The organism is Geobacter psychrophilus, from assembly GCF_056821595.1.
On sequence record NZ_JBXDTU010000004.1, the window covers coordinates 2459560 to 2574902 of the forward strand.

Annotated in this window: 93 protein-coding genes, 1 tRNA gene and 1 riboswitch (2 of these 95 only partly in view); of the genes, 52 read left to right on the top strand and 42 right to left on the bottom strand. The window is 54.3% G+C overall.

Features of this window, described 5'->3' with window-relative positions:
• From cysC to ACOCF6_RS14075, 19 genes are all read left to right on the top strand, one after another.
• Positions 1-1606, top strand: the 3' portion of a protein-coding gene (cysC, locus tag ACOCF6_RS13985) for an adenylyl-sulfate kinase (RefSeq protein ID WP_482460946.1). 290 nt of this gene lie to the left of the window's left edge; the window shows 1606 of its 1896 coding nt (coding positions 291-1896); the start codon falls outside the window, past its left edge; the stop codon is at positions 1604-1606.
• Positions 1607-1685: 79 nt separating this feature from the next.
• Positions 1686-2750, top strand: a complete 1065-nt coding sequence (locus ACOCF6_RS13990) for a radical SAM protein (protein WP_482460947.1) — start codon at positions 1686-1688, stop codon at positions 2748-2750.
• Positions 2751-3210: 460 nt separating this feature from the next.
• Positions 3211-4116 (top strand): glycosyltransferase family 2 protein, encoded by a 906-nt coding sequence (locus tag ACOCF6_RS13995; protein ID WP_482460948.1) that lies wholly within the window; start codon positions 3211-3213, stop codon positions 4114-4116.
• 588 nt (positions 4117-4704) lie between these two features.
• Positions 4705-5991: an oligosaccharide flippase family protein gene (locus tag ACOCF6_RS14000; RefSeq protein ID WP_482460949.1), complete on the top strand. Its 1287-nt coding sequence runs from the start codon at positions 4705-4707 to the stop codon at positions 5989-5991.
• A gap of 95 nt (positions 5992-6086) precedes the next feature.
• On the top strand, positions 6087-6767 hold the full coding sequence (locus tag ACOCF6_RS14005; protein WP_482460950.1) for a class I SAM-dependent methyltransferase: 681 nt from the start codon (positions 6087-6089) through the stop codon (positions 6765-6767).
• Positions 6764-7828 carry a glycosyltransferase family protein gene (locus ACOCF6_RS14010; protein ID WP_482460951.1) on the top strand — a complete coding sequence of 355 codons (1065 nt, stop codon included), beginning with the start codon at positions 6764-6766 and terminating at the stop codon, positions 7826-7828. The genes ACOCF6_RS14005 and ACOCF6_RS14010 overlap by 4 nt, the downstream gene beginning before the upstream one ends.
• A 97-nt stretch (positions 7829-7925) precedes the next feature.
• On the top strand, positions 7926-9386 hold the full coding sequence (locus ACOCF6_RS14015) for a hypothetical protein (protein WP_482460952.1): 1461 nt from the start codon (positions 7926-7928) through the stop codon (positions 9384-9386).
• Between the two features lie 14 nt (positions 9387-9400).
• Entirely contained in the window at positions 9401-11287 is a 1887-nt protein-coding gene (asnB, locus tag ACOCF6_RS14020; protein WP_482460953.1) for an asparagine synthase (glutamine-hydrolyzing), read from the top strand.
• A 2-nt stretch (positions 11288-11289) separates the two neighbouring features.
• Positions 11290-12375, top strand: coding sequence for a glycosyltransferase (locus tag ACOCF6_RS14025; protein WP_482460954.1), 1086 nt, complete (start codon positions 11290-11292; stop codon positions 12373-12375).
• Positions 12372-13325: a methyltransferase domain-containing protein gene (locus ACOCF6_RS14030; RefSeq protein WP_482460955.1), complete on the top strand. Its 954-nt coding sequence runs from the start codon at positions 12372-12374 to the stop codon at positions 13323-13325. Before ACOCF6_RS14025 ends, ACOCF6_RS14030 begins: the two co-directional genes overlap by 4 nt.
• Positions 13326-13351: 26 nt before the next feature.
• Positions 13352-15229: an asparagine synthase (glutamine-hydrolyzing) gene (asnB, locus tag ACOCF6_RS14035; RefSeq protein ID WP_482460956.1), complete on the top strand. Its 1878-nt coding sequence runs from the start codon at positions 13352-13354 to the stop codon at positions 15227-15229.
• A gap of 65 nt (positions 15230-15294) precedes the next feature.
• A complete protein-coding gene (locus ACOCF6_RS14040) occupies positions 15295-16518 on the top strand; it encodes a glycosyltransferase (protein ID WP_482460957.1) in 1224 nt (407 codons plus the stop codon).
• Positions 16515-17582, top strand: a complete 1068-nt coding sequence (locus ACOCF6_RS14045; RefSeq protein ID WP_482460958.1) for an NAD-dependent epimerase/dehydratase family protein — start codon at positions 16515-16517, stop codon at positions 17580-17582. Before ACOCF6_RS14040 ends, ACOCF6_RS14045 begins: the two co-directional genes overlap by 4 nt.
• Complete coding sequence (locus ACOCF6_RS14050; protein WP_482460959.1) at positions 17579-18847, top strand: WcaI family glycosyltransferase; 1269 nt, start codon at positions 17579-17581, stop codon at positions 18845-18847. Before ACOCF6_RS14045 ends, ACOCF6_RS14050 begins: the two co-directional genes overlap by 4 nt.
• Positions 18840-20252 (top strand): sugar transferase, encoded by a 1413-nt coding sequence (locus ACOCF6_RS14055; RefSeq protein ID WP_482460960.1) that lies wholly within the window; start codon positions 18840-18842, stop codon positions 20250-20252. Before ACOCF6_RS14050 ends, ACOCF6_RS14055 begins: the two co-directional genes overlap by 8 nt.
• Before the next feature lie 36 nt (positions 20253-20288).
• Positions 20289-21977: a capsule assembly Wzi family protein gene (locus tag ACOCF6_RS14060; protein WP_482460961.1), complete on the top strand. Its 1689-nt coding sequence runs from the start codon at positions 20289-20291 to the stop codon at positions 21975-21977.
• A gap of 189 nt (positions 21978-22166) precedes the next feature.
• The gene (locus ACOCF6_RS14065) at positions 22167-25040 is read left to right on the top strand and encodes an SLBB domain-containing protein (protein WP_482460962.1); all 2874 of its coding nucleotides are present in this window, start codon (positions 22167-22169) and stop codon (positions 25038-25040) included.
• 9 nt (positions 25041-25049) lie between these two features.
• Positions 25050-26264 carry a GumC family protein gene (locus ACOCF6_RS14070; RefSeq protein ID WP_482460963.1) on the top strand — a complete coding sequence of 405 codons (1215 nt, stop codon included), beginning with the start codon at positions 25050-25052 and terminating at the stop codon, positions 26262-26264.
• Between the two features lie 148 nt (positions 26265-26412).
• Entirely contained in the window at positions 26413-27345 is a 933-nt protein-coding gene (locus tag ACOCF6_RS14075; RefSeq protein WP_482460964.1) for a cation diffusion facilitator family transporter, read from the top strand.
• Between the two features lie 234 nt (positions 27346-27579).
• Here ACOCF6_RS14075 and ACOCF6_RS14080 read toward each other — a convergent pair whose 3' ends face one another.
• Positions 27580-27966 (bottom strand): DUF6982 domain-containing protein, encoded by a 387-nt coding sequence (locus tag ACOCF6_RS14080; protein WP_482460965.1) that lies wholly within the window; start codon positions 27964-27966, stop codon positions 27580-27582.
• A gap of 373 nt (positions 27967-28339) precedes the next feature.
• On the opposite strand from ACOCF6_RS14080, the gene ACOCF6_RS14085 reads away from it, so the two are divergent.
• From ACOCF6_RS14085 to ACOCF6_RS14095, 3 genes are read left to right on the top strand one after another with little or no spacing between them, the layout of a single operon-like run.
• Entirely contained in the window at positions 28340-28516 is a 177-nt protein-coding gene (locus tag ACOCF6_RS14085; RefSeq protein ID WP_482460966.1) for a hypothetical protein, read from the top strand.
• The gene (locus tag ACOCF6_RS14090; RefSeq protein WP_482460967.1) at positions 28516-29334 is read left to right on the top strand and encodes a dolichyl-phosphate beta-glucosyltransferase; all 819 of its coding nucleotides are present in this window, start codon (positions 28516-28518) and stop codon (positions 29332-29334) included. Before ACOCF6_RS14085 ends, ACOCF6_RS14090 begins: the two co-directional genes overlap by 1 nt.
• Positions 29327-30073: a class I SAM-dependent methyltransferase gene (locus tag ACOCF6_RS14095; protein WP_482460968.1), complete on the top strand. Its 747-nt coding sequence runs from the start codon at positions 29327-29329 to the stop codon at positions 30071-30073. The genes ACOCF6_RS14090 and ACOCF6_RS14095 overlap by 8 nt, the downstream gene beginning before the upstream one ends.
• 148 nt (positions 30074-30221) lie before the next feature.
• On the opposite strand, the gene ACOCF6_RS14100 is transcribed toward ACOCF6_RS14095, so the two are convergent.
• Positions 30222-30308 (bottom strand) — tRNA-Leu (locus ACOCF6_RS14100).
• A gap of 131 nt (positions 30309-30439) precedes the next feature.
• Between ACOCF6_RS14100 and ACOCF6_RS14105 the strand changes: the two genes are divergently transcribed.
• Together ACOCF6_RS14105 and ACOCF6_RS14110 are read left to right on the top strand one after the other, a co-directional pair.
• Positions 30440-32923 (top strand): TIGR03960 family B12-binding radical SAM protein, encoded by a 2484-nt coding sequence (locus ACOCF6_RS14105; protein ID WP_482460969.1) that lies wholly within the window; start codon positions 30440-30442, stop codon positions 32921-32923.
• A gap of 37 nt (positions 32924-32960) precedes the next feature.
• Complete coding sequence (locus tag ACOCF6_RS14110; RefSeq protein WP_482460970.1) at positions 32961-34484, top strand: Rne/Rng family ribonuclease; 1524 nt, start codon at positions 32961-32963, stop codon at positions 34482-34484.
• A gap of 77 nt (positions 34485-34561) precedes the next feature.
• Here ACOCF6_RS14110 and ACOCF6_RS14115 read toward each other — a convergent pair whose 3' ends face one another.
• Both ACOCF6_RS14115 and ACOCF6_RS14120 read right to left on the bottom strand, forming a co-directional pair.
• Entirely contained in the window at positions 34562-34747 is a 186-nt protein-coding gene (locus tag ACOCF6_RS14115; RefSeq protein WP_482460971.1) for a ribbon-helix-helix domain-containing protein, read from the bottom strand.
• Positions 34748-34964: 217 nt separating this feature from the next.
• Positions 34965-37235, bottom strand: a complete 2271-nt coding sequence (locus ACOCF6_RS14120; protein WP_482460972.1) for a sigma 54-interacting transcriptional regulator — start codon at positions 37233-37235, stop codon at positions 34965-34967.
• 297 nt (positions 37236-37532) lie between these two features.
• On the opposite strand from ACOCF6_RS14120, the gene rplU reads away from it, so the two are divergent.
• The 4 genes from rplU to ACOCF6_RS14140 all read left to right on the top strand — a co-directional run bounded on the left by rplU (position 37533) and on the right by ACOCF6_RS14140 (position 41353).
• Positions 37533-37841, top strand: coding sequence for a 50S ribosomal protein L21 (gene rplU / locus ACOCF6_RS14125; protein WP_482460973.1), 309 nt, complete (start codon positions 37533-37535; stop codon positions 37839-37841).
• Between the two features lie 32 nt (positions 37842-37873).
• Positions 37874-38128, top strand: coding sequence for a 50S ribosomal protein L27 (rpmA, locus tag ACOCF6_RS14130; RefSeq protein WP_482460974.1), 255 nt, complete (start codon positions 37874-37876; stop codon positions 38126-38128).
• A 199-nt stretch (positions 38129-38327) separates the two neighbouring features.
• The gene (locus tag ACOCF6_RS14135; RefSeq protein WP_482460975.1) at positions 38328-40415 is read left to right on the top strand and encodes a methyl-accepting chemotaxis protein; all 2088 of its coding nucleotides are present in this window, start codon (positions 38328-38330) and stop codon (positions 40413-40415) included.
• Between the two features lie 110 nt (positions 40416-40525).
• Complete coding sequence (locus ACOCF6_RS14140; RefSeq protein WP_482460976.1) at positions 40526-41353, top strand: response regulator; 828 nt, start codon at positions 40526-40528, stop codon at positions 41351-41353.
• A gap of 89 nt (positions 41354-41442) precedes the next feature.
• Here ACOCF6_RS14140 and ACOCF6_RS14145 read toward each other — a convergent pair whose 3' ends face one another.
• The 5 genes from ACOCF6_RS14145 to dapF all read right to left on the bottom strand — a co-directional run bounded on the left by ACOCF6_RS14145 (position 41443) and on the right by dapF (position 46887).
• Positions 41443-42963 (bottom strand): hydrogenase large subunit, encoded by a 1521-nt coding sequence (locus ACOCF6_RS14145; RefSeq protein WP_482460977.1) that lies wholly within the window; start codon positions 42961-42963, stop codon positions 41443-41445.
• Positions 42960-44393 carry a proton-conducting transporter transmembrane domain-containing protein gene (locus tag ACOCF6_RS14150; RefSeq protein WP_482463362.1) on the bottom strand — a complete coding sequence of 478 codons (1434 nt, stop codon included), beginning with the start codon at positions 44391-44393 and terminating at the stop codon, positions 42960-42962. The genes ACOCF6_RS14145 and ACOCF6_RS14150 overlap by 4 nt, the downstream gene beginning before the upstream one ends.
• 4 nt (positions 44394-44397) lie before the next feature.
• Positions 44398-45042, bottom strand: coding sequence for a hydrogenase (locus ACOCF6_RS14155; RefSeq protein WP_482460978.1), 645 nt, complete (start codon positions 45040-45042; stop codon positions 44398-44400).
• A 2-nt stretch (positions 45043-45044) separates the two neighbouring features.
• On the bottom strand, positions 45045-45953 hold the full coding sequence (locus ACOCF6_RS14160; protein ID WP_482460979.1) for a respiratory chain complex I subunit 1 family protein: 909 nt from the start codon (positions 45951-45953) through the stop codon (positions 45045-45047).
• Positions 45954-46050: 97 nt separating this feature from the next.
• Positions 46051-46887 (bottom strand): diaminopimelate epimerase, encoded by an 837-nt coding sequence (gene dapF, locus ACOCF6_RS14165; protein WP_482460980.1) that lies wholly within the window; start codon positions 46885-46887, stop codon positions 46051-46053.
• Between the two features lie 186 nt (positions 46888-47073).
• Between dapF and ispF the strand changes: the two genes are divergently transcribed.
• Positions 47074-47547: a 2-C-methyl-D-erythritol 2,4-cyclodiphosphate synthase gene (gene ispF, locus ACOCF6_RS14170; protein ID WP_482460981.1), complete on the top strand. Its 474-nt coding sequence runs from the start codon at positions 47074-47076 to the stop codon at positions 47545-47547.
• A 69-nt stretch (positions 47548-47616) separates the two neighbouring features.
• Here the strand turns inward: ispF and ACOCF6_RS14175 are convergent, their stop codons facing one another.
• The gene (locus ACOCF6_RS14175) at positions 47617-48516 is read right to left on the bottom strand and encodes a DnaJ C-terminal domain-containing protein (RefSeq protein WP_482460982.1); all 900 of its coding nucleotides are present in this window, start codon (positions 48514-48516) and stop codon (positions 47617-47619) included.
• A gap of 170 nt (positions 48517-48686) precedes the next feature.
• Here ACOCF6_RS14175 and hemG point away from each other — a divergent pair, with 170 nt between their 5' ends.
• Both hemG and ACOCF6_RS14185 read left to right on the top strand, forming a co-directional pair.
• Entirely contained in the window at positions 48687-50102 is a 1416-nt protein-coding gene (hemG, locus tag ACOCF6_RS14180; RefSeq protein ID WP_482460983.1) for a protoporphyrinogen oxidase, read from the top strand.
• Between the two features lies 1 nt (position 50103).
• The gene (locus ACOCF6_RS14185; protein ID WP_482460984.1) at positions 50104-50289 is read left to right on the top strand and encodes a hypothetical protein; all 186 of its coding nucleotides are present in this window, start codon (positions 50104-50106) and stop codon (positions 50287-50289) included.
• Positions 50290-50302: 13 nt separating this feature from the next.
• On the opposite strand, the gene ACOCF6_RS14190 is transcribed toward ACOCF6_RS14185, so the two are convergent.
• Genes ACOCF6_RS14190 through uppP form a run of 3 tightly spaced genes read right to left on the bottom strand, consistent with a single transcriptional unit; the run spans position 50303 to position 52536 of the window.
• Positions 50303-50992 (bottom strand): PilZ domain-containing protein, encoded by a 690-nt coding sequence (locus ACOCF6_RS14190; protein ID WP_482460985.1) that lies wholly within the window; start codon positions 50990-50992, stop codon positions 50303-50305.
• A 27-nt stretch (positions 50993-51019) separates the two neighbouring features.
• Positions 51020-51709, bottom strand: a complete 690-nt coding sequence (gene radC, locus ACOCF6_RS14195; RefSeq protein ID WP_482460986.1) for a RadC family protein — start codon at positions 51707-51709, stop codon at positions 51020-51022.
• A 5-nt stretch (positions 51710-51714) separates the two neighbouring features.
• Positions 51715-52536 carry an undecaprenyl-diphosphatase UppP gene (gene uppP, locus ACOCF6_RS14200; protein ID WP_482460987.1) on the bottom strand — a complete coding sequence of 274 codons (822 nt, stop codon included), beginning with the start codon at positions 52534-52536 and terminating at the stop codon, positions 51715-51717.
• A 180-nt stretch (positions 52537-52716) separates the two neighbouring features.
• Between uppP and ACOCF6_RS14205 the strand changes: the two genes are divergently transcribed.
• Positions 52717-53337, top strand: coding sequence for a DUF47 domain-containing protein (locus ACOCF6_RS14205; protein ID WP_482460988.1), 621 nt, complete (start codon positions 52717-52719; stop codon positions 53335-53337).
• Complete coding sequence (locus ACOCF6_RS14210) at positions 53330-54331, top strand: inorganic phosphate transporter (protein ID WP_482460989.1); 1002 nt, start codon at positions 53330-53332, stop codon at positions 54329-54331. Before ACOCF6_RS14205 ends, ACOCF6_RS14210 begins: the two co-directional genes overlap by 8 nt.
• 53 nt (positions 54332-54384) lie before the next feature.
• Here the strand turns inward: ACOCF6_RS14210 and ACOCF6_RS14215 are convergent, their stop codons facing one another.
• Positions 54385-54885 carry a DUF2062 domain-containing protein gene (locus tag ACOCF6_RS14215; RefSeq protein ID WP_482460990.1) on the bottom strand — a complete coding sequence of 167 codons (501 nt, stop codon included), beginning with the start codon at positions 54883-54885 and terminating at the stop codon, positions 54385-54387.
• A 226-nt stretch (positions 54886-55111) separates the two neighbouring features.
• Between ACOCF6_RS14215 and ACOCF6_RS14220 the strand changes: the two genes are divergently transcribed.
• On the top strand, positions 55112-58120 hold the full coding sequence (locus ACOCF6_RS14220) for a PAS domain S-box protein (RefSeq protein ID WP_482460991.1): 3009 nt from the start codon (positions 55112-55114) through the stop codon (positions 58118-58120).
• A gap of 53 nt (positions 58121-58173) precedes the next feature.
• Here the strand turns inward: ACOCF6_RS14220 and dtd are convergent, their stop codons facing one another.
• On the bottom strand, positions 58174-58611 hold the full coding sequence (dtd, locus tag ACOCF6_RS14225; RefSeq protein WP_482460992.1) for a D-aminoacyl-tRNA deacylase: 438 nt from the start codon (positions 58609-58611) through the stop codon (positions 58174-58176).
• A gap of 1 nt (position 58612) precedes the next feature.
• A complete protein-coding gene (locus ACOCF6_RS14230) occupies positions 58613-59716 on the bottom strand; it encodes a DUF362 domain-containing protein (protein WP_482460993.1) in 1104 nt (367 codons plus the stop codon).
• A 129-nt stretch (positions 59717-59845) separates the two neighbouring features.
• Here ACOCF6_RS14230 and hcp point away from each other — a divergent pair, with 129 nt between their 5' ends.
• From hcp to ACOCF6_RS14255, 5 genes are all read left to right on the top strand, one after another.
• Entirely contained in the window at positions 59846-61441 is a 1596-nt protein-coding gene (gene hcp / locus ACOCF6_RS14235) for a hydroxylamine reductase (protein WP_482460994.1), read from the top strand.
• 157 nt (positions 61442-61598) lie between these two features.
• On the top strand, positions 61599-62060 hold the full coding sequence (locus ACOCF6_RS14240) for a cache domain-containing protein (protein ID WP_482460995.1): 462 nt from the start codon (positions 61599-61601) through the stop codon (positions 62058-62060).
• A 28-nt stretch (positions 62061-62088) separates the two neighbouring features.
• Positions 62089-63114, top strand: a complete 1026-nt coding sequence (locus ACOCF6_RS14245) for a GGDEF domain-containing protein (protein ID WP_482460996.1) — start codon at positions 62089-62091, stop codon at positions 63112-63114.
• A gap of 63 nt (positions 63115-63177) precedes the next feature.
• Entirely contained in the window at positions 63178-64257 is a 1080-nt protein-coding gene (mqnE, locus tag ACOCF6_RS14250) for an aminofutalosine synthase MqnE (protein ID WP_482460997.1), read from the top strand.
• Positions 64257-65408, top strand: a complete 1152-nt coding sequence (locus tag ACOCF6_RS14255) for a class I SAM-dependent methyltransferase (RefSeq protein ID WP_482460998.1) — start codon at positions 64257-64259, stop codon at positions 65406-65408. Before mqnE ends, ACOCF6_RS14255 begins: the two co-directional genes overlap by 1 nt.
• A gap of 11 nt (positions 65409-65419) precedes the next feature.
• Here the strand turns inward: ACOCF6_RS14255 and ACOCF6_RS14260 are convergent, their stop codons facing one another.
• The 5 genes from ACOCF6_RS14260 to ACOCF6_RS14280 all read right to left on the bottom strand — a co-directional run bounded on the left by ACOCF6_RS14260 (position 65420) and on the right by ACOCF6_RS14280 (position 68261).
• Entirely contained in the window at positions 65420-65806 is a 387-nt protein-coding gene (locus ACOCF6_RS14260) for a hypothetical protein (RefSeq protein WP_482460999.1), read from the bottom strand.
• 1 nt (position 65807) lies between these two features.
• Positions 65808-66113 carry a hypothetical protein gene (locus ACOCF6_RS14265; protein ID WP_482461000.1) on the bottom strand — a complete coding sequence of 102 codons (306 nt, stop codon included), beginning with the start codon at positions 66111-66113 and terminating at the stop codon, positions 65808-65810.
• A complete protein-coding gene (locus ACOCF6_RS14270) occupies positions 66103-66654 on the bottom strand; it encodes an RNA polymerase sigma factor (protein ID WP_482461001.1) in 552 nt (183 codons plus the stop codon). Before ACOCF6_RS14270 ends, ACOCF6_RS14265 begins: the two co-directional genes overlap by 11 nt.
• A 20-nt stretch (positions 66655-66674) precedes the next feature.
• A complete protein-coding gene (locus tag ACOCF6_RS14275; protein ID WP_482461002.1) occupies positions 66675-67154 on the bottom strand; it encodes a Spy/CpxP family protein refolding chaperone in 480 nt (159 codons plus the stop codon).
• 123 nt (positions 67155-67277) lie between these two features.
• Positions 67278-68261: a beta-ketoacyl-ACP synthase III gene (locus tag ACOCF6_RS14280; protein WP_482461003.1), complete on the bottom strand. Its 984-nt coding sequence runs from the start codon at positions 68259-68261 to the stop codon at positions 67278-67280.
• A gap of 274 nt (positions 68262-68535) precedes the next feature.
• On the opposite strand from ACOCF6_RS14280, the gene ACOCF6_RS14285 reads away from it, so the two are divergent.
• Positions 68536-69240, top strand: coding sequence for a cytidylate kinase-like family protein (locus ACOCF6_RS14285; protein ID WP_482461004.1), 705 nt, complete (start codon positions 68536-68538; stop codon positions 69238-69240).
• A 6-nt stretch (positions 69241-69246) separates the two neighbouring features.
• Here ACOCF6_RS14285 and ACOCF6_RS14290 read toward each other — a convergent pair whose 3' ends face one another.
• The 11 genes from ACOCF6_RS14290 to ACOCF6_RS14340 form a co-directional block, all read right to left on the bottom strand.
• Positions 69247-69966, bottom strand: a complete 720-nt coding sequence (locus tag ACOCF6_RS14290; protein WP_482461005.1) for a Smr/MutS family protein — start codon at positions 69964-69966, stop codon at positions 69247-69249.
• Positions 69966-70850 (bottom strand): OmpA/MotB family protein, encoded by an 885-nt coding sequence (locus tag ACOCF6_RS14295; RefSeq protein ID WP_482461006.1) that lies wholly within the window; start codon positions 70848-70850, stop codon positions 69966-69968. Before ACOCF6_RS14295 ends, ACOCF6_RS14290 begins: the two co-directional genes overlap by 1 nt.
• Positions 70851-70995: 145 nt before the next feature.
• A complete protein-coding gene (locus tag ACOCF6_RS14300) occupies positions 70996-71382 on the bottom strand; it encodes a response regulator (protein WP_482461007.1) in 387 nt (128 codons plus the stop codon).
• Positions 71383-71471: 89 nt separating this feature from the next.
• Complete coding sequence (locus ACOCF6_RS14305) at positions 71472-72491, bottom strand: ABC transporter substrate-binding protein (protein WP_482461008.1); 1020 nt, start codon at positions 72489-72491, stop codon at positions 71472-71474.
• A gap of 8 nt (positions 72492-72499) precedes the next feature.
• On the bottom strand, positions 72500-74617 hold the full coding sequence (locus ACOCF6_RS14310) for a hypothetical protein (RefSeq protein WP_482461009.1): 2118 nt from the start codon (positions 74615-74617) through the stop codon (positions 72500-72502).
• 3 nt (positions 74618-74620) lie between these two features.
• Positions 74621-75604, bottom strand: a complete 984-nt coding sequence (locus tag ACOCF6_RS14315; protein WP_482461010.1) for a DmsE family decaheme c-type cytochrome — start codon at positions 75602-75604, stop codon at positions 74621-74623.
• A 2-nt stretch (positions 75605-75606) separates the two neighbouring features.
• The gene (locus ACOCF6_RS14320; RefSeq protein WP_482461011.1) at positions 75607-76404 is read right to left on the bottom strand and encodes an ABC transporter ATP-binding protein; all 798 of its coding nucleotides are present in this window, start codon (positions 76402-76404) and stop codon (positions 75607-75609) included.
• Positions 76405-76414: 10 nt separating this feature from the next.
• Positions 76415-76876: a hypothetical protein gene (locus ACOCF6_RS14325; RefSeq protein WP_482461012.1), complete on the bottom strand. Its 462-nt coding sequence runs from the start codon at positions 76874-76876 to the stop codon at positions 76415-76417.
• 109 nt (positions 76877-76985) lie between these two features.
• A complete protein-coding gene (locus tag ACOCF6_RS14330; RefSeq protein WP_482461013.1) occupies positions 76986-77963 on the bottom strand; it encodes a tetratricopeptide repeat protein in 978 nt (325 codons plus the stop codon).
• A gap of 6 nt (positions 77964-77969) precedes the next feature.
• Positions 77970-79130: an acetoin utilization protein AcuC gene (locus ACOCF6_RS14335; protein ID WP_482461014.1), complete on the bottom strand. Its 1161-nt coding sequence runs from the start codon at positions 79128-79130 to the stop codon at positions 77970-77972.
• Positions 79131-79230: 100 nt separating this feature from the next.
• Positions 79231-80151: a putative metalloprotease CJM1_0395 family protein gene (locus ACOCF6_RS14340; protein ID WP_482461015.1), complete on the bottom strand. Its 921-nt coding sequence runs from the start codon at positions 80149-80151 to the stop codon at positions 79231-79233.
• Between the two features lie 383 nt (positions 80152-80534).
• Between ACOCF6_RS14340 and ACOCF6_RS14345 the strand changes: the two genes are divergently transcribed.
• Positions 80535-81905 carry a DEAD/DEAH box helicase gene (locus tag ACOCF6_RS14345; RefSeq protein ID WP_482461016.1) on the top strand — a complete coding sequence of 457 codons (1371 nt, stop codon included), beginning with the start codon at positions 80535-80537 and terminating at the stop codon, positions 81903-81905.
• A 79-nt stretch (positions 81906-81984) separates the two neighbouring features.
• Here the strand turns inward: ACOCF6_RS14345 and rlmN are convergent, their stop codons facing one another.
• The 4 genes from rlmN to ACOCF6_RS14365 form a co-directional block, all read right to left on the bottom strand.
• Positions 81985-83100, bottom strand: coding sequence for a dual-specificity RNA methyltransferase RlmN (rlmN, locus tag ACOCF6_RS14350; RefSeq protein WP_482461017.1), 1116 nt, complete (start codon positions 83098-83100; stop codon positions 81985-81987).
• A 4-nt stretch (positions 83101-83104) separates the two neighbouring features.
• Entirely contained in the window at positions 83105-84052 is a 948-nt protein-coding gene (locus tag ACOCF6_RS14355; protein WP_482461018.1) for a transglycosylase domain-containing protein, read from the bottom strand.
• A gap of 125 nt (positions 84053-84177) precedes the next feature.
• Positions 84178-86190 carry an MtrB/PioB family outer membrane beta-barrel protein gene (locus ACOCF6_RS14360; RefSeq protein ID WP_482461019.1) on the bottom strand — a complete coding sequence of 671 codons (2013 nt, stop codon included), beginning with the start codon at positions 86188-86190 and terminating at the stop codon, positions 84178-84180.
• Between the two features lie 20 nt (positions 86191-86210).
• On the bottom strand, positions 86211-87071 hold the full coding sequence (locus ACOCF6_RS14365; RefSeq protein ID WP_482461020.1) for a DmsE family decaheme c-type cytochrome: 861 nt from the start codon (positions 87069-87071) through the stop codon (positions 86211-86213).
• A 278-nt stretch (positions 87072-87349) separates the two neighbouring features.
• On the opposite strand from ACOCF6_RS14365, the gene ACOCF6_RS14370 reads away from it, so the two are divergent.
• From ACOCF6_RS14370 to galU, 4 genes are all read left to right on the top strand, one after another.
• The gene (locus tag ACOCF6_RS14370) at positions 87350-87589 is read left to right on the top strand and encodes an FmdB family zinc ribbon protein (protein WP_482461021.1); all 240 of its coding nucleotides are present in this window, start codon (positions 87350-87352) and stop codon (positions 87587-87589) included.
• Positions 87590-87701: 112 nt separating this feature from the next.
• Positions 87702-87777: riboswitch (cyclic di-GMP riboswitch) on the bottom strand.
• A 165-nt stretch (positions 87778-87942) separates the two neighbouring features.
• Complete coding sequence (locus tag ACOCF6_RS14375) at positions 87943-88590, top strand: methylenetetrahydrofolate reductase C-terminal domain-containing protein (RefSeq protein WP_482461022.1); 648 nt, start codon at positions 87943-87945, stop codon at positions 88588-88590.
• Between the two features lie 2 nt (positions 88591-88592).
• Positions 88593-89486: a methylenetetrahydrofolate reductase gene (locus ACOCF6_RS14380; RefSeq protein ID WP_482461023.1), complete on the top strand. Its 894-nt coding sequence runs from the start codon at positions 88593-88595 to the stop codon at positions 89484-89486.
• Positions 89483-90352, top strand: a complete 870-nt coding sequence (galU, locus tag ACOCF6_RS14385) for a UTP--glucose-1-phosphate uridylyltransferase GalU (protein ID WP_482461024.1) — start codon at positions 89483-89485, stop codon at positions 90350-90352. The genes ACOCF6_RS14380 and galU overlap by 4 nt, the downstream gene beginning before the upstream one ends.
• Before the next feature lie 94 nt (positions 90353-90446).
• Here galU and ACOCF6_RS14390 read toward each other — a convergent pair whose 3' ends face one another.
• From ACOCF6_RS14390 to ACOCF6_RS14410, 5 genes are all read right to left on the bottom strand, one after another.
• On the bottom strand, positions 90447-90839 hold the full coding sequence (locus ACOCF6_RS14390; protein ID WP_482461025.1) for an exosortase system-associated protein, TIGR04073 family: 393 nt from the start codon (positions 90837-90839) through the stop codon (positions 90447-90449).
• A gap of 74 nt (positions 90840-90913) precedes the next feature.
• Positions 90914-93154 (bottom strand): DNA polymerase domain-containing protein, encoded by a 2241-nt coding sequence (locus ACOCF6_RS14395; protein WP_482461026.1) that lies wholly within the window; start codon positions 93152-93154, stop codon positions 90914-90916.
• Positions 93155-93249: 95 nt separating this feature from the next.
• Positions 93250-93846, bottom strand: coding sequence for a peroxiredoxin (locus tag ACOCF6_RS14400; RefSeq protein WP_482461027.1), 597 nt, complete (start codon positions 93844-93846; stop codon positions 93250-93252).
• Positions 93847-94185: 339 nt separating this feature from the next.
• A complete protein-coding gene (locus ACOCF6_RS14405) occupies positions 94186-94497 on the bottom strand; it encodes a hypothetical protein (protein WP_482461028.1) in 312 nt (103 codons plus the stop codon).
• A gap of 186 nt (positions 94498-94683) precedes the next feature.
• Positions 94684-96201 (bottom strand): sigma 54-interacting transcriptional regulator, encoded by a 1518-nt coding sequence (locus tag ACOCF6_RS14410; RefSeq protein WP_482461029.1) that lies wholly within the window; start codon positions 96199-96201, stop codon positions 94684-94686.
• Between the two features lie 199 nt (positions 96202-96400).
• On the opposite strand from ACOCF6_RS14410, the gene ACOCF6_RS14415 reads away from it, so the two are divergent.
• Positions 96401-97441 (top strand): amidohydrolase family protein, encoded by a 1041-nt coding sequence (locus ACOCF6_RS14415; RefSeq protein WP_482461030.1) that lies wholly within the window; start codon positions 96401-96403, stop codon positions 97439-97441.
• Positions 97434-100826, top strand: coding sequence for an acyl-[ACP]--phospholipid O-acyltransferase (locus ACOCF6_RS14420; RefSeq protein ID WP_482461031.1), 3393 nt, complete (start codon positions 97434-97436; stop codon positions 100824-100826). Before ACOCF6_RS14415 ends, ACOCF6_RS14420 begins: the two co-directional genes overlap by 8 nt.
• 11 nt (positions 100827-100837) lie before the next feature.
• On the opposite strand, the gene ACOCF6_RS14425 is transcribed toward ACOCF6_RS14420, so the two are convergent.
• Entirely contained in the window at positions 100838-102382 is a 1545-nt protein-coding gene (locus tag ACOCF6_RS14425) for a hypothetical protein (RefSeq protein ID WP_482461032.1), read from the bottom strand.
• A 734-nt stretch (positions 102383-103116) separates the two neighbouring features.
• On the opposite strand from ACOCF6_RS14425, the gene ACOCF6_RS14430 reads away from it, so the two are divergent.
• From ACOCF6_RS14430 to pbpC, 5 genes are all read left to right on the top strand, one after another.
• Positions 103117-103260, top strand: a complete 144-nt coding sequence (locus tag ACOCF6_RS14430; RefSeq protein ID WP_482461033.1) for a hypothetical protein — start codon at positions 103117-103119, stop codon at positions 103258-103260.
• A gap of 85 nt (positions 103261-103345) precedes the next feature.
• The gene (locus tag ACOCF6_RS14435; RefSeq protein WP_482461034.1) at positions 103346-106477 is read left to right on the top strand and encodes a tetratricopeptide repeat protein; all 3132 of its coding nucleotides are present in this window, start codon (positions 103346-103348) and stop codon (positions 106475-106477) included.
• A 391-nt stretch (positions 106478-106868) separates the two neighbouring features.
• The gene (locus tag ACOCF6_RS14440; protein WP_482461035.1) at positions 106869-107480 is read left to right on the top strand and encodes a hypothetical protein; all 612 of its coding nucleotides are present in this window, start codon (positions 106869-106871) and stop codon (positions 107478-107480) included.
• 175 nt (positions 107481-107655) lie between these two features.
• Entirely contained in the window at positions 107656-113526 is a 5871-nt protein-coding gene (locus ACOCF6_RS14445; RefSeq protein WP_482461036.1) for an alpha-2-macroglobulin family protein, read from the top strand.
• Between the two features lie 113 nt (positions 113527-113639).
• On the top strand, positions 113640-115343 hold the 5' portion of the coding sequence (gene pbpC, locus ACOCF6_RS14450) for a penicillin-binding protein 1C (RefSeq protein WP_482461037.1). The gene runs 402 nt beyond the window's last position; 1704 of the gene's 2106 nt are visible here — the first part of the coding sequence; it begins with the start codon at positions 113640-113642; the stop codon falls past the right edge of the window.

The following is a 115343-nucleotide window of genomic DNA, read 5'->3' on the forward strand; positions in this document are numbered from 1 at the left end:
ACATGAACAGTACACTTGCAACATGGCTACAGCGGCTACACAGACTGATCTGGCGGTTGTGCTGATAGACGCGACGCACGGTGTATTGACGCAGTCCAAGCGGCATGCCTTTATCTGCGCCCTGCTGGGAATCCCCCGTCTGGTTGTTGCGATTAACAAGATGGACATGGTGGATTACAATGAGGATGCATTTCGCGCGATTGAGCAGGAATATGGCGAGTTTGCTATACGTCTTGGGCTGAAAAATCTGGCATTTATCCCTCTGTCTGCCCTAACCGGTGACAATGTGGTTTACCAGAGTGAAGGGATGCCCTGGTATAAAGGGCCACCACTGCTTAGCTATCTGGAGGACGTGTATGTTGCTGGCGACCGCAATCTGATCGATTTTCGGTTTCCAGTACAGTGTGTTGCACGGGAAACCTCAGGGTCCCGTGGTTATTGCGGACAGGTATGTTCAGGTATAGTTCGTGTTTCTGATGAAGTGATTGTGCTGCCATCAGGAGTGCGCACCCGCATCAGCGACATCAGGCTGATGAAGGTACAGCTTGAGAGCGCCGCTGCCGGCCAATCTGTTACTCTCTGTCTTGAGGATGATGTAGATGCCGGTCGGGGGAGCATTATAGTACATCCTGGAAACATACCTCGTGAGTATCATGATCTGGAATCAATGTTGGTCTGGACCGGCAGTGAAAAATTGGCTGCGGGCACGGTATACTGGTTGAAACATGCTTCCCAGTGGATTAAGGCCCGTTGTGAAAAAATTCATTACCGAGTGGATCCGAACACGTTACATAGAGAAACTGTTGATACGCTGGGTCTGAACGATATCGGACGTGTGCGATTCTCACTCTTAAAGCCACTCTATGCCGATGAATATCGCAACAATCGGAAGTTGGGTGCTTTTATTGTTGTATCGCAGCAAACCAACGACACATTGGCAGCTGCGACGATTGTCAACCGAACGGATTATGACGAGGAATTGAAGTCTGAACGGAAACCATCTGCTGAAAGGTCCATTGTCTGGCATGCCGGACAGGTTGTTGCTGACGATAGAGTACGCTTTTTTAAGCAAAAGCCTGCTACCCTATGGTTAACAGGGTTGAGCGGATCAGGAAAATCAACGATTGCATTTGCGCTGGAGCGGAGATTGCTGGATTGCGGTCATGCTGTTTATGTGCTTGACGGCGATAATGTCCGTCATGGCCTTAATCGGGATTTAGGATTTTCTCCCAAAGATCGCGCCGAAAACATTCGCCGGATTGCCGAAGTTTCCCGGTTGATGAACGATGCCGGGATTCTGGTAATAACTGCTTTCATCTCACCTTACCGTGAAGACAGGGATATGGCACGTTCGATAATTGGCAGTGCCGCCGATTTTTTTGAGATCCATGTCAATACTCCCATGCCGGTATGTGAAGAGCGCGACCCCAAAGGGCTTTACCGGCGTGCCCGCCTTGGTGAGATACCGGCTTTCACCGGGATCTCAGCGCCCTATGAACCGCCTCTAGCCCCGGCGTGTACTATTGATACTGCCAATTGCGGCATTGATGAATGTGTAGAGTTGCTGATGGGGGTTTTGCGACCAGCTTTAACTCAGATATTATAACAAAGAATTTAGCAGAGTTCTGTAACTCAGGGCGGAGGATGAAAAAAGGGTAGAGTTCCCCCTTTAGGTATGATTATGTATGAATAAATCATTTGCTATTAAAGTAAATAATTGGCTTAAATCAGTATGTTTTGATAGATATGCATTCAATACAGTCATTATTGATGCATCGACTCTTTGTCAATTAAAATGTCCAGTATGTGCTACATGGAATCCTAAAAAAAAATTAGGTACGGGATATTTAACATTCGATAATTTTAAAAAAATTATAGATGAAAATAGAAATATAAAAAATGTGGAGCTATCAAACAAAGGTGAAATATTTTTAAACCCCGACCTAAATAAAATCATTAAATATGCTTATGATAACGATGTGACTCTTAATGCCAATACAGGCGTCAACCTGAATTGTATAAATGAGGAAACTATTGAATATTTAGTTAAATTCCGTTTTAGTTCCCTAAAGGTTTCTATAGATGGAGCATCTGTTGATACATATAAAATTTATAGGAGGGGTGGGAATTTTACTCAGGTTATTTCTAATATCAAAAAAATAAACTATTACAAGCAAAAATTTAATACTAATTTTCCCAAACTGCAATGGGCTTTTATTGTATTTGGGCATAATGAACATGAAATTGACGTTGCTAGAAGAATGGCGAAAGAATTAAATATGGGATTTCAGCTTTCTTTTAATGTGTCTCGTGATTATTCACCAGTGATAAATGAAGAATTAGTCAGCAAAAAAATGGGCTTTTCCTCGGTGGAGGATTGGAGAAAAGTTCTAGATCAGCAATACGGTCGAGCAGGACACTATTGTAAAATGCTTTGGTTCAGTCCGGTGGTAAATTGGGACGGAAGATTATTGGCTTGCAGTTGTAACTCAGATCCATTACCAAATGCAAATGCATTCACTCATGGACTAAGTCAGGCATTGAAAAGCGAGGATGTCGTTATTATTAAAAAAATGCTGTTTGGTGAAATACCTGCTCGAGAAGGTATGCCATGTACGGAATGTGGAACTTATAAGAAGATTGTAGAGCAGCAGAATTTTCTTACTTATAAATGTATATTTAGCCGTTATTTAAGTCAGCGTTTTTTAGGACCATTTAAAAAAATTGTCAGGGCGTTTAGGGCATCGTAGGTATTTCGTAAACTAATTGTCCATGTGTATTTTTTTTGAATCGTTAGAGATGCCATGGTAACTTTATTTTTATCAATGGGAAATAGAATGGTTGCCAACAATCGGCAAGACTCGCCGAAGTCGGGTCACTCTCAGCCCTTTTAATTTTCTACCGTTTCGTCCAATTACGTACATCTGTGATTTTCAGGGAGCCAAGTTGGGCTAGAATGCCGTGTCTTTACTGTTCCTTTTCGCCAAGCATTACCAGAATTACCAGAATCTATACCCCTACTCACCTGGCTGCTGTAGCAATTTGATGTTTTTCCATATTCCTTGCTTCTCGATGATATATCCGCTATAAAATTGAATTCACATGTCTTTTATCAATCCCACATACTCCACGACCAGGATGTTAATATCCCAACGACCAAAAGGGTTGAAAGAACTGCCTCCCAGCACTGGTAGGGTGGCTGAAGGCGGTATGCGCACCAAGGGATGCTTTAAGACGTCTACCCGCGAAAAACCGCTAATAACCATTATCGTTGCTGTACTCAATCGTGCCAACTGTTTTGAGAACTGCATTAAAAGCATACTTGGGCAGTCCTACGACAATGTAGAGTTCATCGTTATTGACGGTGTTTCTACCGATGGCACCCTTGATCTTCTTTATAAATACGATTACCAGATCGACTATTGGGTAAGCGAGCCGGACCAGGGCCTTTACTATGCCATTAACAAGGCGGTGGATATTGCCACCGGTGATTGGCTTTATTTCATAGGCTCAGATGACGTGCTGATGGATAGCCTGTCGGCGATGGTTCCCTACCTGAAGTCTGACAGGACCATCTACTATGGCGATGTGTACGGAATGGGAAGAAAGCGGGTATATAATGGCCCTTTCACTCGCTACCGAATCAGTGCCCACGGCATAAAACACCAGGGGATGTTCTTTCCGAAAGAAGTGTTCAGCACCCTTCGCTACGATGTATCCTACAAGATCGGCGCTGACTGGGATCTCAGCCTGCGTTGCCTGATTGACCAATCATACAGCTTCACATATATCCCGGAACTTATTGCCGCCTACAACGACATAGACGGATTGAGTTCACAGGAGTTCCGTACGGCAGGAAGTGAATACTTCGCGTTCATCCTTAGTCGATTAGGCCTGAAAGGTCTGTTTTATGTCAGCCGATGGGCTTTAATACGCCTTCTTGAGATTCTGTATTTGAAAGAGCCGATTAGAAGACTTGCAATCATCTGTTTTGGATACTCACGAAGGCTTAAGGAGAGACAGGAAACTGCCCAGAGGCTCCTTGAGAAGGGAATCAGTATGGAGGACGCTGCTCAGGCCGTAAATATGAGTGTTGAGGAGTTGCACCTGCGTTGATGTAGTAAGCCGATTCCGGAGAGCCGGATCACCTATCGATTATATTTGCCAGCCAATTCAGAGCTGTTGACAACTTCCAATGGAGAGGGATTGTGATGATTACCCATGAAGTGCAAGCCACGATTACGGACTTGGTCACAGGAGCTATCGATTATGCTGGTTCGCATGTTTCCAGTCGCTTTTGGGCTGCTGGACACAAGGTCGTTGGTCTGGATAACATAAATGGCTACTAACTATGTTTGCCTTAGGAAGACCCGGCTGAATGCGTTGGAAGATCTGTCCGGCATTAACGTCACCCCCCTCGACTTTTCAGAACGGCACGTCATGGAACAGTTATATTCTTCCCATAGTGGGGTCAAACATCTGGCCTACGCATCATCAAATTCAATCTACGGCGACAACGGGACCAAGCCCTTTTCGGTCCACTATACTGTCGATCATTCTCTCTTACGGTACGTTGTATCCCAAAAAACAAATGAACTCATCGATCACACCTACTCATGGTATCGGGAATATTGCAGGCGATGATGTCCGTTCGATATGCAACTTTTTCTTGGGGCTTAATGAATGTCTAGCCTCAGGAAGAGAATGATTAAAGGCACCGCCCTGAACCTGGTTGCTGTTGTGTTCAATCAAGGCAGTACGTTGATCGTTAACATAATCGTTGCTCGCATCCTCCTGCAGCAGGTTTTTGGCGAATATGCTATGGTCCAGAACACCCTTCTCACTGCAGCCGGTATATCACAACTGGCAACCGGCTATACCGCTGCAAAATATATAGCGGAGTTCCGAGACAGTGACCCTGAAAAAACGGGCAGGATTATGGGGCTATGTTCTATAATAACTATTTTTATGGCTGCTTTGGCAATGTTGATGCTCTGTGTTACAGCACCTTGGCTAGCAACTTCAATTTTCCAATCGCCACATCTTTCGACCGCAATAATTCTTGGTTCTGCATACGTGTTTTGCTCAACAGTAAATGGATATCAAACCGGTGCACTGTCAGGTTTTGAAGCATATGGCAGTCTGGCAAAAGCGGGAATAACGAGCGGTATTGCAGCATTAATTGCGATACCAATCGGGACCGCGCAAGGGGGACTGGATGGTGCACTAATTGGACTCAGCATTAGTGCTGTTTTCCGTTGTATAATTCACTATTATTGGCTTCACCGAGAATCAGAAGCGAAAAATATTTCTCCGCTATATTCTTGGGGCGCTCTCCGTAAAGAAAAAATAATTATATTTAAGTTTGCGTTACCTTCAGCAATTGCTGGTTGTTATATGACCCCAATGCTATGGCTTGCCAATTCTTTTCTTGTACGCCAACCAAATGGCTTCAATGAAATGGCATTATTCAGTGCGGCTAACAATCTTCGAATTCTAGTATTATTTCTACCGAATGTGATGAATAGTGTTGGTGTTTCTATACTTAATAATGAAAAGTCAAAAGGAACTAAATCAAAATACAATAATGTGTTAACGAGTAATATACTTTATATATTTATAGTTACTTTGTGTGGTGCATTGCTAGTGGGCTTTTTTGGTGAAATTATACTTAAATTATTCGGCAAAGAATTCAAGGCTGGTGGTCAAATACTATGGCTACTTCTTATAGCAAGTATATTTGAATCAATAACTATTGCATTATACCAATATGTACAATCACAAGCAAAAATATGGCATTCATTTTTTTTCATTACTGTACCACGAGAAGCTATCTATGTTTTATCAGCATTTTATCTTGTAAAATCTTACAGTGGAAAAGGTTTGGCAATTTCTTATTTAGGAGCTGCAGCCTTAGGACTTGCTCTCATTTGTTCTGTACTTTTTATTATTAGTAATAGCGGTGAAACTGTAAATACATATGGCAGTTAAGCAAAATAATAAATTATTAGTGACTTAATAGCTGGTGCCTCTTTAAATAGGTGCTAATCAACAATATATATCTGGATATTTGCCAAACTATAACTATGATAAATCAGTTTGAAAATGATATACCTCAACCATCTGTAATGCCTATTGATCGGAAAACATGGGCAGATGAACTACATTTATCCAATTTCATAAACACGTACTACCAATACCGCGATCTGCGGTCATGCGGCAATCCAAAGAAAATACTGATTGTCGGACCAGGGCAGGGACTAGACACTGAGGTATTGAAATGGCGGGGCTATGAGGTAACAACCTTTGATATAGATGATACATTCAATCCGGATGTAATTGGTAGCGTTCATGAGCTTTCTGCATTTAATGACTGCAGTTTTGATGTTGTGATTGCATCACATGTATTGGAGCATCTTGCCGAACCGTATCTGGATATCTGTTTGTCTGAATTAGCCAGGGTTGGCAGGTACAGTTTAATATATCTACCTGTAGCAGGTCGTCATTTTCAATTCCGACTTAAAATGGATTTAAAAGGACTCGACTTGTCTTGTATTTTCGATATGTACAATTGGTTTAGAAAGCCGGACGGCATAACACCAAGATATTGTGGCGGCCAGCATTTTTGGGAAGTCGGAATGAAGGGCTATCGAGTTGCGAATCTGATAAGTCGATTCGAGAAGGCATTTGAGCTTGTTAAGCATTATCGCAACAAAGACTGGAATCCGAGTTACAACTTTGTCATGAAGTCTAGGCGATATAGATGAAAATAATCTATTCATTTAACAAGAAGGGGTTCGAGGCAGACTACTGGAATCGTGAGATCAAGGCAGCTTCAAGTGGCCGGTATCAATTCGTACCGTTTAATCACGAGGTCTATCTCGATACAACCCTTTATCTACGTGCACAACTTCTTGATGATCTTTACTTTGCCAATCATCCGGGTTTGCTGAAAATGTATGCGGACCTTGAAAGGTTGATTTCAGATAATGAAGCCGAAGTGCTCATAGTTGACAACTGCTTTCCGTATCATCCTGACTTCCTACTAAAATTAAATATATACAAAGTACTAAGGACGACCGACGGGCCTCTCATGGCATATGATCGTGACTTTGCATATCTTCATGCTTATGACCATGTTTTGTATCATAGTCCCGCTTATAGCAGAGATCTGGGAATGGAAGAAAAGCTTCGGTATTGTGGAGCTAAACGGCTTGATTTCTGGCCGCTTGCTAGTTTCGATGCCCTTTGTGATCCCTCAAATACCGAAGAGAATATATTAACTACAGTTCGAGACATTGATGTGGTTTTTATTGGAGCATTGCATTTGAATAAAATGCCTTTACTTGCCGCTGTTAAAAAGGCATTAGGCAAGAGATTGCAGTTGCATGGCCTGGCAAACCTGAAAAAAAACATCTATTTCAATCTTAAGTATGGATTTCCTGGGTGGGTAACACCGATTCCATTTAATAACTATGTATCACTTTACCAACGTGCGAAGATAGGGATTAATCTGCATAATCGAGGTGATTATACAGTTGGTAGTTACCGACTGTTTGATCTGCCGGCCAATGGTGTTATGCAGATTTCAGATGGCGGGCAATATTTGGATCAGTTTTTTTCGGTAGGGAATGAAGTCGTTTCTTATCAGGATGTCGATGATCTTATAGACAAAATTAGATATTATCTCACCCATGATGAAGAGCGGGAGCTAATTGCACTTAACGGATTCAGACGGGTCCAGAAGGAATACAAGATAGGTACAATGTTGTCGAAAGCTGGCGATCTAATAAAGAAAGGGATGGAATCATGGAACCAAATAAAATAAGGCCTCTTAGGTCAAGTCAGCATAATCTTCAAATGGATAAATATCGATATGTACACAATTCATTTCTGTCGATCCTTCGATAGAGTCTGCTTTGTAAATGCAATTTAAAATTAGGTCTGTATCAATTCTTTTATTAGTAGTTTTATTATGTGCCGTTGCGCTTTCATTCATGACAAGCGATGAGCGATATGTTGCAATACCTGTTTTGTCATGTTTTGTAATGATGCTGTGGCTTTGGTTGACGTTGTTGGACCGCGATAGATGCATCCCATTATTTGATGCAGGAATTTTCTGTGGCTTAGCCACGTTTTTTTATTCAGTTTATCCTCTAGTTAATTTTTGGGCTGATGGCTTCAAATTTGGCATACTCAGTGACAATAGGTTATGGAAATATTCCATTTCTGCATATGAAATTGGTTTTTTCCATCTTCGCCATATGTTGTACATGTTTTTCTTTGTTGTTTTTTACAGTATTTTTCGCGGACGAGGTCGCTTAACTACAGGTAACGTTAAATTACCTTCTCGCTCAACTCAACAAGTTATAATCATCTTCTTTGTGCTACTTGGTAGTTATTTTCTGATTCTAAATTTAATAATATACCAAGATTTTGGATCATTGAAAACCTATAGTGCCAAAACTGCCCGAGTTGTAGAAGTAATGTCGAGCATGCCACGAGTTGTAGTTCAAGCATCTGACAAGTTAAGAAACATCTTTCTGTTATTTAAATTTTCAGTGATATTTATCCTCGTCAGTCGGTGCAGGAATAGAAAGTGGCTTCTTATCTTGATAGCCTGGCTTGCAACAGAAGTAATACTGACAATAGTTCTGAAAAATACACGTACTGGCCTAGTCTTTCTTATCTTATCATCAGTACTTTTTTATCATCGGTTAATTAGACCGTTTTCGGCGCGTTTTCTGATTATTTCGGGGATGTTATTTTTCATTTTTATAAATTTTATTGGCGTGTACCGTATGTATACCGATATGGGGTCATTTCAAAATAAGCTTGCACAAGCTGATGGTGGCGTCGTGTCGAGCGTGAATGAGTTTCAATCTTTATTTGCAACATCTTATGATGTGTTTCAACGGAAAATTGCCGGTGACGATATGCCTTGGTTCTTATACCTCAATGATTTTATTTCAATACTTCCACCGCAGCAGATAATGCCGTTCGAGAAAATAGGTGCTAGTACTTGGTACATGCAAGAACTTGGTTTAGGTGATGTCGGGTATGGATTTATGTGGGGAGTAATTACGCAGTCAATTGTTGGTTTGGACTGGTATGAGCTTGCTTTTCGCGGGGCAATCCTTGGATTTATACTTGCTATGATTCACCGTTGGTATCTTAGACACCAAACAGGTTTTCTGGAGACAGTCGTGTATATGTATTTATGCCTGAGGGTGTATTACACATTCAGAGAAACCACCTTCAGTATTCTAACTTTTTTTGTATGGGATGTCGCACCATTTTGCCTGTTACTCTATGTTGGAGAAAAAATTCTCACACGTAAAGTAAAGAGCAGTTCGAGAACGAAGGTAGCTTTACCCTCTCCCTAACATCGGTGCAATGCATGTGTGGAATCTGCGGAAAATTAGAATTCAAAGAAAGAATCCCTGATCCTGAGTCAATACGGGCCATGTGCAATACGATTGTGCACCGCGGGCCGGATGATGTGGGCATTCATACCGCACCCCATGTGGGTATGGGGCAGCGTCGTCTCACCATTATTGATCTGGCATCGAATGCCTGCCCCCCGCTTTGCAATGAAGACCGCAGCATCTGGCTGGTGTTCAACGGTGAGATTTATAACTATAGAGAATTGCGCACGCAACTTCAGGAGCGGGGTCATCGCTTTGCAACGCGCACTGACACTGAGGTTATCATTCATCTGTATGAGGAAGAGGGTACGGCTTGCCTGCATAAGCTGCGTGGCATGTTTGCCTTTGCCCTGTGGGATGAGCGCCGTGGAATACTATTTTGCGCCCGTGACTGCTTGGGAAAGAAGCCGTTCTGCTATACCCTGACATCACAATCGTTTGTGTTCGGCTCTGAAATAAAGGCGATCACAGTGGACCCGGATGTTACTGTTGCCCCCAATTATCATGCCATTGATCAGTACCTGACGCATCGTTTTGTACCCAGCCCTCTCACCGCATTTGAAGGTATCCAGCGACTGGGGCCAGGTGAGTATTTGACCTGCGATCTTAAGGGAACGGTCACAACCAAACGCTATTGGGAACCGCCGCTGTCCCGGAAAACTGATCTTCCCCGAGAGGAGATCGAGGCAGAGCTTTTGCGGCGCCTGCGCGAATCGGTAAAGATGAGAATGGTCTCGGATGTTCAGTTGGGGGCTTTTTTAAGCGGAGGAATTGACTCCGCCACCATTGTCGCTCTGATGGCACTAGAGAGCTCCCGGCCCGTTAAGACCTTTTCCATCGGATTCGAGGAAGAGGAATTCAACGAGTTGCCCTATGCACGTCTCTTGGCGGAACGCTACGGAACAGAGCACCACGAATTCATCGTCAAGGCCGATGCAGCCGAGGTTCTGCCACTGCTTGTAAGTCATTATAACGAGCCGTTTGCAGACTCTTCCGCTATTCCGACATATTATGTCTCAAAAATGACCCGCCAGAATGTAGCGGTTGCCTTGAGCGGAGATGGTGGAGATGAGTTGTTTGGCGGTTATGAGCATTATGCAACAGTACTGGCATGGAACAAGAGCGACGTTGTACCGCTCTGGGCGAGACGTTCTGCTGCGGATGCTGCACGTGGACTGCTTTATCCTTTCCAGCGGTTCAACAGCATTGCCCGGATCCGACGAGGTCTCGCGATTTGCGGGGCAGAGCATGTAAAAATGCGCGGACTCCTTTATCGAGCGCTTGTCAAGTCTGATGAAAAACAAAGGATCTATACGCCGCATTTCAGGAATCTGCTATCGAGTTCACCGATTCCCGCAGATCCGCTGGACGCTTACCGCTGGGAGGAAGGCATGGACGGGTTGGACTGGCTCATGCGTCATGACCAGAATTTTTATCTTCCTGATTGCCTTATGGTAAAGTCGGATATTGCCTCAATGGCCAACAGTCTTGAAGTCCGCTGCCCGTTCCTGGACAGCGAGTTACTGGGGTTTGCAGCAACGATCCCTTCTCACTTCAAACGAGATGCGTCTGGCGGGAAAAAAATTCTCAGAGGGGCAGTGGAACATTTGTTGCCAACTGAAATATTGAATAAGCCAAAGACCGGATTCAGCGTTCCGCTTGCAAAATGGTTGCGCAAAGATCTTGCGCCGATGTTGAAGGAAACCCTCCTTGACCACACATCTGCACGCAGGGGGCTGTTCAATCAGAACCAGATGAAAAAGATGGTTTACGAACATATCGATGGGCAGAGGGACTGGTCTGACCGACTGTGGGCCTTCCTGTCGCTTGAATTGTGGTTTCGTGAGTTTATCGACTAACCATGCGAATTCTTAATCTTACTCTAAATCTGTGTAAAGGCGGCGCAGAACGTCAACTCAGCTACCTCGCTCCGGAGCTTGTACGCAGGAACCATGACGTCCACATTGCCTATTTGCATGAGGGACATCTCCAGCCGGACTTGCCCGGGGTTACTCTGCATAAGTTGGCAGCGCAGTCCAATTACGATCCACGTTTGTTATGGCACCTGAATCAGCTTATACGCAGATTAAAACCGGATATCATACATACCTGGATACTGCAGATGGATGTTCTTGGTGGGATCGCGGCGCAGATGTCGAAGACCCCCTGGTTATTTCGTGAACCAAGTTCGGTTAAAGCATATCCCCCAACCTGGAAAAATCGTTTGCGAGCGCTGGTTGCAGCAGGTGCGAATGCAATTATCTCAAACTCACGCGGTGGCGAAGAATATTGGAATGACCTGTTGCCTGCAAGTTGCCGTTACATTGTTCCGAACGGTTTGCCGCTGCATGAAATAAGCTCGGCTGAACCCGGGTTACTACCGTCCATACTTGCTACTGAAGACACCCCTGTCGTATTGTATGTCGGGAGGTTGGCTTCAGACATCAGTGCCAACAAGAATCTTACGTTGTTTTTGGAAGCTTTGGCCATTGTCAGGAAAAAACACGATCTGATTGGGGTGATTTGCGGAGATGGACCGCAGAGGGCGGAGCTGGAGGTTTTACGAAACCAATTAGGACTTGAAAATTCTGTCCATTTTACCGGATATCTGCCTGCTGCCTCCGTATGGGCACTTATGAAAAAAACCACCGTTTTTGCGACACTGAGTGCTTATGAGGGGTGCCCAAATACGGTCATGGAAGCAATGGCTTGCGGCTGCCCGCTTGTTGTTTCGGATATCCCGGCGCATAGGGAGATTCTTGATAGTGACTCCGCATTTTTTGTTGACCCTTTGGACACTCAACAAACTGCAGATAGTATTTTGCATATATTTAACGGTTCACATGATGTTTTGAAGCTTGTTTTGAATGCACAGCAAAGAGCACAAAAGTGGTCCATTTCTGAAATGGCACGAAACTATGAAAAGGTTTACCTGGAAATACTATGAATGTAGGCCAATTACTCTACGGTATTTCCACCTTTCTTCCGGGATTGTCACAATTTCACTCCAAAGGAACCGGTGGTACAGATTCCGCCAGATACTGCTATTCTGTCTGGATGCGCCATCTGGTCATGGCCGCGCGCCAAGACCTGGTGACCTCTCCGCATCTGGTCGTTGGAGAGCTGGGGCCCGGTGATTCGATCGGAATAGGACTGGCCGCTCTTCTCTCAGGTGTTACCAGATATTATGGCATGGATGTGGTCAGACATGCTTCCTTGCATTCCAATAGCAGGATTCTGGATGAGTTGGTGACATTGTTCAGGCGCAGAGAGGACATCCCCGGCGACGATGAATTCCCGAACATCAAGCCTCGTCTGGGTTCTTACAAATTTCCATCTCAGATTTTAAACGACGATATCCTGGGAAACAGCCTTGAGGAAGATCGCATCAACCGGATTCGCAGTTCGATCAAGAACTGTGACAGTCCTGTGTCAATGATCAGGTACGTGGCTCCCTGGTATGGCGAAAATATTATAGAACGGGGAACCATCGACATGATCTATTCTCAGGCGGTGCTTGAGCATGTAGATGACCTTTCTGGCGCATATCAGGCCATGTATAAGTGGCTGAAACCGACCGGTTTCATTTCCAATCAGATAGATTTCAAATGTCATGGACTATCTGCTGCATGGAATGGACACTGGGGGTTCTCTAATATCATCTGGAAATTGATACGCGGCAGGCGCCCCTACCTTTTGAATCGCGAACCACACTCCACGCATGTCAGGTTAATGAAGGATGCCGGCTTCTCTATCGTAAACGAAAATAAGGTCATCCAGCAATCAGATGTCCTTCCTAAACAGTTGGCAGGACGTTTTAAGGGGATGTCAAATGAAGAAATGGCAATAAGCGGAGCCTTCATTCAGGCGGTTCGCAGCTGTATCCATAACAAGTAAGTGATACTCCCTGGAGAGACTGAGTTATGTGCGGTATAGTCGGTTTATTTTCAAGGGATTCTGTAGCTGACACCTCGCTCCTGGTTGCAATGCGCGACACCCTGACTCACCGTGGACCTGACGATGCCGGCGTTTGGTGGTCAACCGACCTACGACTGGCCCTGGCGCATCGTCGCCTTGCGATTGTCGACCTTTCTCCGGCGGGGCACCAGCCGATGTCCGACTCGTCAGGCCGTCTGCGGATTGTTTTCAACGGCGAGATATACAACTTTAAGGAGCTGCGACACGAACTGGAAGGAAGAGGCCATACCTTCCGCTCGCACAGTGATACCGAGGTGCTGCTGGCGGCATATCAACAATGGGGGAGTGACTGTCTCCAACACTTGAACGGCGCCTTTGCCTTTTGTCTGTATGATTCCCACGAAGAATGCCTGTTCCTCGCACGAGATCGGGCCGGAGAAAAGCCGCTTTTCTACACCCATGAACATGGCTGTTTCCGTTTTGCCTCAGAGTTGAAGGCATTGATGGCTGATCCGGGGGTACGGAGGAGAGTTAATCCGCAAGCGTTGGAGTTTTACCTGGCATACGGGTATGTACCTGGCGAGCTGTGTCTGCTGGACGGAGTTCATAAGCTGGCCCCGGCCCATGCGATCAAATTTTCGTTGCGCACCAACAAACTTGAGTCCTGGAAGTACTGGCAGCTGCCCGCTCAACAGCACACGCAATCAGTGACAGCCGAAGAGTTAACCGATGAGCTTCATCAGTTGCTGAGCGATGCCGTTCGCCGTCAGATGGTGGCAGATGTTCCGGTAGGTGTATTGTTGAGCGGCGGAGTTGATTCCAGTCTTGTAACGGCCATTGCTGCTTCTGTATCCCCGGGACGGATACGGACGTTTACCGTCGTATTTCCTGACCATGTCAAATATGATGAAGGCCCTTATGCGCGAATGGTGGCTGAACATTTCGGTACCGATCACATGGAGCTGGTTGCCGAACCGGCGACCAGCGATCTGTTGCCTCTGTTGGCTCGGCAGTACGATGAACCCATTGGGGATTCCTCAATGCTTCCGACCTATCTGGTTTCAAAGCTCATCCGTGAGCATTGTACCGTCGCTCTGGGCGGAGATGGAGGTGACGAGCTGTTCGGTGGTTACCCCACCTACAGCTGGATTTTCAAGCATGCATTTGTCAGGAAATTTATCCCGGCTCCGATCCGGCGCATTTTTTCAACAGGGGCGGAAAAGGTTCTTCCGAATGGGTTTGCCGGGCGAAATGTCTTGGCAGGCTGCGGTGGCGAGCTGGCTCAGGCGATGGCACGTTTCAATGTACGTTTTGACTTAGCCGCGCGTCAGCGGCTTGTGCCTGTGTTTCGAGACCAGCCGCACGACTCCCTGGGTTTTCCTGAGTGTTACAAAATTGACCAGTGGCAGAAAGAGCGCGGCCTGCCGGGCAGTGCCATGTCGTTGGATTTTAATACCTATTTGCCTGATGATATACTGGTGAAAACTGATCGGGCCAGCATGCTGAATTCATTGGAAATCAGGGCACCTTTCCTTGACTACCGGATCATCGAGTTCGCCTTCAGAAGTGTGCCGAATTCATTTCGTGCCGATCACAGCCGGCGTAAAATACTGCTGCGTAGTCTGGGGGGGCGCTTGTTGCCGCCCCAATTGGATCTGTCCCGCAAACAGGGCTTTTTATTGCCATTGGCTGATTGGGTCAAAGGGGAGTGGGGAGAATACATGCGCAGTGTGTTGAAGGATGCGGATGGTTCGGTGTTCAGTCGTGAAATGGTTGAAGAGTTATGGAAGGGGCAGAGACAGGGATTGAAAAATACGGAACGCCTGTTTTCTCTGGTTATGTTCGAATTATGGCGGAAACAGTATGGTGTTTCGATGCCCTGATGTGCACCAGCGCCGGAATGTAGAAAGAGAAATTATAAAATAAATTTGAAGGATATACATCAACATTGCGAATCCTCTTTGCAGTACATGGCTATAAACCTGCCTACCAGGTTGGCGGTCCAATCATATCTGTGTCCTCTCTTGCAGAAGCACTTGTTCGAAAAGGTCATTCGGTAACGGTTTTTACGACTACCTGCAATATGTCTGAAGAACTGGATGTTCCTGTTGATTGCCCCCAACGTGTCGATGGTGTTGAGGTGTGGTATTTCCGCAGGCAGGAGTTGCTCAAGAAGCTGTTTCCGTTTGTGCCATACCTGTCAAAATCCATGGGTTTTCTGTACGCTCCCGCCATGGCGGACCAACTGGATAGAATTGTTCCAACCATGGATCTGGTGCATACACATCTGCCCTTCATCTACCCTACATTTGCAGCTGCGCGTGCAGCACGTTTGAATCAAAAGCCACTTTTTTATCACCAGCGCGGCGTATTTGACCCTGGTCGAATGGGGTTCCGGTCGCTGAAAAAACAATTGTTCATGAGGGCCATTGAACAGCCGATCTTAAAATCAGCCACAACGTTGATCGCGTTAACAGATGCCGAAGTTGACAGTTACCGGATGCTATGCCCGTCCATACCTTGCCGGGTGATTCCAAATGGTATTGATGTGGAACAGTACCGTAGCGAACCAGATAATCCGACCGTCCTCAACGTTAGTCCTGAGGCGATTGTAATTCTATTTCTCGGGCGACTGCATCCGTTTAAAGGCGCTGACACATTGGTTGAGGCATTTATACAGGCTTGTGCAAACCTTCCAGATGCCGTACTCGTAATGGCGGGTCCTGATGAATTCAACCTGGGCAACCGGCTTCGATCGATGGCACTACAGCATGGACTTCAAGATCGCATTGTTTTCCCCGGAATGGTTACGGGAAAAACAAAGAGTGATCTGTTGGCACGAGCCTCCCTCTTCTGTCTGCCCTCGGTCGGTGAAGGTTTTTCCATGGCAATTCTGGAAGCACTGGCCAGCGGAACAGCAGTGATGATTTCTCCCGGCTGCCACTTTCCGGAAGTAGAGCTGGCCGGCGCAGGGAAGGTGGTGGAGGCAGTGGCGAGTGCGATGGCGAAAGGTATGATCGAAATGCTCAAGGATAGAACGCAATTGTTAGATATGGGGCGAAAAGGCAGGGAACTTGTTGCGCAAAATTATTCTTGGGATACGATTGCAGACGAACATTCTGAAGTATATCGGGAAGGTATCGCCCGGTATTCGTCAGCAAGTCGTTTGTGACGTCTCCTGACGAAACTAGTGGGGTCTATGTGCAAGCCGGTCAAAGGGGATATGGTATTGTGTCTGATAACCTGAATGAAACATCAATACATGAGAAAAGGATTCTGATAACTGGTGGTTCCGGATTTATTGGAACCAATGCGGTTGAGCACTTTGCAGGCTTGGGATATAACGTTTTAAGTATTGATATCAAACCTCCCCAAAAAACATCTCACCTTCCTTATTGGTCCCATGTGGATATTTTGGAGGTTGAAAAGTTACAAGAAATATTTATACGGTTTCAACCGCATTATTTGCTCCATTTGGCAGCAAGAACAGATTTGAATGAGAAAAAGAGCCTGGATGGTTATGCTGCGAACATAGATGGCATCAAGAATATTATTAAGGTTTCAAATGAATGCATCTCCTTGAAAAGGATTGTTTTTGCTTCCAGCCGCATGGTGTGCAAGATCGGCTACCAACCTCAATATACAGAGGATTACTGCCCTCCCAATCTGTATGGTCAAAGCAAAGTAGTTTCAGAACAACTAATCAAAGCAGCAGACATCAAAAGTGAATGGATCATCGTTCGGCCGACGTCGATTTGGGGTCCCTGGTTTGATGTGCCGTACAAGATTTATTTTGAAACTATCGCGAAGAGAATGTACTTTAATATCTCCGGACTCAACCCTCTTAAATCATTTGGATTTGTATCCAACACGATCTATCAGCTCAATTGTTTATTGGATGCGCCTTCAGAATTGGTTAACCGGAAAACTATGTACCTGTGTGATTATCCAGCACTTGACGTCAATACGTGGTCTGACCGAATCCGTATATGTATGGATCAGTCCCCGATTCCAACCGCCCCGTACCTGATTGCCAAGTTGGGTGCCGTATGTGGAGATTTTATTTCATTGGTGTATAGCAGATTTCCTCTCACCACTTTTAGACTTGATAATCTCATTACTGATATGGTGTATGACACGACCGAACTTGAATCTATTTGTGGTCCACTGCCATTCAATATTGAGGAAGGTGTTAGGCTGACCGTCAAGTGGATGCGAGAATCAGATAAAAAATGACAGAAAATGGTAGAAATAGGGTGCAACTGCGCATTCTGGTCTACGGCATAAACTATGCACCTGAACTGACCGGAATCGGCAAGTATACCGGCGAAATGTGCGCATGGCTTGCCAGTCAAGGTCACGAGGTAAAGGTCGTTTGCGCCCCGCCTTATTACCCCGCTTGGAAAGTTTCAGACGGTTATTCCTCAACAGGTTACTCATGCGAAAACCTGAATGGTGTGTCCATAACGCGCTGTCCGCTCTGGATTCCAGCACGCCAGTCCGGCATTCGACGCATCCTGCACCTCTTTTCATTTGCCATCAGCACCTTTCCCGTTGTATTGAAAACCGCAATGGTATGGCGTCCGGATGTCGTGTTCGTGCTGGAGCCAACGTTCTTCTGCACCCCCACAGCCCTGCTGGCAGCTCGCTTGACCGGCTCGAAAGCCTGGCTGCATATTCAAGATCTGGAACTAGATGCGGCTTTTGCGCTTGGCTTGATCCGCTCTCGCCTGCTCCAGCGTGTAGTGGAAAGTTCAGAACGGTTTATCATGGGGAAATTTGATCTTGTTTCAAGCATTTCAGACAGCATGCTTACCGGGATTCATGCAAAACGGGTCCCGGTCGGAAAGACTCTCTGCTTTCCTAACTGGGTAGACACAAAAACAATCTACCCGATTCAGGAAGACAATACCCTCAGGGAAGAGTGGGGGATTTCGCAGGATCTAATTGTAGTCCTTTATTCGGGAAACATGGGCGAAAAGCAGGGGTTGGAGATTGTGGTGGAGGCTGCTCGTATCCTGTCACCTGAGAAACTGATTATGTTCGTGCTCAGTGGGGACGGTGCTGCACGACAACGGCTTGAGAATTCTGCCGAGGGTCTGGATACTATTCGATTCACCCCGCTGCAACCAGTGGAGCGGCTGAATGACTTGTTAAATCTGGCGGATATTCATTTGTTACCGCAGCGACCAGATGTGGCCAGCCTGGTGAAGCCATCCAAGCTGCTCGGCATGATGGCAAGTGCCAGACCAATTGTTGCCACAGTAAAAGAGGATTCCGAGCTATCCCACTTGGTAGATAAATGTGGCATTGTTGTGTCGCCTGGAGATTCACATGCATTGGCAACTGCTATACATCTGCTGGCAGACAATCCTGAAATGCGAACCAGGTTGGGAGAAGCCGCCAGAGTACTTTGCATGGAGCAGTGGGACAGCAGGAATGTACTTGCCGCATTTGAAAAAAAATTGACACAGCTGTGTAACGGAATTGCGGATGCTTAGACAACAGGCCCGATTATTTGCCAAATTTGCCGTTGCGGTTGATGTCGCCGCTACTGTGACTGCATTTGTACTGGCGTTTAACGCGGTTCAGCTGGCTACCGGCCAACTGAGCGATCTTCAGGACTACAGCTGGGTGCTCGTTGTTGTACTACCTGTCTGGATCTTTCTGCTGACATATTTCGGGCTCTACGACTCGATGCGTACGAAATCCTTCTTTGCTGTCATTGCGGCACTCCTGAAAGTTCACGTTATTGGCGGACTTATAGTTTCGGCGAGTGTTTTTCTTGTTCACGCTACCAGTTACAGTCGACTTCTGTTTGGCAGCTTCATACTCTTCTCACTGGTTCTCATAGTAGTGGCCAAGGGCAGTATCAAGCTGTTGCTCAGATTTTTCCGCCGGAAGGGGTATAACAGCAGAAATATCCTGTTTGTCGGTTCGGGTGACCAGATGCATCACTTTGTGGATGTTATCAGGCAGCATAATGACTGGGGGTTTGTCATTGCCGGCATTGTTGGTCTGCCTGATGAACCTGGTGCACCTGAAATCCCGGGGTGTGCCCGGCTGGGATATATTGATGAGTTGGTGGAGATCTGCAAGCAGAAGATGATTGATGAGGTGGTCTTTTCTCTTCCCCGCAGTAACCTGTCGGTGATTGATGAATATCTCTATATGCTTCAGGAAATGGGCATAAGCGTAAGAATGGTGATTGACCTTTATGATGCCCCTTCCTCGCGCAAGGAACTTTCTATGTTCCATGGCGATATTCCTGTTTTGACGTATCACAGCAAGGCTTTTGACACCGGGCAGCTTTTTCTCAAGCGCTGTCTGGATATTGTGGGTGCCATTGTCGGTCTTATAATTACGGTACTGTTATTCCCATGGATTGCCCTGGCCATCCGGCTCGAATCAAAGGGTCCGCTGCTGTTCGGGCAGGAACGTGTCGGCGAGAATGGCCGCACCTTTACGTGCTGGAAATTTCGCTCCATGCGTATGGATGCCGAAGCTCGAAAACAGGAACTGATGTCGCAGAATGAGATGACCGGGGCAATGTTCAAGATGAGGGATGACCCTCGAATCACCAGGACAGGACGATTTCTCCGAAAATCGAGTCTTGATGAACTGCCCCAGTTCTGGAATGTGCTGAAGGGCGAAATGAGTCTGGTCGGTACGCGTCCGCCAACTCCGGATGAGGTAGCAGCCTACGAGAACTGGCACCGCAAGCGCATCTGCATAAAACCGGGTATTACCGGTCTGTGGCAGGTAAGCGGCCGCAATCAGATCCATGATTTCGATGATGTTGTCAGGCTTGATATTCGTTACATAGAAGAGTGGTCATTGTGGTTGGATATCAAGTTGATTCTCAAGACCTTCTGGGTAGTGATGGCCAGTAAGGGTGCAAGATAGTTATTCAAATTGTGTTTATTCACAATTAGGAGGCCAGTGCAAACAACACATAACATATCGAAGCCGATCAGCATCCACCTGTGCTTAGCTGGCATAGTATTCCTGGCATCACTTGTTTCTGCAGAACCTGCATCTGCCCTCTCCTCCGCCAATATCCCACTGGGTAGTCCGATCTACGGCTACCTTGAGAAACTGGCCGGTATGGGACTGATTACTTCTGACGTAAGAGGGCTGCGGCCTTATTCCAAAGCAGAGGCGGCCCGGTTGGTGCAGGAAGCCCAATCGAACCTGATCGTGCAGGATACAACTGCACCTGCCTTTGCAGGGGAACTGATAAAAAGAATCCGTGAGAGCCTGCCGCGAGAGGTGTCACTGCGTGAGAACTCTGACAAAAAGCCGCAGTTCATCGATTACAACCCGGTGTCTGCCCTGCGGTTGCGTTACGTATATCTGGATGGGGTCCCCCGGGACTACAATCGCCCGGTTTTCATCCGTGGCGGGCAGTCTGCGTTCGGCTTTATCGGGGGGACTCTTCGCCCTGCTGGCGATGTCGGTGTGCTGAAAGATTCAGGAACCGAAGGAACGCCCCTGATTGAAAACAACAATGGGGTTATTTACAGGAAAGGGCACAATGCCGAGATCCGACTTTCTGCAGAGGGCTATATCAGCGACCTGGCTTCTGTGCTTGTGGAGCCGATACTGCAGTACTCTCCCGATGATACCCGCTTTCAGCTGAATCGGGGCTATGTCAAGCTGGGGGGCGGCGGTCTGGAGCTGGAGGTCGGACGCGATGAAAACTGGTTCGGGCCGGGATATCGCGGTGCTTTGACCCTTTCCAGCAATGCCAGGAACTTTGACCAGGTCAAGCTCTCAAGCCCCGAACCTCTGGATGTTGGCTGGGTAAAACAGTGGCTGGGGGATGTCAAGTATGCTCTGGTGGTGTCACGCTTCAATGAGACCGATGTGGGGACTCCTGATCACCGGCGCCCCTATTTTATTGGAGTCAAGCTGGCTGTAAAACCTTACAGCTGGTTCGAATATGGCCTTAATTTTGTGCGGCAACAGGGCGGGCCGGGATTTACAGGCTCAACCACCATCAAGGATGAGATCTTTGGGGGTGGCTACACGAATCATACTAACAGCATCGCCGGGGTGGATCTGCGCTTCCGTATCCCCTGGCTGCGCAATACAGAGGTCTACGGTGAATATGCCGGCGAAGATTCTGCTTCGTTCTGGCCGATTGTTGAAAGCTACGTAGCCGGCATATATGCCCCCTGTTTGACGGCCGCCTGCCGCGATGACCTGCGTTTTGAATTTTATTGGGGTAATCCCATGCTCTACACGGATTTCAAATTTCCGCGCGGCTACACCTACCATGATATGTCACCCGGCCATTCCCAGGGAGGAAGTGCCCAGGATTTTTTTGTCCGCTACAGCCACTCCTTTTCGGCTCGTCACATGGTTGCTCTGGAATATTTCCATACCGATCGGGGGCAGGAGGGACGTGTCCGCGTTAACAGTGTCGGCCAATATGATCCGCTCAATGGTGTTATGCAGGTCATGGAGCACAAGGATGCCGGACGTATCTCCTGGATGCTGCCGATCTATGGAGATCTCGATGGACAACTGCTCTATGGTGTCGAAAAGATCAGCAACCTGAATCTGGTCGAGGGTGCCACACGAACAAACCACCTGGCCGCATTTGAACTCAGGTACCGCTACTGATAAATGATCCGTTTGTTTGACCGGAATTGACGTTCGTATTACCCATTGCATGGCTGGATACTGTAATGGTATATCTTGACGGAATATTTGGCTTATTAGAGCTTTGGAAATCGTATTCTGCGTGATTGTGCAGAAATGAATGCATTAACGCACGTGTCCTGTCTATCAGGGTGATGTGAGGAGATCTGGATGAACATGTTGATTGTACGAGCACTGATGTGTTTCTGGGTTCTGGCGCTTGCCGGCATGTCCTATGCCGCACCGAATGAAGATGTGCGCATGAATTGGGACAAGGAATCTGGTGGAGGCACGAATTCGAACCCATTGCGGTCTGGCAGTCTGTCACCTGCGGGCAATGTAAGTGATGAAACCCTGATGCGCCTGCTTGAGAGCCGTCGCGATCAAAAAAATCAGGAAGAACTGACAGACGGAACCCGGGATGCACTGATTAATGCGAGTAAGGGGATCAGTGACAACCGCTTGAATAACGCAAACAAACCGCAGCTGGTGCTGAAAGTCGAGCCGGGTGATGGGCTGGTAAAATTGACCTGGAAAATGATTAATCCACCCGTTAAGAGTGGCAACCAGCCCTTGCGATACAGTATCCGCTACGGCATGGAGTCGGAAAAACTGATCAAGACACTGAATGTAGGTACTACTGATGCTTATACGCTGCGAGAGCTGAAAAACAACCAGCCCTATTATGTACAGATCGTGGCAAGTGATCGTGAAAAACTGGTTTTGTACAAGTCTGATGAAATAAAGGTGATCCCCTTGCCGGCGGAGGAGCAGGACTCCCGTCTGGAAAAGGCATTTTCCAAAAAGACTCAGACACTAATGGATAAAAACGAACCGGAAAAGTTCGTGCGCGAGTTGCAACAGTTTGGCTATGTTTTTTTCAAAAACAGTTCTCAGACGCAGGGCGCCATGGACTCTTTGCCGGTAGGCAACGATTATATCCTTGGTCCGGGAGATTCGCTCAGCTTGAGTATCTGGGGGGCCATTAATGCCCGCCATGAGCTGGCTGTTGATCGCAACGGCGAAATCATGATTCCGAATGTCGGTATGATCAAGGTCTGGGGGCTTTCTTACGAACAGGGCCGGGATGTCATCAATAAAGCCATAGGGCGCTATTACAAAAATTACGAGATGAGCCTGACGCTCGGACGTTTGAGGACGATCCAGGTCTTTGTGGTTGGAGAAGTTGAATCGCCGGGCAGCTATTCGGTCAGTTCGATGTCCACAGTCATAAATGCCTTGTCAGCAGCCGGAGGGCCTTCGCGAAATGGCTCGTTACGAACGATTAAGATTTCGCGTAACGGGCAGGCACCACAGGATGTTGATCTTTACGATATATTTCTTTCCGGTGACCGCAGCAAGGATGCCCGTCTCCAGAATGGCGACACCATCTTTGTGCCGGTGATCGGACCGGTAGTCGCTGTGGCCGGAGAGGTGCGCCGTCCGGCCATATACGAACTCAAGGGCGCCGCAACACTTCCTGATGTGCTCAAGATGGCTGGTGGCGTATCTGCAACCGGCTTTATCGGCCGCATTCAGATCGAACGTGTGATGAACAACAGTGAACGGGTCGTACTTGACTACGGAACGAAGGATGGCAGTGTCGACACCTCTCTGGGAACTATCCAGGTGGCAGATCGTGACATGGTCAAGGTCTTCCCGGTTGAGGAGGCGACCCGCCAGGTGGTCAGTCTGAAGGGTAATGTGCTTCGTCCCGGCGAATACCAGTACCGGAAAGGGATGCGGCTGGTCGATCTGATTCCCGGTTTTCAGGCCCTGTTGCCCGAGTCGTACCTGGAGTCGGTTGAAATTACCCGCCTGGCGCCCCCTGATTTTCACAGGGAACTGTTGACCGCAAACCTGCGCCGGGCTGTCGGCGGCAGTGAAGCTGACAATATTTTGCTACAGGAGCAGGATGTTGTGAAGGTTTTTTCACGTTGGGAGATGGAGGAAAAACCGCAGGTGTCCGTCAATGGTGCGGTCGTTGCTCCCGGTACCTATGACTTCTACCCCGGCATGACGGTACGGGATCTGATCACCGCAGCCGGCAGTCCGAAGCGAAATGCGTTTCTGGAAACAGGCGAGTTGAGCCGCATTGTGATCGTTGGCGACAAAGCCAATCCGAGCCGCTTGTCCCTGGACCTGTCTAAAGCGCTGGCCGGAGATCCCACGCATAACCTGGCGCTTCAATCGGATGACGTGCTGATTGTCCGGAGTGTTACGGATTGGTTCGACGCCTCCGACAAGTTTATTAACTTGAAGGGTGAGGTTCGCTTCCCGGGGGTCTACTCGGTTGCCCGTGGTGAAAAATTGAGTTCTGTCATTGCCCGGGCCGGCGGCTATTCCGATCGAGCCTATCTGCGCGGTGCAAAATTTCTGCGCCGCTCTGTGCGTGAGAGCCAGCAGGTCAGGATGGATGAAATCGTCGCACGGACGGAGAAGGAGATTCTGCAGAAGCAGGTCTCACTGTCCGCGGTGTCTTCTTCACGGGATGAGCTTGAAGCCACCAAGGCCGCACTGGATGGCCTGATGAAAAGTGTCGAGAAGATGAAGACTTTGAGGGCCGAGGGGCGGGTCGTGATCCGGCTTACTCCCCTTGAAGAGTTACAAAAGAGCAGTTTTGATATAGTTGTAGAGGGGGGCGACGAGCTGGAGATCCCGGCCCGTCCCAGCGTCGTCAGCGTGCTGGGACTGGTCTACAATCCGATCTCGTTTGTCCATCAGCCGGAGGCTTCCGATGTCGGCACCTATCTGAAAAAAGCGGGTGGCCCGACCAATGATGCCGACACGTCAGAAATGTATGTCATCAAGGCCGACGGCACCGTATTCAGCAATCAACAGTCCTCCTTCGGACTGAGCTGGAACGAGAATGACCGCCGCTGGACCTTTGGCGGATTCACGGCATCCACACTTGAACCGGGGGATACCCTGGTCGTGCCGCAGAAGATCGAGCGGATTGCCTGGATGCGTGAAATCAAAGATATCACAACAATTTTAGCGAATATTGCCCTGACTGCAGGCACTGTTCTGATTGGCCTGAGATAGGGGTGGAATATGAATGAACAGCCATACGTAAACGCAACAGATGAAAGCTGTGACGAAGACGAGATCAACCTGCTGGAACTGCTGCGGGTGCTTGTCAGGCGCAAAATGTTGATTATAAAAGCCTGCACAGCCGCCATAGTTCTGTCGGTCTGTTATTCACTGGCCCTGGACAATATCTACACCGCAACAAACCGATTTCTTCCACCGCAAAAAGAGAGCTCGAGCGCCGCTTTTTCCGCGCTGCTGTCTCAGGCAGGCGGCTTGGCGGGTCTTGCCGGCGGCGGCATGGGAGGTTCTGCCGATCTGTATCTGGGGATCATCAAAAGTCGTTCCGTGGCCGATGCAGTTATCAAGCGCCTTGATCTTCAGAAGGAATTCAAGAAAAAAAACATTGATGATACGCGTAAGGCTCTTGAAGGTGTTGTTACGTTCAAGTCGAGTAAAGATGGTATTATTACTGTTTCTGCAAATAGCAAGGACCCCCAGAAAGCAGCCCTGCTGGCCAACACCTTCGTAGATGAACTTATTCGGCGAAGCATACAGCTCTTTCTTGTAAAAGCCGGGGGTGAACGGCAGTTTCTGGAAAAACGCCTGGAGGTTGTCAAACAGGAACTCAAAAAAGCCGAGAATGATTTGCGGGCGTTTCAGGAAAAATACAAGACGATCAAGGTTGATACCCAGGCTGCGGTTGCCATTGAAGGGATCGCCCGCATCAAAGCCGAGATTGTGTATAAAGAGGTTCAGCTGGCTTCCCTGAGTAATTCCAGAACAGGCGAAAGCAGTGATGTAAAGGCGTTGCAGGCTGCTATTTCAAAATTAAAGAGCCAGATGGGCACCATGGTCGGCAGCGGCGGGGCTGACAACATTATTCCAGCCGCTGGAAATGTACCGGCTCTGGGAGTCGAGTATCTCCGCAAGACGCGTGATCTGAAGATACAGGAAGCTGTCTTCGAACAGCTCACCAAGCAGTATGAAGTGGCAAAAATAAATGAAAATAAAGATACTTCGACACTCCAGATTCTGGATGAAGCCGTGGCTCCGTCAAAGAAAAGCAAGCCCAGACGTTCACTCATTGTCCTGTTGTCAACATGCACCACTTTTTTTATTTCAATTGTGGTCATCTTCGTACAGGAGCATATCTCAAAGTTGTCTCCCGAAGATGCCGAAATTATAAGGGATATCAAGCAGTCTTTGCGGATCAGAAAACGCGATGCAAAAGTATGATGTTTTCCAGGATCACGTGATAGTTATCAGTGTAATCTTTTCTTGGCCGAAATAATGAAGGCCGGTTCGATACGACCGGCCTTCGCTAATTTCAGCTTATTACCATATTGATCTTTAATCAGATTGGCCGCAGGCCGGAGAGAGAAGCATGCCGCATGTTGACCAGAGCATTTCGCGACGTCTGATTTTCGCCATCATACTGACCGCTATAACGCTGGTGGCAGAGGTTGTCGGGGGACTCTGGTCCAATTCCTTGGCGCTCCTTTCCGATGCCGGTCATGTATTTCTGGACCTGTTTGCCCTGCTGCTTTCTCTGGGTGCGATCAAACTGGCCGCCCAGCCTTCCAGCGATCGGCATTCCTACGGCCTGCACCGGGCCGAGGTGCTGGCTTCGCTGATCAATGGCCTGACGGTCTTTATCATGGCGCTCGGCATTCTGTACGAAGGGAGCAAGCGGTTAATCTCCCCGGAGGAGGTCAAGACGCTCCCGATGCTGGTCATTGCGGTTCTGGGGCTGATTGCCAACCTGCTGGCCGCCAGGGCGCTGCACGGGCATTCCCACGACGATCTGAACGTGCGCAGTGCCTTTCTGCATGTGCTTGGTGATGCGGCCGCCTCGGTGGGTGTGATTGCCGGAGCAATCCTGATGCGCTACACCGGCTGGTATCAGGCCGATCCGCTGATCTCCATCGCCATCGGTCTCCTGATTCTGGTGGGGGCCGGACGTCTGCTGCGCGAGGCTGTTCATATCCTGATGGAAGGCGTGCCGCGCGGCCTGTCCATTGAAATGGTGGCAGCCCATATTCGCGGGGTCGAAGGCGTGCTGGATGTCCACCATCTCAACCTGTGGGCGGTCTGCTCACACATCTTCGCCCTCTCGGCACATATTGAAATCGAACCTGCCTATGACGGGAAGCGCAGTCAGTTGCTGCACATCATCGAGCATGAATTGCAGCACACATTCCACATTACCCACACCACCATCCAGCTTGACTGCTCCGACTGCAATGGGGGCCCTCTGATCAAAGAGTTGAGCCATACAAGGCGGCAGACGGTCTGCAGTGGTCATGACCACACCTGATCAAACACCCCCGCATCCAAAAGAATAACGTCCCCGTCTGACATGAAGCACTTTGGATGAAGTATTCTGCTATGCGGCAGTGCCGGGAACAAGGTGGATTGCATGTGAGAGCGGACGGGCGGAGTATTTCTGAGACTTAACGCCTGAAAAAAGATCGCCCGTTATCGAAGGTATCGATAGTTCGGGCGACCCGGTTGACACTGTGCATCAGAATTTGAGAGCCAGGCATGCTTATTATATAAAACTGGCCACGCTGGTTGCATTCGTTACGACAAATACTTTTTCATTGTTGCTGTCAGGATCAGCTGGAAAGACGATAAAGATATCCCGGTTGGGAGAATATCCCTGTGTGTAGCCGACCAATGTTTCGCCATCTTTGAACTGGACCTTGATCTTTCTGCCTAAATTGATTCGTTCAATATCATAATTTTCCTGGTAGGCGGGATTTCCGTCGTAGCATTTTACAAAATAGACCGCCTTCAGGTGAAAAATGTCGATTTCCTGAATAAGGCCGCTGTCCTTGTCCTTGAGGTGAAAAACGGACTTGTTGGGAAACAGGTCGGCAGTGGTGCCCTTCAGAACCTTACCATCGGTAAAACGGACGATTATCCGATTCTGCATCGTGCCCCCTCTGTGGTGCGATTCTATTGTATAAACAGTGTGGTATCAGATCACTGCGTAATGAAACCGGGTAGATGTTTACGCTCTCTGAACGTCGATGTCCTAAGCAGTTCAACCGTTTTTCATTTCCTGACGACATTTTATTACCATGTTTTATGAGCGGATGCAATGGAGACTGTCAGGCAGAAAAACTGTACAGGGGTGAATCACTGTTGGCATGGCGCCAGGCTGTGGGGTACTGTTTTTTCCAGCTGTTCAACAATTGGCGTTGACGCCGACAAAGGCGGAGTGGTAATTCTTTGATAGTTTACCCATGACACCTTCATGCGGGAGCAAAGGCTGCGTACCATTTCTGTTCACCGGATACCAACCCATGACCAACTCAGTAATTCCGGGGCCGAAGCCCCCGTATCACTATTCCCAGGACGGGGGACGCTTCGATGACAAGCCTTATTCGCCGCCGTCGGGGATGGAGCTGGTGTATGTCGGACAGGAACCGGGCGGATTGCCCTATATCGTGTACCGATTTCATTCGGAAGCAGTACGTTGATGTCTGCAGCCAGTCCACTTCCGGTCACTACGGCGAACGTCTCCGCACGTACTGCTGCGGACCATGATCACAGGACATCACTCTCGGTCATCATTCCAGCCTTCAACGAGGCCAACCGGCTGCCCGTGTACTTGAACCGGGTGCTACGCTATCTGGCCGACAGCGGCAGATCCCATGAGATCATTGTGGTGGATGACGGCAGCAGCGACCGGACCGCAGCCGTTGTAAGCGATCTCGCGACGGAATATCCGTGCCTCCGCTTGCTGCAGCTGGAAGAAAACCGCGGCAAGGGCTTTGCCGTCAAAACCGGTATGCTGGCCGCTTCCGGAGATCTGCGATTGTTTGCCGATGCCGACGGCGCCACCCCTATCGAGGAATGTGAACGGCTCCAGCAGGCGGTGCGCGGCGGCGCCGACATCGTCATCGGCTCGCGGGCACTGAAAAGCACCGATACGGCGGTCCAGGGCAAATTGCACCGCAAGATCATGGGAACGGCCTTTAACGGTATCGTCAGAAGCCTGGCGCTGGACGGAATCCGGGACTCTCAGTGCGGTTTCAAGCTGTTCCGGGGCGCTGTTGCGGAAGAGCTGTTCTCGCGGCAGCGCATCGACGGTTTCGGTTTTGATCTGGAAATTCTCTTTCTGGCACAGTGCCGCGGCTATAGCATTGCCGAAATCCCGGTCAACTGGACCGACATCACCGGGACCAAGGTCCGGTTGTTCAGGGATTCGGTCCGCATGTTCCTTGATGTTCTGAGGGTCCGCTTCAACTTCATGCGGGGAAACTACCGCGCGGAAAGAGTATTGACTCGTGAATGATGACGAATATGCCCGCAGGTACCAGATGGAGGAGCGCCATTGGTACTTCTGGGGCAAACGCCGTATAATTATTGACCTGTTGTTGCGCCACGTTGCCGGGACCAGAGGCCTCGTGCTGGAAGCCGGCTGCGGCACCGGCAGAATGATCGGGGAACTGGCGCGTTTCGGTGAAGTCTATGCAATGGACGTCTTCACTGAGGCCCTGCAGTATTGCGCGGGACGTGGCTGCGCCAATCTGCTGCAAGGTTCGGTTGCCCAATTGCCGTTCAAGGCTGCAATGTTTGATCTGGTGACTTCACTGGATGTCATTGAGCATGTGGAGGATGATCAGGCTGCCCTGATTGAGCTGTACCGTGTGCTCAAGCCGGGAGGGAGTCTGGTGGTGACGGTGCCCGCCTATATGCTGCTTTGGAGTCAGCACGATATTGCCCTGCATCACAAACGGCGCTATACCATGGCCGGTTTGCAGGAAAAGTTGCAGAGGGCCGGCTTTACGGTCACCAGGATCAGCGCCTTCAATTTCTTCGTCTTCCCGGCGGTAGCGCTGCTGAGGGTCTCACGGCGGCTGTTCGGCTGCCGTGCCGAGGTTGCCGACACGAACGAACTCCCGTTATCCCCGGCTAACAACCTCATGTATGGGATCATGGCCCTGGAGAGCATGCTGATCCGCTGCCTTCGCCTCCCCTTCGGGGTGTCGATCATCTGTCTGGCCCGGAAAGAGTCCGACAGAATTATGTAAGCATACCCGGGGAAACGCGGCGAGTGGAACCGGAATAGTGTCGGAAATATTTTTATATTTGGTGTGTGGGTACTACGGATGGGTGCGAACCGCTGTACAGATGCACAAAAAAAGGGTTTCCAGCAGTTGCTGAAAACCCTTAATTTTTTGGTGCCCGGAACTAGACTCGAACTAGCACACCCTTGCGAGCACAAGAACCTGAATCTTGCGTGTCTACCAATTCCACCACCCGGGCGACAGAATGAAACTTATACCATCACATAAAAACGGATGCAACAAAAAAAATGGTATTTCCCTTGCCAATGTTACGCGCGATTTGATACAGTTCGGAACTCACCAATTTTATTATAGGAACTCCATTCAAACATGAATCTCCTTGCTGTTGAAAAACCAGCCCGCTACATGGGCGGCGAAATGGGCTCTATCCGCAAGGATGTCGCCGACTTGCGCATTGCGCTGGCCTTCCCTGATGTTTATGAAGTTGGTATGAGCCATCTTGGGCTGCGTATCCTGTATCATGTGCTTAACGGCGTTGAAGGCATCGCCGCCGAACGGGTCTTTGCGCCCTGGCCGGATATGGAACAGCAGATGAGTGATTCCGGCGAGCGGTTGTCAACACTGGAAACCGCAACCCCTCTGGCTGACTGTGACATTATCGGCTTTACCCTTCAGTACGAGCTCTCCTACACGAACATCCTCAATATGCTCCGTTTGGCGGGTGTGCCGCACTATGCGTCCGACAGGGGTGAAGACTCTCCACTGGTGATCGCCGGCGGCCCCTGCGCCTACAACCCTGAGCCGCTGGCACCTTTTTTCGATGCTGTTCTGCTGGGAGATGGCGAAGAGGCGGTCCTGGAGATCGCCGCAGCCGTTCGTCTGGCTAAGCAGCAGGGTGAGCAAAGGTCTCAGCTGCTGGAGCGACTGTCCAAGATCGAAGGGGTCTATGTCCCCGCCTTTTTCGAGCCGAGCTACAACCCGGATGGCACCCTAGCCGGGATTGAAGTGCGTGCCGGTGGAAAGGCCACTGTCCGCCGCCGCTTTCTCGGTGATCTGGACTCCGCACCGTTTCCGACTGAAACGGTGGTGCCTTTCATGAAAACGGTGCACGACCGGGTTGCCATTGAAATTGCCCGGGGATGTACGCGCGGTTGCCGGTTCTGTCAGGCCGGATATGTGTACCGCCCGCTGCGGGAGCGTTCTCCGGCAACAATTCTGAAGGTGGCGGAAGATTCCCTGCGTGCCACCGGATATGATGAAATTTCGTTACTCTCTCTCTCGACCGGTGACTATTCCTGCGTTGCACCGTTACTGACGGAGTTGATGACCCGTTTTGCTCATGACCGTATCGCGGTGTCGCTGCCGTCTCTGCGTGTCGGCACGCTGACCGAGGGTTTGATTGATGAGATAAAAAAGGTGCGCAAGACCGGTTTTACCCTGGCCCCTGAAGCGGGCAGCGAGCGGATGCGCAGGGTGATCAATAAGGGGATTACCGAGGCTGATCTGCTGGAGACCGCCTTCAATGTCTATCGCGCCGGATGGCGTACCATCAAGCTCTACTTCATGATCGGGCTGCCCGGTGAAGCGACTGAAGATGTGCAGCAGATCGCCGGCCTGGCCCGTCAGGTAAAAGATCAGGCCAAGCGTTCGGGCAATCCGGGCGAGGTCAATGTTTCCGTCAGCAACTTTGTCCCCAAGGCGCACACACCATTTCAATGGGAAGCGCAGATAGCTACCGATGAGATATTGGAGAAACAGTACCTGCTGCACACGGAGCTTAAGAAGCGCAAGCTGCGTTTAAAGTGGCACGATGCGCCGCTCTCTTTCATGGAGGGGGTCTTTGCCCGCGGTGATCGTCGGCTGGCACCCGTGATTGCGCGTGCTGTGGAGTTGGGCTGCCGCTTCGACGGTTGGGGAGACCACTTTTCCCTGGAGCGTTGGCTGCAGGCTTTTGCTGAGTGCGGGATCCAACCGGAGTGGTATCTGCGCCGGCGGGAGCTGGATGAAATCCTGCCATGGGACCACCTGGACTGTGGTGTCACGCGTGAATTTCTGCTCAAGGAACGGGAACTGGCGTTGGGCGAAGCAGCCACGGCGGATTGTCGTCATGGTTCCTGTAGTGCCTGCGGTGTCTGCGATTTCAGTGCCGTGACAAACCGGCTTTCTGATGCTGCGGTCATACCTGAACGTGCAGAGCCCATTGCTCACGAATCATCACCTGCCCGCATGCGCCTTCGTTTCGGCAAATCCGGAGCGATGCGCTACCTCAGTCATCTTGAATTGCTGACCGTCTTTACCCGGGCTGTAAGTAAAGCCGGGGTTCCGATTCTTTTCTCGCAAGGTTTCCACCCCCATCCCCGTTTTTCCTTTGCTACCGCAACGTCGGTCGGCGTTGAATCCGTGGCCGAATATATGGATATGTTTGTGGAAGACGGGATTCCGGCAGAGGAGGTTCTGTGCCGGCTCAATGTCGTGCTTCCGCTTGGATTGAAGATCCTGGAAGTGGAACAGGTTGACGTCAAATCACCATCCCTCTCAACCTTGATAGACAAGACCCGTTACCGTATAACCTTTAATGAAGGCTGTATAGAGGGGTTGTCGGAGCTATGTGTGCAGTTTATGGCACACACCGAGTTCGTCATTCAGCGGAAAAAGAAGGGCGAGATCCAGTCGGTTGATCTGCGCGGCGAGGTGGCTGCCCTCAACGTGACAGGGTCAGTCGTCGAGTTGGTGGCCGGACGGGGCAAGCCGGTCGAGTTTGCCCGGGCAATTACGGGGAAGGACACCCTGCAGGCTGACGACATCCGGATAGAAAAACTGGAAGTTATATTCAATAACGCGCCCATACAATAACTGGTTACGTCTATATTTCAGATACAGGAGTTCAATCATGGCAGCAGAACTGGTTATCAATGCCTCTTCTCATGAAACGCGCATAGCGCTGATTGAGAACGGCACTATTGCGGAGCTGTATATCGAGCGTAGCCGCGAAAAGGGCATTGTCGGAAATATCTATAAAGGGCGCGTAATCAGGGTATTACCCGGTATGCAGGCCGCCTTCGTCGATATCGGCATGGAAAAGGCCGCCTTTTTGTATGTGGCTGATGTGTTTGATGCAATTGAGGAATACGAATCCCTGCTGGATGATGGCAAGAAAGACCATGAGGTGAACGGCGACCAGCCGCCACCGACCCATCCGGATTTCAAGCCGCTGCATCCCATTGAAGATCTGCTACAGGAAGGTCAGGAACTGTTGGTGCAGGTTTCCAAGGAGCCGCTTGGCACCAAGGGCGCCCGCATTACCTCGCATATCTCCCTGCCCGGGCGTCATCTGGTGTATATGCCCACGGTGGATCACATCGGCATCTCGCGCCGCATCGAAGATGAAGAGGAGCGGGAGCGACTCCGGGAAATTGTTGACCGTCTCAAGCAGAGCGGATCGGGCTATATTGTCAGAACCGTTTCCGAAGGCAAGAGCGAGGAAGACCTGCTGTCGGATATGCAGTACCTCTCGACCCTGTGGGCTGAAATCGCCAAGCGCAAGGATAATGCCTCCGCACCTTCGCTGGTGCACTCTGATCTGGATGTGGTTCAGAAGGTTGTGCGCGATATTGTCACGGAACAGGTTGACAAAATCGTGGTTGATTCCAAGCCGGATTATGATCGTATCGTGCAGTTCATAACCACTTTCGTTCCCAAGATGAAATACTCCATCGAGTTGTATGACGAAGAGGAGCCGATCTTCGATCATTTCGGTCTGGAGGTCGAGATCAGCCGCGCCCTGGGCAGGAAGGTCTGGCTCAAGTCCGGCGGCTACATCATCATCGAGCAGACAGAGGCATTAACGGCTGTTGATGTCAATACCGGGCGTTTTGTGGGGAAGCACAACCTGGAGGATACAATCCTCAAGACCAACCTGGAAGCGGTCAAGGAGATCTCCTACCAGCTGCGTTTGCGAAATATCGGCGGGATCATTATCATCGATTTCATTGATATGGAAAAAGAGGTCAACCGTGACAAAGTCTTTGCTGCTCTGGAAGAGGCGCTCAAGCCCGACAAATCCAAGACCAATATCCTGAAGATTTCGGAGCTGGGACTGGTGGAGATGACCCGTAAGCGTGTTCGGGAGAGTATCGGCCGGATGATGTGTGAGCCCTGTTCGTACTGTGAGGGCAGGGGCTACATCAAATCCAAGACCACTGTCTGTCACGAGATCTTCCGGGAATTGCGTCGTGAAATGTTGGATATTCGCGGCACCAAGGCCATGGTGACGGTACACCCCCAGGTTGCCGATCTGCTTTATGACGAGGAGCGGCGCGGGCTGGAGGAGTTGGAGAAAAAATTCAAAAAGCGGGTAACTGTTCGGGCCAAGCCCGGCTTTCATCAGGAGCAGTTTGAAATACTGATCAACTGATCCCGGATTGTTGGGGATACGCAAAAAGGCGAGGGGATTTCCCCCGCCTTTTTGCGTATCCATATGTTTGTTGCGGTTCAGGCCGCTTTGCGCTGCAGCTCGATCTGTCCGTAGTTGGCTGCAAAATATTCCATGGCCTCACGCATGATATCAGAAATACTCAGGTGGGTCTGGTCCATGAGATTTTCCAGATGCTCACGTTCCTCGTCACTGATCCGCATTGAAATAACATTGTAGCGTGGATTCTCTCTCATTCTGCCCATTTGTGTTTCCTCCTTATCTCGTTGTGTATGGTTTTGTGCTCTTTGTATGCACTGTTTCCTGTAGTAAATGCCATTTCTGTGCCAACAAAAACAAATATTTTTTTCGCGTTTAAAATCAAGCTGTTGTAAAATAGGACTGGACGAATCTTGTTGTGTAAACAGAATAAGTGTGCACTAAATGGCACACATGTGGCCAAAAGTATACACTGCTTTAAAACTACAAGGTGTCGCGTGTGACTTCGATGCCGTGTTTCTCAAGCAGGCGGTAAAATGTGCGGCGAGGGATATTGGCCTGCCGGGCAGCCTTGGCAACGTTTCCCCCTGTTTCCTCAAGGTATCGCCGGATAAGGTTCTTTTCTGTTCTGCTGACCTGCAGTTCCCGTTCTGCCTTGAAAGAGGCCCGTCTGCGGTTTACTGTATCGTCGGCGCAGCACTCATAGGTGTCGGCGAAAACGGTGGGCAGGTTTTCCAGTCTGATAACACCATCCTGGGCCAAGACCGAGGAGCGCTCGATGATATTCTGCATCTCGCGGATGTTCCCCGGCCAGGGATAGTGCTGCATCGCCTTGACAGCTCGTTCCTCAATGCCTGCTATATTCTTGTTCAGTTTTTTGCGGGCTTTATCCAGAAAATGATGGGCCAGGGCCGGTACTGAATCAATCCTGTTTCGCAGTGGCGGCAGCAGGATTGTGAACACGTTGAGCCGGTAGTAAAGGTCCTCGCGAAACCAGCCTTCCCGCACACCCAATTCCAGGTCCTTGTTGGTGGCGGCAATCAGCCGCACATTCACCTTTTTGGGTGAGGTGCTGCCGACTGGTCGCACTTCGCCAAGATCCAGCAGGCGCAGGAGTTCCGCCTGAAGTTTGGGGGTGATGTCCCCGATCTCGTCCAGAAAAATTGTGCCGCCGTCGGCTGCCTCGAAAAGGCCTTTTTTGTCTGCAATAGCACCGGTAAACGAACCCTTTTTGTGGCCGAACAGCTCGCTCTCCAGAAGTGAATCGGTAATGGTGGTGCAGTTTACTGTTGCCAGGGGCTTATCGTTGCGTTTGCTCAGACGGTGGATGGCGCGTGCAGTCAGTTCCTTGCCGGTGCCGGTTTCTCCGCGAATCAGTACGGTTGTCGGGGTTGGTCCGACCTGGCTGATCAGTTTTAATACCTCCTGAATTCCGTGGTCATCGCCAACGATCAGGTCATCGCCTGCCTGTCGGTCAAGCTCAAGTCGTACCAGTTCGTACTTCTGCATCAAGCGGCCGCGATCCTCTTCAATCTGCTGGATGTTGTGGGGCAGGCACATCGCGATATCAGCCAGCCCCTGGTGGACCGCAACCGCATGTTCGCGGCAGGTGCTGTAGCCGCAGGCCCTGCAGTTGAGCTCGTCCCCCTGTGCAAACTTGTTTGTGGAATGCAGGATGTGCTTGATATCGTCTTTGCCGGGACTGGGCAGCCGAAGGGATTTGTCGGAGTAGACGCGCTGCAGGCTGGGCAGTACGGTCGTTGAGCGGTAGTGTGGTGCAGTCACGTACGGCAATGCGCTTTTTGAATAATTGACGATCAGTTTGCGCTTGAAGAAGTGGTTGAGTTCCCTGTCACGGGCCGGGCCGTCTACGCAGCCGCCTTCACAAAAACGCAGATCAACGAAGGCGGGCTCAATGCGTCCCGCAGCCAGGTCGCGGATGATGCCGATGGTGTGGGATTCGCCCTCGCCGGTGACTGTTTCGGTGTCAAGGAAATCCTGTTCGATGCCGAATACCTTGAGTGGCCCCCCGGTCAGGGCAAAGAGTCGGCCGGCACCAGGATCGATGCCGTCGAATGGAACCACGCCGAGTGAGGCCGGATTGATCCCGCGACTTTTGAAAAGTTTGTCGATTTCCTGATAGGTCAGTACGACGTCAATTGCGCCGGCCGATTCTGCGGACTGTACCTCGAACTTTGCAGCGATGCAGCTGCTGAGGTAGACCACTTTGGTGTCGGCCCCCAGCACCCCCTTGATAAAGCGACCCATGGCGATCATTGGTGAAACGATACCCATCAGGTTGGGTAGCAGCGTGGGGTAGTGACGCTCTATCAGGTCAACCACTGCCGGGCAGTGGGATGATATTACCGGCAAGGATGCATCATGCAGGGTTTCTCGATAGCTGCTGGCGATCATGCGTGCCCCGTAGGCACCTTCATGGACCTCAAGAAAGCCCAGGCTTTTCAGTCCCGCTACCAACTGGCCGGGTGTGATGGCGTGGAAGAAAGCGGGAAACGAGCAGCCGAGAACAGCCACAACCGGAGCGCCCGAGGTCAGCAGTTCCTGTGTTCTGACCATGCGGTCAACAATCACCTTGGCTTTCTGAGGACAACTCAGGCAGTTGCCACAACCGATACAGCGGTCATATATGATTTGTGCAAAGCCCTGATCTACCTTGATGGCCTTGACCGGGCAGGTTCGCACGCAGGAATAACAACGGCGGCAACGCTCTTTGTATGTGACTATTGGTTCCATGCTGGCTCCATATGACAATTTTTATGTTTTCTGCTGCTCTCGTGTTGCAATAATCGTTTTGTGATGTGTGTGGAATTCCGGTGTTTGTGGGGTGAGACCTGTTGTAGTCTGCGTATCTTTTCAATTGTGCCATATATGGCACATTGTCGTAAACATAAAAAAGCAGTCGAATTTTATGTAGCTGTCCCGGGCAGATAATCTGATTAAATTGCTCATGTAAAATTTCTCCTTGACATGCAAAGCACACTTCACTATAGTCCATAACTCTTTTAAAAATGATTCTGGATGGAGATGGCTATGTACGCAGTGATTAAAACCGGTGGAAAACAATACAAAGTGGCTGAGGGCGAGTTTCTCAAGGTAGAAAAGCTTGAGGGTGAAATCGGCGACAAGATTGAATTTGCCGAAGTACTGATGATCGGTGGCGAGAAGCTTGCTATCGGTGCACCTGTTGTTGCCGGTGCAACCGTGACGGCCAAGATTGCTGCTCAGGGCAAGGATAAGAAGATTCTGGTGTTCAAGTCCAAGCGTCGCAAAGGTACCCGTAAGCTGCGTGGTCATCGTCAGCATAGAACGGTTCTCAAGATAGAAAAGATCAGCGCATAATCAACACGTAATTTTCCCGAGGAGATACGGAAATGGCACATAAGAAAGCAGGCGGAAGTTCACGTAACGGCAGGGACTCGGATGGACAGCGACTTGGATGTAAAAAATTCGGCGGTGAAATCGTAAAAGCCGGAAACATTATCTATCGTCAACGGGGCACACAGATTCATCCCGGAAACAATGTCGGTTGCGGCAAGGATTATACCCTGTTCGCTTTGATCGAAGGCATTGTCAAGTTCGAGCGTATGGGCAGGGACCGCAAAAAAGTTTCTGTATACCCAAACTAAGTTTGCTTGCGTAAAATTGAGCTTAATAGTCCGGAAGGTTTGCCTTCCGGACTTTTTTTGTGCGATGTACAAATGCAAAACAGTGTTTATAATGTATTTGCAGCAGCGCCTTGTTTAGGATATGGTTCATTAAAATGCCGGACTGCCTTGCGGCATTCTAACTCATTGAATTTCCGCGTTGTAGGGAAAGGACTCATACATGTTTAAATCCAAGCTCACCCGCAAGGTGCTTTTCATAATTGGAGCAACTCTTTTTGTCGGTTTTTCCGGACTGGGCGGGCTTTCCATCTATCTCGAATACAGTTCAACGATTGATCTGCAGAAGATCAATGCCCGCCAGTTGGTTACAACCGTGACCCACGATATCCTCAGCCAGATGATGAGAGGGGATATGAAGGAGTTCGCTAAAACGGTGGAGGAAATCAAGACCAAGGGCGGTATCGAAGGTATCAGGCTGTTTACTGCTGAGGGCAAAGAAATCGGCAGCGGCTCCGTGAATGAGGAGATGAGTAGCGCACTGGCGAACGGCAAAACGGTGGAGGTTGCCGAGAAAAAGGATGGGCACCGCGTACTCAGTCTGGCCGTGCCACTGGTCAACGAAGAGCGCTGCCGGGGGTGCCACAAGGATGGCGGCAAGTACGTAGGCGGGGTGATCCTGACAACATCCATGGAGGAGGGCTTCAAGAGTGCGCTCAAGCTGACACTGATCATGTCGGCAGTCGGGGCTTTCTTTTTCGTTGCCATGCTGAGTATGCTGTACCTGTTCTTTTCAAAAACAATCGTGTTCCAAATCGCTGAATTGTATAAGCAGCTGGGTGATCTGGCCGGCAGTGAAGGGGACCTTACCAAGGTGCTGCACATTCGCTCCGACGACGAGATCGGCCGTTTGGGCACCGAAGTCAATCTGCTGACCGCAAAAATCCGCACGACCATTTCCCTGCTCTACCAGCAGACCTGCCAGATCGGCTCAAGTGTTTGTGAACTGGCTGCCGGTACTGACCAGACATTGAAGATGACTCAGGACCAGAAGGATCAGTCCATGGCGGTTGCCGTGGCATCGGAAGAGATGGCCATGACCCTCAATGAGGTGGCCGGTAATACCCACCGGGCCGCGACGCTTTCCTCGGAAGTTGACGATGCTGCCCGCAGCGGTATGTCTGTTGTACTGGAAACCCGCGACTGTATGCAGCAGATCAGTGAGAGCGTCAATGGCACCCTGGACACCATCCGTCTGCTGGAAGACGCATCTTCCAAGATCGGCGAAATGGTTGTGCTGATCGAGGACATCGCCGATCAAACCAACCTGCTGGCCTTGAACGCCTCTATTGAAGCAGCTCGTGCGGGGGACGCCGGTAAAGGTTTTGCCGTGGTTGCCAGCGAAGTAAAGGGGCTGGCTGAAAAAACCACTCACTCCACGCGAGAGATCAAGCGGGTCGTGGCATCCATTCAACAGGAAAGCTGCAAGGCTGCCGACATGATTACCCGGGAAAACGTTCTCGTGCAAACCGGTCTGGTCAAGGCCGAACAGGCCCGCCAGCAGCTCGAGAATATTCAGGCCCATGCCGCTGAGTCACGTTCGATGATTGTGCAGATAGCGACCGCATCCGAGGAGCAGAGTGCCACAACGCAGGAAATCACGGAAAAGATCCACCATGTTTCCGAAGCGGCAACGGTTACCTTCTCGACCATGAAGGTCACCGCCGAGGCGTTTGGAAAATTCTCGGATGTTGTTGAACAGATCTACAGCACCGTGGGCAAGTTTTCGGTAGGAAACTACCATGACACGGTCAAGGGCTACATTCGCGAGATAGCGGAAGAAACGACAACAGCGATCGATGCGGCCTTGAAGGAGCGCTCTCTGACAATCGAGGCGCTGTTTGACAGAAATTATGTCCCTGTGCCCAAAACCGACCCGCAAAAATTCACGACTAAATTCGACAGCTTCTTTGACCGGATCATTTCCCCCATTCAGGAGAAGATTATTGCCCGCGACAGCAAGGTGCTCTTCGCCATCTGTGTCGACAACAATGGCTATGTGCCCTGCCATAACCTGCGCTACACCAAGCCGCTCACCGGCAATCCCGAGCAGGACAAGAATAACAATCGCACCAAGCGAATTTTCAATGACCGTACCGGTCTTCGCTGTGCCCGCAATACCGACGGTTTCCTGCTGCAGACCTACCGCCGGGATACGGGCGAGGTTCTCAACGATATGTCGCTGCCGCTGGAGATCAATGGCCGGCATTGGGGAGCAATACGAATCGGGTATCTGGTGCCGCGTGATTGATGATCGCCTGTGTTCATAGTCAGCTCTCATCACGATTGGCTGTAACTATAACGTGATCTGTGCTACATGTATCAGGCGTTGCACTGAATGATGAATCAGGGCGGATAGCTATGAAGCATCTGGGTGACATTCTGGTTGAGGCCGATATCATCAGCAAGAAAACGCTGGAGCGGGCTCTCGTACGTCAGCAGGAAGGCAAGATGCGCTTGGGCGCGGTGCTGGAGGAGATGGGAGTTATTACGGAGGAAGAGTTGGCCGAGGCGCTCGGGGCCCAGTTCAACTTCAAGACGATTAAAAGTTTTGTTAATCGCCCTTTCCCTCAGGAACTGCTGGATCTGCTCCCCTCCGATTTTGTCATGAAAAAACTGGTCTTTCCGCTCATGCAGAAAGATCTCATGCTGGCTGTAGCCATCACCGACCCCTTTGATATGGAAACGATCGAGATGCTGACCCGTATCACCGGCTTCCATATCATACCGGTCATCTCCACCCGCAAGGAGATTCTCGCCGCCGTATCCAAGTTTTATCTGAAGGGCGCCATCAGCTCCGAAGCAACTGATGCAATACTGGTCGTGGAAGATTCCTCTGCGGTGGCGGCCGTTATCCAGGCTGCCCTGACGAAGGAGGGCTTTACGGTTATTCTGGCCGTGGACGGCCTGGAGGGGCTCAAGTTGGCGATTTCAGAACGGCCGCGCCTGATCGTAACCGACTCGGTCATGCCGCGTATGGATGGATTCGGTCTGATGCGAGCTCTCAAAATCAATCCCATGACGTCGGAGATTCCGGTGATCATGCTGACTTCCAAGGCCTCAACTGAAGAAGAGCAGCGGGCCCTGGAATTCGGGTTCATCGATTTCATCCCCAAACCTGTCCAGCCGATGCGCGTTGTATCACGCGTCAAGCGTGTCCTGGAACTCACCAAAAAGTACAAGCGCTAACTAATCCTTCACCATTACCCCTGATAATCAGGATACGTGCGTTAACGAAATTATTTTCTGAAAACCGCCAGAAAATCATTTCTAACGCACTAAAGATCAAAGCCGCAGTAGGACAGATTGAAGCTCTTGTTGCAGAGTGGAAAATCCGAAATCTGCCCATTGCGCAGCGCCATAGCCAGGCCGTTCCAGTTATGGAATGACGGGTCTGTGATCTTGTAATGCAGAAAGGCTCCGGCAGGGCCGGTGAGGGCAACATGACAGATTTCACCGCGCCACCCCTCCACAAGGGCTGCTGACAGACGCTCACTGCGCGGCATTGCGCAGGGGATCAGGATGTCTCCAGCTGACAGTGATTCGAGCATGTTGGTAATGCAGTCAAGCGCAGCCAGCGACTCCATCCAGCGGACTCTGGCCCGAGCCAGCACATCGCCTTCCGTTTCTACGCAGATGGTTGGTTGAGTGGTCCGGTAAGCTCCAAAGGGATGGTCATGGCGTACATCCCGCACGATGCCGCAGGCCCTGGCAGCCGGGCCGACCAGGCCCAGTTCCAGGGCATCTTCATTACTGACCCGCCCGGTCTTTTCAAAACGTGCCATGACATTCGGAGAATTCCACAGCAGGTCCACCGCCCCGCTGTAGTCACGACGGGCTTCCGCCAGGCGTTTGTGTAATTCAGTCGCCTGTTCGGGTCGGCAATCGAAATACACCCCTCCCGGCCGAACCAGTCCGCGCCCGAAGCGGCTGCCGCACAGCAGGGCGCTCATGTTGAGGAAATCACCCCTGATCCTGCCGCAGAATGACATGGTCGGGAGAAATCCCACGTCTCCGGCCAGTGCGCCCAGGTCGCCACAGTGGTTGGCCAAACGCTCCAGTTCCAGGGCAATGGCTCGTATTGACTGCGCCCGGGACGGCACCTCCACATCCGCCAGTCCCTCCCGGACCATGGCGTAGGCGCTGGCATGGCCGATGGTCGTATCGCCGGCCACGGTTTCCATCTGTGCCATAGTGATTGCATGCGGGCCGCCGACCAGTGCCTGTTCTATCCCGCGATGCTGGTATCCCAGGGCGATCTCCAGGTGAAAGACCGTTTCACCGTGACACTGGAAACGGAAATGCCCCGGTTCGATGATGCCCGCATGCACCGGTCCGACCGCTACTTCATGGACTTCAGCCCCCTGCACCCGGTAAAATTCCCCCACACCCGGCAGGATGGTATCCTCTTTTGTCCTTCCCCAGGCATCGTGTCCACTGCGGCCGGAGCGCTGATAGCGGACCGGCTTGAACCAGGGGTGGTCATCAACAATGATGCCGCACTGCTCGGCAATCTCCCGTTCGAACAGATGTGCCTGGGGGCAGACTGATGTAATGCCGGGCAGGCTATCCTCTACCCATGAGCGATACACACCCAGACGCGCGTTGCCGCCTGCCAGGATGCACCAGAGAGCCACCCCCTCCCGTTCCGGCACGCCGAAGTACGAGGCAATGCGCCATCCCAGTCCCGTAAGGTCGACAATCCCCTGTAGAAACAGGTCAAGGGCAACCTCCGGTACGTCCCGGGTCGCGATGCTTTCGCCGTTGGTGAACGTTTTCAGCAGCACCTCGGAATTCATTGCGGCACCTCCAGAAGCGCTGCCGCCTCGGTCACCAGGCGGTAGAGCGGAGGAGGCAGCCAGAGGCCAACAATTGCCAGAATGATCAGCAGCGCCAGGGGAGGCCCCACCAGCAGAGCGGTTTCTCGATATTTCGTACGTTCACGGTTTTTGGGCGGATCGCCGAATACGACCGGCACGACGGTCAGTGACATGCCAAGGAAGGCCACCATCAACAGGATGGCCATAAACACTCCTGTAGCAACCCGGTCCTGGGAGAAGGCGCTGGAAAAGATGGCGAATTCGCTTGAAAACGGCAGAAATGGCGGCGAACCGGTCATGGCCAGAAATCCTGCCAGAAACAGGGCCCCGCTCCATGGTGCGCGTTTGAGCGCGCCACGGGCAACTTCGCGGTTTTTAGAGGCAAAGGCGCGGTGGATGTTCCCGGCACACAGGAACAGCACCCCTTTTGCCAGGCCGTTGCCGATCAGGTGCAGCATGGCTCCGTACAGGGCTTTACCCCCCAGGCCGAGCGCCACGGTGAACAACCCCATATGCTCGACACTGGAATAGGCCAGCATGCGTTTGAAGTCGGTCTGGCGCACCAGGAATATGGCTGAAACAGTCAGGGAAAACAGCCCCATACCGATCAGGCAGGTACGATAAAAATGCGGGGCTCCGGATGCCATGCAGATTTGATAAATGCGGATCAGACCCAGAAAGCCGCAGTTGGCCAGGCCGCCTGCCAGCATTGCACCTACCAGGCCGGGTGCCTCGCCGTAGGCATCAGGTTTCCAGGTGTGCATGGGCGCCAGCCCCATCTTGGTCCCATAGCCGACCAGCATCAAAACGAATGATGCATTCAGCCAGACCTGAGGCAGCCGTGAGGCGCTGCTCTGCAACGATTCCAGTAACAGGGACGGCGCCAGGCCAGCAACAATCGTCGAATACGCCAAAAACAGTATTCCCAGCAGTGCCAGGGCAATACCGATCGAACAGATCAGCATGTATTTCCAGGTGGCTTCAATGGAGCGGGCATTGCTGTTGAAGTAGACCAGGGGGGCCATGGAGAGGGTGGTCGTTTCGATGGCCAGCCAGAGCAGGCCGATATGGTGGGCGACCGTTGCCAGGGTCATGGCCGAGAGACAGACCTGCATACCCATGCAGAGCACCCGGTTGTTGCGCTCCTGGCGGTACTGCAGATAGTTGACCGAATAGAAGGCGCAGGCGGTGAATAAAACCGAGATCTCCAGCAGAAACAGTTTGCCGACCGCATCCAGACGAATCCAGTCATTAAAAAATTCCGGACCTGAACTGGAGCACAGGTACAGTGAAATCATCAGGTGCAGACAGGCAACTACCGGCAGCACGACCGGTCGCCGGCTGTTGGACGGGATCATCCATGCCGTCAGGGCGCCCGCCAGTGGAATGATCGTCAGGAGTGGAATCAACATCTCAATCCACCTCCCGCAGGGCGGTCATGCGGCTGGTATCGATGGATGAAAATTCGCGGCTGATCTGGTTGATAATGATTCCCATGACGAAAATTCCTGCAATCAGATCCAACAGTGCCCCGGCCTCTACCATCAGCGGCATGGCCTCGGTTAACAGCATGCCGAAGATAAAGATCCCGTTCTCCAGCATCAGGTAACCGACCACCTGGTTAATGGCCTTGCGGCGGCCGACAATCGTTATGAAGCCGGTCAGGATGGTTGCCAGGGCAGCCGGTACGATCAGGAGCCCCTGATGAAACGGGGCCAGAGGCAGTTTTGCGGCAAATACAAATGCCAGCACCGTGGCGACCGCTCCCATGAGGATATTGCCGCTGTACCCGAAAAACGGCTGCAGGTCCTCACCGGACTCGATCTTTTTGAGGGCATTCAGCAGCAGCAGCGGTATGCAGCACCCCTTGGCCAGCAGCACGAATATCGCAATGATCAGGATGTGACGGTGAAACGGGTGGGTCAGGAGCGGCAGTAGTCCCAGGACAATGCCCTGGGTGGCGATCGCCCGGATGGCGACTCTGGTGCGGTGAGTCCCCAGGACCAGGATATTGATCAGCAGCACAAGCACCAGCAGTTGGTCGGCGGCAGAGTTCATAGTCACCTCAGGACGAGCATCATGGCGAAAGCCGCAAGCACACAGGCAGCCAGGAGCATCTGTGGTATCCGTACCAGGCGGTAACGGGCCATGACGGATTCCACCACACCGATACAGACTGCCAGCAGAACCATTGAAATGGAAAATATGAACCAGTCCAGCAGTGAGTTGTCAACCCTGAGAGGGAGGAGCACCTGCAGGAAAAATGTCCCGAAGATAAAGAGTTTGAGGCTCGCAGCGTAGAGAATCATGCCGAAGGCCGGTCCGCTGTGATCCAGCACCATCACCTCATGGATCATGGTCAGCTCAAGATGGGTATTGGGATCGTCAAAGGGGATGCGGCAGTTTTCTGCCAGAAGCACAAAGAACAGGCTGGCAACCAGCAGGACCAGGGTGGCGCCGGAGGTGATCCAGAGCGTTGTGGAGGTGTGGGTCAGAATGCCGGTCAGGGAAAGCGAACCGGATAGGCGTGAGAGTACCAGCAGGGCAACGAAGATAACCGGTTCGGACAGGCAGGCGAACGTGACTTCGCGGGCCGCCCCCATCCCTTCGAAGCTGGAGCCGGTGTCGAGCGCCGCCGCTGTCGTAAAAAACCGCCCCAGCGCCAGCAAGTAAACAAACAGGATCATGTCGCCGTTAAAGGAAAGTGGCGTAATATGGTTGCCCAGCGGAATCAGCAGTGCTGCCGTCAATGTGGCAGCCAGGGTAATAACGGGCCCGGCTCGGAAGACCCAGGTGGTGGTGCGGCTGAAGATACTGCCTTTGCGCAACAGGCGGAACAGATCGTAATAGGGCTGGAGCAGCGGCGCGCCGCTCCGCCCCGCAAAGGTGGCCTTGGTACGGTTTATCACCCCGAACAGGAGCGGCGGCATGCAGATGATCAGCACGCAATGGATCAGGATATCAGCCACATCAGTTCCTTGGTTGGATGAAGTACTGCTTTTATATTTCAGCCTTTACCCCACCCTGGCCCTTGCCCAGAGGAGGGTGGGTCTATGTGTCGGAGCCTTACAGCGCAATCTCCCCGTTGAAGACCTCTACCGCCGGTCCGGTCATATAGATGGAGCCGTCCTCGGCCCATTCCATCTCCAGATCACCACCGGAGAGGTGGTTGAGGATTTTTCTGTCGGTCAGGCCATTCAGAACACAGGCGGCGGTCACGGCACTGGAGCCGGTGCCGCAGGCCAGTGTTTCACCGGCGCCCCGTTCCCAGGTGCGCTGGCGTACTTCCGTCCGGGAGATGATCTGGACGAATTCAACATTGGTGCGGCGGGGGAACAGCTCGTGATTCTCGATCAGAGGACCGTAGGTCAGAACCGGGAAGGTTTCGACATTCTCCACGAAGATGACGCAGTGCGGATTGCCCATGGAGGCGCAGGTAATCTTGAAGGTGCGGTCGAGGATCGTCAGCGGTTCGGCAATCACCCTGGCGGTTGCGTCGCCGGTCATGGGGATCTCGGCGCGGGTCAGGCGCGGCATCCCCATGTTGACGCGGACTTTTCCGATTTTCCCGTCACTGCCGGGAACCAGTTGCAGGGTCAGGATGCCGGCCCCGGTTTCGGCCGTGATCTCGGTTTTTGAGACGATGCCGTGGTCGTAGGCGTATTTTGCTACGCAGCGGATGCCGTTGCCGCACATCTCCGATTCGGAACCGTCCGAGTTGAACATCCGCATGCGTACATCTGCTATTTCAGACGGCATGATCAGGATCAGCCCGTCCGAGCCGATGCCGAAATTGCGGTTAGAGACCTGTATTGCGACCTGTCGTGGATCGGCAATCGTTTCTGCGAAGCAGTTGACATACACGTAATCATTGCCGGCGCCCTGCATTTTTGTAAATTTCATCGTACTCCATCCCCTTTAAGATTTGAGAATTTTGAAGGGACACAATAGCAAAAATGCAGACAGGCAACAAGTGAAATTGGCAGCTTAGGCGGTCGTAGTGCTGTTGTTCAGGGCATAAAATCATTTTTATGACGAATGACTTGAAACGTTCAGACCGATTCGGTACATTCGTGCCAGGAGGAAGCTATGCGTATAGGACATGGATATGACGTCCACCGGTTGGTGGCGGACAGGAAACTGATCATGGGCGGGGTGGATATCCCCTGGGAGAAGGGGCTTTTGGGGCATTCCGATGCGGATGTGTTGCTGCATGCCATTTCCGATGCCATTCTGGGTGCCATCGGCGAAGGTGATATCGGCAAACACTTTCCTGATACCGACCAGGCCTACAAAGGGGCCGACAGCCTCAAGCTGCTGGCGCATGTCATGGCACTGGCCGATGCCCGCGGCTATTGTCTGGGAAACCTGGATGCCACGATCATTGCCCAGCAGCCCAAGATGGCTCCGCATATTGCCACCATGCGTGAAAATATTGCTGCGGTGCTGAATGCCGCGACCGAGCAGGTCAATGTCAAGGCCACCACCGAAGAGGGGCTGGGGTTTTCCGGCCGGGGCGAGGGCATATCCGCCCATGCCGTGGTGCTGATGCTGGCAAAGTGATCGTAAAAAAACCTCCGGGGTTTTCAAAGCCCCGGAGGTTTGGTTCCTGTTATGAACTGCACCTCAGGATTACATCCCCTTCTTGGCCAGTTCCTCCACCAGCTTTTTCTGTTCCGCATTCAATGCTTCCGGTACATGCATCGAAATTTTGACGTAGAGATCACCCTTGGTGTTTGAGCCCAGGGTCTTTACACCGAAGCCTTTCAGGCGGATCTTCGTGCCGGGCTGGATGCCGGCCGGAACCTTGATGCGTTTATCCCCCTCCAGGGTCGGTACGTCCAGGGATGTCCCCAGGCAGGCGGCACTGAACGGGATCGGGCGCTCCACCAACAGGTCGCCGTTGTCGCGGGTAAAGACCGGGTCCGGCAGGACACGGATGATCAGAAACAGATCGCCGTCCGGTCCGCCGCTCTCGCCCTGGCCACCCTTGCCGGTGATGCGGATCTTGCTGCCGTTGTCCACACCGGCCGGGATTCTGACCTTGAGTTCTTCGCGTTTGCCGTTGCGGCGGAACGCGACCGTTTTTTCGGCCCCCAAGACGGCATCCCGGAAACTGACATCCAGCTCCATCTCCAGGTCGCCCCCCTTCTGCGGCCCGGCCCGGAAGCCCCCCCGACCGCGCCCGCCGCCGAATGACCCGCCAAACAGCCGTGAAAAGATATCATCACCGCCACCCGCTCCCATGTCTTTATAGGCGTTCCCGAAATCGAAGCCGCGGAAGATGTCCTCCTGGCTGTACTGTTTGTGGAATCCGTTGGAGCCATAGGTGTCGTACTCTTCCTTTTTCTTGGGGTCGGAGAGCACGGCGTAGGCTTCGTTGAGTTCCTTGAACTTGTCCTCTGCGGCCTTGTCACCGGGGTTGCGGTCGGGATGGTACTTGACCGCCAACTTGCGGAAGGCCTTTTTGATATCATCGGGAGTGGCCTTTTTATCCACTCCGAGGGTTTTGTAATAATCTGTAGCGGCCATTGGTTTCACCGTCCTTTTCAGTTCTGCTGACAATGTAAGCCGCCTTTGACGGCATGTCAACCGTACCGGTGGTGTAGCCCTTGACAGTCACCTGCCATGGACGTAGTATCGCTGCGAAAAACGACCTCGTTAACACGCGGATCCTGTTGGTCGGGATCAGGGAGCAACCTATGAAAAAAGTTATCATCATCGGAGGAGGCATATCCGGTCTGTCAACAGCCTGGCTGTTGCGGGACAAGGCCCACAAAGCCGGTATCGAACTCGACCTGACTCTGCTGGAAAAGGAAACGCGGGTGGGGGGCAAGATCTGGAGCATCCGCGAGGAAGGCTATACCTGCGAATGGGGACCGAACGGATTTCTTGACAGCAAACCGCAGACCCTGGAGCTCTGCTCGGCCATCGGCGTGGAGGATCATCTGCATCGCAGCAACGACAATGCCCGCAAGCGTTTCATCTTCTCGGGCGGTGAACTGCACAGCCTCCCCGAGGGAGGTCCCTCGTTCCTCAAAAGCCGGTTGATCTCCTGGCCGGGCAAGCTGCGTCTGGCGCTGGAACCGACCCCCTTTATTGCAGCGGCCCCGGCCGGCGTGGACGAGACCCTGGCTGACTTCGGCCGCCGTAGGCTGGGCAGCGAGGCGCTCGACAAGCTGATTGCACCGATGGTATCGGGCATCTTTGCCGGCGACCCCGAGACCATGTCCCTGGTCTCATGCTTTCCCCGCATCGCCGAGCTTGAACGGGAGTACGGCGGACTGATCCGTGCCATGGTCATGCTGGCCAAAAAGAAAAAAAGAGATATTGCCGCCGGCAAGGTCGTTTCCAGCGCCGCCGGCCCGGGTGGCGTGTTGACCTCATTTCGCGAGGGCATTCAGTATCTGTCCGATGCATTGCAGGCTTCACTGGATGGAATCGTCAGGCCGGGCGTTGCGGTGGAGCGCGTGGAAAAGGGCCAGGGCCTGCCGTACCGCGTGCGATGTGCCGATGGCAGCGAACATGAAGCCGACCTGGTCATTGCTGCGTCTCCGGCCTTTGCGGCTGCCGATATGCTGGATGGCTTCGACCAGGGTCTTTCAAAGGTGCTGCGCCAGATCCCCTACGCCAGCATGACGGTGGTCTGTTTCGGCTACGAGCGTGATCGCATTACCCATCCGCTGGACGGTTTCGGCTATCTGATCCCCAAAAAGGAGGGGCGCAGTACCCTCGGCACCCTGTGGGATTCCAGCATGTTTGATAGCCGGGCGCCGGAGGGCAAGGTGCTGCTGCGCAGCATGATGGGCGGGGCCTGTTTCCCGGAGTATGTCAAGCTGGGCGATGACGAGGTCGTGGCGCGGGTCAGGCGTGATCTTCAGGCCACCATGGGGATAAAGGCCGAGCCCTCTTTTGTGCGTATCTTCCGGCATCCCCAGGCCATCCCCCAGTATACTGTCGGCCACGGCAAACGCCTGGAGGCTTTGGGGAAGCTGCTGAAGGCCTATCCCGGATTGATCCTGACCGGCAACTCGTATCGCGGCATCGGCCTGAATGACTGTGTGGCTGCGGCACAGCGGGCATCAGATGAAGCGCTTGAACTCCTGCAGGGGGCATGACATGGATATCGCCGGGTTACAGTTCTGGAGTGATAAAATGCGGATTGTTCTGGGGATACTCTTTATCCTGTTCATCATCTGTTTTGTCGCGATCGTTATCGAAGAGACCTTCCTGGGGGGGCGGCGTCGCCGCAAGGCGGTAAAAATCGCCCGTGAACGGAATAAAGAGGAGGGGGAAAACCTGTAATCGATGACTCTGTTTACTCCAGCTGCTTTTCCCGGCAGAGCGCGAGAATCTGCGCCTGCTGCTGCGGTGTCATCTCGTCAAAGCGAATCCCCACGCCCGGAATTTCGTTTGTCATGCCCCATTCCCGTTTCCAGCAGACCGTTGACTGGATAGGCGAAGGGTCATTGAGGATCAGCAGCCGGATCCAGACGGTTGATTGCTGGGAGATGTCATCATTGACACTGAACAGGAAGCAGCCGCCCGGTGAAATATCGATGCAGACGGTGCGCTCGTCCGACATTATCTCTTCCGAGGGGAGCGACAGTACGGCATTCAGGTTAAGCGCAATCCTGTTGCGGGGGAGAACGATCTTGACCGGTTGTTCGCAGCAGTAGCGGAGGTATTCTTCGGGGGTTTGAGAGCTTTCATGGCTGTCGCCGGAAACCAGGATACTTACCTCCCGGGTGCCGGCGGCAATGTTCAGGCGGGCATGGGGCAGGGCCCGCAGGCAGTCCTCCACCAGACTTTTTTCGTATTGGGAAGCCCGCACGATCAGCGGCATATCCAGAAAAATGGCGTTATAGGGCTGCCGGGCGGTATGGGTCGCGACATCGCGCAGCGAGGAAACCGCCTGGCAGATCACCCGTTCTTTCTTGAGAAACGCTTCATAGATGCTGCGGCGTTCTTCATCAGCTACAGCCAGCAGTATTTGGGGCTGCATCATAGCTATCTCCTGTGTATTTACGGCCTGTTACAGTATGCCCCGCTCCACGAAGCTCATGTACTCCCCATCCCCGACAATGATGTGATCCAGCACCTTGATCCCCATGATCTCCCCTGCTTCGCGCAAGCGCCGGGTTATGGCAATATCTTCCGAACTGGGTGCCGGGTCTCCGCTGGGGTGATTGTGGACCAGAATCACTGCTGCTGCCGATTCCTTGACCGCCGGGCTGAATACCTCGCGCGGATGAACGATACTCTGGTTGAGACTCCCCTCTGAAATCTGAACGCGGCGGATGATGCGATTTTTGCCGTCCAGCAGCAGGGTCAGGAAATATTCTTTGCGGCTGTCGCGGAATTCATGGTGGAAGTAATCGAAGACCTGTTGGGGAGAGGTAAAGCGGTCGAGATGTTCCAGCTTGCGGGCCTGGAAGCGTGATGCCAGTGTAAAGGCCGCTTTCAGTCCGGTAGCCTTGGCCGGTCCCATGCCCTGGATCTGGCAGATTTGCGCAATGTCGGCGCTGCCCAGTTCGCGCAGGTTATCACCAAAGTGGCTGATGATCTCGCGGCCAAGGTCTATGGCGCTTTTTTTTGTCGCGCTGTCGCCGGTCCGGAGTATCAGCGCCAGCAGTTCGGCGTTTGTCAGGCTGTGGGCCCCCTGCTTGAGCATTCTTTCCCGCGGCCGCTCATCCTCCGGCCACTCCCTGATGCCTCCGCTCATTCCGATTACCCCTTGAACCCCGACATGATCGCAGCAATCACCACGCCGCCGGTGATGACCCGATACCAGACGAACGGCGAAATGCTCCGTTTCTGCACATACTTGAGCAGGAAGGCCACGCTGAGGTAGCCGGTGATTGCCGAGACACTGATCCCGACCAGCATGGGGACGCCTTCACCGGCCGGAATGCCGTGCTTGAACAGGTGCAGGGTCTTGAGCAGGGCCGCTCCGGCCACGATCGGCAGCGACAGCAGAAACGAGAAGCGGGCGGCGCTCTCACGGGTGAAGCCCAGCATCAGTCCCGCAGTGATGGTGATGCCGGAGCGGGAGACGCCGGGGATCAACGCCAGACACTGGAACAGGCCGATGGTCAGAGCGCTGGAGGGTTTGACCTCGTCCAGGGCCAGACGCTTGCGGCCGGCGATATCGGCTATTCCCAGGATGATGCCGAACACGATCAGGACTATGGCGATCAACAGCGGATTGGAGCGGAAGAGCGCTTCAACCTGGTGTTCGAACAGCTTGCCCACCACGGCAGCCGGTACAGTGGCGGCGATGATCAGGAACGGCAGCCTGCGGGCCGGGGTATTCAGGGAACGGCTAGCAATGGCATCGACCGCTGAGAACGCCATCTCGATGATATCTCGGCGGAAGTAGAACGCCAGGGCGATAAAGGTTCCCAGATGCAGGGCCACGTCGAAGGTCAGGCCCGATTCGGGCCATTGCAGCAGCCAGGGTACGAGGATCAGGTGGGCAGAGCTGCTGATGGGAAGCACCTCGGCAAAACCCTGCAGGGCGCCAAGGACAACGGCATGGAGTGTGTTCACGAAAGGCTCCTTTAAGAATAAATAACAATACTGCAATAACATCGTAATGGCAATAATGCATTGGCTTTGTTTCAAATGCGTCACAATTGTGCAACTTTTTTTTATGGGCAGATTTCGAAATTCATGCTAAGAAAGACAGGTTTATTGATCACGCAATTTAGGTATCTCATGGAGGCATACATGTTCGGACTTATTCCCAAAGAAGAAAAATTCTTTGTGCTGTTCAAGGAAATGACTACCAATATTATCGAGGGGGCCAGGCTGCTCAAGGAGATGCTGGACAACTTCGAGAACCCGGCCGAGAGCCAGCGCAAGATCAAGGATGTTGAGCACAAGGGTGATTCCATTACCCACGAGATCATCCAGAAACTTAACAAGACATTTGTTACGCCGCTTGACCGTGAAGACATCTATTCCCTGGCTTCCAAGCTGGATGACATCCTTGACCTGATCGATGCCTCGGCGCAGCGGATTATCATGTACAATGTGGAGGCCATTCCACCCGAAGCCAAGTCACTCGGGTTCATCATCCTGCAGTCGTGCCATGCGGTTGACAAGGCGGTTGCCATGCTGGGTAAAAAGACCAACGAGCAGATCTTTGAGGCCTGCGTCGAGATCAACTCGCTGGAAAATGAGGCCGATCGCGTTTCCCGTGAGGCGATCAGCCGTTTGTTCGACGAGGAAAAAGACCCGATCCAGCTGATCAAATGGAAGGAAATTTTCGAAACACTGGAGAAGGCTACCGACAGGTGCGAAGATGCGTCCAATATCCTGGAAAGCGTGGTGGTAAAGAATGCTTGATCCGGCTTTTGTGATGCTCTGCCTGGTGATTGTGGCGGCGCTTCTCTTTGACTATATCAATGGCTTCCACGATACAGCCAACGCCATTGCCACCTGTATCTCTACCCGCGCACTGTCGGTCAGGTCCGCCATCTTGATGGCCGCCGTGCTCAATTTTGCAGGAGCGATGATATCCACCAAGGTGGCCACCACCATCGGCAAGGGAATTGTCGACGCCTCCAATGTCACCCAGATGGTGGTATTGGCGGGTGTGGCCGGGGCGATCATCTGGAACCTGATCACCTGGTACTACGGACTGCCTTCTTCTTCATCTCATGCCATCATCGGCGGTATCATGGGGTCGGTGTTTGCACATGCCGGTCTGAGCGCCCTGAAATGGGCCGGACTCAAGAAGATCGTCCTGGCGCTGCTCCTTTCACCGGTCCTGGGCACCCTGGTCGGCTTTATCTTCATGTTGATTCTTTACCGGATCTTCCGCAACCATGCGCCCAGCGGGCTCAACAAGAACTTCCGCCGTATGCAGATCGCATCGGCGGCCTTGATGGCCTTCTCGCACGGTACCGCCGATGCGCAGAAGTCCATGGGTGTTATTACGATGTCGCTGGTAAGCTATGGATTTCTCAAGACCTTCGTTGTTCCCTGGGAAGTAATGGTGGCCTGCGCCACGGCCATGGCTCTGGGGACGGCCGCCGGTGGCTGGCGGATCATCAAGACCGTCGGGCACGATTTCGTCAAGCTCCAGCCGGTACATGGCTTCTGTGTTGAGACCGCCTCGGCCGGCGTCATTCTGGGGGCCTCGGCCTTCGGCATGCCTACCAGTACAACGCACGTCATCACCTCCACTATTCTGGGGGTCGGACTCTCGAAGCGGCTGACCGCGGTCAATTGGAATGTGGCCAAGCGCATCGTAACGGCCTGGATCCTGACTATCCCGGCCTCGGCACTGATGGCCTACCTGACCTATCAGGTCATGAATCCCATCCTCGGCAAATAACGAAGGGCGGGTTTCGTGCCCGCCCTCGTTTCTCCTGATTGTCAGGTTACGTACTACTCCAGCTCTTCCCCGACCACTTCCATCTCCCGTGTTATCTCGGCCAGCGCAGCATCCTTTCGTCTGAAGAAAACCACCAGCCGGTAGCAGATGAAATATGCCGCGACCGCTGCCACAAATCCGATAATCGAGCATCCCAGCAGCAGTGGTTTGGAGTGGTGCAGCATGACGCCCTTGAGGGTGGCCCAATCCAGGTTGTGGATGTTCAGTTCTAGCGTGCCCTGTCCTCCGAGTATCCATTTTCCCAGTTTGTAACTGAGTATCAGGGATGGAACGACGGTTATAGGGGTGTTGACCCAGGATCCGGTGATGCAGGTCAGTTTGTTAAGGCGGAAGACAAAGGCGATAATCAGGGCCAGGGCCGTATGCAGGCCTGGGATGGGCGGGGTGAAGCTGATAAAGACACCGACCGAAAATCCGGCGGAGATATGTCCCGGATGGCTGTCCAGTGACATGATCGTCTTGAATTGCTGCTTCAGTTTTTCCTTGGATATCATGGGCGCCTCGAAGTCGTGCAACTCTAAATCCTGTCCAGCCAGATTGTCAACCAATTACACCCGAATCATATCATTGCAGGCATGATTCACGGAATTTTGCGAGAATCAAACAAACTACCCGGGTAATTAATGTGAGCAGTTCCTGTTATTTCGGTGTATATATAACGTCAGTTACGATGTATACCCATGTCCCGTGCAGCAGCTGTAACCCATTGAAAGGACGTCTGTGCTTCTCACGATCTACCAGTTCAAGCGACGTGTATTGATCTTTGTCGGCGGGATACTGGCTGCTGTCATCGGCATCTCGGTGTGGAGCATCGTCAGCCAATACCATGATGTCCTCACCGCCGCCGAACAGCGGGCCGCAGGCTATGCCCGGGCGCTGGCCGAACATAGTGAAAGTGCACTGGCCGAGTCTGACCGGGTCCTGCAGGATGTACGCAACAATCTTCATGAGTTAGGCGGCCTGGAACGCTTCGACCAGCACGCTTTGTACCGGTTTTTGCACCAGGAAACGCAGGGCGCCCCCCAGATTGGAACCATTTTCATTGCTGATAAAGACGGCACCATGCTCGCCAATTCAAACCAGTTTCCCCAAAAGCCGATCAATGTCGCTGATCGTGACTATTTCCGCCATTATCTGAACACGCCCGGTGTCGATCTCACGATCAGCAAACCGGTCATGAGTCGCCTGGTCGGTCGCTGGCGCTTTAACCTGTTACGGCCGATCAACAGGGTTGGGGACAGCTTTAGCGGCATTGCCGTGGTGGCCTTCGAGGTCGCCTATTTCAACAAATTTCTGGGCCCGACCACGCTGGGTCCCCGCGGCCGGGTGATGCTGCTGCGCAACGACGGGGCACCCCTGGTCTATGAACCATACGTTGACAATGCCTACCAGGCCGATTTCGGCACGACCACGCTGTTCACACAAAAACTGCCTGCAACTCCATCCGGTACCTATCAAGTCACGCATGCGCCCGTAGATAATGCGCCGCGCATCATTTCCTATCAACGCCTGTCGCGTTTCCCGGTGGTGGCGGTTGTGTCACTTCACCGGGATGATGTGCTGGAGCCCTGGGCACGCAAGGCGCTGCTCCAGTCCGGTCTGACGCTCGGCTTGTGCCTGGTGATTGTCCTGCTCATCCGCCTCATGTTTCGACATCTGGATTTTCTGATCAAAAGCCAGGAGATCGTTGTCGACCAGCAGGAGCAGCTGAGAATCAAGGCAACCCAGATCGATGCGGCCGATGACGCAATTATGCAGATTGATGGAGAGGGGTGCTTGATCAGCTTCAATCAGGCGCTCTGCACCATGACCGGTTATACGCAGGCAGAGCTGACCGGGATCAAGCTCAGTGAAATCGAACCTCCCGAGTTTGCCGCAAAATATCTGGATCATATCAGCCTGCTGCAGGAGCAGCATCACGCTGCCTTCGAGTCGGCCTATCTTACCAAAGGCGGCGGTGTGCTGCCGGTCGAAATTCACGCACGATCCATGGAAAGCGAAGGTCGACCGATTGTCCTCAGTGTTGTCAGGGATATCACGCAACGCAAGCGGGATGAAAAGCGGGAACGGAGCAGGCTGAAAATCCTGGAGGAGATGGCGCGCGGCACGCTCCTTCCGGAATTGCTGGAACTGATTGTCCACTTCGTCGAACAGGAAACCTCCGGTTCGCTCTGCTCGGTTCTGCTGTCAGACGAAACCGGAACCCGCCTGATCCATGGGGCCGCCCCCAGCCTGCCGGACGCATACAACAAGGCTGTTGACGGTCTGAAAATCGGTCAGGGGATGGGCGCCTGCGGTACGGCAGCGTTCAGTAAACAGCGTGTCGTGGTTGAGGAGATTGAAGGGCATCCCTTCTGGAAGGGCTTTACGCCCGCCTGCGATGCCGGGCTGCACGCCTGCTGGTCCGAGCCGATACTGGCATCGGACGGGGCGCTGTTGGGGACGTTTGCCATGTATTACCGCCAGCCCCGCACCCCTAATGCGGAGGAAATCCAACTGATTGAATCGGCCGCTCATCTGGCGAGCATAGCCATAGGCCGGGTGCGTGAGGAGTGGCATCGCAAGGCACTGGAAGAACAGCTGCTGCATATCCAGAAAATTGAAGCCATCGGACAGCTTGCCGGGGGGATTGCCCATGATTTCAACAATCTGCTGACGCCGATTATCGTGTATGCCGATATGGTCAAGCGTGCGCTCCCCGCAGATCATCCCCAGATCCGTCGGGTGGAAGGGGTACTTGCGGCCGCTCACAAGGCCAAGGATCTGACCCAGAAACTTCTGTCGTTTGGCCGCAAGCAGATGCTATCCATGGAGGTGCTGGATCTTAACGAGGTAATCGATTCGTTCCGGGATATCCTGTTGCGCACCATCCGGGAAAATATTGTTATCGATGTAACGCTTGCTCCGGGAGGTGCCCGCCTGCAGGCCGATCGCGGCCAGTTGGAACAGGTGCTGCTCAACCTGACGGTAAATGCCCAGGATGCCATCGAAGGCAACGGTACCATCTCCATCGCCACCGGGCACGTGCTGCTTGATGACGAGTTCGTTCGACAGCACCATGGTATGGTCCCGGGGCCCTACATTCTGCTGGCATTCAAGGATACGGGCTGCGGGATGGATGAAGATACGCTGCGTCATATTTACGAGCCGTTCTTTACGACAAAAGCGGTTGGGCATGGTACAGGACTGGGATTGGCGACCGTGTACGGTATCGTCAAGCAGCATGAGGGCTATATAGAAGCCAGGAGTCACGTGGGGGCGGGCACTTCATTTAGCATCTACTTGCCGGCAACATCAGAATCAGGGGGGGCTGCAGGGTTTGCGCCGCCGGCCGTACACGACAGGTCCGGTGTTTCGGGCAATACAACCGTCCTGCTGGTAGAGGACAATCAGATGGTCCGGGAAATGGCACTGGACCTGCTTGAGACCAACGGTTTCAAGGTTCTGGTGGCAGACTCGCCGCTGAAGGCCATGGATATTGAACAGACATATAATGGTACGATAGATCTGCTGGTGACGGATGTGGTTATGCCGGAGATGAATGGCATGGAACTGTATGAACGGCTGCAGGATAGTCGCCCTGGAATGCCGGTGCTGTACATGTCAGGGTATACCAGCGACGTGGTTATTCTTGATGGCACGCTCGTGGAAGAGGTCTCGTTTATAAAGAAGCCATTTACTGCGGAGCATTTCCTGGAGAGGGTCAGGCGGGCGCTGGGGCTGAACTGATGGCAGCTGGCAGAGCAGGAAAAGAGAGGGGGGTGTCAGAAGCCCCCTCTCTTTTATCGTTCCAGCATGAATGTCACCGGCCCGTCATTAACCAAGCTGACCTGCATGTCGGCCTGGAATACGCCGGTCTCAACCGCCAGGCCGAGAAGCCTGGCCGTGTCAACGAAGTATTCGTAGAGACGCCTGCCTTCGGCGGGGGGGGCAGCGGTGTCGAAGGAGGGGCGCCTGCCCTTGGAACAGTTGCCGGCCAGGGTGAATTGTGAAACCACCAGCAGTGCTCCCTGCACATCCCGCAGCGAAAGGTTCATCCTGCCTTCAGCATCGCTGAAGATCCGCAGGCCGGCGATCTTCTCCGCCAGCCAGTCGGCCTTTTCTTCCACATCACCTTTTTCAACTCCCAACAGAAGGAGGATGCCCTGGCCGATGCTGCCGACCAGGTCACCGTCAACAGTTACCGAGGCCGAAGAGACGCGTTGGATGAGCGCTTTCATGCTAAATCTTCACCAGCTCATAGCGCCTGCTGCCCAGCCCGATTTTCTCGCCATGCGCCAGTTGGGTCTCCCAGGGAATTTCGGGCCAGACCCCGCGGAATTTGTCGCCGCCCGGTTCATGGCCGCTTTTCAGGGCCGAACCTTCATTGCCGCGCGCCCCGTTGACCAGATCGGCGCAGGCCTGGTCGATGGCTACCGGGTCGGTTGAGGCGCAGATGCCGATATCATTGACGATCGGGGCGTCGGCGTGGCCGTAGCAATCGCAGGCAGGCGAGACCTGGGTGATGAAGCTGAGGAAGATCGCCTTGCCGGCCTTGCCGGTCAGGGCCCCCTTGGCATACTCGGCCATCTTGCACATCACAAGGTCGGCGGCCTCGTTCCATTGAATATTGATGGCCTTGATCGGGCAGACCGTTATACAGCGGGAGCATCCGGCGCAGAGCGTGGGATCGATGGTCGCCTTGCCCTCGATGACGGCAATGGCATCATGGGCGCAGGATTTCAGGCAGATCCCGCAGCCGGTGCAGTACTTTCCGGCAACCTTCGGCGCTACGTTGGAATGTTGCACCAGTTTGCCCTTGCGGCTGGCGCAGCCCATGCCCAGGTTCTTGACGGCCCCGCCGAATCCGGTCAGTTCGTGACACTTGAAGTGGGTCAGGCAGACCAGCGCGTCGGCCTCGACAATCTCGGTTCCGATGTAGACCTTCTTCAGCAAATCGCCCTGTATTGCGACCTCGGTCTCGGTGACACCCCGCAGCCCGTCGCTGATGATCAGCGGTGCGCCGACACAGGCATAGCCGAAACCGTTTTCGATGGCACAGGTCAGGGCGGAAACCGCCTCCTTGCGCTCGCCCGGATAGAGGGTGGAAGAATCGGTCAAAAACGGTCGGGCACCGATCTTCTTGATCTCCTCCACCACCCGCCGGGCAAAGATGGGGCGGATGAAGGTGTGGTTGCCCTTTTCACCGAAATGGATCTTGACCGCGGTCAGGTCGTCAGCGGCGATGGCTTGCTCCAACCCTGCCAGGCTGAGCAGTTTGACGATCTTGTCGAACAGGTTTTCCTTGTGGCCGGCGCGCATGTCGGCGAAATAGACGGTGCTCATGTTCTCCTCCCGGAAAATTGTTATTTTTGACTAGCGTCAAGTAAAGAGCAGCAGGAGTGCTATACTCTCCATATCATAGAAACGACAAAAACTCGAACGAGTTTATACACACCTCAAGGAGGAGCAAAAATGTTCTGTAACCAATGCGAGCAGGCAGCAAATGGAACCGGCTGTAATATATCCGGCGTATGCGGCAAGAATCCCGAAGTGGCGACTCTGCAGGATCACCTGCTGTACGGCCTGAAAAGTCTGGCGCTGTATGCCGACAAGAGTGGACGTAATGCCGAGATCGACCGATTTACCATCGAGGGTCTCTTCAGTACTGTCACCAATGTAGATTTTGAGCCGGAACGTATCGGCGGACTGATCAAGCGCTGCTATGAACTCAAAGAAAAAGCCAGGGCCGCAGCCGGTGTTGCGATTTCCGGTCCGGTGGCTGACTGGAAACCGGCCGACGACCTGGCTGGCATGACCAGGCAGGGCGAGGCCTACGGCATCAATACCCAGCACGTCAACGAAGACATTCGTTCCGTCATCGAGATCCTCATGTACGGTCTGAAGGGCATGGCCGCCTACATGGATCACGCCATGATCCTGGGCAAGAGCGATGACGAGGTTATGGCCTTTTTCCAGAAGGCGCTGGCCGCTACAACTGATGCCAATCTGGGCCTGATGGATTTTGTCGGGCTCTCCATGGAGTGCGGCAAGCACAACCTGACGGTTATGGGGCTTCTGAACACCGCCCACACCGATACCTATGGGCACCCGGTACCGACTGCGGTACAGCTGGGCACCAAGGCGGGCAAAGCGATCCTGGTTTCCGGCCATGATTTGAAGATGATGGAGGAGATCCTCAAGCAGACCGAAGGCAAGGGCATCAATGTCTATACCCATGGCGAGATGCTACCGGCCCACGGCTACCCCGGCCTGAAAAAATACAGCCATCTGGTCGGCAACTACGGCGGTGCCTGGCAGGACCAGGCCAGGGAATTTGCCAATTTCCCCGGCGCCATCATTTTCAATACCAACTGCATCCAGCGGCCGGCGGAATCCTATACCGACCGCCTCTACACTTGGGGTCTGGTGGCCTGGCCCGGTGTCAAGCATATCGACGGCTGGGATTTTTCGCCTGTCATCAGCAAGGCCCTGGAGTGCCCGGCCCTGCCGGAAAATCCGGGTCAGGAAATCCTGACCGGTTTCGGACACAACGCTGTGCTGGGCGTGGCCGACAAGGTCATCGCTGCGGTCAAGTCCGGTGCCATCAAGCATTTCTTCCTGGTGGGCGGGTGCGACGGCGCCAAATCGGGCCGCAACTACTACACCGAGTTTGCCGAGAAGGCCCCCAAGGACACGGTCATCATGACCCTGGCCTGCGGCAAGTACCGTTTCAACAAGCTCGAGTTCGGCGACATCGGCGGCATCCCGCGCCTTCTGGATATCGGCCAGTGCAATGATGCCTATTCGGCCATCCAGATCGCCGTTGCCCTGGCAGGTGCTTTCGAGTGCGGCGTCAACGACCTGCCGCTCTCCATGGTGCTGTCCTGGTACGAGCAGAAGGCGGTCGTGATCCTGCTGACCCTGTTCCACCTCGGTATCAAGAATATCAAGCTCGGGCCGACCCTGCCGGCATTCATCACCCCCAATGTGCTCAACTTCCTGGTTGAGAACTTCAACGTCGGTCCGATCACTACGGTCGATGCCGATATGAAGGCCATGCTGGGATAAGAAACAGTACCCGGTAACCAGATGCGAACGCCCCCGTCGGATTCTCCAGCGGGGGCGTTCGTTTAAATGATCCGCGCAGCTTGACTTGGATCTTTCGTATGGTATCTTCCTGATACGTTTGGGAAATCTACCGCAACCAAACGGGAAGGACGATTCGATGTTCATAAAAATCATAACGCTGATAACGGCAACGGCTCTGATAGGTGCGACGGTCGCGGCAGGAGCAGCGGAGCGGGCAACCAGGAAAGAGGCTGAAGCGATGGTGAAAAGCGTGGTGGCCGCGTATAAGGCCGGCGGTGAAAAAATATTCGCTGATATTACCGCCCCCAGCATAACGTACGTCAACAAGGATCTTTATATTGTGGTGTATGACAGTACCGGCAAGTGTGTCGCCCATGGGCACAATGCCAAGCAGGTCGGCAAGGAAATGATCGGCATGAAAGACCCGGACGGCAAGGCCTTTATCAGGGAGCGGGTTGATCGGGCTAAATCAAAGCGAAGCTTCTGGCAGGAGTACAAGTTCACTGATCCGCTGACCAGGAAGGTCCTTCCGAAGCAGGTCTACTGCGAAAAGGCCGATGCCAGGATGATCATCTGTGGCGGGGTTTACAAGGAATAGTAAGGCCATGATTGGCCGGGAGAACTGAGTGGACGGAATTTCATCATTGCAACTGGCCATTTTCACAGGAGGATTTGCTGCAGGCCTGATAGTGTTTTCTGCGGTCTATGTCATCAAATCGACAGCGCTCCATTCAATCCTGGAGAAGCTTGGCAGTGCGGTGCTTTTTCCCGTTACGATGCTATTGGGCTTCGTTGGCAGGCGCCCGCCTGATTCGGATTCCGTTGATGCTGCGGCAGAGAACAGGCCTGTGGTTGATGAACGTGAACAGCGCCTCAATGACACCGCCCAGACCATCCGCAGTATCCTGCTCAGCCTGGCAACCGGGATTCAGCGTACGGAAAAGGCTGCCAGCGATTCATCGGAAATGCTGGGGGGGGTCAGAGACACTATCGACCGGATGGAGCTTTCCCCGGAGCTGAAGGAGGCTCATGCCATTCTGATGAAGGAGATCGACCGGGTAATGGTGAGTAATGCCACCCTCAAGAATGAATTGGCCAGTTCGAAGGAGGTGCTGGAATTCCAGCGCTGTCAGATTGAAACCCTGCGGACAGCCGTTCGGATCGACAGCCTGACGCAACTGGCCAACCGGGCCTATTTTGACGAAAAACTGACTGAAATGGTAAAACTGCGGCAGCGCTACGATGATGAGCCGTTTTCGTTGATGATGATTGACCTTGATAACTTTAAGTCGATTAACGACTCCTATGGACACCCGGCCGGAGACAGGATTCTGAAGGGGGTGGCAACAAAGATCAAGGCCACGTTGCGCGGCAGTGATTTTCTGGCCAGGTTCGGTGGAGATGAATACGCCCTGATTCTGGTCAAGACCGATGCCAAGGCAGCCGAAGAAGTCGCCTGGAAGCTCTGCTCGGAAGTGCGTGACAGCCGTTTTCTGCTGGACTCGGAAACGCTCAATATGACGCTTTCAATCGGCCTGACCGAGGCGCGCAAAACAGATACGGAAGAAAGTATGCTGAAACGGGCCGATGAAGCATTGTACCGGGTCAAGGAACTCGGCCGGAACAGTGTCTGTGTCGCTGAAATGACGTGAAGTTTCCTGCAGCCGGAGCACAAAGCCCTTGAACCTTGACCTCCTTTGACGTAAAATTCCGCCATGCCCACCTTCAAAAACATTTCAGAAAAAATCCACAACCATCAGCGCATTTCTGAGGATGACGCCTTGTTGCTGTTTTCCTCCAACGACCTGCTTGCCATCGGCGGTCTCGCGGCCCTGGCCAACGAACGCAAAAACGGCACAAGCGTCTTCTTCAATGTCAACCGCCATATCAACCCCACCAACATCTGTGTCAATCGCTGCGCCTTCTGCGCCTTCTCCCGCACCACCGGTGAAGAGGGCGCCTATACCCTGGCGCTGGATGAAATCTGTCGGCGGGCCGTGGAGGCCGAGGGAGAAGGTGCCACCGAGGTGCATATCGTCGGCGGGCTCCATCCCGACCTGGCCTTTGAATATTATGAAGAGGTACTGCGGGCCATCCGGCTGGCGGCGCCGCTTCTGCACATCAAGGCCTTTACTGCCGTGGAGATCGAATACTTTTCCCGGATCGCCGGGCTTTCCATCGAGCAGGTGCTGCAGCGCTTGATTACGGCCGGACTCGGTTCCATGCCGGGTGGCGGGGCCGAGATTCTGGTGGAGGATGTGCGGGCCAAAATCTGTCCGGAGAAGATCTCCGGCGCCCGCTGGCTTGAGATCATCCGCCAGGCCCATCTGTCGGGGCTGAAGACCAATGCCACCATGCTCTATGGTCACGTTGAGACCTTTGGCGACCGAGTGGCTCACCTGCAGCTGCTGCGGGACCTGCAGGATGAGACCGGTGGTTTCCAGGCCTTCATTCCGCTGGCTTTCCAGCCGGAAAACTCCGACCTGAAGCTGGACATCAAGGGCACATCCGGGTTGGATGACCTCAAAACCCTGGCGATCTCCCGCATATTCCTGGACAATTTTGACCATATCAAGGCTTACTGGGTCATGCTGGGGGAAAAAATCGCCCAGGTGTCCCTGGCGTTCGGGGTCAATGATCTGGACGGCACGGTCGTGGAGGAAAAGATCGGTCACGATGCCGGGGCGGCCAGCCCGCAGTCATTGACCAAAGAGGGCATCATTACACTGATCAGAAAGGCCGGCAAGAGCCCGGTGGAGCGGGATACGCTCTATCGGCCGCTGCACAGCTATTGATGCTGTCCCTGTTGCCATCCCTGGAGGACAGGGATGCATGCACACAGCTCGACCTTCTGATTGCCCCCCCCTGTTACAGCGACCGGCTGCGCTGCGGAGACTTCCGCCGCCTGCATGAGCGTTTCCAGGTCTACGCTGCCACCTGCCCGGCACCGCTTCCGGCTCCGGGCCTGATCATCACCCCTGAGATCCGTCGCCAGTGCGAGCTCTACCTGCCGCTTGCCGAGATCGTCGCTGCCTTTCACCGGCTTTACCGGACAACCCTCCGCTACCCTCCGATTCTTGAAAGTACCCCGTTTCATACTGCCCTGAGCTGGGCCGATGCGTTCATTGCCCTGCCTCCATGCTTCCAGTTCAGCGCCAATCCGGCATGCTTGCTGGAGCGGCTCCTCAACAATCAGAAGCTGCTGACGGAGTTCCTGTTTGCCTCGTTCCTGCCGCGCCGTTTTTATGGCGGTTTCAGGCGCTATCCCGGGCAACGGGAATTTGTGCGCAATTGGCTTGTCACAGGTATCCCCTCCCCCTTGACGGGGGAGGGACAGGGTGGGGGTGACCGTTCCACGATGTTCAATGTTGCCGACTTCACCCACCCCCTAACCCCCTCCCGTCGAGGGAGGGGGAAGTTTACTTTGCATTGTCTAGATGCCGCCTGCGGTACCGGTGAAGACAGCTACGGGCTGGCTTCGCTGCTGCTGGAGAACGGTTATCAACCGGCAGAATTTAAGATAGAAGGCTGGACACTCGAACCGTTGGAGGTGTGGGCTGCCGCCCACGCCCGATTTCCCCATGATCCGGAGCGGGAGGCGGTGTATCGCCGGGAGACAGGGCCGGTCTTCGAGCGCCATGCGGCTGAACGGATACTGTTCCGGACCGTAGACCTGAGGGATTCTGCTTTACTATCGTCTTCAGCGTTTGATCTGATACTGTGCAACGGACTGCTGGGGGGACCGATCCTCCACAAGCCGCACGAAGTCCGGGGTGTGGTAGCAGGTTTGGCGGGTTTGCTGGCACCAGGCGGGATGTTCCTGGCTGCTGACAGTTTTCATGGCGGCTGGAAACAGAAACACCCGCAGGATTGGCTGCGGGTGCAATGTGAATCAGTCGGGCTGCAGGTCTGTTCAGCGGGTGAAGGAATCTGTGCCCGCAGGTGAGAGGGCGGTGCTCAGTCCGCGCCCCGGCGGGGACGATGTGCCTTGCGATCGGCAATGATCCTCTCGAATTTCTCCCGCTGGTCCGGGCGCAGGATCGCTGAGATGCGGCGCTGGCTTTCATTCAGCAGCCCTTCTACCTGGGGACGCCATTGCTGGCGGACCTGGCGGATGCTGGCGTGGGTATCGTGCACTATCGGCCTGATCTGTTCAAGCTGACGGCTGTCGAGATCAAGCTGGCGGGTGAGCCGCTTGACGAGCATCTCCTCACGGGCTTCCGGGCCGCGGCCGACAAAGGCCTCCATCCGCGAACGATTCAGCATGTGTGTCACCACCCCGCCGCAGACGGCACCCAGCATAAACACCAGCAGTACACCAGCTATGGCCTTACCGTTTTTCATATCACTCTCCCGCCAGATAACTCTTGGCCAGGTATTCTTCCTGACCGTTGCTGATGGCTGCAAACAGGTCTGTGGGTACCGATTGCCCGATGGTGATGCTGCATACAGCCAGGATAACCGTAATCAGGGCAAAAGCCGGGACACAGCGCCAGGCCAGTTCATACCAGGGGCGCCGCACTTCGCGGCGCTCACGGAGACGGGCCATCAGGCGTCCCTCAAAAAACTCCTCCACAGCTTCTGTATCGTTTGGTTCACTGCGGGCGGCGGCAAAGAGCCGTTCCAGTCTGTCTTCCGCATCATCGCGCATCGTTTTCCTCCAGTATCCGCTTCAGTGCCTGCCGGGCCCGATGCCCCCGCACCTTGACATTTGCCTCGCTCCAGCCGGTCAATGCAGCAACCTCTCTCACGCTGTATTCTTCCAGTTCAAGCAGGATTATGGCCATTTGCTCATCCGCTGAGAGACAGCTGAGCGCCCATTTAAGCAGGGAGCGTGCCTCATCTGCTGTATGGCGCGCCGCGCTGGCCTGATCGGCGACACCATGCACAAGCGTGTCATAGCGGGCATTGCCGGATTCACGTCGTCTTTTGCGCAGCACGTCATGGCAGGTGTGTGTTGCAATCCGGATCAGCCAATGTTCGAACGGTGCATCCCCGCGGTAACTGCCCAGGTTTTCGTACGTCTTGATGAAAACATCCTGACAGATATCCCCCAGCTCATCCGGATCCTTGGCAAAGCGGGCGGCGAGCCCGAAGACCCGCCGCTTGTGCCGGGTGACGAGAGAGCTGAATGCTCTCTCGTCTCCCCTTCTGGCCGCATGTACCAGAGTGTCGTCCGCAGGCGTTTGCATGCTTTGAGCGGTTCTCCGGCCTATTCCCGGTCCATCCGGGCCGGGCCTCTGGCACGGCGTTCATCCAGGCGCTGGTCGCGTTTCTCCTGCAGGGACTTGAACTTTTGAATTTGGTCAGGGGTCAGGATCGCGCGCAGCTTCTGGGCGACCTGGGCACGATTAACCGCAAGATCCGATTCGACCGCCGCGATACGGGCCGATTGGGCGCGGATGGCAGCTTCATCCACCGATTCGGCCTGGATCAGGGTGCGCATGCTGCGGCGCTCTGCCACCAGGTTGTCCCTCAATGGTTTGGTCTGTATATGGTTGTTCTTGAGGATATCCTTGACCTGACCCTTCTGCTGGGCATCAAGCCCCAAATCCCTGGCCATCCGTTTCAGATGACTGCCGCTGTGGCTTGGTCCATCACCATCCATGTGCCCCGGTGTGGCGGCCTGTGCAATGCCGACGCTGCTGAATAGTGCCGCTGCAACCGAAAGGGTTTTCCATGCTGTTTTCATCGAGTTCCTCCTGTGTGGTGTATTTGTCTAGGAGACGCAGCCACACGGGAAAAGGTTACAGAAAAATAAAAGCCGCCATATTCTGGCGGCTTGGTGATGGATGCCGGGGTGTCGGTTCAAGGGCTAGAACCTGATCAGCAGGCCGCCCCAGGTCAGTCCTCCGCCGAAACCCATGGCAAGGATCAGGTGGCCAGGTTTGATAGTGCCGTTACGCAGGTTCTCATCCATCACCAGTGCAACCGAGGCGGCTGATGTGTTGCCGCAGCGGTCGAGGTTGATCAGGAAGCGTTCTTTTGGAAAGCCGGTTTTTTTGGAGATGAAATCGATCATGCGTATGTTGGCCTGGTGGGGGATGATGTAATCCAGGTCCGCAGGGGTGATGCCTGCTTTGGCACAGAGTTTGTTGATAATGTCGGGGATGACCTCGGTAGCAAAGACGTAGACCTGCTTGCCGGCCATCTGGAAAAAGATCTCGCGGGCATCGATCGTCTCCGGGGTTACCGGTTTGCGGGAGCCTGAGGAAGGCACCTGGATCAGCTGCCAGCCCTTGCCGTCGCTGCGCATGTAGGTATGCTGCACGCCGACGTTTTCGTCTCCGCCGCTGCTCAGGATGGCAGCCCCGGCGCCGTCGCCGAAGAGCGGACAGCTGTTCTTGTCGTTGAAATCGAGGATTTTGGAGTAGGTATCGGCGCCGATAGCCAGGACGGTTTTGTATTTGCCGCACTTGATAAAGTTATCGGCGATCTCCAGCGCATAGACAAAGCTTGAGCAGACCGCGTTGATATCAAATGCGAAGGCGTTTTTGGCAGCGATATTTTCCTGCACAATGCAGGCGGTCGAGGGCAGGCTCATGTCAGGGGTGGAGGTCCCGACAACGATGCAGTCGATCTCATCGGCCGAGATACCGGCTGCCTGCAGGGCATTTTGGGCCGCGATGGTGGCCAGGTCGGAGGTGGCCTGGTCGGCATGGGCAAAGCGCCGTTCGCGGATTCCGGTTCGCGAAAATATCCACTCGTCGGCATTTTCCACCAGGTAATCAAAATGGCTGTTGGGTATCACCCGATCCGGCATGCATGAGCCGCTGCCGATGATTTTCGATATGATCATTGTTTTCCCGATTCCCTTCGTTCTGCATGGAGATGATTTCATTATGGATAAATATTTTTAGTTATCTCACAGAATAACGCTGTTTGTCAATCGGAATGCTCCGAAAGTGTGTCGTAAGCAGGACAGTTGGACGGGTGTTGCGGTGGGGGGCTGCGCATCGAATTGACTGCAATATTCTTGATCCTGCGTTTCGGGCAAACAAGCTTCTTGAGAACCGATCAGGGTATGGTACAATTTTATCAGGCACGCAATTATGATGTGAAAGGAGGATGTTATGTCTGAGAGACTGCTGGTGCCATCAATTGAATCAAGGTTGGGGGCGATGCTGGAGATCAATCGCAGGAAGGATGAAGATTCCGCATCCCGCATCAAGGCCGGCAAGGCCCGAAAAACCATTACCATTTCCCGTGAGTTCGGTTGTGAAGCCTATCCCATGGCTGAGTGTCTGAAAGGGTTGATGGAGAAAAAGACCGGTCAGGAGTGGCTGGTGATGGACAAGGGATTGTTGGAAGAGGTGGCAAAAAATCACAATCTTTCGGAAGATATTCTGCGTGGACTGGGGGAAAAAAGCCGGATCCTGGATGAGATGCTGGCGACGTTTTCACAGCGCTGGAAAAGCGAGAAGGACCACTTCCGCCTGCTGTGCAAGCATATGTTCTCCCTGGCGGAAAAAGGGAACGTAATCATCATGGGGCGTGGCAGCGCCATAGTAACCCAGCCTCTGAACAACTGTTTTCACTTCCGTATGTTCGCCTCCCCGGCCTTCAAGGTGCGCTCCATAGCCAAACGCCTCAGTCTGTCCGAGGCGGAGGCGGAGAGTTGTATTGAGAAGAAGCAGAAGCAGCGCGATGCCTTTATCCGGGATTTTCTGGACCGGGATGCCCACGACATGCGTTATTACAACATGATCTTCAATAACGACAAAAACTCTCCGGAGCGTATTGCACAGGTGATTGCGGAGTATGTGACGACAGGCTGATGTGTGTCAGACGGATGTTGGCAGGGGGCGCAGGAATATGACAAAGGCGCCGCTTCCCCCCATTTCCCGGGGTGCCGGAGCAAACTCCACGACAAGATCGCGGCCCGCATCCCTGAGCCAGGCCGATACCGCCTGCTGAAGGACCGGTTCAGCCGGTGAGTTGTTGCCCTTACCGGTGATGACCAGAGCCGCCGTCTGCCCCCTCAGTCTGGCCGAGCGCAGAAAAAGCGGCAGTTCTGCCAGCGCCTCGTCGCGGGTCAATCCGTGCAGGTCAAGCTGGTGGTCTACCGTGATGATTCCCCGTTTCAGCTGTTTAAGGCGGTTTCCGGACAGTGGTTTCAATTCATCTTCATCGGGAAGCTGTTCGGTGAATTTCACTTCGAGTTTCAAGCGTCCAATTTCCTGTATAAACAATTCAGCAGCGGCAGACTCCTCAGGGGATGCGGCTGCTTTTGTTTTTGATCGCGAAGCGATTGCTGTGTTTACGGCTGAAGTCTGCGTGCCTGTAGGCTGCGACGCATCGTGCAGGCGTTTTGTTCCGGCCATGGCTTGCAGAAACAGATCGGTTGCATTCTCCTCAGGCAGAGATGGCGGCAGTTCCTTGCTGGAAGGTTCCGCTGCCGTGGGCAGCTTGCCGGGCACGGATACCCCCTTCAGCGCGCTGAAGGGGGTGCTGGCAAACTGCGGCGGTTTCGGCGGCGCATGCCGGTCCTTCTTCCTGGCCATCAGTCTTTGGCCACCAGGGTGATTTCTATGCGGCGATTCTTGGCACGCCCTTCTTTCGTGGTGTTATCAGCTACCGGCTTGTATTCGGCAAAGGCTGCCGCTGAAAGGCTGACAGGATCAAGGCCCTGCTGCTGCAGGTACTTGGCGACGTTGATGGCGCGTGCGGCAGACAGTTCCCAGTTGGTGGGGAACTGTCGCGTGAGAGCCCCGGAGATCTGCACATTGTCGGTGTGTCCTTCAATGCGGATTGCCTTGTCTTTGACACTTTTGAGAGTTTCGACCATCTTGAACAGAATCTCCAGACCGTCCTGCTTGACATCCGCCTTGCCGGAATCGAAAAGAATTGCTGCCTCCATGTTGACGGTCAATTTGCCCTTCAGTTCGGAAATGGTGACCTGCCCCTGGGCAATTTCGCTCTTCATGTTCTGCAGGAGCTGCTCGTAAGTGCTGCTGACCTCTTTGACCTTCTCTTCCTTTATTTTCTGAAGGTTGGCAGCATCCTCCTTCAGCTGCCTGTTCGCAGCTTCAAGGCTGTTGTTTTCTGTTTCAAGGGCGGCAACTTTTAAGCGAAGTTCGCTGATATTTTGCGAAAGTGTGTCGGACTTGGCTTTCAGGATTTTTTCGAGTTCGATCTTGTCTTTAGACAGTGCCTCTTTGTCCTGCGCCAATAGGGCGGCCTCCCCCTTGAGTTTTTTATATTCCGCATTCAGAGCGGCATTGTCGGCTGTCAGCGTGTCATGTCGCTGTTTCAGATTTCCAAGCTCCTTGGTAAGTGCATCGGCCTCTTCAACCTTTTTGATGTACCTGCTTTCGGCAACAAGGCAACCGCTCAGGGACAGCATCATCAGTCCGGCTGTTATCAGGTACGCGATTCGATTCAGCATAGTGGTGGATCCTCCTTGAGGTGGTTTTAACAGATGTAATCAAATACAGATGTGGGATTTGGGAGAATAACAGCCGTCGAAGAAAGCATAGCGGGTGGGGCCAGGTCGATTATGCCGGACAGCGGGAGCCGGTTGGTCGCAGCTTTCAGCCACCCCCGGCCTTTTTTTGGAGCGAGTTGAAAATCATATCGAGGACCGCTTTCTGACGGGCCTCGAACTTGTTCAGCACAGCCAGGCAGGAGCCCATCGGACAGAGCTCATGCAGCATATTGGCATCACGTCCGGAAAGAATGACAATCCGGTTCTTGTCCATGCCCGCCTGGGTGGCAAAACGCAGGAGCTTGAGACCGTCCAGCGACGGCATTTCCAGGTCGATCAGCAACAGGTCGTAACCGCCGGTTTTGATATGCTGGAGGGCGGCCAAGGGGTTGTTGCAGATCTCCACATGTAGCAGAGGATATGTTTCACTGATGTAGCCGGAGAGGAAGTTGGTAAAGCCCCGGTCATCATCGATTAGCAGTATTCGACCCATAAGGATATCACTATAGCTGATTTTTGTGTTGTCATGAAGCAAAAAAACAGTGGTGGGTGAGGGGAGTGGCGCATGACGAACATAATGATTTATTTAAGAACCCGTGTGGCGTTGCCAAGAACCGCAAATGGCAGAGTAATTCCCATTTCCCGGGCAATGCGCATGTTGACAATCAGCTCGATTCGTCGTGGCGTCAATAGTGAAAGATGCTCGGGGGTGGCACCTTCCAGGATGCGGACGACGATTTCTGCCGCCAGGTGCCCCTGTTCCTGCGGACTGATTTCCAGTGACACCAGAGCCCCTTTTTCGGCGGCGTCGGGCATGGTGGAAGCCACTGGTTTATTATGCGTCTTGGCGCGGCTGATGATACGATCAAAATTGCGACAGACGATGGAACTTTCGGTGGCAATCACGACATCGACCCGTTCGATGAATGGGTTCAGGCCCTTTTCAAGTGCTGTGGTCGTAACGAAATTTCCATCGACGACATTCACACCCAGTTGCAGGGCTATTTTTCTGATGTCATCTGCCTGGCGTTGCGACCCTGCCTCGCGGCTGTTAAAAAGGATGCCGATGCATTGGTAGGGCCGTATTTCCTGCAGGGTCTTCAGCAGTGTGATCATCGGGACACGGGAGCTGACACCGCACATACCTTTTGCCGGTTGTGCCGAGGAGTAAATATCAGCCGATACGACCGGGATGCCCTCTGATTCCTTCATGGCAACCAGAGCTGCTGATGTACCGTAGGCAAGAATCAGGTCGGGTTTATAGGCGTTGAATTTGCGGATTGTATTGGACCACGAAAGCTGGTCCGGGTTGGGAGCCTGCAGCATGATTTCGGTTTTGCCCGGCGGATAGCCTCTGGCGGTCATGGACTTGATGAATGAGCGGTGTGCTTCGTGATAGCGAGGCTGATCGCTGCTCATTATGGCAGCGATCAATTTGCCGGCGGCGAGGCAGTCCAGTGGCCAACCGGCCAGCAGAATGCCCGTTATGCCTGTTAGTGCGATAGAAATTATTCTCTGACTGCTCCTTGCAGGGAATAATTTCGTTATCGCACTTATCCTGTGAAACAGGGCCAGGACTATGCCGAAGAGTCGTGTCCGCATGCCGTTCGTTACCACCGTGCCTTGAGTGATACCATTGTGGAATGCACCGAGCCATTGTAGAGCGGTTGGCCGGATTCATACCTTCTGAAGCTGTAGTCAAGTGAGCAACCCAGCAAGGCGGTGATGCGCCAATCTGCCCGGGTTGAGACGCCGGTTTCTGTTGAGTCAAGTTTTGAGAGGTCACTGATGCCGGCGCTAGAATACAGGGTAGTTGTGCCGGCAATGTCTGTTGCACAGAATTCCGCAATGGGCGGGACATCATAGGATGATCTGGAAAAAACCTGCTGAAAGGTCAGGGAGAGATCGAGCTGATCATTGACCGCATAGCTCGCATCGATACTGTACTGGTGACTGGTGGAATTGTAGCGGGTAGCGGCCAGGGCATTGCGGGACAGTTCCGTCAGCAGCGAGGTCTGGCTGATGTCCGCCTGAAGGAATGAATAGCTGCCCGTAATCACCAGGCGTTCCAGTGGGCTGAACCAGACGCTGGCATTGGCAGAGTTGCTGAGGGTCTCCCGGGGAAGATTATGGAGAGAGATTGTACTGCCGGTACTGATGACGAGATTGGCCGGAGGGATGACCCTGGCTGTGCGGTCGCCTGTTTCGTGCTGAACAAGATAATTGGCGGTTACACCCCATCTGCCGGTCTTGGCATAGGTCAGCAGCACCTTGCCGGTATGCCGGTCTCCAAAGGAGGAGCCGTATGCCGGATTGTTGCTTGCGGCATAACTGTAGGACGTATTTACTTTGACCCCGTTAACCGGTTTCCAGTAGAAGGTCGCTGTGCCGGTGTGGGTCTGGCGGCTGTCGGAATGGAATGCGGTCGGTGATCCAGCTGCTGTCTGGGCGTCACGGACAGTGTCCCGCGACTCAAGTTCGACATTGTATTCCAGGCGGTAGATAACCTTGGGTGCCGGTCGGAATGTGGCCGAGAAGGTCAGGGTGTCCATGACCGAAGATGATGCGGGCCGGACCAGCAGTTCTCCGGGAACGGTCGTGTAGACGCCGGGCGGCGTGGCAGGAATCTGTGAATAGGGGTAGAAGAGTGTTGCGGGGGTACTGCGGTCAATCTCCCGGTGGCGGTATTTGAGCGCAAATGAGTGCCGTTTGGAGGGTGTGTAGCTCAGGTCGCCAGTTGCGGAGTGAATGCTGTCGGAGGGACGTTCGGAGGGTATGGCATCGCCGTGGCCGCCACTGTTTTCCCGTTGGGTCAGGTTATAGGAAGCGGTCCCGACCAGCCCTCCGCTGAGGCCTGAAAAAAGCTTGATCGTGTGCGATGTTACCCGACTGTCGGGGATGGCGTCATGGACCTGATTTCCTGGTATTAGAGCACCGCCGGCACTGTTTGTAAATGCAGTGCGTGGACCGGCCGCTTCGTTTGAAAAGTCGCGGATGCGGAAGCCATAGGAGAGGTCGAATAGGCCCAGGTGGGCGTCCAGGCCGATGCTGCCTTCTCGGGTAATACGATCGACCCGGTTGGTCTCCGTTATGATGTAGGATTTATTCGTTGTTCCAAAGTAGTGATCGGAAAAGCGCAGTTGTTCGTTGCCGCGTCTGCTTAGTTCCCAATATCCGAGATTGAGATGGATCGGGTTGTTGCCGAGTTTGAGACGGGTATCCGCCTGGGTAACGACGGTACGGACGCCGTTGGTCATATTCTGGTCACGCGGGACAAGTGACAGCGATCCGGGGTTTATCTGCTCTCGTGGAAGATTGTGCCACAGCGCCCCGCTTTCGGCATGGAAACGTACCAGACCGCGATAGTCAAAGAACAGTTCCGAGTGGTAGTCGTCCTCGTGGAGATAGATGCCATCCACGGTTAGCTTGAGGTCCGATCCGAGTGACCCGGCTGAAAGTCCTCCGCTTAGCCCCGATTTTAACCGCCCATAGGGAGATGCGGCCACCGTCGGGCCGTCCGGGGTGATAAAGCGGTATCCGCTCTGCACAAATGCGTGACGGTGTGTTTCGACAGCCGTTTCCTGGGTGTCATCATCTGTTTCCGACAGGTTCAGTGATTTTATGTCCGCCCGCACCGGACCGGCAAGCATCAGGGAGAACAGAAGCGTTGAGACCGCACACAGTTTTTTGTTCACTGCCTTGAGTATCTTCTGTTTGTGCTGGGCCATGGACTATTTCCTCAACGTCCCGTAACCGCGATTGTCCGGTGTATCGGAACCGTGGATAGTGGAATGACAGTCAGTGCAGCGGTTGGAAAAAAGAGGTTTCGTGCCGGAAGCCAGCAGGCTGCGATGACCAGGGGCGTGGCATTGAATGCACAAAAAAGGCTGGGCTGCTGCCAGCAACCAGCGGTTGACGGCTCCGTGGGGAGTGTGGCAATTGCTGCAGTTCTCGGTGACGTCACCATGTTCATAGGCAAAGGGGCCGTTTTTCTCCATATGGCAGCGCGTGCACAGATCTCGCTGGGTAACACCTTTGAGCATCCTGGGTTGCGGCGACCCATGGGGGTCATGGCAGTCGAAGCAGGTCATCTTCTTCTCACGAACCGGGTGGTGCGAAAACAGGTTGAATTGCGCTTTCACGTTTGGGTGGCAGCCGTAGCAGCTCTCCGCCATTTTTTCGTTGCTGACCTTTTGCTGGGGGCCTTCGTGGAGTTTGTGGCATGAAAAACAGCTCAAGTCGTTCAGGGCATGGACGCTGGTGTGCCAGTGTGCAAGGGCCGGGGTGGCTGCAGCTGAATGGCATTTGAGGCAGATCAGTGACTGGGCTTGCGGGGGAAGTTGCCTGTAGTCAAGCAGTTTGGTTGTATCGCATTTGTCACCGGCATCGCCCAGGGTGCGCCTGTTCTCTTCAATATTGGCGATGGCCAGGCTGCCGGGGCCGTGACATGATTCGCAGTTTACCAGCGGCAGCCCGGTTTCTGCCTTGATCTGCTCGCCATGGACACTGTGCCGGAAGAAGTCGGTGATCTTATCGTGCTTGTGGCACTTGGCCACGCAGTTGTCGGTGCCGACATAATCGGCATCCAAACGGCCGACGACCAGCTTTTCGTACTCAGCCACCGGCAACAGCGGGCGGGGTTGCTTCATGCTGATGCATCCGCCGGCAAACAGCAGCAGACTCAAAATAGAGGCGGTGATAACGCGTATGATCATGTTCAGGCCCTGGTGATCCCCTTGGTCGTTGTGCGGATAAAGCGCTGGACAATCGGGTTGCTGCTGGCCCGGATCTGGGCGGGTGTGCCGACTTCCACAATCTCGCCCTTGTGCATCATGGCGATCCGGTCTGACAGGTACAATGCGAAGTTCAGGTCATGGGTGACAATGATGGTCGTATTACCGCTCTTTTCCCGCAGCGACATGATGGTTTCGGCCAATTCATCGGTAGTGATCGGGTCAAGTTCGGCGGTCGGCTCATCGTACAGCACAAGTTCCGGTTCCATTGCCAGTGAACGGGCGATGGCCACGCGCTTTTTCATACCACCCGAGAGTTCGGAGGTGTGCAGGTCCTCCTTGCCTTCCAGGCCGACAACGGTCAGCTTTTCGGCGATAATTCCGCGGATTCGCGCTTCATCCCAGATCCGGTGTTCCCGCATCCACAGCCCCACATTTTCGCCTACGGTCAGGGAATTGAAGAGGGCCGAGGACTGGAACACCATGCTGCTGCGGCAGGTGCGTGGTTGGGGAGTTGCATTGAAAAAAACCGGAAGATCATTTACAAATACCTGGCCGCTGTCCGGTGTCTCCAGGCTAATGACGTGTCGCAGCAGGATGCTCTTGCCGGTGCCGGACGGTCCGATGATTGAAAAGGTTTCACCGGCGCGGATATCCAGATTGATATCTTTGAGGACGTGCTGCTCTCCAAAGGACTTGTTGAGTTTTTCAATGCGGACGGAAACCCCCGCAACCTTGGCGTGTTCGAACAGATTGTTGCCAAATGTTAATGCAGTATCCATGCCGCCGCCGTTAGAAAAGGTAGTTTGACCGGTTGCTGAAGTATGCTCGATGTCGATAGATGAAAATCGTGAGCAGGATGATGGCGACCACGACCGAGAGGTTGTTTACCACCAGTCCGTGCGGGTCAACCGGTTGGCCGGCAATTTTTTCCACTTCGGCAGCGCTGATGAACTCCAGGTTGATGAGTGTATTGATGATTTCGAAGCAGTTGTAGACTATCAGCAGATACCAGGTCAGGTTTTGACGCTTCATGACTCCCAGAAACAGGTACAGGCAGAGTATGCTGTCAAAAAAGACCATGGTCTCGGCGGGCCTGCCAATGAGGATCGTACCCATGAAGGGGAAAGGGTGACCGAAGGTTGACATGGTCAGCATAAAGAAGAACAGGTACAGTCCGCCCAGAAGTGTCAGCCCCAGCGGTCGCCGCTGGTCGTCGTCCGTTTCGATGTCATGCATGTCATTGCCGGTCATGCGTCCGGGCCTTTTTTCCTGCGCATGTCACTGATGGCGACGCACACGAAGATGACTGCCAGGATGAAGCCGATAAAAATCCAGTCTGCTGTGCTGAAACCGAACATGTTCAACTCCTTTTGAAGGCCTCGGCGGCCTCGTGTGCCATACCCAATTCCTGGTAGCAGGTGCCCAGCAGGTAATAGACCTCATTCATGGGAAACTGTTCCGCAAAGACCGGATCCGCCAGCACATCTTCTATAATTGCAGCGGCTTCGTCAGTGCGTCCGGCGTGATGGCTTTCGACCGCAACCGAGATGGCCGTCAGATAGTCTACCGGTGGTACCAGCGGCAGTCTTCCGGCCAGAATGGCTGCAATGCGTGTCTCGATCTTTCTTTGCTCAGGCAGGGCCAGGTTGCCCGGCAGTTGCTGCCAGATTTCGGCGGCCTGTTCATAGCGCCCCAGCACATAGAGCGCTTCACCGTATTCATAGGCCGCATGATGGCTGCTTGAATCAAGTTCCAGGGCCCTTTTCAGGGATTTCTCGGCTCCGTACCAGCTGTTGACCGCCTGATGCAGCGTGCCGAGACGTGACCCTTTGTCGCTGAAGGTGCGGGCAATTTCAAGATGCACTCCGGAATTTTCCGGGTCGAGCAGGGCCATGATCTTAAGGAAATTGATCTTCCGGTCAAGATAGGGGGTGTCAACCTCCTTGGCGTCCAGCATGATGATCTGACCGCCGAGCTCGGAAATGATATGGGGGTAGGCCTCTTTCAGGACCGCAGCGTACTCAGGAGCGAATGAACAATCCGGATTGAGCCGCAGGGCCTGATAGATTCCGCGCCCGACCATGTCGTAGTCCGGGATGACACTCTCCTGGTGTTCTGGGAAATCTTCAGTTAAAAGAGGAATGGGTGGTCTGTCGTTCCAGGGTATATTGACCATGCCGTCGCGACCGGTCAGTGTGTACCCGGCCGGTGGCGTAAGATACCGTATGCCATCAAGTTTTGTCGGCTGTTGAGAGTTGGTGTTGCTCATCGCTGTTTCCGTCCTTTCAGGAGCTGATATGATGCCGTTGTGCAGGATGTTGTTTCTGGTTGCAACCACTAACCGTTACTCCCCCGAGACGGTGCCATAGGTGCCAAGTATACCAGGGAACACGGTTTCTTTAAGTCGGGCGATGCTTTTTTCCACGGCATCCAGCGCCAGGTTGCGCTCGTGCTCTTCCGACCAGTGCATTGCATCCAGCAGCGAACGATGCGGATAGCCCAGGGGGGCGATGGTTTTGAGAAATGCCGCCGGTAGCCGCGGGTCAAGCTTGATGCCGTTCATCTCCGCCCAGGCGATGCTCCAGGCCCGTGCGGTGTTCAACAGGTCGTAGCCGCCTCCTCCCAATGCTATCCAGGGTATTTTGAGCACCTTGAGTTTATGCATGATGTAACTATAGCTGTGGGTAGTGATCTCCAGTTGGGTGAGCGGGTCGGTGCGGAAGGTGTCGGCCCCGATCTGGGTAACGATCACATCCGGATTGAAGGCCGCGATCAGCGGATAGGCCACCTCGTCGAAGGCCTTCATGTAGATGACGTCATCGGTATGGGCCAGTAGCGGCACGTTGACAGAATAACCTTTTCCGGCACCTTCGCCGGTTTCATCCTCGAAACCTGTGCCCGGAAAGAAGTAGATGCCGCTTTCGTGCAGTGAGATTGTCAGCACCTGGCTGCTGTTATAGAACCCTTCCTGGACGCCGTCACCATGATGGGCGTCAATGTCCAGGTAGACCACCCGTTTGCCCCGCTCAACCAGCCAGTTAATGGCCAGAACGGCATCATTGAGATACGAAAAACCCGAGGCCTTGGCGCGGTGGGCATGGTGCCAGCCGCCCGCCAGGTTGAAGGCGATGTCGAAGCCTTCTTCTTCCACCAGTCGAACGGCCTCGAAGGTAGCGCCGGCACCCAGGGCGGCACAGTCATACAGCCCTTTAAAGACCGGGCAGTCAGCATCGCCCAGGCCGAAACGGAAATCAGCCCGGGCTTCGCTGGATGCGCTGAATTCCTTGAGGCGGGCGATATAGGCCGGATCATGAAAGCTCAGCACCAGATCGTCATCTACCGGACGGCAGCCGCGTATTTCCATGCCGGGAAGCTTCAGCAGACCGTAGTTCTCCATCAGGTTCCGGGCCATGTGATAGCGCTGGAGTTTGAAAGGGTGGTCACTGCCGTAGCTGTAGTTATCGAAGAGCGGCGATAATATCAGGGCTGTGCGGGTATTCGGCACACGGAAACCTCACGCAGGAATAATGAAATCAAGTGCAGAATAATGCATTATTTTTGGAAGGTCGTCTACGGTGAATGCAGGAAAGTTTGCTGTGCAGGGGTCAGCTGTAGAGTGAAACCAATCGGGGTGGACCGAAAGCAGTAGAAATGTCGGAAGTTATGCCGGCCTGGTTGGATGTGCCGGTTGTGGCAGATTCGGGGCTGGCATTACGCGGTTGAAGAGTAGGGGTAATTGTATTTGCCGGCTCTTTGCCGGTAACGGCAGGGTCACTGTATGCTCTTTGTGATTGTTGAGCGGAAAATCCGTTTTGAGGGCCCACGGCATTCGTATCGGTGCCTGTGTCTGTGTCGGTTGTTGATGGGGGTTTTCCTGCCTCGGGCGGACTGCTGTCAGCCTGCTCCTGGCGTGCCGCCTGCTGCATGGCTGCTGCCTGAGCTGCCACGGCACGGTCCTGGGGCGAAGGGTCGGCCGGTGCCAGAGCCGCCTGGATGACCTGCTGCATACGGCTGATGGTTTCCTGAGGGGTACTGCCGGTCGATATGGTGATGGGCACCTCGCCGCCGGTGATGTAGTTTCTGCCATCCGGTCCGCGGGTGTAACTGTAGGAAATCGGCCCGGTTGCCGCGCCCCCGGATTTATGGGCAGCTTCGTGGGCCTTGACCTTTTCTTCGGTAGCTTTCAGTTGGGCAATGACCTGCTGGACCTGGGGGTCTTCCTGTGTCGTTTCATCGGTCCCCGCTGTCTGCAAGTGCCGCTGTCCGGGTGCGAAAAGGGCCGGCGACAGACTGTTCTGACGTGGTTTTCCCGGGCCGTAGGGGCGGAACTCAGTCGCCATATTCTTTGACGGCTGGATACCGAGCTGAGCCGCAGTATTTTCAACCTGGGCTTTCGGCGGAGAAGCCTGCCCGTACTCCTGGCCGGCCAATGCCCTGGGATCGGCCTCCCCCTGCCGGTGTGATCGATAGGCGTTGGACGATTCTTGCGTCGATGTTCCGGCGTATGTTGAGCTGATCGGCTCCATAATCATTCACGCGAACTATCCGGTTAATGTAAGGTTTATTTTACAAAAAACGGCAGTCTGTCGGCAACACCTAATTCAATTAATCAAAAAAAGCTTGCATATGCATCAAAATGCATCTATGTTGCGCAATAGACTGTCTCACAGACAACGGCATGGTGTCCGTTGTTTTCTTTTTGATCATCGCTTACCGACCCCTGATTCAATCCCCATTATTGAACACGGCAGTACGTTTGGCAGGCGAAGATTACTACCGCGATTTATTTACTGCGGTAGTGTACAGCTTTGCTCACACGAACTGCCGTCCTTGTCCAGCGGATCATGTTGTATGATCCCGCGGCCCGTGTGCGCTCCAACCTGACACCGCTCAGAAAGGGAATACACGCATGACTTTCGAAGAATTCAATCTGAACCCGGCCATTATCAAGGCAATTACCGCCTGTGGCTACACAGTACCCACCCCGATCCAGGAACAATCCATTCCCGTAGTAATGCAGGGCAATGACCTGATTGCCACAGCCCAGACCGGTACCGGCAAGACCGCTGCCTTTGTTCTGCCTGCCCTGGAGCGATTGACGGTTGCATCGACGGTTCCCGGCAAAGGTCCCCGCGTACTTGTCTTGACACCTACCCGCGAGTTGGCCGGTCAGGTCATGGATGCAGCCTGCAAATACGGCCGCGGCATGAGATTGCGCTGCGGTTCCATTCTGGGCGGCATGCCCTATCGCGACCAGCTGCGACTGCTGTCCGCACCGGTTGATATCATTGTGGCCACACCCGGACGTTTGCTTGATCACCTGGAACGCGGCAGCATCCGTTTGGATCGCCTGGAGATGCTGATTCTGGACGAAGCCGACCGCATGCTGGATATGGGTTTCAGCGAAGACATGGAAAAAATCGTGTCGCGCGCCCCAAGTAACCGTCAGACCCTCATGTTCACCGCCACCATGGAAAAATCCGTACTGGTGCTGGCCGAGAAGATGCTGAAAAATCCGCTGCGGATTGAACTGGCCGTGCGAACCTCTTCCCACGCCCTGATTGAGCAGCGACTGCATGTGGCCGACAACCTGAGCCACAAAAAAGATCTGCTGCGCCATCTGGTTAACGATACCGCTCTGACCCGGGCCATCATCTTTTCCGCTACCAAGCGCGATGCTGACGAGTTGGCCCGTGAACTGAGCCGCGCCGGTCATCCGGCTGCTGCCCTGCACGGCGACATGAACCAGATCGCCCGCAACAAAACCATCGAGCGCATGCGCCGCGGTGCCATCCGACTCTTGGTGGCTACCGATGTTGCCGCACGCGGCCTGGATGTCAACGGCATCAGCCATGTCATCAACTTCGACCTGCCGCGTTTTGCCGAGGACTACGTCCACCGCATCGGCCGTACCGGTCGTGCCGGGGCCACCGGTATCGCCATTTCCTTTGTCTCCTCGTCGGAATTGAACTATCTGGAGCGCATCGAACGTTTCATCGGCAAGAAACTGCCGGAACAGAATATTGAAGGGCTGGCACCACTATCTGTATTGCGGAGAGTTTCAGGTGGCAACGGGGCAAAGCGTCCGGGCTCATCTGCCGGAAACCGCTTCGGCAAGCCGGGCGGCAAGCCCAAGACCTCAGCAGGAGCAGGTAAAACCTGGGGATCGTCTGCCAAGCCGGGTGCTGCCAAGCCGTCAGCCGGGCGTTCCAGCCGCGGGCCGGTAAATCAGCCTGTTGTGGAATACCGCAGCCGACGCAATCCTTCACCAGCTGCCTGATTCTTGAGGAGCGGGTACAGTACATCCGCCAAGATGCAAAAAACCCCTGCCGGACTTTTCAAAGTCCGGCAGGGGTTTTTCATTTCTGCAGGCGCCCCTTGAGCTGCCCGCAGGCGGCCGAGATATCCCCGCCGCGGCTGTCCCGGGTGATAACCGTTACATGGCGGTCGATCAGGTAGGTGTGGAAGGCATCGATGGCCGCCCGGGTGGGCGCCTTGAAGTCACACCCCTCGTGTTCGTTGAAGGGGATCAGGTTAACCTTGTTGGGAATGTCACTGATCAGCCGCAGCAGCCGTTTGGCATCCTCCAGCGAGTCATTCACTCCCCCCAGCATCACATATTCAAAGGTCACCTTACGTCGTCCCGGCAGAGGGAATTCCTTGCAGGCCCGTAGCAGTTCCTTCAGCGGGTAGCGGCGGTTGACCGGCATGATCCGGTCCCGCAGTTCATCGGTCGTGGCATTCAGGGACACCGCCAGGTTGACATTGGGGATCTCGCGCCCCAGTCGTTCCATCTCCGGCACCAGCCCGCAGGTTGAGACCGTCACGCGACGGTTGGATAGTTGCAGGCCGTTGCCGTCGATCATGATCTGGATGGCCGGGATGACGTTGTCCAGGTTGTGCAGCGGTTCGCCCATGCCCATCATGACGATGTTGCGGATCGCTGCCGGCGACTCCGGACTGTTGTCATCGCTATCGTCATCGTCATTTCCGGGGATCTGTCCTCCACCTGTCTGCATGGCTGGCTGGTTCCTGATCAGATCCCGTTTGACTGCCATGATCTGGTTGACGATCTCGGCCGTGGTCAGGTTGCGGGTCAGCTTGAAGGTGCCGGTCAGGCAGAACTCGCACGCCATGGCGCAGCCCACCTGGGAAGAAATGCAGAGTGTGTTGCGTCCTTCGATCGGGATCAGCACTGATTCGACACCATGCCCATCCGCCAGATTGAAGAGGTATTTGCGGGTCCCATCGCTCCCCTCTTCGATTGCCTCCGGCTCCAGATTGCTGATAAAGGCGGTCTCGGACAGTTCTCTGCGCAGCTCTTTCGAGATGTTGGTCATCTCCTCAAAGCTGCGGGCATCCTGCTGGTAGATCCACTTGAATACCTGGAGTGCGCGGAAACGCTCTTTTCCCTGTCCCTGTAGAAATTGCTCCAGAGCGGGGAGGGTCAGATTTTTTAGATCGGTTTTGTTCATGGTGTTATTGCTTCTCCGGTGGTTGTTCCGATGCTGGCGGTTGTTTCTCTGGTGCCGGTTCGAGTGGTTTGTTTCCTGGTGCTGCCTTGGCTGGTTCTGCTGCTGTATCAAGCGGTTCGACTGCAGGTTTGTCTTCCGGTTGTGAATGCGCCGATGACGGTGAAGCAAATACCGGCGGTGTACTGATCGTTGCGTCCACCTTCTGCTGCAGTCTGCCGACGTTGGGTGACTGGGCCAGCGCAGTCTGGTATTCATTCTCGTCCAGCACGCCCCGCTTGCGCAGGAGTCTTAGGATCATTTCGGAGCGTTTCACCACCTTGCCCAGATTTTTATAGGGGTTGTAGGCCAGGCGCGGTCCGGGCAGCATGGCGGCCAGGAAGGCGCATTCCCGCGGCGTCAGGGCCGAGGCCGGCTTGCCGAAGTAGTAGCGCGAGCCGTGTCCGATGCCGTAGACCATCGGTCCCAGTTCGACCACGTTCAGGTAGAGCTCGATGATGCGCCCCTTGGTCAGTTCCTGTTCCATACGCCAGGCCAGGTAGACCTCCTTGACCTTGCGCGTAATCGTCTTTTCACGGGACAAAAAGAGGTTCTTGGCGGTCTGCTGGGTGATGGTGGAGGCGCCCCGTTTGAGGCTCTTTTTTTCCAGGTCATACTTGATGGCGGCCTTGATGGCTTTGACGTCGAACCCTTCATGCTGGTAAAAGTTGGCGTCCTCGGCCAGGATCACCGCCCACTTTATTTCAGCCGGAATGCGGCTGGAGGGCGTCCAGTTGGGGTTTTTGGGGCCGACGACAAAGGGGTGATACTCTCCCTGCCAGTCGCGTACCTGAATGGTGGTGGAATATTTTTTGTCTGTAAGGTCTGAAACCGGTGGAGTCAGGGACAGGGAAATTACGATGTAAGCCAGGTAGCCGCTTACAGCCAGCAGTGGGTAGAGAATGATTTTTTTCATGGATGCTATGTGTACCAGAATCTGTCGGGCAGGGAAATTGTTTTGTTGAATTGTTATGGTGCTTTTTTACGAAAAAAGGGCGGCCCGAAAGCCGCCCAAATAAACCATTGAAGGAGATGAGAAGACTAGAAGCTGTAAGCCAGTTTCATGAATCCGATATGAGCTTCATAATTCGGGTCAGCATATGCACCTGTCAGGTAGCCGGTTCGTGCACCTGCACCAGTCAAAACTCGATTCTGATACCCGTTTATCGAAGCGTCGCTGTAGTTCAGGCGCTCATAGCTGTAACCACAGCTGACACCAATGTTTTTGGTGACATTGTAACCAAGTTTTGTAGTTAATGTCTGCCGGCTGTAATCGTCTACAGCAGGGATGTCAATCAACTCACCACCTACGATACGGGTGGATGTGAAATCTTGGTTGCCGTTGGATTTGTCAAAGCGCCAACCGGCTCCGGCGGTGAGGACGTTCTTGATGATATCAACATCCACATTGAAGCCGTAATCATAGCTTCTGTTTTCGATTTTGTTATTGTAATAGTAAACACCGGTATAAGTGTTGTATTTAGATTTTGACAATTGGTAGTCAAAATATGCATTCAACTTGACATTGGCAATCATGTAATTTGTGTCGAAGTTGAATTCGTGACGATCGTCTCTCGTTATTCCATATATGGTCTTATCAAACAAGTTGAGTTTGTAAGCGTATTCCATGCCAATACTCAGGTTGTGAAGAGGTTCAATTTCCACGCCTAATTTGATTGCTTCCTGAGTTTTGTCAGTCCGGTCGAATTTACGAAGGATTGCATTGGCAGAGTTTGAAAATGGAACCTGATCGTCACTGAAACGCTTCAAGTGCTGTACGCGTACCTTTGCGGTCAGCATGTCAAGAGCACTGTTCTTGGCCTCTACATACACCGTATGATCTGTTGTTGAAAGGGCATCCTCACTTAATGCACGATTCAAATGCAGGAACTCATACCCTGTAGAAACGTGTGTTTTGGCTGGCAATTTAACAGATAGATCTACACCAACGTTCTGCTTGTGGTAAGCAAATCTCTCAGTGGTATTGCCAAAATAGTTAAAAGAATCAGTTGAGTGATTCTGTTTGTCAAGCAAGTTGTAGAAGATCCGGGTTTCAAGCATCTTGATCGGGTTGCTTGTCAAAGACAGAGATGCAGTAGTGTAGGTGATTCTGCCGTGATATGAAGGGGTTCCGGCCATAAATTGATTCAGGTCGATGGTGTTCTCCAGGATGGAGTGATTTGCCCGCGCCATCAAGGTTGAATTCATCGGCAGATGTACCATCAACGAACCACCGACCTTGTAATAGTCGTTGTCTGGTGGCAGTGATATTGGAGCGCCAGCGATTGCGGGAGGGCCAGCAGCACCACCAGCATTAAGCAGTCCAGGAATGGTCATGGTCTGGTTGGCATTGCTGAACTGGCTCATCAATGCGTCAATTTTGAAAATAATGTCCTTTGAACGGTATCCGGTTTCAAGCGATACATTTTCAGTTTTGTAGTCAATCGGTGATGGAAACTCTGAAAAGAAAGTGCTTCCACCCAACGTAGCTGAAACACGGTTACCGGTTGGAGCAAGACCCTTCAGATCAGTGCGGTCATATTTAAAGCCAAAAAAGAACGGACTTTTAAGAGAAATATCAAATCCCGCACCATAATTGGTACGGTCCCGGGTGTAGTCAAAGCGGTTGTTCCACGTTGACGGCACCGCGTTTTCGGTCGCGCCGGTAAGATTATTTGTGCCAATGCCACCGTAGTATGTTTTAGCGCCTAAGGTCAGATTATGGGGTATCTTGTTATAATAGAGCGAGAGTTTGTGAGAGTCGTATTGTCCGCCTTGCAAGCTGAAGTCGACTTCCTGGTTGTCTTTTCTCGTTTCGTCATTATAACGGAAATTTTCTCCGCTCAGGTTCAAATACAGTTGATCCTTGCTTGCATCCAGGCCAAAACCGAGATTGAATCCGTTACCAAGATCGCGGTATTCATTCATCTTAGACCTGTTCCCGCTAGTACCCAAAACAGTGCCCGTAAGATCAATGTTGCCGCTGACTTCTGCTCCGGCACTAGCCGCGCACAGAAGCATAAATAAAAGAGATGACATTATTTTTTTATTCATTTTTATTATCCTCCTGTAGGTTATCGTGCAAACATCTGGCCGTATGCGCCTTTTGAGTTACTTCCATGAATTGCAGCGTGGCAGTTTAAGCAAGAACGGCCAACAATGCGCTGCTGATTGTTGCCGGTGCCATTGGAGATCGTGCTGCCAAAAAGGTTGGAACCATCATAGGCGTTTGCGTTATGAGTAGAGCCGTGACAGTTTCTGCAAAGCTGCTGAGTTTTTTCGACAAGCAGTTTTTGAGTGTTAGTCCCATGGGGTGTGTGGCATTTCGAGCAATCTTCTTCGACTGGTGGATGCTCCCATACAAAAGGACCGCGCTTCTCGGCGTGACACTTATAGCAAAGCTGGTTGAGGTTCTCGGCCTTGATGCTGCCATGGCCCAGAGCGCCGTGAGGGTTGTGGCAGTCAGAGCATTTGACTTTGCCTTCGATGATAGGGTGATGGGAAAACTTGTTGGCCTGCGATTTTACATCCTTGTGGCATTCAAAGCATTTTTCAGGTTGTTTTGCGACGGGTTTTGCTGACTTGTGGATCGAGTGGCAGGAAACGCAGGAAACATCGTCTCTCTTGTGCTTGGAATTATCCCAGAACATCAGGTTCTGATTCTTGCTGTGGCAGGACTGGCACTGTGCATTCTGTTTGGCCACATTACCTTTACCGAAGGTGATGATATCCTTCTTGTCGCCACTTGCCAGGTGGGCATCCACGCCCCCGTGACATGCATCACAACTTTTACCGGCTTTGCCGTGCAGGGTTGCTGCATGCTTTGCAACGACGTCGGCATGACATTCTTTGCACTTCTCGTTGGCGAATGCCAGACAGGCGACCAGAGATAAAGCCGCTGTCAGCAGAGCCACTTTCAGACTGCGTTTTTCCATTGCTGTTTCCTCCTTTTTGAGAATGTGTGCTGCGTAATCCGGCTATATGACGGATATTCATGTAACTGGTCTAATTAACTGCAAACCCTTGCTGTATAAGCCGCGAGGGGTGTCTGTCCGGTGACTGCGGGTATTTAGCGAAGCTTCTTTGCATATAATGCGCCATCTTAAGTATATGTAATTTATTGAATATATGTTCTGAGTCGTTGACAAACGAGCATCCGGATACTTATAGTTATACCAAGCTACTAAAATGTTCCAGGAGGATGTAATACGCCATGCCCATGTACGAGTACAAATGTTCCGCTTGTGACCACCAGTTTGAACTGCGCCAGAAATTTTCCGATGCTCCCGCCAGCGAATGTCCCCAATGCGGTGGGACGGTTGAAAAACAGATTTCATCGACTGCATTCAGCCTGAAAGGTGACGGCTGGTTCAAAACCGGTTACTGTCCTAAAACCGAGTCACCCAAGCCGGCTGCCTGTGCGGCCGGTGGCGGATGCTGCGGCGGTGAATGACCGTTTCGCATAGTCTACTATGTAATTTTCAATGTGCAACCATCGCTGACAAAAAAACGCCCTTCATTGATAGATGTGAAGGGCGTTTGTGTTTTTTTACTCCGCCCTCTTTTTTGGCAACCCGGCCATCCTTTGCTGGATCCGTGGTTTTGCGTCCCCGTGTTGCCGCGGGTTTGCTCTTTCTGAGAGGTATGTGGAAGGAACAATAGAACTCTGGCAATAGTTTTGTCAATACAAAAAAAGTTTGAAAAATTGAATGGGAACTTACTGATAACGTGCTTTACAAGCACGCAGTCGCCGAAGTAGAATGCCACTCCTGTGCAGGAAACAGTTCAAGAATTATAGGTATCGTCATGATTGTATCGACCCAGAAGTCGCTGGACCACATACTCTCCTCCCTGGAAGGGGGGAAGAAAATCTTCATTATCGGCTGTGCCAAGTGCGCCACGGTCTGCAAGTCCGGCGGCGAGGAAGAGGTCTTCCGGATGCAAGAGGAGCTGACGGCGGCCGGCAAGGAAGTAACCGGCACGATCATCATCGATGAGACCTGCCACATGCTCCGCACGGGCCGCGATCTGCGGTCCCGCAAAGAACAGGTGGACGAGGCCGATTTCCTGCTGGTGCTGTCATGTGGTGCCGGAATACAATCCGTTTCCGAGGCCTCTGACAAAAAGGTTGTAGCCGGCACTGATTCCAAATTTCTCGGCAATATCCGCCGCTTTGGCCAGTTTGAACAGCGCTGCAGTCTGTGCGGCGACTGCCGCCTGAACGATACCGGCGGTATCTGCCCGGTCACGGTCTGTCCCAAAGGGCTGCTCAACGGCCCCTGCGGCGGCATGGAGGATGGCAACTGCGAAGTTGATCGCACAAATCGCTGCGCCTGGGTGACAATCTACGAGCGTCTGGAGCGACAGGGCCGGGCGGAAAACCTTCGTCAAGAAACAGCCGCCCGCGATTTCGGCCATAAGCGCCATCCCCATAGCCTCAAACTGGAGAAATGACCATGCCCACCACGTTGGCCCGCAACATGGCCGCAGGCCGTTTTATCATCACCGCCGAACTGGCGCCGCCCCGGGGCAGCGACATGTCAGCTTTTCTGCGGATGGCGGCTTTTGTTGCCCCACATGTGGATGCCATCAATGTTACCGACAACCAGGGCGCCAATATGCGCATGACTCCGCTAACCGCTGCAGCCCTGTTGGTGCGAGAAGGCATCGAACCGATCATGCAGGTCACCTGCCGTGACCGTAACCGGCTGGCCCTGCAAAGCGACCTGCTGGGAGCCGCTGCCATGGGGATCCATAACCTGCTGGCACTGACCGGTGATGATATCGGTTGTGGCGACCATCGTCAGGGACGCGCGGTGTTTGACCTTGATTCGGTACTGCTGCTCCGCACGATTCAGGACCTTAACAATGGTCAGGATATGAATGGCAAGGTGCTGGACGGAAAAACGACGTTCTTTGCCGGCGCCGCTGCTGCACCCGAGGTGGAGCCGTTTGCTGCCACGCGCCCCAAGCTGACAAAGAAAACCGCGGCCGGAGCCCGTTTTTTCCAGACCCAGGCCGTCTTTGATCCGCAGCGCCTGGTTGCCTTCTGCTCTATTGTACAGCCCCTGGATGTGAAGGTGATTGCCGGAGTGCTGGTGCTTAAATCTGCAAAGATGGCCGATTTTATCAACCGTAATATCCCCGGACTGAAGATCCCTGCCGCTGTTGTGGAGCGGCTTGCCGGTGCGGCCGATCCTGCTGCCGAAGGCCTCAGGATCGCCACAGAACTGGCGGTCCAGTTTCGCGACATCTGCGATGGTGTGCATCTGATGGCCATGGGGCGTGACGAGGTTGTACCGGAAATCGTATCTAGCATTGAAATGAAACCTGGAGGTGCATCTAGATGAAAGTAAAAAAAGCCATTTTCCCCGTTGCGGGGATGGGGACACGCTTCCTGCCTGCCACAAAATCATCTCCCAAGGAGATGCTGCCGCTGATCGACAAGCCGCTGGTGCAGTATGTCGTGGAGGAAGCGGTAGCTGCCGGAATCGAGCAGATCCTGTTCGTCACCGGTCGCGGCAAACGTGCCATTGAGGACCATTTTGACATCTCTACCGAGCTGGAGCAGCACCTGGAGGAAAAGGGGAAAAAGAAGACCCTGCAGAAAATGCGGGAAATTGCAGACATGGTCGAAATCTTTTACGTCCGCCAGAAAAAGGCCCTCGGTCTTGGACATGCCATTCTGTGCGGCAAGGATTTTGTCGGCAATGAGCCGTTTGCGGTGCTGCTTGGGGATGATATTATCGATAGCCGCAGCCCCTGTCTGAAACAGCTGCTGGATGTGTATGATGACCAGCACGGTTCGGTGCTGGCACTGGAAAAGGTTCCGATGGAAAATATCTCATCCTATGGTTGTGTCAAGGCGGCTCAGTTGTCTGAGCGCGTGTTTCAGGTGACTGATATGGTTGAAAAACCCAGCCGGGAGGAGGCGCCCTCGGACATGGCCATCATCGGACGTTATGTACTGACTCCGCGCATCTTCGGTATTCTGGAACAGCAGGAAGCGGGAAAGGGGGGCGAAATCCAACTGACGGATGCCATTCTGAAGCTCTCACGGCTTGAAAAGGTGTATGGATGTCTGTTTGAGGGGTTGCGACACGACTGCGGTGACAAGCTGGGATTTCTCAAGGCCACGGTTGATATGGCGCTCAAGCGGGACGAATTCAAAGTCGAGTTCGAGACATACCTGCGGCAGCGACTGGGGTGCCTCTGATACCGCTCAACGCCTGCGGGATTCAAGTTGCAAAAAAGGCGAACCGATCGGTTCGCCTTTTTTTTGCTCATACAACGATTTTCGTCGTTGCGTGTTATTTACCGTTCTCCATAACAACAGGTGACGTATCGCGTTTTGGTTCCCATCCTTCCCATACATAGGTCGGAGTGATCATGGGGTCGTAGTAGCCCGGCTGAGGCACGGCAAAGAAAACTGTTTCAGTCAGGCCGATGATGCCGCGATAGAAGAACATGCCGAAGCCTTTGATCGGACCGATAACGTACCCGACCCCACCCATATCACGCCCGGTCAGGATGGTCTGCTTGGGGATCTCGGCAATACTGGTGAAGGTGTTGGCCACTCCGCGGGTAAATTTGATTGCCATTTTCTCGGCGATCGTTTCCGGCAGCTGCTCGGCCGAGGCCGCACACGGTAACGTGAGCACCACGCTAAGTAACAAAAGGTTGATAAGAAGTATTCTCTTCATGGCATCTCCTTTATGAATCAATTAATAATTATCTATTTTTGTCTCTTACCACAAAGAATCGCTACTTGCAAGCATCACAGGTCAAACAGTGTCGGCTCCTGCGGCAGGAACGGTTCAAAGCGCTTCTTCAATTGCCGCAGTTTTTCGATATAGTAGGCCCGGTTGATATCCGGATCGGCGGGATTGAAGGCCCGCGTCGGCCGACAGTTTTCATAGGCGGATACGTCTTTGGTTGCCCCGCTGACATAATAGCTGACCTGATCGCCGGCCCGGTAGGGTCTCTCTGCAGCCAGGGCAATCTCGAAAGCAGCCGAAGGATTGCGTTTGCCGAGCCGCACTTTCTCGCGGTATGCCGCCGGCGATTCATTAATTGTCTCGGTTCGACTGACCCAGGCCACTTCCAGATCTTTCGAGCGGATACGGGCAACATAATCAGAGTGGAGCCGTTCTATGCCGGAGGCGTTGCCGGCCAGCAGCAGGGTGATCATCTCCTGCATGAACTCGCGCAGATAGCGCTCGATCCCGCGGGATTTCAGGCTGCTGCCGCGAATGGTGATTTTGCCGTCATATCCCAGCAGGGCATAGTTCTTGGTCTTGTAGGCGAACATCGATCGGAAGCGCCCATCCATTTCCACCTCAATGCCTTCCGGTAAAGCATCCGAGATTCGACCGACCAGTGCCCGCTCCGACTCCTCGCTGTCACATCCTGCCGGTGGGCGGAAGTAGATGCCGTCCGTATCGATCTCTACCGGTTCAGCCCCTTCGGACTTCAACAGCTCGATCATGTTTTTGATTGTCACCCGCCCCAGTCGTGTCACCTCGGCCGCGGCCTCCGGGTCGGAGAAATTGTGCAACGCTGCACCCAGGTAACCGAAGAACGAGTTGATCAGCACCTTGAAAACCTGCTGCAGGGCATCGTAGTAATGACGTTCGCCATCGCTTGCGGCCTCACGCGCCGACTGCTTGGCATCCAGGCGGAATCGCCGCAGTTCGGCCAGCATCGGCAGGAACAATCCCAGTGAATCCTTGCTTGGACCCAGTCGATAGGTCAGCATCAGTGACGGATACAGTGATGCCACATCGCAATGAACAATCGGCCCGCAGACCCCCTCGCGGGCCAGTTCCGTATAGCCTCCCTCGAAGGGGGCCGCTTCCGCGGTGCGGGCAGGGATGGCATGGCCGCGATACAGATATTCCCGCAGAAACAGTGCGTTGATGCGGGTGGCGTTGCCGCGCAGCGGACAATTCTGGAACGAGTACGGAAAAATGCGGGTCTGCAGGAACCAGGGATACGCCAGCATTCGGAAGAGCGCCATTGTCTCGCGCACATCGTCCAGATTGTAGAGGTAAAGCTGCTCCGGGTCCGTGTGGAAGGTGGCGGAAATATTGCCCCCATCGAGGTAGACCCGCGTGTCGGCTGCAATGCCGAAGTGGCGTGCAACCTGTTTCAGCCCGTGGCTCTCCAGGCTGCGCAGGCCGATATCGTAGAGCTGCACCAGGAAATAGGTGTCGATGATATGGCGGCCATACACGTCCCAGCGGGGGTAGTCGATGGTCTTTTCTGCCAGGCTCCAGCGTGAGTTCGGTGTTACGTGTACCGGCGAACCGTTGCGGCCCCAGTCCAGGCGGATGCCGTGCATCCGGGCGCGTTTGCCGATATAATCCAGATCGAAACGGAAGATGTTGTGGCCGATGATCACGTCCGGGTCAGTGCAGTGGATGACTTCGTTCAAGCCCCGCAATAGCTCGGGTTCGGACAGGATGTCACCGCGCAGCACGCACTCGTTGCCTGCGGAATCCTTGAGGGCAATGGAAATGATGCGGTCCTCAGGGCGTTCCGGGTTGGAGAATTCATAGCCTTCTGCGCAGAGGGTTTCAATATCCAGGGCCAGGCAGCGCAACTCACTGAAGTCCAGTCCCTTGAAGAGCGTTGTGCCGGTTGAAAGCAGGTATTGGTGGGAAAGGTCTGCAATAAACAGGTAGGGAGCATCACTGGCCCCGGATGTTTTTTTTGTTTTGGCCGCCAGAAAATCCCGCGCAGTCAGGCAGTCGCCCCACGAGTCGAACAGTAATTGAAAGCGAAAGGTGTCGTCACCGCTCAATTGCCGGATTGAACAGGGCACCCGGCAGCCGGTCAGCAGGGCCGGATCGCTAACCAGGATAAAAGGGCGGAAGGGTTCATCATGAAAATGGATGCCGTCAGCAGTCCGGAAAAAGAGGCGGACGAAATGCCCGGCCGGTTCCACGGCTACTATGCCGGTCCGCAGGTCATGACCGAACAGCAGGGGCGTATGTTCGAGCGAGCTTGTATGCATAGTATAATTCTAGTTTAAGCATCGGCTGTCAGGCAATAAAAAAGGCGCAACCACTCTGGCTGCGCCTTATACCTTAACTTCTTATGGGAGCTGATTTACTTGGCATGCTTAGCAAGGTAGCCGGCAACGCCCTCAGCGGTCGGCTTCATGGCCTCATCACCCTCCTGCCAGTTGGCCGGGCAGACCTGATCGCCGTGTGCTTCAACAAACTGCAGCGCATCCACCATGCGCAGGGCCTCGCTGACACTGCGTCCCAGCGGTAGATCATTGATGACCGAGTGACGGATAACACCTTTGGTGTCGATCAGGAACAGGCCGCGCAGGGCCACTGCCTCATTGAACAGGATGCCGTATTCCCTGGCGATGTTCTTGTTCAGGTCGGACACCAGCGTATACTGGATATTGCCGATGCCGCCGTCTTCCAGCTTGGTGTTTTTCCAGGCCAGGTGGGTGAACTTGGAGTCGACTGAAACGCCGATTACCTCCGTATTGCGACTTTTGAACTCCTCCAGTTTCTTATTGAAGGCCAGAATCTCGGAAGGGCAGACAAAGGTGAAATCCAGCGGATAGAAAAACAGCACGACATTTTTTCCCTTGAAACTGGAAAGGGTGATCTGGCCAAAGGTATTGTCAGGAAGAACAGCATCGGCAGTAAAATCAGGGGCTTGCTTGGTGACGAGAGTTGTACTCATGTGAGGTATCTCCTTTTTTATGAAAGTGAATAGTTGATGGATATATTCATACCAGCCAAGGTAGTACTTGTCAACAAGATAAAAATACTCTTTTAGTCCTGTATTCTGTTTTATGTTTGTTGTGAGCTTGCGATTCAAAGAATGGAGAACTCGCCCCTGCCAGTAATCTAACTGCATAGTTACATAACTGCAACAAACCGACCCATATCGCCGCCGAGAGTTTGTCCCTATAATTACGTACTGTTTTACTGCGTTGGTTTATGTTGTGACGGGGCTATCAGGGCGCCGACCATGGGTCAGTTTTCAAAGCCGATTGGCATCAATATGTACACATTGCAGCTATGCACCGCCACCGTAAGCATCAATCAGGTCACTCGTTGCTTTGTCTAGCTCATTATTCAGGATGGTTAATTCATCGGCTGTATAAACGTCAGTGCCTTTCTTGATTTCCGTCCTGATTTTATCTATCCGGCTCTCAGGTGAACCAGCTTGTACGCAATTATTCTTAGCAACAAGCAGACACCCCACTTTTTCATTCTGCTGAGCAGGTTCGGTCATCTGCACTATAGTTCCATCTTCAGCAAGAACCGGCAACGCTATCAGCATCAGAGCAGCGCTTAACAAAGAAATTCTCCTCGTTACATATTTCATGGCTGACTCCTTAACGTTTTTATTTACTTCTGAAAGTTTACTATACCCATTTCCGCCTATTTTTGCAAGTGAATGTCATTATCACTAATGGCTTTGCCTGCTCCCAGATGTATCACTCCTGTAATCTTCCATGGTCAGCTCAAATAGTCGGCTGCGGCCGGGTTCCGGGCATTCCGGTGGAGGTTGCTAGGGTTGTTCCCCTTGAGCCTGCCCGCCGATTACAAGCTGGATATACTTCTTGACCGTGCGACGGTCGAGTTTGGTACGGCGGGCGACCTCTTCATAGGTGCCGTGGCGGCGGTAGAGCAGGGCGCAGTAGTCGGCCAACAGGGCCTGCGCATCCATGCTGCCCGAATCGATATCCGCCATCAGCTGTTCCAGCTGCCCGGATGGTGCCTGGGACGTGTCGCCCCGGTAGTGGCGGGAGATGATGATCCGGCGGACGGCCTGTTCCAGCTCGCGGACATTGCCCGGCCAGGGGTAGGCGGGGCCCAGGTCGCGGACCACCGCCTCCCGCACCAGGCGGGCGTGGGGTGCGGCAGCTTCACCGACCATTTTGCGCAGGATGCTGCAGATCAGCTCTTCCAGTTCGCGCGGTTCCTCCTGGAGCCGCTGACGCAGTGGGCACGCGACGATGATGTCGGAGCAGAGGCGGTAGTAGAAGTCGTCGCGGAATTGCCCCTTGCGGCGCAGTTCGTCCAGCGGCCGGTTGGTGGCGGCGATGACACGCCCGTTGAAGCGCAGCCGTTCGTGGCTGCCGACCGGCGAAAAGGTCCGCTCCTGGATAACCTGCAGCAGCTTGATCTGCACCGGAATGGAGACGTCGCCGATCTCATCCAGGAAGATCGAACCGTGGGGGGTGCAGCGGCTGAAGATGCCCTCATGATTCTCGATGGCGCCCGTAAAGGCGCCTTTTTTGTGCCCGAACAGTTCCGATTCCAGCAGGGATTCGGGATACTGGGACAGGTTGATGGCGATGAAGTTGCGGGTGAAGCTCTCTACGAAGGTCCCTTTGCGGGGGTCGTAGGGGATAAATCCGGAGCGGCCGATGGCTGCTGCTGCGGCCCCCTTGCCGGTGCCCGTCTCGCCCAGCAGCAGAGTGGAGAAGTCTTCCATGCGGTTCCAGAGATGCTTTTCGTACCAGTTGATGTTGCAGGTAAAGATGTTGTTCCAGAGCTGCAGCCGCAGGGCGTGCATGCAGGGGGAGAGGCCGACCAGTGCGGTTTCGATGAAATAGAAGGCGCGCCGGGTCTGATAGAAGATTCCCAGGTAGCGCTGGCACTCGGCGCTGTCCAGTCCGAGCGCTGTCAGCTGTGCCAGGATTTCGCGGGCAAAGGGAACCGGGATGGGGGTGTCGCCGGCCGCCAGCTGCTTGAGGATGAATTCATCGAAGATCAGACGGTAGCGGTGGTAGATGTCGAACAGGAAGGCCGTGCGCAGCAGTTCCCGGTCATCGCTGTTGTAGCGTTTCAGGTCATCGCGCCCCTTCTGCTTGAGCCTAGCCAGGTTCTCACTGATGCGGGTGGTGGCGATGATCACCAGTTCGTCCCATGACATGGCAGCAGAGGTGCCGGCAATGGTGCGGTCCAGCTCGATGCGCGCCGGGCTGAATGGGTTGATGAAGGCGGCCTGGGCCACTGACTTGAAAAAATCCCGCTCGGTCGGGGTGAGGGTCCATGTAGTTGTCATGCACAACATGTACATGATCTGCTCATGCAGTGTCAATGGTTCCCGGCAATATATCGGGCTGGACAGAAAGTGAAATATGCAAAATCAAATAATACCGGCAAACTATGCCCATCGTGCCGTTCTGGCACACTCCCTGTAATGATTCTGCACTGTAAATATCGTCGCCATGCCGCTGCAGTTTTGCTATGGTGACCGCCATCATGGGAGAGTACTCATGCAGACCAACACCACCATCATCGACATTCATTGCCACACCGCCGGTATCGGAGCCGGCAACAGTGGTTGTTTTGTCTCCCCGGCGCTGCGCCGCAACCTGCGCTACCGCTTTTTTCTCAAGGCCTTCGGCGTCAGCGAGTCAGAGCTGGAGCAGCACGGCGATGGTCTGGTGCTGGAGCGGCTCTCCCAGGGTTTGGAACAGTCCCGGCAGGTCGCGGCTGCCGTTGTACTGGCCATGGACGGTGTCGTGGACAATCGGGGGCAGCTGGACCGCGACCGAACGGAGATCTACATCCCCAACGATTACCTGGCGCGGGAGTGCCGCAACTATCCCAATCTGTTGTTCGGCGCCAGCATCAACCCCTATCGCCCGGATGCGTTGGAACGGCTTGATCAGGCTGTGGAAGAGGGGGCGGTGCTGCTCAAATGGCTCCCCTCCATCCAGGGCATTGATCCGGCCGATGCCAGCCTGGCACCGTTTTACCAGCGGCTGCAGGAATTGCAGTTGCCCCTGCTGAGCCATACCGGTTCCGAGGAGTCCTTTACCAGAGCCCAAAATCATCTGGCCGACCCCCGGCGTCTGCACCGGGCACTGGAAATGGGGGTGACGGTCATCGCCGCCCATTGCGCCAGCAACGGCCGCAACGACGGACAGCCAAACCTGCAGCGGCTGCTGCCGATGTTTGACGAATTCCCCAATCTGTACGCCGATTTTTCCAGTCTGACCCAGGCCAATCGCCTGGGACATCTGGCCAAGGTGCTGCGCCATTCTGGGATTCATGGTCGCCTGCTGTACGGCAGCGACATGCCGATCATCTCCAGCCCGATCACCTCTCCCTTGTGGCATGCCTACCGCTTGTCGTTTGCTGCGACCCGTCGGCTAGCTGTCATCCGCAACCCCTGGGATCAGGACGTGGGGCTGAAACGCGCCCTGGGGGTGACGGAGGAAATATTTGGAAACTGTGCGCAGTTGCTTGCAGATCGCATTTCTCTTTGCAAAAGAATAACCATACCTGTGACGAGGAATAGCCATGAATAACGACAACGCAAAATCCGCCATGTCATCGTCCTTCAATCGCCTCAATGCCACCCAGTTTCTGGGGGCCATGAACGACAACATCCTCAAGCTGCTGATCATCTTCTGCCTGATCGGGGTGCAGGGGGCTGACAAGGCGGGTGTGATTACAGCTACCGTCGGTGCGGCCTTTGTATTGCCGTTCCTGCTCTTTTCGGCTCCGGCCGGCTGCCTGGCCGACCGCCTGCGCAAATCGCGGGTGATCGTGGCGGTCAAGCTGGTCGAGGTGATCGTGACCGCCCTGGCCGTTGGGGCCTTTTACTTCGGCTGGCACAACGGGCTCTACCTGGTGATCTTCATGATGGCGGTCCACAGCGCCTTCTTTGCCCCGGCCAAGTACGGCGTGATCCCCGAGCTGGCTGAGCGCGAGCAGCTCTCACGCGCCAACGGCCTGATCGAATCATTCACCTACCTGGCCATCATCTGCGGCACGGTGCTGGCCTCGGTCCTGACCCAGTCCGTCGACGGACGCTACTGGCTGGCGGCCCTGTTCTGCCTGGGGGTGGCGCTGGCCGGACTCTGGTCCGCCAGCGGGATGGAGGCCACCACCCGGGCCGACACGCAGCGGCAGATCGCCTGGTTTCCGGCCGAGATCCTGCGTACGGTCCTGGCCATCCGCCATGATCACCAGCTGATGCTGGCAGTCATCGGGCAGGCCTACTTCATGTTCATCGGCGCCTTTGCCCAGCTCAACCTGATCGCCTACGGCATGCAGTCCATGGGGCTGGCCGAGGCCCAGAGCGGCTACCTCTTTCTGGCGGCGGCCCTGGGGATCGGGATTGGTTCGTTGCTGGCCGCCAAGCTCTCCGGCCGCGATGTGGAATTCGGCATCGTTCCGATCGGTGCCATCGGCCTGACAATCTCACCGGTGCTGCTGCATGCGATCCCTTCTTCCCTGCCGGCCTGCATGCTGATCGTGGTTCTGTTCGGTATCTCGGCCGGACTCTTCAGTCTGCCGCTGCAGACCTTCATCCAGTTCCGGGCCGAGCCGGCCAAGCGGGGCGAGGTGCTGGCGGCCTCCAGTTTCATCAACTGGGTCGGCGTGCTGCTGGCTTCGGGGCTGACCTACCTGATCAGCGGCCCGCTGGGGATGACGGCGGCCCAGGGCTTCAGTACCGTGGGTGTTCTCACCTTGGTTGTTACCCTGATCTCCTTCTGGGTGCTGCCCGACTTTCTGGTACGCTTTATGGCCCTGGTGGCGATGCGGGTCTTCTACCGTCTGCGCATCATCGGTGCCGATAACCTGCCGATCGAAGGGCCGGCCCTGCTGATCCCCAACCACGTCACCTGGCTGGATGCCCTGCTGTTGTCCGCCACCAACCAGCGCCGCATCCGTTTTGTCATGGAGCGCCGTGTCTACAATACCCACCTGCTGCGCGGCCTGTTCCGTCTGCTGAAGGTCATTCCGGTCTCGTCGGAGGATGGCCGGAAGGGGTTGATGGAGTTCATGAAGCAGGCCCGCACCGCCCTGGACGAGGGCTACATGGTCTGCATCTTCGCCGAGGGGCAGCTGACCCGCAACGGCATGCTGCGCGAGTTCCGCGGCGGCTTCGAGCGGATCGTCAAAGGCACGAATTACCCGATCATCCCGGTCTACATCGGCGGGGCCTGGGGCAGCATCCTCTCCTATGCCCACGGCCGGATGATGTCGACCCTGCCGGCCTTTTCCCCCTATCCGATGACGGTCCTGTTCGGCACCCCCATGCCTGCCACCAGCACTGCCATGGAGGTGCGCCAGGCGGTCATGGAGCTCTCCTGCGATTACTTTGATTCGCGCAAGCCGCGCCGCCGGGCCCTGGAAGAATACTTCATCCAGGCTGCCCGCCAGAACTGGCGTCGCCGGGCGGTAGCGGACACCTCCGGCAAGGCCCTGACCTATGGCCGCACCCTGGCCGGGGCGCTGGCGTTGGCCGGGAAGCTGGAGCAGCAACTTGATCGGGCTGAACACGTCGGCCTGCTCCTGCCCCCCTCCGTGGGCGGCGTTCTGGCCAACCTGGCCCTGTCGCTGCTGGGCAGGATTCCGGTCAACCTCAACTACACCGCCGCCGAAGGGTCCTTGCGCTCGGCCGTGCAGCAATGCGGCATCACCACGATCATCACCTCGCGGGCCTTTCTGGAGAAGGTCCCCTCCCTGCCGCGGCTGGAGGGGATGATCATGCTGGAGGATATCCTCCCCACCATCAGCGGCAGGGACAAGCTGCTGGCCCTGCTCAAGGCGCGTCTGTTCCCGGTCCGTTTGCTCTGCAACCGGGAGGGTTTTACGGCCGACAGCGTGGCCACGATCATCTTCTCCTCCGGCAGCACCGGCGAGCCCAAGGGGGTCATGCTGACCCACCACAACATCATGTCCAACATCGAGGCCTTCCGCATGGTCTTCCGTGCCACCCTGAACGACAACGTCTGCTCGGCCCTGCCGTTCTTCCATTCGCTCGGTTTCACCGCCACCCTCTGGTTTCCGCTGGTGACCGGTTTCTCCGCCGCCTACCACACCAACCCCATGGATGGTGAGAAGATCGCCCAGGTCGTGCGCGAGCATCGTTCCACCATCCTGCTGGCCACCCCCACCTTCCTGCTGGCCTATCTGCGCCGGGCCAAGCGGGAGGATTTCGCGAGCTTACGGCTGGTGATCACCGGCGCCGAGAAGCTCAAGGGCAAGGTGGCCGACGCCTTCCAGGAGAAGTTCGGCGTCCGCCCCATGGAAGGCTACGGCGCCACCGAGCTGTCGCCGGTCATCACCCTGTCCCTGCCGGATGTGGAGGTCGGCGGGGTGCGCCAATACGGCGCCAAAGAGGGCAGTGTCGGGCATCCCATACCGGGTGTGGCCATCCGGGTGGTCGATCCGGAGAGCGGCGCGACCGTCAAACAGGGTGAGGCCGGTCTGATGCTGGTGCGCGGGCCCAACGTCATGCTGGGCTATCTGGGGCAGCCGGGCAAGACCGCCGAGGTGGTCAGGGATGGCTGGTACGTCACCGGCGACATCGGCATCATGGACGACGACGGTTTCATCCGCATCACCGACCGCATGTCGCGCTTCAGCAAGATCGGCGGCGAGATGGTGCCGCATGGGGTGGTGGAGGACGAGCTGCATGGTCGTCTGGGACAGGCCGGCGTGGTGGCGGTTACGGCCGTACCGGACGAGAAGAAGGGAGAAAAGCTGGTGGTACTGTTCGCACGGGAGGCGGCCGATGCCGAGACCCTGCAGCGCCATATGGCCGAGAGCCCGCTGCCCAACCTGTGGAAGCCGGGGCGCGATTGTTACGTTGAGGTGGAGAGCTTGCCGATCCTGGGGACCGGCAAGCTGGATCTGAAGGGGATCAAGGAGATTGCACTGGCGGCGGTGGGGGGGTGAGGGTTGCCGTTCTACTGAATTTTTATTCCACCTAAAACATTCAAGCGTCCACTTCTGATTTTGAGGGCATTCCTGATCGTTGTATGACCGCCGGTAGCCGAGTAGTAGGCATCCAGACCGCCGAACAGTTTGATCGTCTTACTGTCGTTCAGAGTAACAGCAGAACCTGCTGAACCTTCAATAAACGTCACTGCCCGGGCCTGGATCGTGTCGCTTGTCGCTGCATCAGTGTAGGCAGAAACGAGGGATTCATAACCTATATTGCTCGAAGAGAGCTTTGCCATGGCGGAGTAGGGAAAGGTGGCGGTAATGGTTGTATTGGCGGAAATATTGGCAACTTCACAGAGCCCCGTTCCGCTGCAGGCGCCACCACTCCAGGTAGCCGGGGTGGAATCGTTGTCGGGTGATTGAATGAGGCTCATGTTGGCGCCGGGGGCAAGATCGGCCCAGCAGGTGCCGGTCGCTAGCGTAGCGTTGCTGCCGGTATTGGAGCAGTCAATCAGGGTTGTACCGTTGTTGTAGATCCTTCCGCCCCCTTTGCTGGCGTTGTCGCTCACAACGTTCACCGTCAGGCGAAAGGTAGGGTTGCTAGCGGTTTTCCAACGGTTATAAAAGACATTCAGCATGGGGACAAATTCGCCTGTGGCTTTCAGGTTGCCGGCCCGGCTGGGATGGTCATCGCCCGATGGGTAGGCGAGAAAATTAGTACCTCCATCGGTCTTATGCTGAACAGCTCCATTCCACCAGCGATGGTGGTTCCCATTAACCGAATTCAGATCATTGACAGTGGAACTGCCGCCGTTGCTGGTAAGGACATTGTAAAAATCAAAAACAGCCACATTCTTCAAGCTATAGCTGTTTTGGCTCAGCCAGTCGTTGACCAGCCACTGGTTGAAGGCGCGCGCATTGGCGGCATTGGCTGAGGATGTTGATGAGGATGAAAGCGGCGGCGCAGTAATCACGACAAATAATTTTTCGGGATGCTGCTGGAAGTAGAGCAACAGCTGGTTGTACACATTTTTGGAGTGCCCGACCGTGTACCAGTCGTCTGCTGCCGATGGGGGGTCTTCGGGGTTGCCTGACAGGTTTGAATTTGGGAAGCAGGATTTGAACATGATGATCTCGTTCGCACCGCCCGGGTCGGACATAGAGCGTGTATAGTTTGAATTTTGTCCGCTTTCAGCGTAGAGCTCTGCCATAAAGGTGGGGGTATCGTCGCTGCGGAACCATTCCAGCCAATTGGGAATGTCGGTGCGATCGCCAATCGTGTTGGTCCCCCAGCCGTAATTGGTATCGCTGACAAAATAATTGTTGCTGCCCAGGGCAATTCCCAGATCCCCATTGCCATCGGTAAGCCAGTTCTCGCCGGTGGAGTGGTGGATAAAGATCAGCTTGACCGTCGATGCCGGCGGGGTGGCGGAGTCTGACTGGGGTGAGGCCTGGCCCTGGCCGGCGCGGGCAAGGCTGACAGGTGCTGAGAGAGACAGCAGGCCGACAATCACAGGCACAATCATCAAACGCGATGCAATCCTTGAACAGATCGTGTTTTGAAGCATGGTGTCCTCCCGGGGCATATGTGAAAAACTGACTTGATCCTTCTCCTCTGTCTGAACATAAATAAACATCAAAATCTGCTAACTGTCAACGTGGCTTGCATTGAAGCCGGAAGTTAATTTCTGACTAAAATCGGGAGGAATGTACTTTCAGAAACAAAGTGTAAAGAAACTTTACAGTATATGTGCAACTTGCTGAAATAAATTGTAAAAACAGAGGTGTAAAGTTCCTTTGCACCTCGTTTTGTCGTTGAAATCGGGTGCGGGGTGGTGTAACACATCACAGGCACGATAAACGTCCTTCAATGGGATATTGCACATAATTAAACAGCGCAGAGGAATGTATGAATATCACTCCAGTATCATTCGAAGATTATGACATTAGTAGGGTCTACGATGAACAGACGGAGACCTGGTACTTCTCTGTCGTGGATATTTATCCGGGCGCTACTGTAACAGCCTGATTTCCAAGCAGCCAGAAACTACTGGAAGGTTCTGAAGAACAGGCTGAACAAGGAAGGAAGTGAGTCGGTGACAAATTGTCACCGACTGAAATTGGAGGCTGCGGATGGGAAAAAATATCTTACCGATGTTGCCAGTCCCGAAGTGTTGTTGCGTTTGATCCAATCGGTGCCAAGCCTCAAGGCCGAGCCGATCAAGCTCTGGCTGGCCAAGGTCGGTTACGAGCGGATGCAGGATATTGCTGATCCGGCGCGTTCGCTGGATCGTGCACGGGTATGCATGAAAACAAAGAGGCGGGAAAGAAAGGCGGCGGCATCGCCCGTAAGGCCCGGCTGGATCTTGAAGACAAGACCGGAAAAAGCGTTGTTACCGGTGAAAGTTTTCTGCCGCCGGAGAGTGGAAAGCTGAATGAGGGATAAATAATATGATCAACAAAAACCGGGGCGTGCCCTTGGTTTTCTTCGAAGAGAATGTACAAACGAGCGTCAAACAAGGGGGAGTGAAATGGGTATAACTTCAAGTGTGTCATGGCGAGTCATTTGTAATTTTACCACTGCTATGCTTGCAACTTTGTGTTGCGTATCGGTGCCAGCCTTTGCCGATGATCTGGTAGGCGCCATCGAGGCGTTGGCCCGCATTGATAAAGCGGTCGGAGCTGAAGATAAGAAAGTGGATTCGGACAAAAGCGAAGCTGAATTGTTTATGCGGGACCTTGAGAGCTTCAAGGCAGAACGCGCCAAGCTGCCGGTCGATGTAGCTGTCGAGCGTTGGCTGAAGCTGTACGATCGCTTCAAGCTCCTGCCTCCCGAGGCGATCAAGGCAAACTCCGTAAACCCCTATGCTCCGCCAGATGCCAAAACGCCGTCATTGACCAGCCTCATATCCTCCATCCCGGCCCCGGCAACCTGGGAAACTCTCAAATCCCGTCTGGACAAGCTGCCGCCATCCGGCAACGCCATCCAGGATACTGTGTTGCATGTTTTGCTGGCCTACCTAACCAAAGACAAGCCTGCCCTCGACAAGGGTCTGGCTGAACTGAAGGCGGCTGTGACCATGGCCGGGGGCCAGCGCTATGCTTTCAACTTGATGGATCTGCGCGGCGACCAGCAGCGCCCTGGCATCGGCAAGGGTGATGTTCCGACCGTTGAGAGCTTCGAGACCTATCTGCAGTCGCTGCAGGGAGAACGGCCCAAGGGGCAGATCAAAGTGCTGGCGCCTGATCTGGTTGCAATGGCTGGGGAGAAACGGGCCGAAGAGTTGCTCCTCAAGGCCATGACGGTTCCGGGGGTCTCCCTTCGTGTGCCGTCCGGCGGGAAAAGTCTGGATCTGGCCAAGCAGCTGGCTACCAGACGTACCGATCTGCTGACCGAACCACAGTGGGAACTGGTGACCGGGCTGAACGATACGGAGTTGTACGAGGTGATGAGCAAACGCTTTCCCGAGAAAAGCGCCAAGGACAAGGCCGAGCCGGAGATCTTCAAAGCTGTGGAACGTGAGTATCAGTATCAGGACCGGGACACCCCTCGAAACAAGGCCAAGATTCTCTACCTGCTGGGGCTGATCGGCAGGGATCGGGTCATGGATGCGGTGGAGTTGAGCAAACGGATGGAGGCGGATGAATTCCAGGCATCAGAATTCGAGCGACGATGGCACTCCTTCGATAAAAACCGCCATGCCGAGGGGTTGAACCAGTGGTGTCGCAGCGTGCTGACCGACCGGCCGGAGTTGCCGTTATGGAAGCAATGCGGCTTGATTACCACCAGTAAAGATGGGGCGGCCGGGCTGACGGCCATTCTCGATGCCGCTATCAGCAAGCCGAATCTCAACCTCGAATCACGGTTGGTCGTGCAGTCGCGCAAGGTGGAACTGCTGCTGGCAATGGACCGGGCCGATGAGGCGGTGGAGCTGTTGCGAAGCATTGTAAAGGCTGACGACAGCAAGGAAACCCCCCAGGCCCGCCAGGCAGTCGCCAGGGTCAAGCTCCTCATGACACCGCGCCTGATTACCCTCGGTATGCTTCTTTCGAACCAAGAACTGGTGAAAGAAGGTGAGGCACTCATGATGGGCCAGCTGGGAAACGGGACCGTACAGTTCAGCATGACCGATACGACAGGGTGGGAAAGCCGCCAGGCCCTTGACGAACTGGTTGACGTTTACATCGACAACAACCAGCTGGCCAAAGCAGAACAGATGGTTATTGTCGCCACGCTGTCATCACTGAATGCTCCCGAGTTTAACGCCAATCTGATCGCCAAGAACCTGGCCTTGTCCGGCGGCACCATTGCTGGTCAACTGATCCGACTGGCCCAGATATATGACAAGGCAGGGCGATTTGATGACATCCTTACCCTGCTGGAAAAGTCGCGCTGGTGGGGCGCCTCTGACCTGATGGACCTCAGTGATAACACTCCGTCCCTGGCTCCCATCGCTGCCAGAGCGCTGCACAAGGTCGGGCGTGATACCGAAGCGGTCGAGATCCTCAAGTGGCATCTCTACGCCAAACCGGGTGAAGATCCTGCTTACCAGACACTGACCGACATGCTCGGTTCCCCGCTGATCCCCTGGCTTGACCGTTTGCTGCTGCGGGATCGCTTCGAAGAACGCCCGCTGATTTGGAAGGCGGTGCTGATGAAAAAGGACGGCAAGCTGGACGAGGCGGAGATAGTCGTGCGCCAGGCCCTGAAAATCGATCCCACCGACGGTGAAGAGCCGCCCGGCGATCGGGTAAGGGCCTATGCCGTTCTGGGTGAGATTCTCAGGGCTAAAGGGAAGCTGGATGATGCCGCGTTCTTCGAGCGGGTGATTCAATCGGTACGGTTGGCTGAGAAGGGTGACAAACTGACTAAAGCCGGCCTGCTTCGAAGAAGCCTGAAGGTGTATGAACAGGCCTCGGAACAGTTTGCCGATGCCTACTGTGTACAGTGGCGGCTTGCTGAACGGCTTGCCTCTATCGGCGATCTGGCCGGAGCTAAAAAACATTATGAGATCGCCTTTGAGCGCATGCCGGAACAGTTCGGACAGGTAGCACATTTTTGCTTCGGTTGTGAAGGCGTTTTCACCCATCAGCAGAGTGTCAGTGTCGCCGAAGAGGTCTTAACGGGGGTTGCCAAGACAACACCCAACAAACCTCAGGTGCACTACCTGCTCGGGCAGCTGCGCGAGGCACAGGGGCGCAAGGCTGACGCCTACACCCATTTCCGCAGGGCCACCGATCTTGACCCCGGTTATCTCGATGCTTGGAAGTCGGTCTACGCGCTACGCAACGATGTCTTTCTCAGTCAGACCGAGATGGATGAAATTGCCCTGCGCATGGTGCGCCTCGACCCGCTGAACCGCCACAGCAATCTGAACCATGGCGAGATAACGGATGTGAAATCTCTCTGGACGATCTACCAGGATATGGGCACGGAACGACGGGCGCCGCTGAAGAAACTGTTCACCCTGACCTCCAGCAAGCAGGAGATGGAGGATCTGGTAAAAAAAATCGGCGGTGGCATCGACCTGCTGGAAATGAAAAACGCCTTGATGGGCAAAGGGGTGGATGTGTCTGAACCGGGTGATGCTGTCATCAAAAATAAGTTCGTGCAGAAACTGCTTCGTACAGCCGGTCAGAATGTAATGGGACTTGATATGTAACCGGCAACAGAATAAGGGGACAGAGGACTTTATTGGAAAGCAACATTAAAAACCAGCCTGTTACCCGCTTTTCTTGAGAGTAGCTTACGGCTTGGATAATTTTTGAGATTTTCGTTGCGTCGCTGCGTGAACAATTGATTTTGGTTTTTTCCAAAGGAGTGGCATCGCCCGTAAGGCCAGGCTGGATCTTGAAGACATGACCGGAAAAAGCGTTGTTACGGGTGAAAGTTTTCTGCCGCCGGAGAGAGGAAAGCTGAATGAGGGATAGGTGTCTGATCAGCAAAAACCGGGGAGTGTCCCTGGTTTTCCGAGATAAATGTTCATTTGGGTAGATCACCGGTTCACGCGCGTACGCGCATGGACCGGTGAACAATGAGTTGCCGGAGAAAAAATGGATCTACCTTTAATTACAGTTCTGTTGATATTAGTGCCAGGATTACTATCAATAGCAGCCTACTGGTTTTATCGTAAAACTTCTATTGGAGATACTTCAGAACTCATAAAACCAGAAAAAATAAACATTTCAGTAAAACAGTTAGTCGTTAGAATCATAATTGTAATACCTGTAGGTATTATATTTATTGGGGGGTTGCAATTTTCTCATGGTTATTTTAATCAAGGCGGGTTAGTTGCACCAAGCCTATCTCAATTGCAAGAAATAACCGGAACGATGAGTAAGATATCAATGGGAAAGAGTTGGGGAATAGCTGTACACAATAAAATTAATGGGGAAAAATATACTAGCGAATTTTCGGTCTGTTATTATCCAACGATAGCAAATGATTTCGGTAAAGAGGTAAAGGCTCTTATATTTAAAGAGAGTACATTCAATAAGATATACCAACTCGAAATTGATGGAATCACGCGAGTGAATTACTACAATAGAGTTGCAAGGGACAAAAAACACCTCAGAAACGGAATGATAATTACTCCTATTGGATTACTTTTACTAATAATTGTAGGAGCAGGTTATTACAAGACGGGACAGAGAAAACGGTGCTAACCCATTCGGCGGCAGGCGGTCGACAAAAGACCGCAGATGCTGCGCCTCATTACTGTTCAGTTTCGCTACACAGAAGACACTCAAGCGCGTTATCACACCTATGATTCGAGTTGAACCCTGATATAATCCTTCCTGTTCCATTAACATCTGCCCTGCAATCAAGGAGGCCACCCGCATGCATCGTTTCTCATCCCTCTACCTGACCCTCATGTTCCTCGTTACCGCCAGCTTATGCCAGGCACAGGATGCTGCCCGCGTGGACGCCTTTTCTCCCCAGGGGACGATCAAGGGTGTCCGCCAGGTTACGGCCCGCTTTTCCGAGGCGATGACGACCTTCGGCGACCCGCGCAATGAAGCCCCCTTTGAGATCGCCTGCCCGGAAAAGGGCTCAGGTCGCTGGGTGGATGTGAAGAATTGGGCCTTCGACTTCGATCGCGACCTGGCAGCCGGCGTGGCCTGCCGCTTCACGCTGCGGGAGGGGCTGAAGGCGCTATCGGGCTCTCCGGTCGCCGGTGAGCGCGTCTTTGCCTTCACCACCGGCGGACCGGCGATCATCGCTTCGCGTCCCGGTGACGGCCGGACGATCGACGAAGGGCAGATCTTTATCCTGACCCTGGACGGCGAGGCTGACGAGGCCTCGGTGTTGGCCAACACCCGCTTCAGCGTCGAAGGGATCGCGGAGACCCTCGGTATCCAGATCGTCAAGGGGGCCGAACGCACTGCCGTGCTCAAGGCAGCCGGCCGTAGCGACAACAACAGGACCGTTGCCATCCGCTGCCGCCAGAGCTTCCCGAGCAAGGCGGCGGTCAAGCTGATCTGGGGCAAGGGCATCGCCTCCAGCAGTGGTGTCAAAACCGCTGATGAGCAGATCATTAACTACAGCGTGCGCGACCAGTTCACGATCGCCTTTCAGTGCGAGCGGACCAATGCCAACGCCCCCTGTATCCCGATGACGCCCATGCGGCTCACGTTCTCGGCCCCGGTGCCGGTGAAGCTGGCCAAGAAGATCGTCATGCGCTCGGGCAAGAAGGTCTACAAGCCGGACCTGTCGGGCGATGACGAAGGTGGGGAGCAGACGGTAAAAAGCGACGGCGATGTGCACGGCCTCCGCTTCATCGGCCCCTTTCCGGAAAAGCGGTCTTTCTCCATCGAACTGCCCAAAGGGCTGGTTGATGATGCCGGGCGTCATCCCGCCAACCGGGCCAAGTTCCCGCTGACGGTCAGTACGGATGGCTTTCCTCCGCTGGCCAAGTTTGCCGCCCCCTTCGGCATCGTCGAGTTGAGCAGCGACTCGGCGATGCCGGTTACCCTGCGCAACCTGGAACCGCGGGTCAAGGCCCGTCAGTTGAACCCGGATGAACCGAAGCCGATCGTCGAGGAAAAACCGCAGGAGGCCAAGGCGACCGTCATCGACAAGGCCAAGGACAAGGTCAAGGCGGTGGGTGAGAAACTCTCCGCCTGGCTGTCCGGCTCAAAGAAGAAACCGGAGGTCAAGGCCGAGACCATCAAGGGCAAACAGCGACTGCTGCCGCTCGACCGCGAAGAGAAGATCATCGAGTGGCTGCGCACGGTCCGCACCGCCCGGCGTAACAAGCCGATTCTGAACAAGGTCGGGGCCGACGATTTCGTGATTCCCAAGCCCAATGGCGAGAAGGCCTTCGAGGTGGTGGGGATCCCGATCAAGAAGGCCGGCTTCCATATCATTGAACTGGAAAGTCCGATCCTGGGTGCGGCGCTGCTGGACAAGCCCCGCCCCATGTATGTGTCGTCTGCGGCGCTGGTGACCAATATGTCGGCTCACTTCAAGCGGGGGCGGGAATCATCCCTGGTGTGGGTGACCAGCCTGGACAAGGGGCTGCCGGTGGCCGGTGCCGCCGTGAATATCCGTGACTGCAAGGGCAAGTTGTACTGGCAGGGCAAGACCGACGCCGACGGCATCGCCCGTATCAAGGCCAAACTGCCGGAAAATCCTCCCTACTGCCGCGATGCGAAGGATGACGAAGCCAACGACGATTACTATAGCGATAACGAGCAGTCCATGCTGAGCGGCATGGATGGTGGACTGTTTGCGTTTGCGCGCAAGCAGGCAGACCTGACCTTTGTCCATTCCAGCTGGGACAAGGGTATCGAGAGCTGGCGCTTCAACCTGCCCTATGCCGGTTTCAAGGAGCAGACCATCGCCCACACGGTTTTCGACCGGACACTGCTGCGGGCCGGGGACACGGTGCACATGAAGCATTTCATGCGCAATCATGCCATGAAAGGCTTTGATCTGCGCGGCATCAAGGATCTGCCCAAGGCGGTCGTGGTGACCCATCGCGGCAGCGGGCAGCGCTATGAATTTCCACTGGTCTGGAAGGCGGACAACACCTCCGAGACCAAGATGACCGTGCCGAAATGTGCCGAGCTGGGCTACTACGACGTCCTGCTGGCGAAGAAGGGTTCCGGGAAACCGAAAAACGCGGCCAATAGCAGCGCCGGGGGTGGCGATGAAGGCACCCCGTATCTGGATGGCTGGGAATCGGGCTCCTTCCGGGTCGAGGAGTTCCGCGTGCCGCTCATGAAGGGGGTGATTGAGCCGCCCAAGGAACCGGCGGTGAATGCCGCGGCAGTGGAGCTCGATCTGTACGTGGCGCATCTTTCCGGCGGCGGTGCCGGTGGTGCAGCCGTCAAGCTGCGCACCCAGACCCGTCCGCGCTCGGTCAGCTTTGATGACTACGAGGACTACACCTTTGCCAACGACAAGGTCGAAACCGGGGTGGTGAAGGAAGAGGCCCCCGACCGCTCCAATGATGACGAGGGCGACGATGCCGGCCAGGAGGTCCAGCCCAAGAAGCCGACCTACCGCTCCCGGGAGTTTGTCCTGGATAAGACCGGCGCCCTGCGAGCCCGGATCGACGATCTGCCCCAAATCACCGCCCCCCATACCCTGGTGGCCGAACTGGAGTTCCGCGATCCCAACGGCGAGATCCAGACCGTCACCGGTCGGGTGCCGCTCTGGTCCTCCCGGCTGCTGGTGGGGATCAAGCCCGATTCCTGGTCATCGGCGGCCGATGCCCTGACCTTCAAGAGTGTGGTCGTGGACGTCAAGGGCAAGCCGGTGAGCGGGGCCAAGGTCGCGGTGGAACTCTTCAGCCGCCAGCAGTTTTCCCACCGCAAACGGCTGGTGGGTGGCTTCTATGCCTACGAACATGTCACCGAAACCAAATCGGTCGGTCAGATCTGCTCCGGGACAACAGACGACAAGGGACTGCTGGCTTGCAGCGCCAAGTCACCGGTTTCGGGCAACGTCATCCTGCAGGCCACCGTTACCGACGCTGACGGGCACAGCTCCTCCGCGAACCGGGATGTGTGGGTGGCCGGCCAGGGGGAATGGTGGTTTGAGGCCGGCGACAGCGACCGCATCGACCTGCTGCCGGAAAAGAAATCATACAATCCGGGCGATACCGCCCAATTCCAGGTTCGTTCCCCCTTCCGCGCCGCCACGGTGCTGGTAACGGTCGAACGCGAGGGGATTTTGGATGCCTATGTGCGCAAGATCAGCGGCAAGGAGCCGCTCATATCTGTGCCGATCAAGGGCAACTACGCCCCCAATATCTTCGTCTCGGCCCTGTGTGTGCGGGGCCGGGTGGGGGGGAGCAAGCCGACGGCCCTCTTTGATCCGGGCAAGCCCTCCTATCGCCTGGGGATCAGCGAGATCCGGGTCGGTCGCAAGGCCCACGAGTTGAAGGTCAAGGTGACGGCCGACAGCGACAGCTACAAGGTGCGCGGCAAGGCGACCATCAGGATCAAGGTCAGCCGCGCTGACGGCGGAGAGCTCCCCAAGGGGGCCGAGGTGGCCCTGTCCGCGGTCGATGACGGCCTGCTGGAGCTGATGCCGAATGACAGCTGGAAGCTGCTGGACGCCATGATGGGCAGGCGCGGGCACGAAATCCACACCTCGACCGCCCAGACCCAGGTGGTCGGGCGGCGCCACTTCGGCCTGAAGGCGCTGCCGGCCGGCGGCGGGGGCGGCATGCGCTCGGCCCGCGAGCTGTTTGATACCCTGCTGACCTGGAAGGGGCGGGTCAAGCTGGATGCCAACGGGGAAGCCACGGTGGAGATCCCGCTCAACGATTCGCTGACCAGCTTCTCCGTGGTGGCCGTGGCCAGTGCCGGCAGCGGTCTGTTCGGCTCCGGGCGCACCAGCATCCGCACGACCCAGGACCTGATGGTCCTGTCCGGCCTGCCTCCACTGGTGCGGCAGGGCGACCGCTTCAGCGCGCGCTTCACCGTGCGCAACGCCTCCAACCGCGAGATGTCCGTTTCAGTGAGTGCCCGGCCCTCCTGGTCGCTGTCAAGCGGCTTCGAGCCGATCGCCCTCAAGCTGACCCCGGGTGAGGCCAGGGATGCTGTCTGGCAAGCGGAAGTCCCGGCCGGTATCGAAACGGCCAGCTGGGAGGTGCAGGCCAAGGAAGAGAGCGGCGATGCCAGCGACAAGCTCAAGGTCAGCCAAAAGGTGATTGCACCGGTCCCGGTGCAGGTCTATCAGGCCACGATCACCCAGCTGGACAAGGCTTTTGATCTGGACGTGCAGCAGCCGGCCGGTGCGCTCAAGGGGCGCGGCGGGGTCAACGTGGTCATGCGCCCCAGGCTGACCGAGGGGCTGGGCGGTGTCGTGCAGTACATGCGGAACTATCCCTATACCTGCATGGAACAGCAGGTGTCGCGGGCGATCAGCCTCAAGGATGATGCCCTCTGGAAACAGATCCTGACGGTCCTGCCGGCCTATCTGGACAACCACGGCCTGGTCAAATATTTCCCCTCGCCCTGGCTGGACGGCAGTCCCATGCTGACCTCCTACCTCCTCTCCATCAGCATGGAGGCCGGACGGGAGCTGCCGGACGATCTGGTCGATCAGATGGAAAAGGGGCTGGTGGCCTTTGTCGAAGGCAAGATCCGCCGGCTGTCGCCGCTCAGCACGGCCGACCTCTCCATCCAGAAGCTGGCCGCAATCGAGGCGCTTTCACAGCGGGGCAAGGCCAACGCACAACTGCTGGCCAGTGTGGCTGTGGAACCCAACCTCTGGCCGACCTCGGCCGTGCTGGACTGGCTGAATATCCTCAAGCGGACCGAAAGTCTGCCCGACCGGGCCAAACGGCTCAAGGAGGCCGAGCAGATCATCCGCTCGCGCCTGAACATGCAGGGGACGATCATGAACTTCTCCACCGAGCAGTCGGACCGCTTGTGGTGGCTGATGGTCTCGACCGATACCAATGCCCTGCGCACCCTGCTGACCTTCATGGATGAGGGTAGCTGGCAGAGTGACATACCCCGCCTGGTGCGGGGAGCCATGGCCCGCCAGCAGCATGGTCACTGGGAGACGACCATCGCCAACGCCTGGGGAGTGGTGGCCTTGGAGAAATTCTCGAAGAAATTCGAGGCGACCCCGGTGGCCGGCTCCAGCCGGGCAGAGCTGGCCGGCACGGCCCGGATCATCGAGTGGGCTGCGGACAAGAAGGGCAAAACCCTGACCTTCCCCTGGCCGGATGGGACCGCCAAGGTCAGCCTGCGTCATAACGGCGCCGGAAAACCGTGGGTCACGCTGCTGAGCCTGGCCGCCCTGCCGCTCAAGGAGCCGCTCTCCAGCGGCTACCGCATCAAAAAGACCGTGACGCCGGTCGAACAGCGGGTCAAGGGGCACTGGAACCGTGGTGATGTGGCCCGGGTCCGGCTGGAAATCGACGCCCAGATCGACATGACCTGGGTGGCGGTCAGCGACCCGGTCCCGGCCGGGACGACGATCCTCGGTTCCGGGCTGGGGAGGGATTCGGCCATCGTCACCGAGGGGGAGCGCAAAGGGAGTTGGCCGGTCTACGACGAGCGCAGCTTCGAGGCCTACCGGGCCTATTACGATTATCTGCCCAAGGGCAAGCTGGTCACCGAGTACACGATCCGATTCAATAATGAAGGCAGCTTCCACCTGCCGACGACCCGCGTCGAGGCGCTGTATGCGCCGGAGATGTTCGGCGAGGCGCCCAATCATGCGGTTAGTGTGGGTGAGTGATGGGTCTGCAGAATGTAAAGTCAACATCCAACCCCCCTCAATCCCCCCTTATCAGGGGGGAAGCTTTAAAGCCTCCCCTGATAAGGGGAGGCTTGGAGGGGTTTGATGTAAAAGTGTATGTCTTGTTGGCGGTGCTTGTCCTCGCTGTTCTGACAACACAAGCCAGCGCCCTCCCCACCTTCCCGCAGGTTAAAGCCGCCCATCTGCGCTCCGATGCCCTGATCCTCGACCGGCGCGGCGAGGTGCTCCATGAGGTGCGCATCGACAAGAGCGGGCGCCGTCTCGAGTGGACGGAGTTGAAGGATATCTCGCCGGCGCTGGTCACGGCGGTGCTGCATTCGGAGGACCGGCACTTTTATGAGCATGGCGGTGTCGACTGGAAGGCCATTGGCGCGGCGGCGGTCGGCCGGCTGTTCGGCTCGAAAAAGCGCGGTGCCAGTACGATCAGCATGCAGCTGGCCGTCATGCTCAAGACCGGCGGGGTCCCCACCGGTCGCAAGAATATGCAGCAGAAATGGGATCAGATGGATGCGGCCCGTGAACTGGAAAAAAGCTGGAAGAAGGCAGAGATCCTCGAAACCTACCTGAACCTGGTCACCTTCCGGGGTGAACTGCAGGGAGTGGCGGCCGCCTCGCGGGGGCTGTTCGACAAGGAACCGGCCGGGCTTGACGATCGTGAATCCTGCACCCTGGCGGCGCTGATCCGCTCCCCCAATGCCCTGCCCGCTGAGGTGGGCCGGCGGGCTGCAGCCCTGGCCCGCTCATTGGCGCTACAGTCTAACCCCGATGGTATGCAGCAGTTTGCCAGCCAGCGCTTGTCCCAGCCGTACCGGGTTCGGCAGCGCATCGCCCTGGCTCCCCACGTCGCCCGGCGCTTGATTGGGCCTGCCGCGAACGGACCGAAAGGTGCCCGTCGCATCCCTTCGACCCTCGATCTGCGCCTGCAACGCTTGGCGCAGATCACCCTGCGCCAGCAGCTCAATGCCCTACTGGGCCGGAACGTGGCCGAGGGGGCCGTGATCGTGGTCGAGAACGCCACCGGCAATGTGCTGGCCTATGTCGGCAGTGCCGGCGACAGCCAGGTGGATGGTGTCACCGCCCGGCGGCAGGCCGGCTCGACCCTGAAACCGTTCCTCTACGGACTGGCCCTTGAGAAGCGTCTGCTGACGGCCGCTTCGATCCTGGACGATTCTCCCCTGCATATCCCGACGGAGCGCGGTTTGTACGTGCCGCACGATTACGATCATCGTGCCCGTGGGCCGGTCAGCGTGCGGACCGCCCTGTCGTCATCGCTCAACATCCCGGCGGTGCGGACGCAGCTGCTGGTCGGTACGGAACCCTTTGCCGAGCGGTTGCGCCGGGTAGGTTTTGAGTTGGCCCGGCCGGCCGAATTCTACGGTTTCTCCCTGGCACTCGGCACGGCCGATGTCTCGCTGCAGGAGCTGGCCAATGCCTATCGCAGCCTGGCCCAGGACGGCGTCTGGAGCGAACTGCGGCTGACACCCGCCGGGGCGGCTAAATCTCGTCGGGTGATGGAGCGCACGGCTGCCCACATCGTAGCCGACATCCTGGCGGACCGTTCGGCCCGCAGCATCGCCTTCGGCTTCGACAATCCGCTCACCACCCGCTTCTGGAGCGCCGTCAAGACCGGGACAAGCAAGGATATGCGCGACAACTGGTGCGTGGGCTTTTCCCGGCGCTACACGGTTGGTGTGTGGGTGGGTAACTTCAGCGGCGCACCCATGTGGAACGTCTCGGGCATTTCCGGGGCCGCCCCGGTTTGGCTTGAATTGATGAACTACCTGCATCGCGACGTG

Bases quoted from the DNA above. Each gene is read 5' to 3' on its own strand.
- ACOCF6_RS13990 (WP_482460947.1), top strand. From the start codon at position 1,686: ATGAATAAATCATTTGCTATTAAAGTAAATAATTGGCTTAAATCAGTA.
- ACOCF6_RS13995 (WP_482460948.1), top strand. From the start codon at position 3,211: ATGCGCACCAAGGGATGCTTTAAGACGTCTACCCGCGAAAAACCGCTA.
- ACOCF6_RS14000 (WP_482460949.1), top strand. From the start codon at position 4,705: ATGATTAAAGGCACCGCCCTGAACCTGGTTGCTGTTGTGTTCAATCAA.
- ACOCF6_RS14005 (WP_482460950.1), top strand. From the start codon at position 6,087: ATGATAAATCAGTTTGAAAATGATATACCTCAACCATCTGTAATGCCT.
- ACOCF6_RS14010 (WP_482460951.1), top strand. From the start codon at position 6,764: ATGAAAATAATCTATTCATTTAACAAGAAGGGGTTCGAGGCAGACTAC.
- ACOCF6_RS14015 (WP_482460952.1), top strand. From the start codon at position 7,926: ATGCAATTTAAAATTAGGTCTGTATCAATTCTTTTATTAGTAGTTTTA.
- asnB (WP_482460953.1), top strand. From the start codon at position 9,401: ATGTGTGGAATCTGCGGAAAATTAGAATTCAAAGAAAGAATCCCTGAT.
- ACOCF6_RS14025 (WP_482460954.1), top strand. From the start codon at position 11,290: ATGCGAATTCTTAATCTTACTCTAAATCTGTGTAAAGGCGGCGCAGAA.
- ACOCF6_RS14030 (WP_482460955.1), top strand. From the start codon at position 12,372: ATGAATGTAGGCCAATTACTCTACGGTATTTCCACCTTTCTTCCGGGA.
- asnB (WP_482460956.1), top strand. From the start codon at position 13,352: ATGTGCGGTATAGTCGGTTTATTTTCAAGGGATTCTGTAGCTGACACC.
- ACOCF6_RS14050 (WP_482460959.1), top strand. From the start codon at position 17,579: ATGACAGAAAATGGTAGAAATAGGGTGCAACTGCGCATTCTGGTCTAC.
- ACOCF6_RS14055 (WP_482460960.1), top strand. From the start codon at position 18,840: ATGCTTAGACAACAGGCCCGATTATTTGCCAAATTTGCCGTTGCGGTT.
- ACOCF6_RS14065 (WP_482460962.1), top strand. From the start codon at position 22,167: ATGAACATGTTGATTGTACGAGCACTGATGTGTTTCTGGGTTCTGGCG.
- ACOCF6_RS14070 (WP_482460963.1), top strand. From the start codon at position 25,050: ATGAATGAACAGCCATACGTAAACGCAACAGATGAAAGCTGTGACGAA.
- ACOCF6_RS14075 (WP_482460964.1), top strand. From the start codon at position 26,413: ATGCCGCATGTTGACCAGAGCATTTCGCGACGTCTGATTTTCGCCATC.
- ACOCF6_RS14080 (WP_482460965.1), bottom strand. From the start codon at position 27,966: ATGCAGAATCGGATAATCGTCCGTTTTACCGATGGTAAGGTTCTGAAG.
- ACOCF6_RS14085 (WP_482460966.1), top strand. From the start codon at position 28,340: ATGACCAACTCAGTAATTCCGGGGCCGAAGCCCCCGTATCACTATTCC.
- ACOCF6_RS14090 (WP_482460967.1), top strand. From the start codon at position 28,516: ATGTCTGCAGCCAGTCCACTTCCGGTCACTACGGCGAACGTCTCCGCA.
- ACOCF6_RS14105 (WP_482460969.1), top strand. From the start codon at position 30,440: ATGAATCTCCTTGCTGTTGAAAAACCAGCCCGCTACATGGGCGGCGAA.
- ACOCF6_RS14110 (WP_482460970.1), top strand. From the start codon at position 32,961: ATGGCAGCAGAACTGGTTATCAATGCCTCTTCTCATGAAACGCGCATA.
- ACOCF6_RS14115 (WP_482460971.1), bottom strand. From the start codon at position 34,747: ATGGGCAGAATGAGAGAGAATCCACGCTACAATGTTATTTCAATGCGG.
- ACOCF6_RS14120 (WP_482460972.1), bottom strand. From the start codon at position 37,235: ATGGAACCAATAGTCACATACAAAGAGCGTTGCCGCCGTTGTTATTCC.
- rplU (WP_482460973.1), top strand. From the start codon at position 37,533: ATGTACGCAGTGATTAAAACCGGTGGAAAACAATACAAAGTGGCTGAG.
- rpmA (WP_482460974.1), top strand. From the start codon at position 37,874: ATGGCACATAAGAAAGCAGGCGGAAGTTCACGTAACGGCAGGGACTCG.
- ACOCF6_RS14135 (WP_482460975.1), top strand. From the start codon at position 38,328: ATGTTTAAATCCAAGCTCACCCGCAAGGTGCTTTTCATAATTGGAGCA.
- ACOCF6_RS14140 (WP_482460976.1), top strand. From the start codon at position 40,526: ATGAAGCATCTGGGTGACATTCTGGTTGAGGCCGATATCATCAGCAAG.
- ACOCF6_RS14145 (WP_482460977.1), bottom strand. From the start codon at position 42,963: ATGAATTCCGAGGTGCTGCTGAAAACGTTCACCAACGGCGAAAGCATC.
- ACOCF6_RS14155 (WP_482460978.1), bottom strand. From the start codon at position 45,042: ATGAACTCTGCCGCCGACCAACTGCTGGTGCTTGTGCTGCTGATCAAT.
- dapF (WP_482460980.1), bottom strand. From the start codon at position 46,887: ATGAAATTTACAAAAATGCAGGGCGCCGGCAATGATTACGTGTATGTC.
- ispF (WP_482460981.1), top strand. From the start codon at position 47,074: ATGCGTATAGGACATGGATATGACGTCCACCGGTTGGTGGCGGACAGG.
- ACOCF6_RS14175 (WP_482460982.1), bottom strand. From the start codon at position 48,516: ATGGCCGCTACAGATTATTACAAAACCCTCGGAGTGGATAAAAAGGCC.
- hemG (WP_482460983.1), top strand. From the start codon at position 48,687: ATGAAAAAAGTTATCATCATCGGAGGAGGCATATCCGGTCTGTCAACA.
- ACOCF6_RS14185 (WP_482460984.1), top strand. From the start codon at position 50,104: ATGGATATCGCCGGGTTACAGTTCTGGAGTGATAAAATGCGGATTGTT.
- ACOCF6_RS14190 (WP_482460985.1), bottom strand. From the start codon at position 50,992: ATGATGCAGCCCCAAATACTGCTGGCTGTAGCTGATGAAGAACGCCGC.
- radC (WP_482460986.1), bottom strand. From the start codon at position 51,709: ATGAGCGGAGGCATCAGGGAGTGGCCGGAGGATGAGCGGCCGCGGGAA.
- ACOCF6_RS14205 (WP_482460988.1), top strand. From the start codon at position 52,717: ATGTTCGGACTTATTCCCAAAGAAGAAAAATTCTTTGTGCTGTTCAAG.
- ACOCF6_RS14210 (WP_482460989.1), top strand. From the start codon at position 53,330: ATGCTTGATCCGGCTTTTGTGATGCTCTGCCTGGTGATTGTGGCGGCG.
- ACOCF6_RS14215 (WP_482460990.1), bottom strand. From the start codon at position 54,885: ATGATATCCAAGGAAAAACTGAAGCAGCAATTCAAGACGATCATGTCA.
- dtd (WP_482460992.1), bottom strand. From the start codon at position 58,611: ATGAAAGCGCTCATCCAACGCGTCTCTTCGGCCTCGGTAACTGTTGAC.
- ACOCF6_RS14230 (WP_482460993.1), bottom strand. From the start codon at position 59,716: ATGAGCACCGTCTATTTCGCCGACATGCGCGCCGGCCACAAGGAAAAC.
- hcp (WP_482460994.1), top strand. From the start codon at position 59,846: ATGTTCTGTAACCAATGCGAGCAGGCAGCAAATGGAACCGGCTGTAAT.
- ACOCF6_RS14240 (WP_482460995.1), top strand. From the start codon at position 61,599: ATGTTCATAAAAATCATAACGCTGATAACGGCAACGGCTCTGATAGGT.
- mqnE (WP_482460997.1), top strand. From the start codon at position 63,178: ATGCCCACCTTCAAAAACATTTCAGAAAAAATCCACAACCATCAGCGC.
- ACOCF6_RS14255 (WP_482460998.1), top strand. From the start codon at position 64,257: ATGCTGTCCCTGTTGCCATCCCTGGAGGACAGGGATGCATGCACACAG.
- ACOCF6_RS14260 (WP_482460999.1), bottom strand. From the start codon at position 65,806: ATGAAAAACGGTAAGGCCATAGCTGGTGTACTGCTGGTGTTTATGCTG.
- ACOCF6_RS14265 (WP_482461000.1), bottom strand. From the start codon at position 66,113: ATGCGCGATGATGCGGAAGACAGACTGGAACGGCTCTTTGCCGCCGCC.
- ACOCF6_RS14270 (WP_482461001.1), bottom strand. From the start codon at position 66,654: ATGCAAACGCCTGCGGACGACACTCTGGTACATGCGGCCAGAAGGGGA.
- ACOCF6_RS14275 (WP_482461002.1), bottom strand. From the start codon at position 67,154: ATGAAAACAGCATGGAAAACCCTTTCGGTTGCAGCGGCACTATTCAGC.
- ACOCF6_RS14280 (WP_482461003.1), bottom strand. From the start codon at position 68,261: ATGATCATATCGAAAATCATCGGCAGCGGCTCATGCATGCCGGATCGG.
- ACOCF6_RS14285 (WP_482461004.1), top strand. From the start codon at position 68,536: ATGTCTGAGAGACTGCTGGTGCCATCAATTGAATCAAGGTTGGGGGCG.
- ACOCF6_RS14290 (WP_482461005.1), bottom strand. From the start codon at position 69,966: ATGGCCAGGAAGAAGGACCGGCATGCGCCGCCGAAACCGCCGCAGTTT.
- ACOCF6_RS14295 (WP_482461006.1), bottom strand. From the start codon at position 70,850: ATGCTGAATCGAATCGCGTACCTGATAACAGCCGGACTGATGATGCTG.
- ACOCF6_RS14300 (WP_482461007.1), bottom strand. From the start codon at position 71,382: ATGGGTCGAATACTGCTAATCGATGATGACCGGGGCTTTACCAACTTC.
- ACOCF6_RS14305 (WP_482461008.1), bottom strand. From the start codon at position 72,491: ATGCGGACACGACTCTTCGGCATAGTCCTGGCCCTGTTTCACAGGATA.
- ACOCF6_RS14310 (WP_482461009.1), bottom strand. From the start codon at position 74,617: ATGGCCCAGCACAAACAGAAGATACTCAAGGCAGTGAACAAAAAACTG.
- ACOCF6_RS14315 (WP_482461010.1), bottom strand. From the start codon at position 75,604: ATGATCATACGCGTTATCACCGCCTCTATTTTGAGTCTGCTGCTGTTT.
- ACOCF6_RS14320 (WP_482461011.1), bottom strand. From the start codon at position 76,404: ATGGATACTGCATTAACATTTGGCAACAATCTGTTCGAACACGCCAAG.
- ACOCF6_RS14325 (WP_482461012.1), bottom strand. From the start codon at position 76,876: ATGACCGGCAATGACATGCATGACATCGAAACGGACGACGACCAGCGG.
- ACOCF6_RS14340 (WP_482461015.1), bottom strand. From the start codon at position 80,151: ATGGAGCCGATCAGCTCAACATACGCCGGAACATCGACGCAAGAATCG.
- ACOCF6_RS14345 (WP_482461016.1), top strand. From the start codon at position 80,535: ATGACTTTCGAAGAATTCAATCTGAACCCGGCCATTATCAAGGCAATT.
- rlmN (WP_482461017.1), bottom strand. From the start codon at position 83,100: ATGAACAAAACCGATCTAAAAAATCTGACCCTCCCCGCTCTGGAGCAA.
- ACOCF6_RS14355 (WP_482461018.1), bottom strand. From the start codon at position 84,052: ATGAAAAAAATCATTCTCTACCCACTGCTGGCTGTAAGCGGCTACCTG.
- ACOCF6_RS14360 (WP_482461019.1), bottom strand. From the start codon at position 86,190: ATGAATAAAAAAATAATGTCATCTCTTTTATTTATGCTTCTGTGCGCG.
- ACOCF6_RS14365 (WP_482461020.1), bottom strand. From the start codon at position 87,071: ATGGAAAAACGCAGTCTGAAAGTGGCTCTGCTGACAGCGGCTTTATCT.
- ACOCF6_RS14370 (WP_482461021.1), top strand. From the start codon at position 87,350: ATGCCCATGTACGAGTACAAATGTTCCGCTTGTGACCACCAGTTTGAA.
- ACOCF6_RS14375 (WP_482461022.1), top strand. From the start codon at position 87,943: ATGATTGTATCGACCCAGAAGTCGCTGGACCACATACTCTCCTCCCTG.
- ACOCF6_RS14380 (WP_482461023.1), top strand. From the start codon at position 88,593: ATGCCCACCACGTTGGCCCGCAACATGGCCGCAGGCCGTTTTATCATC.
- galU (WP_482461024.1), top strand. From the start codon at position 89,483: ATGAAAGTAAAAAAAGCCATTTTCCCCGTTGCGGGGATGGGGACACGC.
- ACOCF6_RS14390 (WP_482461025.1), bottom strand. From the start codon at position 90,839: ATGAAGAGAATACTTCTTATCAACCTTTTGTTACTTAGCGTGGTGCTC.
- ACOCF6_RS14395 (WP_482461026.1), bottom strand. From the start codon at position 93,154: ATGCATACAAGCTCGCTCGAACATACGCCCCTGCTGTTCGGTCATGAC.
- ACOCF6_RS14400 (WP_482461027.1), bottom strand. From the start codon at position 93,846: ATGAGTACAACTCTCGTCACCAAGCAAGCCCCTGATTTTACTGCCGAT.
- ACOCF6_RS14405 (WP_482461028.1), bottom strand. From the start codon at position 94,497: ATGAAATATGTAACGAGGAGAATTTCTTTGTTAAGCGCTGCTCTGATG.
- ACOCF6_RS14410 (WP_482461029.1), bottom strand. From the start codon at position 96,201: ATGTACATGTTGTGCATGACAACTACATGGACCCTCACCCCGACCGAG.
- ACOCF6_RS14415 (WP_482461030.1), top strand. From the start codon at position 96,401: ATGCAGACCAACACCACCATCATCGACATTCATTGCCACACCGCCGGT.
- ACOCF6_RS14420 (WP_482461031.1), top strand. From the start codon at position 97,434: ATGAATAACGACAACGCAAAATCCGCCATGTCATCGTCCTTCAATCGC.
- ACOCF6_RS14425 (WP_482461032.1), bottom strand. From the start codon at position 102,382: ATGCTTCAAAACACGATCTGTTCAAGGATTGCATCGCGTTTGATGATT.
- ACOCF6_RS14430 (WP_482461033.1), top strand. From the start codon at position 103,117: ATGCATGAAAACAAAGAGGCGGGAAAGAAAGGCGGCGGCATCGCCCGT.
- ACOCF6_RS14435 (WP_482461034.1), top strand. From the start codon at position 103,346: ATGGGTATAACTTCAAGTGTGTCATGGCGAGTCATTTGTAATTTTACC.
- ACOCF6_RS14440 (WP_482461035.1), top strand. From the start codon at position 106,869: ATGGATCTACCTTTAATTACAGTTCTGTTGATATTAGTGCCAGGATTA.
- ACOCF6_RS14445 (WP_482461036.1), top strand. From the start codon at position 107,656: ATGCATCGTTTCTCATCCCTCTACCTGACCCTCATGTTCCTCGTTACC.